This window comes from Maribacter sp. MS6 (genome assembly GCF_056839185.1).
On record NZ_CM166389.1, the window covers coordinates 2,825,734 to 2,941,076 of the forward strand.

At 39.1% G+C, this 115,343-nt stretch carries 93 protein-coding genes and 1 tRNA gene (2 of these 94 only partly in view); 44 read left to right on the top strand and 50 right to left on the bottom strand.

What is annotated here, in order from left to right:
• The 5 genes from MS6x_RS12410 to MS6x_RS12430 form a co-directional block, all read left to right on the top strand.
• A protein-coding gene (locus tag MS6x_RS12410; RefSeq protein ID WP_482602496.1) for a glycoside hydrolase family 65 protein crosses the window boundary here: on the top strand, positions 1–2,108 show its 3' portion. Its footprint begins 196 nt before the window's first position; 2,108 of the gene's 2,304 nt are visible here — the last part of the coding sequence; the start codon falls outside the window, past its left edge; its stop codon occupies positions 2,106–2,108.
• A gap of 105 nt (positions 2,109–2,213) precedes the next feature.
• Positions 2,214–3,992 carry an alpha-amylase family protein gene (locus MS6x_RS12415; protein WP_482602498.1) on the top strand — a complete coding sequence of 593 codons (1,779 nt, stop codon included), beginning with the start codon at positions 2,214–2,216 and terminating at the stop codon, positions 3,990–3,992.
• A 10-nt stretch (positions 3,993–4,002) separates the two neighbouring features.
• Positions 4,003–4,755, top strand: coding sequence for a glycerophosphodiester phosphodiesterase (locus MS6x_RS12420; RefSeq protein ID WP_482602500.1), 753 nt, complete (start codon positions 4,003–4,005; stop codon positions 4,753–4,755).
• Positions 4,755–6,032 (top strand): BaiN/RdsA family NAD(P)/FAD-dependent oxidoreductase, encoded by a 1,278-nt coding sequence (locus tag MS6x_RS12425; protein ID WP_482602502.1) that lies wholly within the window; start codon positions 4,755–4,757, stop codon positions 6,030–6,032. Before MS6x_RS12420 ends, MS6x_RS12425 begins: the two co-directional genes overlap by 1 nt.
• Before the next feature lie 6 nt (positions 6,033–6,038).
• Entirely contained in the window at positions 6,039–6,578 is a 540-nt protein-coding gene (locus MS6x_RS12430) for a DUF1697 domain-containing protein (RefSeq protein WP_482602504.1), read from the top strand.
• A 110-nt stretch (positions 6,579–6,688) separates the two neighbouring features.
• Here the strand turns inward: MS6x_RS12430 and MS6x_RS12435 are convergent, their stop codons facing one another.
• On the bottom strand, positions 6,689–7,162 hold the full coding sequence (locus MS6x_RS12435) for a TspO/MBR family protein (RefSeq protein WP_482602506.1): 474 nt from the start codon (positions 7,160–7,162) through the stop codon (positions 6,689–6,691).
• A gap of 81 nt (positions 7,163–7,243) precedes the next feature.
• On the opposite strand from MS6x_RS12435, the gene MS6x_RS12440 reads away from it, so the two are divergent.
• The 4 genes from MS6x_RS12440 (at position 7,244) to MS6x_RS12455 (ending at position 11,288) form a co-directional block, all read left to right on the top strand.
• On the top strand, positions 7,244–8,338 hold the full coding sequence (locus MS6x_RS12440; protein WP_482602508.1) for a diphosphomevalonate decarboxylase: 1,095 nt from the start codon (positions 7,244–7,246) through the stop codon (positions 8,336–8,338).
• Positions 8,339–8,474: 136 nt separating this feature from the next.
• The gene (locus MS6x_RS12445; protein ID WP_482607166.1) at positions 8,475–9,413 is read left to right on the top strand and encodes a mevalonate kinase family protein; all 939 of its coding nucleotides are present in this window, start codon (positions 8,475–8,477) and stop codon (positions 9,411–9,413) included.
• A gap of 16 nt (positions 9,414–9,429) precedes the next feature.
• Positions 9,430–10,335: a geranylgeranylglycerol-phosphate geranylgeranyltransferase gene (locus tag MS6x_RS12450; protein ID WP_482602510.1), complete on the top strand. Its 906-nt coding sequence runs from the start codon at positions 9,430–9,432 to the stop codon at positions 10,333–10,335.
• Entirely contained in the window at positions 10,335–11,288 is a 954-nt protein-coding gene (locus tag MS6x_RS12455) for a carbon-nitrogen hydrolase family protein (RefSeq protein ID WP_482607167.1), read from the top strand. Before MS6x_RS12450 ends, MS6x_RS12455 begins: the two co-directional genes overlap by 1 nt.
• A gap of 131 nt (positions 11,289–11,419) precedes the next feature.
• Here the strand turns inward: MS6x_RS12455 and MS6x_RS12460 are convergent, their stop codons facing one another.
• Positions 11,420–14,212, bottom strand: coding sequence for an alpha/beta hydrolase family protein (locus tag MS6x_RS12460; protein WP_482602512.1), 2,793 nt, complete (start codon positions 14,210–14,212; stop codon positions 11,420–11,422).
• A gap of 128 nt (positions 14,213–14,340) precedes the next feature.
• On the opposite strand from MS6x_RS12460, the gene MS6x_RS12465 reads away from it, so the two are divergent.
• Positions 14,341–15,183, top strand: coding sequence for a pseudouridine synthase (locus MS6x_RS12465; RefSeq protein WP_482602514.1), 843 nt, complete (start codon positions 14,341–14,343; stop codon positions 15,181–15,183).
• Positions 15,184–15,283: 100 nt separating this feature from the next.
• Here MS6x_RS12465 and MS6x_RS12470 read toward each other — a convergent pair whose 3' ends face one another.
• The 24 genes from MS6x_RS12470 to MS6x_RS12585 all read right to left on the bottom strand — a co-directional run bounded on the left by MS6x_RS12470 (position 15,284) and on the right by MS6x_RS12585 (position 50,117).
• Entirely contained in the window at positions 15,284–16,885 is a 1,602-nt protein-coding gene (locus tag MS6x_RS12470) for a M1 family metallopeptidase (RefSeq protein WP_482602516.1), read from the bottom strand.
• Between the two features lie 142 nt (positions 16,886–17,027).
• Complete coding sequence (locus MS6x_RS12475; protein WP_482602518.1) at positions 17,028–17,963, bottom strand: PorP/SprF family type IX secretion system membrane protein; 936 nt, start codon at positions 17,961–17,963, stop codon at positions 17,028–17,030.
• A 4-nt stretch (positions 17,964–17,967) separates the two neighbouring features.
• Complete coding sequence (locus tag MS6x_RS12480; protein ID WP_482602520.1) at positions 17,968–25,119, bottom strand: BspA family leucine-rich repeat surface protein; 7,152 nt, start codon at positions 25,117–25,119, stop codon at positions 17,968–17,970.
• Between the two features lie 552 nt (positions 25,120–25,671).
• Entirely contained in the window at positions 25,672–26,949 is a 1,278-nt protein-coding gene (argH, locus tag MS6x_RS12485; protein WP_482602522.1) for an argininosuccinate lyase, read from the bottom strand.
• Between the two features lie 76 nt (positions 26,950–27,025).
• Complete coding sequence (locus tag MS6x_RS12490; protein ID WP_482602524.1) at positions 27,026–28,096, bottom strand: M20 family metallo-hydrolase; 1,071 nt, start codon at positions 28,094–28,096, stop codon at positions 27,026–27,028.
• Between the two features lies 1 nt (position 28,097).
• On the bottom strand, positions 28,098–28,877 hold the full coding sequence (gene argB, locus MS6x_RS12495) for an acetylglutamate kinase (protein ID WP_482602526.1): 780 nt from the start codon (positions 28,875–28,877) through the stop codon (positions 28,098–28,100).
• Between the two features lies 1 nt (position 28,878).
• On the bottom strand, positions 28,879–29,628 hold the full coding sequence (locus MS6x_RS12500; RefSeq protein ID WP_482602528.1) for an SDR family NAD(P)-dependent oxidoreductase: 750 nt from the start codon (positions 29,626–29,628) through the stop codon (positions 28,879–28,881).
• A gap of 1 nt (position 29,629) precedes the next feature.
• On the bottom strand, positions 29,630–30,568 hold the full coding sequence (locus MS6x_RS12505) for a Rossmann-fold NAD(P)-binding domain-containing protein (RefSeq protein ID WP_482602530.1): 939 nt from the start codon (positions 30,566–30,568) through the stop codon (positions 29,630–29,632).
• A complete protein-coding gene (locus MS6x_RS12510) occupies positions 30,568–31,692 on the bottom strand; it encodes an aspartate aminotransferase family protein (RefSeq protein ID WP_482602532.1) in 1,125 nt (374 codons plus the stop codon). Before MS6x_RS12510 ends, MS6x_RS12505 begins: the two co-directional genes overlap by 1 nt.
• A gap of 140 nt (positions 31,693–31,832) precedes the next feature.
• The gene (gene proC / locus MS6x_RS12515) at positions 31,833–32,627 is read right to left on the bottom strand and encodes a pyrroline-5-carboxylate reductase (RefSeq protein ID WP_482602534.1); all 795 of its coding nucleotides are present in this window, start codon (positions 32,625–32,627) and stop codon (positions 31,833–31,835) included.
• A 63-nt stretch (positions 32,628–32,690) separates the two neighbouring features.
• Positions 32,691–33,665, bottom strand: a complete 975-nt coding sequence (gene argC / locus MS6x_RS12520; RefSeq protein ID WP_482602536.1) for an N-acetyl-gamma-glutamyl-phosphate reductase — start codon at positions 33,663–33,665, stop codon at positions 32,691–32,693.
• A 202-nt stretch (positions 33,666–33,867) separates the two neighbouring features.
• Positions 33,868–35,058 (bottom strand): argininosuccinate synthase, encoded by a 1,191-nt coding sequence (argG, locus tag MS6x_RS12525; protein WP_482602538.1) that lies wholly within the window; start codon positions 35,056–35,058, stop codon positions 33,868–33,870.
• Positions 35,059–35,155: 97 nt separating this feature from the next.
• Positions 35,156–35,776, bottom strand: coding sequence for a GNAT family N-acetyltransferase (locus tag MS6x_RS12530; protein WP_482602540.1), 621 nt, complete (start codon positions 35,774–35,776; stop codon positions 35,156–35,158).
• 237 nt (positions 35,777–36,013) lie between these two features.
• The gene (locus MS6x_RS12535) at positions 36,014–37,357 is read right to left on the bottom strand and encodes an MptA/MptB family glycosyltransferase (RefSeq protein WP_482602542.1); all 1,344 of its coding nucleotides are present in this window, start codon (positions 37,355–37,357) and stop codon (positions 36,014–36,016) included.
• Positions 37,358–37,697: 340 nt separating this feature from the next.
• Entirely contained in the window at positions 37,698–39,680 is a 1,983-nt protein-coding gene (locus MS6x_RS12540) for a monovalent cation:proton antiporter family protein (protein ID WP_482602544.1), read from the bottom strand.
• 325 nt (positions 39,681–40,005) lie between these two features.
• On the bottom strand, positions 40,006–40,788 hold the full coding sequence (gene speB, locus MS6x_RS12545; RefSeq protein ID WP_482602546.1) for an agmatinase: 783 nt from the start codon (positions 40,786–40,788) through the stop codon (positions 40,006–40,008).
• An 80-nt stretch (positions 40,789–40,868) separates the two neighbouring features.
• Positions 40,869–41,738, bottom strand: a complete 870-nt coding sequence (locus tag MS6x_RS12550) for a polysaccharide deacetylase family protein (RefSeq protein ID WP_482602548.1) — start codon at positions 41,736–41,738, stop codon at positions 40,869–40,871.
• A 75-nt stretch (positions 41,739–41,813) separates the two neighbouring features.
• Positions 41,814–42,857 (bottom strand): flavin monoamine oxidase family protein, encoded by a 1,044-nt coding sequence (locus MS6x_RS12555; RefSeq protein ID WP_482602550.1) that lies wholly within the window; start codon positions 42,855–42,857, stop codon positions 41,814–41,816.
• 88 nt (positions 42,858–42,945) lie between these two features.
• Positions 42,946–44,118 carry an ATP-grasp domain-containing protein gene (locus MS6x_RS12560; protein ID WP_482602552.1) on the bottom strand — a complete coding sequence of 391 codons (1,173 nt, stop codon included), beginning with the start codon at positions 44,116–44,118 and terminating at the stop codon, positions 42,946–42,948.
• Positions 44,119–44,311: 193 nt separating this feature from the next.
• A complete protein-coding gene (locus MS6x_RS12565; RefSeq protein ID WP_482602554.1) occupies positions 44,312–45,796 on the bottom strand; it encodes a cellulose synthase family protein in 1,485 nt (494 codons plus the stop codon).
• 1 nt (position 45,797) lies between these two features.
• The gene (locus MS6x_RS12570) at positions 45,798–46,487 is read right to left on the bottom strand and encodes a glycosyltransferase family 2 protein (RefSeq protein WP_482602556.1); all 690 of its coding nucleotides are present in this window, start codon (positions 46,485–46,487) and stop codon (positions 45,798–45,800) included.
• The gene (locus MS6x_RS12575) at positions 46,487–46,969 is read right to left on the bottom strand and encodes a toxin-antitoxin system YwqK family antitoxin (protein WP_482602558.1); all 483 of its coding nucleotides are present in this window, start codon (positions 46,967–46,969) and stop codon (positions 46,487–46,489) included. The genes MS6x_RS12570 and MS6x_RS12575 overlap by 1 nt, the downstream gene beginning before the upstream one ends.
• Before the next feature lie 148 nt (positions 46,970–47,117).
• Entirely contained in the window at positions 47,118–48,698 is a 1,581-nt protein-coding gene (locus MS6x_RS12580) for a 4Fe-4S binding protein (RefSeq protein ID WP_482602560.1), read from the bottom strand.
• Between the two features lie 72 nt (positions 48,699–48,770).
• Entirely contained in the window at positions 48,771–50,117 is a 1,347-nt protein-coding gene (locus tag MS6x_RS12585; RefSeq protein WP_482602562.1) for an NAD(P)/FAD-dependent oxidoreductase, read from the bottom strand.
• A gap of 277 nt (positions 50,118–50,394) precedes the next feature.
• On the opposite strand from MS6x_RS12585, the gene MS6x_RS12590 reads away from it, so the two are divergent.
• The 7 genes from MS6x_RS12590 (at position 50,395) to MS6x_RS12620 (ending at position 57,205) form a co-directional block, all read left to right on the top strand.
• On the top strand, positions 50,395–51,123 hold the full coding sequence (locus MS6x_RS12590; RefSeq protein ID WP_482602564.1) for a DUF547 domain-containing protein: 729 nt from the start codon (positions 50,395–50,397) through the stop codon (positions 51,121–51,123).
• Positions 51,124–51,152: 29 nt separating this feature from the next.
• Positions 51,153–52,013 (top strand): hypothetical protein, encoded by an 861-nt coding sequence (locus tag MS6x_RS12595; RefSeq protein ID WP_482602566.1) that lies wholly within the window; start codon positions 51,153–51,155, stop codon positions 52,011–52,013.
• 82 nt (positions 52,014–52,095) lie between these two features.
• On the top strand, positions 52,096–53,103 hold the full coding sequence (locus tag MS6x_RS12600) for a glycoside hydrolase family 113 (protein ID WP_482602568.1): 1,008 nt from the start codon (positions 52,096–52,098) through the stop codon (positions 53,101–53,103).
• On the top strand, positions 53,100–53,816 hold the full coding sequence (locus MS6x_RS12605) for a hypothetical protein (RefSeq protein ID WP_482602570.1): 717 nt from the start codon (positions 53,100–53,102) through the stop codon (positions 53,814–53,816). Before MS6x_RS12600 ends, MS6x_RS12605 begins: the two co-directional genes overlap by 4 nt.
• Before the next feature lie 72 nt (positions 53,817–53,888).
• Positions 53,889–55,154, top strand: coding sequence for a POTRA domain-containing protein (locus MS6x_RS12610; protein WP_482602572.1), 1,266 nt, complete (start codon positions 53,889–53,891; stop codon positions 55,152–55,154).
• A 33-nt stretch (positions 55,155–55,187) separates the two neighbouring features.
• Positions 55,188–56,123, top strand: a complete 936-nt coding sequence (locus MS6x_RS12615; protein ID WP_482602574.1) for a hypothetical protein — start codon at positions 55,188–55,190, stop codon at positions 56,121–56,123.
• Between the two features lie 50 nt (positions 56,124–56,173).
• Positions 56,174–57,205: an N-acetylmuramoyl-L-alanine amidase family protein gene (locus MS6x_RS12620; RefSeq protein WP_482602576.1), complete on the top strand. Its 1,032-nt coding sequence runs from the start codon at positions 56,174–56,176 to the stop codon at positions 57,203–57,205.
• Positions 57,206–57,283: 78 nt separating this feature from the next.
• On the opposite strand, the gene MS6x_RS12625 is transcribed toward MS6x_RS12620, so the two are convergent.
• The 5 genes from MS6x_RS12625 to MS6x_RS12645 all read right to left on the bottom strand — a co-directional run bounded on the left by MS6x_RS12625 (position 57,284) and on the right by MS6x_RS12645 (position 61,091).
• Positions 57,284–57,988, bottom strand: coding sequence for a TIGR04283 family arsenosugar biosynthesis glycosyltransferase (locus MS6x_RS12625; RefSeq protein ID WP_482602578.1), 705 nt, complete (start codon positions 57,986–57,988; stop codon positions 57,284–57,286).
• Between the two features lie 46 nt (positions 57,989–58,034).
• Positions 58,035–58,850 (bottom strand): purine-nucleoside phosphorylase, encoded by an 816-nt coding sequence (locus MS6x_RS12630; RefSeq protein ID WP_482602580.1) that lies wholly within the window; start codon positions 58,848–58,850, stop codon positions 58,035–58,037.
• A 113-nt stretch (positions 58,851–58,963) separates the two neighbouring features.
• Entirely contained in the window at positions 58,964–59,503 is a 540-nt protein-coding gene (locus MS6x_RS12635; RefSeq protein ID WP_482602582.1) for an ASCH domain-containing protein, read from the bottom strand.
• A gap of 371 nt (positions 59,504–59,874) precedes the next feature.
• Positions 59,875–60,546, bottom strand: coding sequence for a TIGR04282 family arsenosugar biosynthesis glycosyltransferase (locus MS6x_RS12640; protein WP_482602584.1), 672 nt, complete (start codon positions 60,544–60,546; stop codon positions 59,875–59,877).
• A 53-nt stretch (positions 60,547–60,599) separates the two neighbouring features.
• Entirely contained in the window at positions 60,600–61,091 is a 492-nt protein-coding gene (locus MS6x_RS12645; protein WP_482602586.1) for a rhodanese-like domain-containing protein, read from the bottom strand.
• Between the two features lie 80 nt (positions 61,092–61,171).
• Between MS6x_RS12645 and MS6x_RS12650 the strand changes: the two genes are divergently transcribed.
• On the top strand, positions 61,172–62,749 hold the full coding sequence (locus tag MS6x_RS12650; protein ID WP_482602588.1) for a glycoside hydrolase family 32 protein: 1,578 nt from the start codon (positions 61,172–61,174) through the stop codon (positions 62,747–62,749).
• A gap of 147 nt (positions 62,750–62,896) precedes the next feature.
• On the opposite strand, the gene MS6x_RS12655 is transcribed toward MS6x_RS12650, so the two are convergent.
• Positions 62,897–62,969, bottom strand: a tRNA-Phe gene (locus tag MS6x_RS12655).
• 388 nt (positions 62,970–63,357) lie between these two features.
• Between MS6x_RS12655 and MS6x_RS12660 the strand changes: the two genes are divergently transcribed.
• The 15 genes from MS6x_RS12660 (at position 63,358) to MS6x_RS12730 (ending at position 81,946) form a co-directional block, all read left to right on the top strand.
• Complete coding sequence (locus MS6x_RS12660; protein ID WP_482602590.1) at positions 63,358–64,998, top strand: TldD/PmbA family protein; 1,641 nt, start codon at positions 63,358–63,360, stop codon at positions 64,996–64,998.
• A gap of 27 nt (positions 64,999–65,025) precedes the next feature.
• On the top strand, positions 65,026–66,342 hold the full coding sequence (locus MS6x_RS12665; RefSeq protein WP_482602592.1) for a TldD/PmbA family protein: 1,317 nt from the start codon (positions 65,026–65,028) through the stop codon (positions 66,340–66,342).
• An 81-nt stretch (positions 66,343–66,423) separates the two neighbouring features.
• On the top strand, positions 66,424–67,044 hold the full coding sequence (locus MS6x_RS12670; RefSeq protein ID WP_482602594.1) for a DUF4159 domain-containing protein: 621 nt from the start codon (positions 66,424–66,426) through the stop codon (positions 67,042–67,044).
• A gap of 9 nt (positions 67,045–67,053) precedes the next feature.
• Complete coding sequence (locus tag MS6x_RS12675) at positions 67,054–68,061, top strand: AAA family ATPase (RefSeq protein ID WP_482602596.1); 1,008 nt, start codon at positions 67,054–67,056, stop codon at positions 68,059–68,061.
• Positions 68,062–68,064: 3 nt separating this feature from the next.
• Positions 68,065–68,961 (top strand): DUF58 domain-containing protein, encoded by an 897-nt coding sequence (locus tag MS6x_RS12680; RefSeq protein WP_482602598.1) that lies wholly within the window; start codon positions 68,065–68,067, stop codon positions 68,959–68,961.
• Between the two features lies 1 nt (position 68,962).
• Entirely contained in the window at positions 68,963–70,240 is a 1,278-nt protein-coding gene (locus MS6x_RS12685; RefSeq protein ID WP_482602600.1) for a BatA domain-containing protein, read from the top strand.
• Positions 70,237–72,462: a tryptophan-rich sensory protein gene (locus tag MS6x_RS12690; protein ID WP_482602602.1), complete on the top strand. Its 2,226-nt coding sequence runs from the start codon at positions 70,237–70,239 to the stop codon at positions 72,460–72,462. Before MS6x_RS12685 ends, MS6x_RS12690 begins: the two co-directional genes overlap by 4 nt.
• A complete protein-coding gene (locus tag MS6x_RS12695) occupies positions 72,455–74,185 on the top strand; it encodes a hypothetical protein (protein WP_482602604.1) in 1,731 nt (576 codons plus the stop codon). Before MS6x_RS12690 ends, MS6x_RS12695 begins: the two co-directional genes overlap by 8 nt.
• A gap of 21 nt (positions 74,186–74,206) precedes the next feature.
• Positions 74,207–74,935: a type III pantothenate kinase gene (locus MS6x_RS12700; RefSeq protein ID WP_482602606.1), complete on the top strand. Its 729-nt coding sequence runs from the start codon at positions 74,207–74,209 to the stop codon at positions 74,933–74,935.
• Positions 74,936–76,228 carry a BamG family beta-barrel-assembly machinery protein gene (bamG, locus tag MS6x_RS12705; protein WP_482602608.1) on the top strand — a complete coding sequence of 431 codons (1,293 nt, stop codon included), beginning with the start codon at positions 74,936–74,938 and terminating at the stop codon, positions 76,226–76,228.
• Between the two features lie 38 nt (positions 76,229–76,266).
• Complete coding sequence (locus tag MS6x_RS12710; protein ID WP_482602610.1) at positions 76,267–77,640, top strand: tetratricopeptide repeat protein; 1,374 nt, start codon at positions 76,267–76,269, stop codon at positions 77,638–77,640.
• 1 nt (position 77,641) lies between these two features.
• Positions 77,642–78,247 carry an LPS export ABC transporter periplasmic protein LptC gene (lptC, locus tag MS6x_RS12715; RefSeq protein WP_482602612.1) on the top strand — a complete coding sequence of 202 codons (606 nt, stop codon included), beginning with the start codon at positions 77,642–77,644 and terminating at the stop codon, positions 78,245–78,247.
• Positions 78,240–78,446, top strand: coding sequence for a hypothetical protein (locus tag MS6x_RS12720; RefSeq protein ID WP_482602614.1), 207 nt, complete (start codon positions 78,240–78,242; stop codon positions 78,444–78,446). Before lptC ends, MS6x_RS12720 begins: the two co-directional genes overlap by 8 nt.
• A gap of 59 nt (positions 78,447–78,505) precedes the next feature.
• Positions 78,506–79,732 carry a hemolysin family protein gene (locus tag MS6x_RS12725; protein WP_482607168.1) on the top strand — a complete coding sequence of 409 codons (1,227 nt, stop codon included), beginning with the start codon at positions 78,506–78,508 and terminating at the stop codon, positions 79,730–79,732.
• A gap of 93 nt (positions 79,733–79,825) precedes the next feature.
• Positions 79,826–81,946: a peptidylprolyl isomerase gene (locus MS6x_RS12730; RefSeq protein WP_482602616.1), complete on the top strand. Its 2,121-nt coding sequence runs from the start codon at positions 79,826–79,828 to the stop codon at positions 81,944–81,946.
• A 106-nt stretch (positions 81,947–82,052) separates the two neighbouring features.
• On the opposite strand, the gene MS6x_RS12735 is transcribed toward MS6x_RS12730, so the two are convergent.
• Complete coding sequence (locus tag MS6x_RS12735; RefSeq protein ID WP_482602618.1) at positions 82,053–82,961, bottom strand: GYDIA family GHMP kinase; 909 nt, start codon at positions 82,959–82,961, stop codon at positions 82,053–82,055.
• Positions 82,958–84,280: a hydroxymethylglutaryl-CoA reductase, degradative gene (locus MS6x_RS12740; protein WP_482602620.1), complete on the bottom strand. Its 1,323-nt coding sequence runs from the start codon at positions 84,278–84,280 to the stop codon at positions 82,958–82,960. Before MS6x_RS12740 ends, MS6x_RS12735 begins: the two co-directional genes overlap by 4 nt.
• 212 nt (positions 84,281–84,492) lie before the next feature.
• Here MS6x_RS12740 and MS6x_RS12745 point away from each other — a divergent pair, with 212 nt between their 5' ends.
• Both MS6x_RS12745 and MS6x_RS12750 read left to right on the top strand, forming a co-directional pair.
• Positions 84,493–86,658, top strand: coding sequence for a S9 family peptidase (locus MS6x_RS12745; RefSeq protein WP_482602622.1), 2,166 nt, complete (start codon positions 84,493–84,495; stop codon positions 86,656–86,658).
• 32 nt (positions 86,659–86,690) lie between these two features.
• The gene (locus MS6x_RS12750; RefSeq protein WP_482602624.1) at positions 86,691–88,220 is read left to right on the top strand and encodes a peptide MFS transporter; all 1,530 of its coding nucleotides are present in this window, start codon (positions 86,691–86,693) and stop codon (positions 88,218–88,220) included.
• On the opposite strand, the gene MS6x_RS12755 is transcribed toward MS6x_RS12750, so the two are convergent.
• From MS6x_RS12755 to surE, 5 genes are all read right to left on the bottom strand, one after another.
• Positions 88,217–90,241 (bottom strand): ComEC/Rec2 family competence protein, encoded by a 2,025-nt coding sequence (locus tag MS6x_RS12755; protein ID WP_482602626.1) that lies wholly within the window; start codon positions 90,239–90,241, stop codon positions 88,217–88,219. The two genes, MS6x_RS12750 and MS6x_RS12755, sit on opposite strands and share 4 nt — an antisense overlap.
• A gap of 1 nt (position 90,242) precedes the next feature.
• Positions 90,243–90,809 (bottom strand): C40 family peptidase, encoded by a 567-nt coding sequence (locus tag MS6x_RS12760; protein ID WP_482602628.1) that lies wholly within the window; start codon positions 90,807–90,809, stop codon positions 90,243–90,245.
• A 263-nt stretch (positions 90,810–91,072) separates the two neighbouring features.
• Positions 91,073–92,188: a lipid-A-disaccharide synthase gene (gene lpxB / locus MS6x_RS12765; protein WP_482602630.1), complete on the bottom strand. Its 1,116-nt coding sequence runs from the start codon at positions 92,186–92,188 to the stop codon at positions 91,073–91,075.
• A 1-nt stretch (position 92,189) separates the two neighbouring features.
• A complete protein-coding gene (locus MS6x_RS12770; RefSeq protein ID WP_482602632.1) occupies positions 92,190–92,474 on the bottom strand; it encodes a hypothetical protein in 285 nt (94 codons plus the stop codon).
• Positions 92,475–92,582: 108 nt separating this feature from the next.
• Complete coding sequence (surE, locus tag MS6x_RS12775) at positions 92,583–93,356, bottom strand: 5'/3'-nucleotidase SurE (RefSeq protein ID WP_482602634.1); 774 nt, start codon at positions 93,354–93,356, stop codon at positions 92,583–92,585.
• A gap of 185 nt (positions 93,357–93,541) precedes the next feature.
• Between surE and MS6x_RS12780 the strand changes: the two genes are divergently transcribed.
• Positions 93,542–95,710 carry a carboxy terminal-processing peptidase gene (locus MS6x_RS12780; protein WP_482602636.1) on the top strand — a complete coding sequence of 723 codons (2,169 nt, stop codon included), beginning with the start codon at positions 93,542–93,544 and terminating at the stop codon, positions 95,708–95,710.
• Positions 95,711–95,768: 58 nt separating this feature from the next.
• Here the strand turns inward: MS6x_RS12780 and msrA are convergent, their stop codons facing one another.
• Entirely contained in the window at positions 95,769–96,311 is a 543-nt protein-coding gene (gene msrA, locus MS6x_RS12785; protein WP_482602638.1) for a peptide-methionine (S)-S-oxide reductase MsrA, read from the bottom strand.
• Complete coding sequence (msrB, locus tag MS6x_RS12790; protein ID WP_482607169.1) at positions 96,304–96,762, bottom strand: peptide-methionine (R)-S-oxide reductase MsrB; 459 nt, start codon at positions 96,760–96,762, stop codon at positions 96,304–96,306. Before msrB ends, msrA begins: the two co-directional genes overlap by 8 nt.
• A 97-nt stretch (positions 96,763–96,859) precedes the next feature.
• On the opposite strand from msrB, the gene MS6x_RS12795 reads away from it, so the two are divergent.
• Positions 96,860–97,666 (top strand): DNA/RNA non-specific endonuclease, encoded by an 807-nt coding sequence (locus MS6x_RS12795; RefSeq protein WP_482602640.1) that lies wholly within the window; start codon positions 96,860–96,862, stop codon positions 97,664–97,666.
• Here MS6x_RS12795 and rodA read toward each other — a convergent pair.
• From rodA to MS6x_RS12830, 7 genes are all read right to left on the bottom strand, one after another.
• Entirely contained in the window at positions 97,663–98,946 is a 1,284-nt protein-coding gene (gene rodA / locus MS6x_RS12800; protein ID WP_482602642.1) for a rod shape-determining protein RodA, read from the bottom strand. The genes MS6x_RS12795 and rodA overlap by 4 nt on opposite strands.
• Entirely contained in the window at positions 98,936–100,810 is a 1,875-nt protein-coding gene (gene mrdA, locus MS6x_RS12805) for a penicillin-binding protein 2 (RefSeq protein WP_482602644.1), read from the bottom strand. Before mrdA ends, rodA begins: the two co-directional genes overlap by 11 nt.
• Positions 100,807–101,316, bottom strand: a complete 510-nt coding sequence (locus tag MS6x_RS12810; protein ID WP_482602646.1) for a rod shape-determining protein MreD — start codon at positions 101,314–101,316, stop codon at positions 100,807–100,809. Before MS6x_RS12810 ends, mrdA begins: the two co-directional genes overlap by 4 nt.
• Positions 101,309–102,124, bottom strand: coding sequence for a rod shape-determining protein MreC (mreC, locus tag MS6x_RS12815; protein WP_482602648.1), 816 nt, complete (start codon positions 102,122–102,124; stop codon positions 101,309–101,311). The genes MS6x_RS12810 and mreC overlap by 8 nt, the downstream gene beginning before the upstream one ends.
• Positions 102,125–102,200: 76 nt before the next feature.
• Positions 102,201–103,229, bottom strand: a complete 1,029-nt coding sequence (locus MS6x_RS12820; RefSeq protein ID WP_379935696.1) for a rod shape-determining protein — start codon at positions 103,227–103,229, stop codon at positions 102,201–102,203.
• A 56-nt stretch (positions 103,230–103,285) separates the two neighbouring features.
• Entirely contained in the window at positions 103,286–104,818 is a 1,533-nt protein-coding gene (gene purH / locus MS6x_RS12825; RefSeq protein WP_482602649.1) for a bifunctional phosphoribosylaminoimidazolecarboxamide formyltransferase/IMP cyclohydrolase, read from the bottom strand.
• A gap of 209 nt (positions 104,819–105,027) precedes the next feature.
• Positions 105,028–105,483, bottom strand: coding sequence for a GAF domain-containing protein (locus MS6x_RS12830; RefSeq protein WP_482602651.1), 456 nt, complete (start codon positions 105,481–105,483; stop codon positions 105,028–105,030).
• Between the two features lie 122 nt (positions 105,484–105,605).
• Between MS6x_RS12830 and MS6x_RS12835 the strand changes: the two genes are divergently transcribed.
• The 7 genes from MS6x_RS12835 to MS6x_RS12865 all read left to right on the top strand — a co-directional run bounded on the left by MS6x_RS12835 (position 105,606) and on the right by MS6x_RS12865 (position 111,847).
• Positions 105,606–106,016, top strand: coding sequence for an HYC_CC_PP family protein (locus tag MS6x_RS12835; protein ID WP_482602653.1), 411 nt, complete (start codon positions 105,606–105,608; stop codon positions 106,014–106,016).
• A 113-nt stretch (positions 106,017–106,129) separates the two neighbouring features.
• On the top strand, positions 106,130–106,900 hold the full coding sequence (locus tag MS6x_RS12840) for a hypothetical protein (protein WP_482602655.1): 771 nt from the start codon (positions 106,130–106,132) through the stop codon (positions 106,898–106,900).
• 16 nt (positions 106,901–106,916) lie between these two features.
• On the top strand, positions 106,917–107,543 hold the full coding sequence (locus MS6x_RS12845) for a heavy-metal-associated domain-containing protein (RefSeq protein WP_482602657.1): 627 nt from the start codon (positions 106,917–106,919) through the stop codon (positions 107,541–107,543).
• Positions 107,544–107,618: 75 nt separating this feature from the next.
• A complete protein-coding gene (locus tag MS6x_RS12850; protein ID WP_482602659.1) occupies positions 107,619–108,494 on the top strand; it encodes an NHL repeat-containing protein in 876 nt (291 codons plus the stop codon).
• Complete coding sequence (locus MS6x_RS12855) at positions 108,495–109,235, top strand: heavy-metal-associated domain-containing protein (protein WP_482602661.1); 741 nt, start codon at positions 108,495–108,497, stop codon at positions 109,233–109,235.
• 11 nt (positions 109,236–109,246) lie between these two features.
• Entirely contained in the window at positions 109,247–111,481 is a 2,235-nt protein-coding gene (locus MS6x_RS12860) for a TonB-dependent receptor (protein ID WP_482602663.1), read from the top strand.
• Between the two features lie 6 nt (positions 111,482–111,487).
• Positions 111,488–111,847 (top strand): heavy-metal-associated domain-containing protein, encoded by a 360-nt coding sequence (locus tag MS6x_RS12865; protein WP_482602665.1) that lies wholly within the window; start codon positions 111,488–111,490, stop codon positions 111,845–111,847.
• 9 nt (positions 111,848–111,856) lie between these two features.
• Here the strand turns inward: MS6x_RS12865 and MS6x_RS12870 are convergent, their stop codons facing one another.
• Together MS6x_RS12870 and groL are read right to left on the bottom strand one after the other, a co-directional pair.
• Positions 111,857–114,088: a DUF4838 domain-containing protein gene (locus MS6x_RS12870; RefSeq protein WP_482602667.1), complete on the bottom strand. Its 2,232-nt coding sequence runs from the start codon at positions 114,086–114,088 to the stop codon at positions 111,857–111,859.
• Between the two features lie 300 nt (positions 114,089–114,388).
• Positions 114,389–115,343 carry the 3' portion of a chaperonin GroEL gene (groL, locus tag MS6x_RS12875; RefSeq protein WP_482602669.1) on the bottom strand. It continues 680 nt past the right edge of the window, so only the last 955 of its 1,635 coding nucleotides appear in the window; its start codon lies beyond the right edge, outside the window; its stop codon occupies positions 114,389–114,391.

A 115,343-nucleotide genomic window follows, 5' to 3' on the forward strand; every position in this document is an offset into this window, starting at 1 on the left:
CCCGAGTAGGGTGGTGGAAGAATGGATATCCCGAATATTTTGCAAAAGTCTTGAATGCGCCAAACTGGATCGGAATAGGTATAATGGTAGATGGCGAGACCTTGGATTTAAATACGTGTAAAACTGTTTCAAATTTCCGTAGAGAATTGAATATGCGGGAAGGATGGTATAAAAGAACCTTTTCGGCAAAATTGACTAATGGTAGAGAAATACAAGTTGAAACGCTACGTTTTCTAAGTTTGACTATGGATGAGTTGGGCGCTATATCGTATAGCGTAACGGCGGTAGATTCTGATGTAGAAATCACCTTCGTCCCCTATTTGGACAGTGGTATAACCAATGAGGACAGCAATTGGGACGATAAATTTTGGAATACCACCAAGGTAAGTGTTAGCAATCATCGTGCTTTTATTGAAGCGCATACCATGAAGACTAATTTTGAGACCTGCACCTATATGCAAGCGTCAATGGAATATAAGGGTAAAGCTGTTTCTGGAAGCCCGGCCTCCGAAACGGAAACCACTGTTTCTTTTTCATTTACCCAAAAAGTGAAAGCCAATGAAAAAGTTACCTTGACTAAATTTGGAGGGTATACCGTATCTCGAAATCATAAGTCTGGTGAACTGGTGGCAGCGGCACATTCGGTTTTGGACAAGGCTACCACCTTAGGTTTTGATGTTTTATTGCAAAAACAAAAAGATGCCTGGAACGCTATTTGGCATATGAGCGATATAGCCATTGAGGGAGATGTAAAGGCACAACAGGGAATACGTTTCAATATATTTCAACTAAATCAGACTTATTTAGGAACAGATTCTAGATTAAATATTGGACCTAAAGGATTTACGGGAGAAAAATATGGTGGAAGCACCTATTGGGATACCGAAGCATATTGTTTACCCTTCTATATGGCTACCAAGGACGATGTCGTTGCTAGAAAATTATTGAAGTACCGCTACAATCATTTGGAAAAAGCGATTGAGAATGCCCAAAAATTAGGATTTTCTGGCGGAGCAGCTTTATATCCCATGGTAACCATGAATGGGGAAGAGTGTCACAACGAATGGGAGATTACTTTTGAAGAAATACATAGAAACGGTGCCATAGCTTTTGCTATCTATAATTATTATAGGTATACCGGCGATTACAGTTATATCCCGGAAATGGGATTAGAGGTACTCATTGCCATATCCAGATTTTGGCACCAACGTGTTAATTTTTCTGAAGAAAAGAGCAAGTTTGTGATGCTGGGGGTAACAGGGCCCAACGAATACGAAAACAATGTAAATAACAACTGGTACACAAACTACCTTGCCAAATGGTGCATCAATTATACGCTTGAGCAGTTAGATAAAGTAAAAGATGGGTATTCCGACGATTATGCCCGTATCATTGGAAAAACAAAATTGACAGCCCTTGAATGTGAAGATTGGAAAGAAGTAGCAGATAATCTCTACTTTCCATTTTCGGAAAAACATCAGGTGTATCTACAACAAGATGGTTTCTTGGATAAGGAATTAATAAAAGTAACAGATTTGCCAAAAGCGGCAAGGCCCATCAATCAAAAATGGAGTTGGGACAGGATTCTTCGTTCGCCCTATATAAAACAAGCTGATGTGTTGCAGGGTTTCTATTTGTTTGAAGCTGATTTTTCTACAAAGGAATTAGAGCGTCACTTTGATTTCTATGAACCTTTTACGGTCCATGAATCTTCCTTATCGCCTTGTGTACATAGCATACAGGCAGCAAAACTAGGAAGGATGGAGCAAGCCTATACCTTTTATCTGCGTACATCGCGGTTAGATTTGGACGACTACAACAAAGAGGTGGAAGAAGGTTTGCATATTACCTCTATGGCCGGCACTTGGATGAGTATCGTTGAAGGTTTTGGCGGTATGCGGATACTGGACGATAAATTATCCTTTACGCCACAAATTCCCAGCCAATGGCAGGCCTATTCTTTTAAGGTCAATTTCAGGAATAGGATAATTAAGGTCGTTGTTAGCGCTGAAGAAACAAGTTTTGAACTTACAGGAGCCAACGAAATGTCTATACGTGTAAACGGAGCACGGGTTACGCTTTTACCTGGAGCGGTAATTAAGGTATAATATTAAAATTGCATGTTGCAAAAAGTAAGTTTATTATTTTTATGCTGTGTCATAGTTGCCAGTTTTTCTTGTGGGGAAGAGGCTAAAAAACCGGTTAGTAAAATCATGAAGAAAGAAGGAAAAATTGTAGTATACCAAGTGTTTACCCGTTTGTTCGGAAATACGAATAGTACCAATAAGCCTTGGGGTACCATAGCGGAAAACGGTGTTGGAAAATTTAATGATTTCACCGACAAGGCGTTACAAGAGATTAAAGACTTAGGTATTACCCATATTTGGTATACGGGAGTTCCACATCACGCAGTAATTAATGATTACACGGCGTATGGAATTTTAAACGATGATCCAGATGTGGTAAAAGGAAGGGCAGGCTCTCCTTATGCGGTAAAGGATTATTATAATGTAAATCCTGATCTTTCCGTAAATCCTAATAATAGACTGGAGGAGTTTAAGGCACTTATAAAAAGAACCCATGCGCAGGGAATGAAAGTTGTTATAGATATCGTTCCCAATCATGTTGCGCGCGGTTATAATGGCTTAACAAATCCAAAAGGAGTGTCGGATTTTGGTGCGGATGATGATACTACGGTGGTATATGATAAGGACAATAATTTCTATTATATCCCCGGTTCTGCATTTAAGGTACCAGAATGGCAAGATGGGTATAGGCCATTGGGAGGTGATAAAAACAAATTGGCCGATGCTATTTTTTCAGAAGTACCCGCAAAATGGACGGGTAATGGTTCTAGAATGGCACAACCAAATTACAATGATTGGTATGAAACCGTTAAAATCAATTATGGTGTACGACCAGATGGCACGGTAGATTTCGATACACTCCCTCAAGATTATTCAGAAAAGAATATTGAGGCTCATTTTGAGTTTTGGAAGGATAAAGATGTGCCAAATTCTTGGAATAAGTTTAGGGATATTGCTTTGTACTGGATGGATTTAGGGGTGGATGGTTTCCGGTATGATATGGCAGAAATGGTACCTGTAGAATTTTGGAGCTATTTAAATTCTAGCATCAAAACAAAAAATCCGAATGCTTTTTTACTGGCCGAGGTGTATAATCCTGGTTTGTACAGAGAATACATCCATAAGGGAAAAATGGATTATTTGTACGATAAAGTGGAATTGTATGATAGCATAAAGCATATTATGCAAGGCCATGGGTGGACAGACCATATCCCCAAAGTATTGGAAGGTCTTCAGGACATTGAACATAATATGTTGCATTTTCTTGAGAATCACGATGAGCAGCGAATTGCGAGTCCAGAATTTGCTGGGGATGCTAAAAAGGGAATGCCGGCAATGATTGTATCTGCAACATCTACTACAGCGCCAACTATGGTTTATTTTGGCCAGGAAACCGGTGAAGCAGGAGCGGAAAATGCCGGATTTGGCAGCCCATCAAGAACTTCTATATTTGATTACATAGGTGTGCCCAGTTATCAGCGTTGGGTAAATAATAAAAAGTTCGATGGAGCCCAATTAAATCAAGACGAAAAAACACTTCGTGATTTTTATAAGCGCCTATTAAATTTCACAATTTCCAGTGATGCCTTAATGGGAGAATACCAAGACATACATCTTTACAACAGGGAACATACAGAATGGTATAACCATCATGTACTTTCTTTTGTTCGCTGGTCCGAGGAGCAAAAATTAATTATAGTCTCCAACTTTCATGCAAATGACACTTTTGGATTTGAGCTAAAACTTCCAGAAGAAATAATTACAAAATGGAGTCTATCTGAAGGGAATCATTCAATTACCGATGTTTTGTATGGTAGCGAACACGGTTTGAAAGTTGAAAATGGAATTGGTAAATTGCGGGTTGATATAAATCCTTTGGAATCCTTTATTTTTGAACTAAATTAAATTTGTTTAGATGAAACAGTGTAAGCGTTTATTTTGGGTTTTGCCCTTATTAATTTTGGCGGGTTGTATGGGAGAAAAAAAACCTTTGGTAATTGGTCATAGAGGTGCTATGGGGCACGAAACAGAAAACACTTTGGCGTCCGTTCAAAAAGCACTTGATCTTGGTGTAGATATGATCGAAATTGATGTTTTTAAGATATCAACCGGAGAAGTAGTTGTTTTTCACGATCAAACGGTAGATAGGTTAACGAATGGTCCTGGAAATATTGAGGAGTACAATATTTCGGATTTAAGTCGGTTGATATTGGATGGCGGCCACAAAATACCCATGCTACAGGATGTTTTAAAATTGATAGATAACAAGGTGGCCCTTAATATTGAATTGAAGGGTGCCAATACCGCGGATAAAGTAAACCATACCATTAAATTTTACACGGAATCTAGAGGTTGGTCTCCTGAAAATTTTATTATTTCCAGTTTTAATTGGGATGAATTAAGGGAAATGCGAAGGCTCAACGAAAACGTAGCTATTGCCGTTCTTACCGAAGAAAATCCTTTGGATGCACTAGCTGTTGGAACGGAATTAAATGCTGTTGCCATAAATCCATATTTTGAAAGTTTGGATAACGAGATTGTAACGAAAATCAAGCAGGCTGGTTTTAAAATCTACACGTGGACCGTAAACGAGCCCGAAGATATTGCTAATATGAAAGCACTTGGGGTAGACGGTATTATCACCAACTTCCCTGAACGCGTGCATTAATGTACGACGTAGTTATAATTGGGGGAGGAGCAGCAGGTTTTTACGCGGCCATACACATTGCTGAAGGCTTACCTCATTTAAAAGTAGCTATTTTGGAGCGAGGCAAGGAAGTGCTCACAAAGGTGAAAGTTTCCGGTGGTGGTAGGTGCAACGTTACCCATGCACAATTTGACCCCAAAGAACTAAGTACAAATTATCCAAGGGGCGAAAAAGAACTCTTGGGCCCTTTTCATGCCTATGCTAGCGGTGATACGGTAGGTTTTTTTGAACAGAGGGGAATTGCCTTAAAAATAGAGGATGATGGTAGAATGTTTCCGGTAAGTAATTCTTCGCAGACTATCATTGACTGTTTTACGTCTGAAGCTGATCGCTTGGGTGTAACTGTACGTACGCGTTGCTCGGTAACTGGTGTAAAGAAATTAAAATCAGAGGCTGAAATTTTATGGGAAATACAAACCCATGAAGAAATTTTTAAGGCCCGTTATGTAGTCATGGCAACGGGAAGTAATCTAAAAATTTGGAATTTAATTCAGCAATTAGGGCATACTATTGTTCCGCCTGCTCCTTCCTTGTTCACGTTTAATATAAAGGATAAACGCATTGTAGATATACCAGGGATAAGTACAGAGGCAGCCGTTATGGTTTTAGATAAAAAAGGGAAACATCCTAAATTAAAGTCCAAAGAATTTAAAGAAGGTGTACTGTTTTCCGAGGGGCCTTTGTTGATTACCCATTGGGGTATGAGCGGTCCTGCTATCTTAAAATTATCGGCTTGGGGCGCTAGATTACTTAAGGACTATGATTACCGATTTAAAATTTCGGTGAATTGGGTTCCCGAATACCATTCAAACGGATTGTTGGATTTGTTTATGGAGGTGAAACAAGTGGAACGTAAAACTGTTCTGCGGACCAAGGTTTTGGACATTCCCAAGAGACTTTGGAAAAACTTGGTGAATGCGGCAGGAATAACAGATGCTGAAACCTGGCCCGACGTATCTAAACAGCAGCTTCAGCAACTTGTAGAACAACTTACACGATGTGTTTTTGAAGTGACAGGGAAAAGTACGTTTAAGGAAGAATTTGTAACTGCGGGTGGTGTGTCCCTTAAAGAAGTTAATTTTAAAACCTACGAAAGCAAATTTTTGCCACGGCTTTATTTTGCAGGTGAAATTATTAATGTAGACGCTATTACAGGCGGCTTTAATTTTCAAAATGCTTGGACTGGTGGTTATTTGGCGGCACAGGGAATAATCAAGAGCGAAACGGAAAACAAGTAAACTTAGATGACGACCTATATCGCTTTTTTACGTGGAATCAATGTAGGAGGTAAGAACAAAGTACCGATGTTAGAATTGCGTCAGGCTTTGGAAAATGCGAATTTTAAAAATGTTAGAACGTATATCCAAAGTGGAAATGTGGTGTTAGATAGCACATTAGTTTCCACAGACGCTATTTCCGTGACTATTGGAAAAACTATTTTAGATACTTTTGGGTTTGATATTCCTGTTTTGGTTAAGACAAGAAAACAAGTAGAAGTCATTATTTCAGATACACCTTATGGTGATGAGGAGTTAATTAGTAAGAACAAAACCTATTTTGTGTTGTTGTTTGAATCGCCACCACAACAATTGCAAGCTATTTTTAAGGCAATGAACTTTCCCAACGAAGCATTTCAAATTACCGAAAGCTGCATTCATTTAATGTGTTTTAATGGATATGGCAAAGCCAAGCTTAGCAGTAAGCTAATTGAAACCAAGCTAAACGTAATTGCAACTGCAAGGAATTACAGGACAATGCAGAACATTTTAGCTTTAGCAAAATAGTTTCAAATCTTCATGGGAAAAACTTCAATCAGCTGATATGAAGGCCAATTCTAAGAACCTTGTTTTTATGTTATAAAGATTTTACTTTTCCAACCTTGAACTATTTTTTATTAATTCATTTCCCAAATCTTGTAATTTAGAGCAGTTGCAAAGCAAACCCACAAGAAGTAAGGTACAAGGAGGTAGGCAGCAACTCTGCTAACTATATAGAACCATCTTATGGTAAGGCTAAGCATTAGTAACAGTCCCAGAATGACCAGTAAGGCCAAAAACGGATTCTGCAATCCAAAAAAAGCAATACTCCAAAATGCATTTAAAAGCAGTTGAAATCCAAAATGGTACAAGCCGGTTTTAACCCATTTATGATGAAATCCTTTGGCCCAGACCCAACCGGCCGAAATCCCCATGAGAATATACAATAGTGTCCATACCGGTGCAAAAATCCAACTTGGCGGATTAAAACTGGGTTTGTTCAATGTTACAAACCACGTATTTACAGAACTCTGAGTTGCAGTGCTAGCAAGAAAACCTATGATAAGGCAGATAAAAACGCAAATAGCGATATAGGTAATCTTTCTTTTCAAGGTCTGGTGGTTTTTTTCTAAAATAAGGATTTATTTTTATACGAGCGTGTAAAAACTATCTTTGCACAAAACAGTCTCTAAATGACAGAAAAAGATTTTGTTCCTTCCGCATATACGCATCAAAAATCAGCAGGTAAAGTAGGCTACAAGAGCCCCAGTAATATTGCCTTGGTGAAATATTGGGGGAAGAAAGAAAATCAGATTCCGGCAAATCCTTCCATAAGCTTTACCTTGGATGCCTGCGCTACCACAACTTTTATTACTTATAACAAATTAGCTGAACCTACGGCTGGTTTTTCTTTTGATTTGTTTTTTGAAGGCGAACCAAAACAAGAATTCAGACCTAAAATCGAAACATTTTTTAAAAGGGTAGCCAAATACCTTCCTTTTTTGAACGATTATCATTTTATAATTGAAACATCCAACTCGTTTCCGCATAGTAGTGGAATAGCATCTTCGGCGAGTGGCATGTCTGCCCTGGCTCTTTGTTTGATGGAGTTAGAACAAGAATTGAATCCTGGGATGGCCTCGGAATTTTTCATCAAAAAAGCCTCTTTTTTGGCTCGTTTGGGATCTGGAAGTGCCTGCAGAAGTATTGAGGGAGATTTGGTGCAATGGGGAGTTCACGTGGATAATCCGAATAGTTCCGATTTATACGGGGTAAAATTTCCACATGAGGTAAACGTGGTATTTAAAAAATTCCATGATACTATTTTGTTGGTGGATAAGGGAGAGAAACAAGTAAGCAGTTCGGTGGGTCATGAATTAATGCATGGACACCCGTTTGCCGAACAGCGGTTTTTACAAGCACATGAAAACCTGTCGAAATTGAAAACGATATTTAAGGAGGGTGATTTAGATGGGTTTATTAAAATTGTGGAGAGTGAGGCCTTGACCTTACATGCTATGATGATGACAAGTCATCCTTATTTTATCTTAATGAAGCCGAATACCCTAGAAATTATCAACAGAATATGGGCGTTTAGGCAACGTTCCAAAACACATGTTTGTTTTACCTTGGATGCCGGTGCCAATGTGCATGTACTGTATCCGGAAAACGAAAAGGAAGAAGTGTTCCAATTTATTGCGGATGAGTTGGTTGCTTTCTGTCAAAACCAACAGTATATTTGTGACCGGATAGGTTTTGGAGCTCGTATTTTAAATCAGAATTCATAATTATATCCAAAAAATAACGTTTAAAGATCACTATTACACGAAGAAACTTGTCTTTTTGTGTAAAAAAGTGCAAACTTTGTTAAACAGTTTTTATCTTTATACCAATAGTTTGCACAACGTAGACGAAGTTACTAACATGAAAGGACCCTTATTTTATTCTAAAATATTATTGTTCGGAGAGTATGGAATCATAAAGGATTCTAAAGGACTTTCTATTCCTTATAATTTTTATAACGGAGCATTAAAGTTGGATGGTAACACTTCTGATGTAGCAAAGAACTCTAACAAAAGTTTGGCACTTTTTGCTACATACTTGAAGCGGTTGTCTAATGACAAACCAAGCTTGGTAACTTTTGACAATGAAAGACTTACAGAAGATATTGCTAACGGAATGTACTTTGATAGTTCCATTCCCCAAGGGTATGGCGTTGGTAGTAGTGGGGCTTTGGTAGCTGCTATTTATGACAAATATGCCAATAATAAAATAACGGTGCTGGAAAACCTCACACGTGAGAAATTATTATCCTTAAAAGTTATTTTTGGTAAGATGGAGTCTTTTTTTCACGGAAAATCCTCTGGTCTAGACCCTCTAAACAGCTATTTAAGTCTTCCAATCTTAATTAATTCTAAAGATAATATAGAATCCGCCAACATTCCATCACAGCACACTCAGGGTAAAGGCGCGGTTTTTTTGTTGGATAGTGGCGCAACTGGTGAAACTGCTCCTATGGTTCAATTGTTCATGGAGCAAATGAAGAACGAAGGTTTTAGGAGCATGCTCAAAAATCAGTTCATAAAACATACAGACGCTTGTGTAGAGGATTTTGTAAATGGCAATGTAACATCGCTTTTTGGAAACTTAAAGCAATTATCCAATGTTGTATTGGATAATTTTAAACCCATGATTCCCGCTAAGTTTCATCAGCTTTGGAAACAAGGAATTGAAACCAACGATTACTATCTTAAACTGTGTGGTTCTGGCGGAGGAGGTTATATTCTTGGTTTTACAGAAGACATAGATAAAGCTAAAACTGCACTCAAAGACTACCAATTAGAGGTGGTCTACAACTTCTAGTAACATCCAATCCAACATGCTAAATAGAAAAAACAAACTTTTGCTGTTAAAGGTATTGAGTTTGTTTTCGGTAGTCCGAGGCTATAATGTATTAGTTATTGCATTTGCACAATATCTAGCGGCAATTTATATTTTAGCACCTGATTTACCGGTTCGCGAAGTCATTTTCGATATTAATCTATTCCTTTTGGTATTCGTTTCTACATTGGTCATTGCAAGTGGCTATATCATCAATAATTTTTACGACGCGGAAAAAGATCTGATCAATAAACCTACTAAAAGTATGTTGGATCGTTTGGTAAGTCAACGATTTAAATTAAGTGCTTATTTCATCCTGAATTTTGTAGCAGTTTTTGCGGCGAGTTACGTTTCCTTTAGGGCAGTATTGTTTTTTTCGGCCTATATTTTTGGAATTTGGTTTTATTCGCATAAACTAAAGAAAGTACCACTTTTAGGGAACATTGTTTCAGCGACCCTCGCAATTACGCCATTTTTTGTTGTCTTTGTATACTATAGGAATTTTGAAACTGTCATTTTTGTTCATGCGCTCTTCCTCTTTTTATTGATATTGGCCCGTGAAATGATAAAGGATTTAGAGAATATTCCCGGTGATATGGCTCAGAATTACAGTACCATACCCATTATTTATGGCGCTACTATTTCTAAAATTAGTATCGGTATTCTGGTGCTTTTAACACTGATACCATCACTTTTACTTATTTTTAAGTTTGAAGTTGGGTATATGGACTATTTTTTTTCAGGTAGCGTGCTACTCCTAATACTCTTTTTAATTTTATTGCCCAAAGCAAGCTCAAAAAAGGATTACGTCTGGTTGCATAACATTTTAAAATTTATCATTGTTTCCGGAGTTTTTGGAATTCTATTGATTGATGTGGACTTGGTTTTAAATCGAATTTTATGATTAACAATATACTTAAAGTGGCACTTGCGCAAATTTCACCCGTTTGGTTGGATAAAAAGGCGACCCTCGTAAAAATAGAAGCATCGATATTTGACGCTACTAAGGAAGGGGCCGAATTAATTGTATTCGGCGAAGCCCTTTTACCGGGGTATCCATTTTGGTTGGCGCTGACAGATGGTGCAAAATGGGATTTGAAGGTAAACAAGGAACTTCATGCCCACTATGTTAGAAATGCTGTCCAAATTGAAGCAGGTGAATTGGATGGTATATGCGGTTTGGCGAAAAAACACAACATAGCCATTTATTTAGGTCTTATGGAGCGTGCAAAAGACCGTGGCGGACATAGTATTTACGCTTCCTTGGTCTATATTAACCAGCAAGGAGAAATTAAATCCGTTCACAGAAAGTTACAACCTACCTACGATGAGCGGCTCACATGGGCTCCAGGTGATGGTAACGGATTACGAGTACATTCCTTAAAACAGTTTACCGTTGGCGGACTCAACTGTTGGGAGAATTGGATGCCGCTTCCAAGAGCTGCGCTATATGGCCAAGGCGAGAATTTACATGTGGCAGTATGGCCAGGGAGCGATCATAACACCAAAGATATCACACGCTTTATCGCTAGGGAATCCCGAAGCTATGTGATTTCTGTTTCTGCTTTGATGAAAAAAGAAGATTTTCCTAAAAACACCCCTTATTTGGATAAAATTCTCGAAAGCGCACCACAGGTATTGGCCAATGGGGGTTCTTGTATTGCAGGTCCTGATGGTGAGTGGATCGTACAACCTGTATTACATAAAGAGGGTCTTATAGTTCAAGATCTGGATTTTAATCGTGTTTATGAAGAACGACAGAATTTTGACCCAGTAGGCCACTATTCCCGCCCAGATGTTACGCAACTTACGGTGAATAGGGAACGACAGTCTACGGTACGGTTTACCGGAGATTAAGTACCGTTGTACGCGCTCCTATGTCACTTCCATTTGTATACTATTTGGGTCGCATACCTATCGTTAGTCATACGTCCTCTAGCCTTAAATCAAATACTCGGAGTTTTTTAAATTAAATAGTAGCTGTCAGCTTATTTTCCACTTCCGGCAGGCATTAATTCATACCCTTGTTCAATTCCTTTCTGCATAGGTGTCACCCCTTTTTCCATCCAAATTGGTTTTGCATCGCCCTTAAGGTAATAATCAAAGAACTGTGCCATACGAATGTTAAAATCCTTTCGGTTCTGCATTTTTAAGGGCCAGTGTGGTTCCCCGTTGTAGTTAAGAAACCAAGAGGGTTTTCCCAAGCGGCGTAAAGCTGTGAAAAATTCTATACCCTGGTACCAGGGTACGTGTCCATCGGCATCGTTATGCATGATCAACAAAGGTGTATTTATTTTGTCGATATTAAAGATTGGGGAGTTTTCTATGTATCTGGCCGGGTATTCCCAGGGTGTACCTCCAATTCTACTTTGTGTATGCTCATATTGGAACTGTCTGCTCAGGCCTGTCCACCAGCGGATACCGCCGTATGCACTGATCATGTTCGGTACTGGAGCACCGGATTCCGCCGCTTTAAAAATATCGGTCCGCGTAACCAAATAGGCTATTTGGTATCCACCCCAGCTGTGTCCCTGTACGCCAATATTGTCCTTGTCTATAAAACCCTTTTCTACCAAGGAGGTTACTCCGGAAATTACGCTATTGTAGGCACTTTCACCAGGGTAGCCTATGCGGTATTCTATATCCGGATTAAAGATGACATAGCCCCTACTGGTATAAAAACTATAGTTTATAGAAGAGCGTTCCGCTCGTGGTATGCGATGCCTATGGATGCCATCGGAGCTTTTTTCGTAAAAGTTAACGAGCAACGGGTACTTTTTGTTCGGGTCAAAATTCTCCGGTTTTACCAACATACCTGTAAGCTCTTTCCCATCCAAAGATATCCAGTTGACAAGCTCAATGGTGCCCCAGTTATAGTCATTTTGTTGTGGATTTGCGACACTCAATGTTAGACTCTTTTTCATGCTGAGGTCCGAAACTCTGAGGTCCGGAAAGTCCGTAAACGATTCCCGCGTGTAAATCAAGGCATCGTCCATAAGGGCTTTTTGTGGTTTAGAATAGCGGTAGGGACTGGATAACAAGGACTTTGTTTTCCCAGTTTTTGGATTGTATTCGGCGTACCCGGCATCTTTGGTGTCTTCGTTAAACAGGGTCAACATCCAATTTTCATCTATAGGAATATAACGTAGTTCATCATCTAAGGAAACATAGCGGTACACGGTTTTACTTTCTCTACCGGAGGTCAGTTTGGTGCTTGCTCCTGTTTTTGGGTCGAATTTCCAAATATCGTAACGGTCGTAAAGTATCAGATGTTCGTCGTTTGCCGTCCATCCGGCAGCGCCATAAGCAGATGGAAAATTTGGTGAATCGTTGTTTTCGTCATAAAACAGTTTTCCTTTAGTCAGGGCTTTATAGGTTCCATCCGGTAGGGAATAGCTGGTCCAAGTGCTGTCCACACGATTATAACCATAAGCAAATTTGGCTTTTGGACTCAATCGCAATCGCGGTACTTTTATTAAGGAAACCAAGGTTTCCCCCGAAGCGGTACTCACTAGTTTATAATCATTGTCCCGTCTTCCTGTCCACTGGCTTTCCAGTTCGTGCGGTAAGGTTGTATTGATCAAGGCATAAGGAGCATTGCCCTCATCCCCAAGTTCTGTATTTGGAAAATCGCTTGTGGCCAAGGGGATTATTTTATTGTCGTTAAGATGAACAACGGCATGATAGGAAGCAATCGAGTCATTCTTTAATTGTAATTCCTGTACGGTGTATAATCTAGGTTCGTCGTAGGTCCATACTTCCACATTCACGATTTCATCTTCCGTAAGGGTAGTGTCCTTTAAAATGGGCGGTGTAGCCAGACCAAAGAACAGTTTGGATTCGTCTTTGGAGAATTCAATAGTACCGTTTGAGGAAACCAAGTAGCCCTTAGGTGCGCTCGAGGCATCCAGTAATTTTGTAGCTTTTTCGGTTCCTTTTGTCCATCTATACAGTTCATTGGGTCGTATTTGAATTTTCGTGGTGTCGGTATCCGTAACGAACCCTAGATAGGTTCCGGAGTCACTAAGGCTTAGATTAAAGTATTTAGCTTTTTGCGCACTGTGGAGTTCCGTGGTTTTATTAGATTCTAAGTCACGCACATAAACTGCCGCATCGGCATCCTTGTTCTTCCCTGTAGTCGTGTATGCCAATGCTTCTCCTTTTTTGGCAAAGGTGAAATCGGTCACGTAGGGCATGGTATCCTGTTTTCCCGTTTCCAAATGCCGCAGTACCAGGTGGTAGCCATTTTTCTTACTAACTTTTTTAGGTTTTTTCTTTTTTTCCTTGGCATCCGAAAGGGAATCATTTTGCTTTTCTTCTTTTACTTCATCTATATAATAGGCTACGTAGCCCGACCATTTTTCCGGTAGCTGAAAGGATTTTACATTGGCGATTTTTGTGAGTTGGTTAGATTTTAAATTTAAAATCCCTAAGGAATCCTTAGGTATATCCTCTTTTTTTGTTTTTCTGCTTTTCATGGCACGCACGCTATCTTGCCAAGCGGTAATAGTAAACAAAACAAAGTCCGAGTTGTAGGTAAACGCTGCCTTTTCCGCTCTTTGGTGTTCTAAGATGAGTTTTCCTTTGGTATCCTTTACTTGTAGCGTTGCATCTTTTTCCCCTTTTTCCACTTGAAAAAGTACATAGTTCCCGTTAGGCGAGATGTTAGGGTTTTGAATAGTGTTCCATAGTTCATAATCCGTATGGTCCAGTACTTTTTTTTGTGCGAAAACGGATATGGTTAACAGCAATAAGAAGGGTAAAAGTAAATTTTTAATCATGATAGTTTTTGAATTTGTATAAATATAGCCAATAATAGAAAAGTGACATGGACTGTAAATCGATTTAAAGTTCACAATAGTAAATTGATATAGATCGCTTTGCTACCTTTGCAGCAAATTTAAGTACTATGAGCAGGGAAGGTTCCAATAAAGGTAAAAAGGCATCTGGCAGACAGGGAGGTAATTTTAAGAAGAGCAGTTATGCACGGGGCAATGCCCCAATTAAAAAACAGACGGCGCCCAAACAGAAATCGGACTCTAATTCCATCCGATTGAACAAATACGTGGCCAATTCCGGTGTATGCTCTAGACGAGATGCCGATATCTATATAGCTGCGGGTAACATTACGGTAAACGGAAAACCGATTACCGAGATGGGCTATAAGGTAAAGCTTACCGATGAGGTAAAGTTTGATGGTCGCCTACTGAATCCTATAAAAAAGGAGTATGTAGTATTAAATAAGCCCAAGGATTTTAGTACCACCATACGTGACGAAAAAGGAAAACGACATGTGTCCGGATTAATTTCCAACGCTTCCAAATCTAAGCTCTTACCTGTAGACAAATTGGATAAGGAGGATACGGGTCTATTGTTATTTACAAATGATGGCGACCTTACCAAGCGATTGAAAAGCCCTATAAACGGATTACGAAAAATTTATCATTTGGTCTTAGACCGCGATTTAATAGCGGCAGACCTTCAGAAAATAAAAGAAGGGGTTTTGGTAGAGGAAAAGGTAGTGCGTGTGCAGGATATCAGTTATATTGACAATGCTCCAAAGCGAGAAGTAGGTTTGGAACTATTTAGTTCCCGTAACAATATCGTAGAACGCCTTTTTAAACAGCTCGATTATAAAATAGTAAAGTTGGATCGTGTGGTTTATGGTGGATTAACCAAGAAAGATCTTCCTAGAGGCCACTGGCGCTTCTTGACCGACCAAGAGGTCATTAATTTTAATATGATCAAATAATTTGTATCGCCGATTATTTTAGGACATAAAAAAGGTGCTCACGGTTTTTAGTTCATTTCGGGATATCTTTAAATGTTTTGATTTTTTTCAGACCTACAACTTAAAACTCTTGTGCTTCAAATAATAACCATACATCTGGGTCTAGCTGTATAGTTTCAGGTTTTAAATCTGATTGAATTTTGAATTCTTGGGATGATTTTGTGATTTGTAGTGTTTCCTTACGAGTCTCTTTACCTTTTTTGATAGCGATTTCCAAAGGAAACGTAAATACATGCTGCTCTTGTGTTTGGTCTATTGAAATCCGTACAATTCCATTGGAGTACTTCCATTGCCACTTGATCTCCGGATACCCTTTGGTGAAAATCCATTGTTTAAAAAAGGATTCCAGATCTTGGCCTGAAACGGTTTCCATACTAGTTTGGAAATCTTTGGTCATGGCATTGGAATTTTGATAAGTCTTGTAGTAGGTGCGTATACCATTCCAAAATATGGTGTCCCCGAGTTTATGTCGTAACATATTTAATACCCAGCCGCCTTTTTGATAGGTGTTGGTGCTCAATACTTTTAAGGGGTCCCGTATACTAAGGTCAACGATAGGAGCGGGATTTTTTTGATAATATTCGATTATCTGGGCCTTGTCCAAAAGCAGTTCCTCTTTTCGCTTTGAATCTCCATATACGGATTCTTGGTACAGAATGGCAAAATAGGTTGCGAAACCTTCGCTTAGCCATACATGGTTCCAGTCGTTTTCGCTTGCAGAATTACCGAACCATTGGTGGGCTACCTCATGGGCAATTAAACCTTCCACCTCGTTTTTACCGGTAACGGAATTTTCAAAATAAGCGATATTACCTGCGTTTTCCAGTCCGCCCCATTGGGTCTTGGCCTGCATATTGGCCAATTTAGTATAGGAATAGGGGCCAACGGCATCAATAAAATATTTTAGCACTTTGGAAGCCACGGCGTAATCATGAAAACCTTCCAGTCGGTTCTCCGGATAGACCCAAGCAGAAACTGGAATATTGTAAACAGGATCTAAAGCTTTGCTGGCAAATTTGGTGACACCAATAGTAACCACTTTCATTGCAACCGGTGCGGGTTCCTTGTAAATAGTCAACTTAAATCCCTTGCCCAGATTGCTTTCTTCTATTTTTTCACCGGTGGCTACAACGTCATAATGTTCGGGAGCGGTAATTTGGAATTCAATTACGGCCTTGTCGTACGGGTGGTCTACGGAAGGCAACCAATGTCGTGCCAAATTGGGCCAATTGTCCCCAAAAAAGGAACGCTGTCCAAATTTTGTGGTGTCTATTACAAGACCACGCTCTGGCACACCGTGATAATATATTTTAAAGGTTTTGGACTGTGGTGTCGATGAAGTCGGGACTATTTTGAGCTTGTTGTCCACATGTGTAAAATCTACGATGCGTTCTCCTTCCAGCACTTTGTCAACCTTCATACCAAAAGCACCTATTTTGCCTACCAGATCCAAAGTAAAGCTTGGACTAGAACCCGTAAAATCTACTAAAACTTCCGTTTCTCCTTTTATTTGGTTGTCCGAATCGTTTAAGTGAAGCGCAAAAACGTACGCTTTTACATTTGCCGAGAGGTTTCTTTGGTAGGCATCCTGAGCTTTCATTGTACTCGGTCCTGAAAAAGCGACCATTAGAAAAAATAATGTTATAATGAAATTTGGCTTCATGTGGCTATATTAGATTTACGTATCTAATTTAGCCATTTAGTTATTAACGCATATCACCTTAACAAGTTTCTATAGTTTCAAGTTCGTAGTAAATGATGCACATCAGAAAGCGAAGAGCAGTTTTGAACCTGATACTTAAATTTTAATCCCTCGAATACCCATCTCCAAAAAGATAACTCACAATAATGCCGTGTGTGTTTCCCAGTGGCGAATCGGTAAAGGTAAGATTGTAGTTGTATACCGCCCTGATGTTTTTTAATAGATAAACACCGGCCAATAGGTTTATTGAAGAATTGGAGCGATACCCCGTGCCCAGTTCGAACTTGTTCTTATAGCTAAACGATAGGTTGGTATCTATCTGTATAGGAGCTCCGTTTTCTTGTTTTAGTAGTACACTTGGCTTTATCATAATTTCTTCGAACTGGCTAGAAAAGAACCGGTAACCTAAGTAGCCATAAAACGGACTGGAAAGATTGAGATTCTGGTCGTTGGTCGCCAAAGCATCCCCTAAAACGTTGGGGGCCGATAGTCCCACATAAAAATTAGCGAGGTTCAATAATATACCCACACCAACCGTTGGGATGGTAGCATCTATATTTGATGAAAAATTGGGATCACCTACGATACCAAGTTCCAACAAATTGTCCTGGTATTGCTGCACACCTGGAGATATAGAAAAGGAAAGCGAGTTTGGCGTATATATTTGCCAATAAGGTCGGTTGCTCTTAGTGTCAAAAAAAATCTTATAGGAATAAGTAGCAAAGGCACTGGTGGAGGTCGTTACCCCGATTTCGTCACGGATAAATCCTGCACCAAGCCCAACCTTACCGCGGTTAAATGGGCTATGGAGACTAAGAGCAAAACTTCTTGGACTGCCTTCTATATTATTGAAAAAGCCCGAGTTGTTCAAAGTAACTTCCGTACTGGGCGCCAAACCTGCATAGGCTCCGTTGATCAGATAGGGATTAAAGTTGTACTCCCCAAAGGTTGGTGTCTGCTGCGCATTAAGGTTTTGGGGGATACATTGCACAAGTATGCCCAACGCTATAAAAGCGACAAGAGTTTTGAGTTGCTTCATTATATTATCGCTTTATTACAAGGTAGCCCTGTAGCTTCTTAAGGTTATGTTCTCCCGTAACTTCAATATTGAAGAAGTAGGTTCCACTAGGGAGTTCGTTGGCACCCATTTTTGTTTTTTCATTTGCAGTTCCGTCAAAGGCGTTTGCCCTGTTATCGTAGCCCTGTACTTGAAATACCATATCTCCCCATCTGTTATAGATGGTTACAGTATTTTCCGGACTGGCTTCGATACCGTCGATGGTCCAAAAATCATTGATTCCGTCGCCATTGGGAGAAAAGCCATATTGAGTAAGGTCTTCTTCCTCCTCTGGTTCTTCGGATATAGTAAAAAATGACTGTGAAGTACAATTCTCGGCTTGTAGCGTCCCGTTATATGGAATTATACTTACAAATATTTCTGTTTCAGAGGGCAAATCATCAGTTAGTTCATAGGATGTGGTTAGACCAACATTTAAACCATCGATAATATCTGTTCCTCCATCGCTAGTACCAATATTTAAAATGTAGCCGTCTACATTCCCTACCGCATTCCATCTTAGGGATGTGTTTACTGGAACATTAGTGTCGCCGTCCATAGGCAAATTGATGCTTGTGCAAGAAGGAAGTTCAGGTTGGGAAACCAAGGTTTCGGTGATAAAACTTTCTTCCATACATCCTGTTGCCGTTCCGTTCGCATTATAGGGAACTACGGATACAAAAATCTCTGTAGTTTCAGGAAGGTCGTTTGGCAGGTTAAAAGTCGTAAGATTTCCAATATCTTGGCTATCTAGAATATCTGTAAAGCCCGCACCGGTACCTACGGTTAGTTGATACCCTGTCGCATCTGCAATTGCGTTCCAGCTTAGGACGGTATTTACCGGTACATCAATATCCATATTTACTGGCGTAAGCAAATTGGTACATGCGGGCGGTGTAGATTCTCCAGGTGTGCTAAAGCTTTCTTCTGAGCAGCTTGTGGCGTTACCAAGTGCGTTATATGGCGTGATGGTTACAAATATTTCTTGTTCAAAAGGCAGATTAGCAGGTAGGTCGTATGTTGTTTCATTACCTACATCAAAGTTGTCTAGAATATCATTTCCTCCAGGGGTAGTCCCTACTAAGAGGAAGTAACCGGTAGCGTTGGAGATGGCATCCCATGTTAAATCTGAGGAAACAGCAACCGTAATAGCATTGGTAAGCTCAGTACTTAAGCGAGTACATTCGGGAATACTTTGAATCATCTCGGTGGTAAAACTAACTTCGGTACAACCTGTTGCACTGCCGGTCTGATTGTAAGGGGTGAGGGTCACAAAAATCTCGGTTCCTTCTGGTAAATCATTTGGAAAGTCGTAGGTCAACGTGTTTGCTACATCAAGGTTGTCTACAATATCGCTGCCTCCAGAGGAGGTTCCTACAGTAAGCAAATAACCGTCAGAATTGGCAACCGCACTCCAATTAATAGAAGTAGATACCGCTATATTCACTGTTGCATCAGCTGGACTATCAATAGTTGTACATTCAGGAATTTCAAATACAGTTGAAAAAGATTGCATGGTGCATCCAGTGGCGTTACCCGCATCATTGTAAGGCGTAATTGTCACAAAAATTTCGGAAGACATGGGCAGGTCATTAATAGGGACATAATTGGTTACATCCCCAACGTCACTGTTATCTAGGATATCCGTTCCGCCCGCAGTAGTTCCAATGGATAGAAAATATCCTTCTGCTGTCGCCGACACGTTCCAATTGATATCAGTTTCTACCGAGATATTGGTTGCCCCGTTCAATGGGTTTGATAAGGTGGTACAATCCGGTATGGTGGTAAGGGTTTCCGTGGTAAAACGTTCTTCCGTACAACCGGTAGCACTACCAAAAGTGCTATAAGGCGTTATGGTTACGAATATTTCGGTGTTTTCCGGTAGATTATCCGTTAAATCCAAAGTAGTCAAGTTCCCCACATCACCAGAATATAAATTGTTTGCACCCGAGCTGGTTCCAACGGTAACAGTATAACCTGTAGCATTGGCTGCTGTATTCCACGTGATATCCGTGTTCAAGGCAACACTGGTAGCATTTGCCAGTGGCATACTGAGGCCAGTACAGGCGGGCGGGTCGGTTAAACTACTATCCCCGGTTCTAAAATTCTCCTCTGTGCAGCCCATAGCATCTCCAACATCATTGTATGGGATAATGGTAACATAATGCGTTCTGTTTTGTTGAAGGTCGTCTATAAAACTGTATACTGTATCGTTTCCAACGTCTATGTTGTTTGCGACTTCAATTCCACCTTGTGTAATACCAACAACAACAAGATAGCCCGTTGCACCATCTACAGCGTTCCACGTAATATCTGTATCCACAGGTACTCCGGTCGTCCCGTTTAACGGACTAGATAAGCTTGTACATACAGGTGGAACAGGAATGGTTTCTGTTCTAAAGCTTTCTGAGCTACATGTATTTGCATCGCCCACCTCGTTATAAGGAGTAATGGTAACGAAAATATCTGTATTCTCTGGTAGGTTGTTTGGTAGGTCATAGGTCGTATTATTACCCACATTTTGGTTGTCTACAATTTCTACTCCGCCTACGCTTGTTCCTACTGTCAATCTATATCCATCTGCATTGGAAATAGGATTCCAACTTAAGTCTGTGCCAATACTTACATCGGTTGCGTTGTTTAAGGGTTCGGTAAGTGATGTGCAATCTGGAATGGTAGCAGCAATACCTAATATCTCAAAACTTTCTTCTGTACACGGCCCCACGGCATCTCCAGTGTCATTAAAAGGGATTAGGGTTACATATACAACATCACCTGTATTAAACTCGTTTATGAATTCGTAGGAGGTACCGTTTACTGTTTCGTTGTTTACAATGTCGTTTCCACCAGCTGTTGTTCCAACTGTAAGTCGATATCCCCTTGCAAAAAGTACCGGTTCCCAGTTGAGGTTGGTATTTAACGGTTGGTCTATATCGCCGTTTAACGGAGAGGTCAGTTGTGTACATTCCGGAACCGGACAATCCAACACATCATTAGTAACAGTCCAGCCATAGGTATCTATTATAGACTGGCGTTCTTCCAAGGCATCACAATAAAGTAAGCCTGCCGCACCCAATGAAAGACCACTTGTCAAGGTCTGTTCTGCCCAAGCAATTAGCGTATTGTCATAATTTTCCCTGGTCAATGCCGTATTGTCTAGCATGTTGTCCATTTCGCTTACGCCTTCAATATTCCAATTGCCCAGATACTGGTTAAATGCAGTTGCATTGTTAAATGTGGAGTTCATATTTACCGTTCCCAAATTCCACTGATTCATAGATTGGTTATAGGCTGTGGCGTTTTCGAACATCGCTTCCATGGTATCTACTCCGGATACTCGCCAGTTGTTTACACTTTGGTTGAAGGTACTTGCACCACTGAACATTTCCTCCATAGAAAAAACGCCTCTAACATTCCATGAATTTATGTCTTGGTTGAACGTAGTAGCATTTCTAAACATGTTCTCCATAGTGGTTACAGAGGCCACGTTCCAGGAGCTTAGAGGCTGATCAAAGCCTATTGCATCTTCAAACATACCCTGCATCGTAGTTACAAAAGAGGTATTCCAAGTGTCAATGGGTTGATTAAACACTGTTGCGCCATTAAACATTTCTGCCATAGTGAGAACCTCTCCGGTATCCCAATTTTCAATAGACTGATCAAATGCTGTGGCAGCTTTAAACATGGCTTCCATATTGGTTACGGAGGCTACGTTCCAATTCCCTATTTCACCATTAAATACTGTGGCCCCCTCAAACATGGAAGACATTAAGGTAACTGAGGAAACATCCCAACCATTCAAGGGTTGGTTAAAAACTAGCGCATTTTCGAACATTGAAGACATAGTAGCTACAGCACTAACTTCCCATTCATCTAAGGGTTGGTTGAATGCTTCTGCGTTTTCAAACATTGAGGACATATTCACAACCGAGTTTACCTCCCATTCGTTCAGGGGTTGGTTAAAGACCGATGCCCTCCTGAACATGGACCGCATATTAATAACATTGGTTACGTCCCAATCGTTTATGTTTTGGTTAAAAGCAGAAGCCCTATAAAACATGGAGGACATATTGGTGACCAGTCCTGTTTCCCATAAGTCCAGAGGCTGATCAAAAACTATGGCACCATCGAACATGCCAAACATATTGGTTACTTTTTCTACGTTCCAGTTGTTCAAGGGTTGGTTAAACCTATCTGTGTCCTTGAACATTTCACCCATATTGGTAACATTATCCACATCCCATGAACCAATAGGCATATTAAAGGCTTCGGCATTTTCGAACATGCTTTCCATGTCCGTAACCCTGTTCACCTCCCAATCCGCTATGGCACCATTAAAAACCTCGGCTCTGTTGAACATACTAGCCATGGTCGTAACTTCCCGAACGTCCCAAAGATTTAGGGACTGATTAAATATATCTGTTTGTTCGAACATCCTGGACATGTTTTGCACCTTACTGGTGTCCCAATTTCCAATAGGTTGGTTAAAGGCATCCGCACCTAAGAACATGCCGGACATATTTTCTACATTACCCACGTCCCAGTTGTCCAAAGGTTGGCTAAATGCCCTTGCACCTATTAACATATAAGACATGTTCTGTACGTTACTTACATCCCAGGCATTTATATCTCCATTAAATAGTTGACAGCTATTGAACATACCGCTCATGGAAGTCACGGCACTAAGATTTGGTAGATCGGGCGCATTGTATTCCATATTCGCACAGTAGTAAAAAGCGCGCTCCATGGACTGCCATACTTGGGTACCCCATTGGTCTATGGAAAGTAGTTTTATATTATCGGTATTGGAATAGTCATGAAACGGAGCCGGAAAATCGCCAATAATAGAAACGGTATACGTACCCGGAGCAAGATAGGTATGGGTAATGTCTCCCGTTACATTATTATCGAACTGATCATCGCCCCAATCAATGGAGTAGTTGTAGGTAAGATAACCTGGATACCCAGTATTCGCTTCTATTTTTAATTGATTGGCTGGCGTGGTATCCGTATCGGTAATGGTAGTGTCATAGGTTAATTTGAAAGCATCTGGGCTATTTACCCATGAAGGAACTACCGTAAAGGTTTCTTCGGTACAACCAACGGCATCACCATCGGTAGTATTGTATGGCACAATAAGCACGGATACTTCATCACCTGCCTGCAATAGATCATTGCCGGACAAATCTTCTAGGTTAAGTCCCACAATGTTTCCACCGGGAATATCATAAGCATCAAAAGGAGTGGATTCCACACCGCCCCTTGTTACTTTTACGGTAACTTTATATCCTGTCGCACCCGGTGTTTGGGCCCAAGTAAGGTTGGCACTTGCAGGAACATTGGTGTCTCCGTTTATTGGAGAGACCAAGTTGGTGCAGAGTACAAAGGAGCAGTTTATGATATCGCCTGTTATGTTCCAATTGTAATTATCGATAAGTTCTTGACGGGCGATCCTACCATCACAATAATTGATGTTGGTAGCTCCTAGGTCAACATTTGAATTTACCGTTTGTGCAGCCCAACCAATTAAGGCGTTGTCGTAGTTTTCTTGCGAAAGCCCCGAATTGGATAACATATTTGTCATATTGGTTATAGCGCTAATATTCCATGTTTCTAAATTTTGGTCAAAGGCATCTGCGTTTCGGAACATGGCACTCATATTGGTTACGGCCGCCGTATTCCAATCTGTAAGCACTTGGTCAAATACCGGGTTTTGTCGGAACATGTTAGCCATGTCAGTGACATTGTCTACATCCCAAGAATTTAATGGTTGGTTAAAAACAGGCGCTTGATAGAACATATTATTCATATTCGTAACGTTAAGCACGTTCCATATATCCAAAGGTTGATTAAATACTTCTGCCTCTTGAAACATACTGGCCATGTTGGTTACGTTATCCACATCCCAACTGCTAATATCTTGGTTGAAACTAGACGTATTTTCGAACATCCCCCTCATTGAAGTCACATTAATGACGTCCCAGCCACTAATATCTTGGTTGAAACCAGTGTTGTCCCTGAACATATAGCTCATGTCAGTAACATTACTAACATCCCACTCGTCCAACGGTTGGTTGTAAATTGCTCCCCAAATCCAACCATCGAACATACTTGCCATATTGGTTACATTACTAACGTCCCAATCGTTTAACGGGTGATTATAGGTTCTATGTCTGTGAAACATTTCTGACATGTCTGTAACGTTAGTCACATTCCAAATCTCAATAGGTTGGTTAAATAACGATTCCCTAAACATAGAGGACATGTTGGTAACGTTATCTACGAGCCAATTGCTTATAGGCAGATTAAAATCGGATCCTTGAAACATACTGGACATATTTGTTACATTGTCAACTCTCCAGTTGTTCAGTGGCCTATCAAAACTACTTGTATATCTAAATGCGCCAGCCATATTGGTGACTTGAAGCACATCCCAATTATTAATATTTTGGTTAAAACTACTTGCTTCGGAAAAGATATATTCCAAAGTGTTTACCGATGCTGTATTCCAGTTATCCAATGGTTCATTAAATTGTCTAGCCCGATGAAATGTCCAGGACATATCGGTAACGTTAATGGTATTCCAAAGATCAAGTGGCCGGTTAAAAATTTCGGCCTCTGCGAACATTCCGGATATATCAGTTATTGTGCTTACCTCCCAATTATTTATTATACCATTAAAGGCTGTACATTCTCGGAACATATTTTTTAACGAAGTCACTTGGGAAAGGTCGGGAGCGTCAATGGCGTCAAAATTGATATTTTCACAACCAAAAAAGGCGTTTTCCATGGTTTGCCATTGTATATCTCCCCAGCTTAATATTTCAATAATCTTATTTCGGTCACCCGTTTCATTAAAAAAGATACTTGGAAAAATGCCGCTTATGGCTATGGTATACGTACCTGGTGCAGCGTAGGTATGCGTAATGTTGCCGGTTACTCCCGTATCCGTATTTCCATCTCCCCATACTACTGTATAATTATAAGTGGTATAGGCTGGGTTTGTTGGTATGGTAATTTCATTTATACCGGAGGATCCACCACTTGTATTTGTGGTAGTCCAAATAGCAGAAAAGGATTGTGCGTATAAACAAACGTTGAAAAGTAATATAAATAAGGTGAGTAGTCTTTTAGCCATTATTATTTGGGTATTTGTCCATAACGAATTGTTATGAGGAATATTTTAACACATAACAATTTTCACTGTATTCAGTGGGTTAACAGCTACAAAGTTGTGGTGAAAGGAAAGGGATGGCTACACTGTATTCAGCGAAAAAACATAGATTAAATAGATATTGATACTATTTGAACCATGGTGGTGGGAAGAATTGGAGTGGCTATATTTTTTTAATTACCACTAATGAAGAATAGTTTTTCTATTTTATTTGATAATTGTGATTGAACAATGCATAAAACTTTAAGAGGCCAATCGTAATCATAGATTCAGGTCTGGGGATTCCTGTTTTTTGCCAAAATTCTAGAATTATAATGGGGATAAGGTCACCGTAATGATTGGATACCTAAACTTTTCTTGGTTATAATGAGGAAAAGCAACTATCATTAAAGCATATCGAAACCCAAATTCGAAAAATAATAATGCCATTTTTACCCATTAGTACACGAAGCAAATAAAGCACGAAATGGAAAATTAATGTGGCCACTAGAAAGGAAATATCTTTAAAAAGTAATTTTAAAGTGACTGCATCTTTTTCCTGATTTCTTCCAAACACAGATTCCCTAAGCTGCCCTCGTGCGTATGTTTAATGTTTCGTTTAGGTGTAAAGGTTCCCGCGTCAATTTCCTTTCCCATTTGTTTGTAAGCATCGCGAAATGGCATACCGTTTTGTACAAGTTCGTTTAAAGTGTCTACACTAAACAGATAGTCGTATTTCGGGTCTTCTAAGATGCCGTTGTTTACCTGTATTTCTCTTAAGCTAAAGGTCATAATCTCCAAACAAGCTTTCATATCCTGTATAGCGGGAACAATAATTTCTTTTACTAGCTGTAAATCACGATGGTAACCGCTTGGGAGGTTATTAATAACCATAGTGAGTTGATTAGGAATGGATTGTAGTTTGTTACACTTTCCTCGTACCAGTTCAAAAACATCAGGGTTTTTTTTGTGCGGCATAATGCTAGAGCCGGTAGTTAACTCATCCGGAAAGGAAATAAAGTCAAAATTCTGACTCATGTACAAACAGATGTCCATAGCCATTTTAGAAAGTGTAGCGGCTATGTTCGCCATACCAAAAGCTGTTGCCTTTTCTACTTTTCCTCTCCCCATTTGGGCTGCCACTACATTGTATTTCATAGTTTCAAAACCCATTTCCTTGGTGGTGAAACTTCGGTCAATAGGAAAGGAACTACCGTAACCTGCCGCACTACCTAGTGGATTCTGGTCTGCAACTTTAAAAGCGGCATCAACAAAATATAGATCATCGATCAAGCTCTCTGCATAAGCCGAGAACCATAGTCCAAACGAAGATGGCATAGCAATCTGTAAATGGGTATACCCTGGCAGGAGTATTCTTTTATATTTATCCGCTAGATTTAATAATAAATCGAACAAGGATTTAGTCATTGACTTGATTTCTGCAAGTTCATCTTTTAAATATAGATGCATGGCCACTAAAACCTGATCGTTTCTAGAGCGAGCGGTATGAATTTTTTTCCCGGTATCACCTAAGGCTAGCGTTAATTGAAATTCAATTTTGGAATGCATGTCCTCAAAGTTGTTTTCTATAACAAACGTGCCGTTTTCGATTTTTTCAGCGATATTGTTTAGTTCATTTACGAGCGCTTTGGTTTCCTTTTCGGAAAGTAAGCCAATTTTGCCCAACATTTTGGCATGTGCTTTTGAAGCAATAACATCGTATTTGGCTAAATGCAAATCGAGCTCGCGGTCATTACCTACAGTGAAGTGGTCTATTTTTTTATCCGTACTAAATCCTTTGTCCCAGAGTTTCATGCGTTTTGATGTTAGATGTTAGATGTTAGAAATGAGACTGATTTTTTTGAAAATCTAATATCTCAAGTCTAACGTCTTATGTCTTTTTTAAAAATCCCTCTAATATTTTAATATACAAATCAATACCTTCCTCTATTTCTTGAACGTAAATATACTCATCTGCGGAATGGGAACGGGTACTGTCCCCGGGACCTAGTTTCAACGATTGACAAGTTAAAGCCGCTTGGTCCGAAAGGGTTGGAGATCCATACGTAGTTCTTCCCAGCGCAATGCCCGATTGTACCAAGGGATGATCTTTATCTATTTTAGAAGAATTAAGTCTAAGGCCACGTTCTTTAATTTCACAGGGAGCTACTGCTTTCAGTAAATCTGAAATTTCTTTGTTGCTGTAGGCATCGTTTACGCGAACATCTACAACCAATTCTACTTGGGACGGGACCACGTTATGCTGACTGCCTGCATTAATTTGAGTGACCGTCATTTTAACCTCGCCCAAGGCTTCGGAACTTTTATCGAATTTATAGTTTTTGAACCAACCGAGTACATCAATGGCGTTGTAAATAGCGTTATTATTGTTTGGATGTGCCGCATGGGAAGGCGTACCTTTTACCACCGCATCAAAGACTACCAAACCTTTTTCGGCAATGGCCAGTTGCATCAGCGTAGGTTCGCCCACGATTGCTACGTCTATTTTTGGTAATTGGGGAAGTAAGCCACGTAAACTATTTGGCCCGGCATTTTCTTCTTCCATGGAGGCCACCATTAATATATTATGATTAAGGTTTTTAAGGGAATAAAAGTGGCTAAATGTTGCTAGTAACGATACCAAACAGCCACCAGCATCATTGCTGCCCAAGCCGTATAATTTGCCATCTTCTATTTCCGGATTAAAAGGATCTCTAGTATAGGCCTTATTGGGTTTTACCGTATCGTGATGAGAATTCAATAATAGGGTAGGTTTCGTATCGTCCCAATATTTATTCTTTGCAAATACGTTGTTATGTATTCGCTCAAAGGTAATATCAAAATTTTTAAGCCACGACCCGATAGCGTCTGCGGTCTTGTCTTCTTCCCCTGAAAAGGATTGAATCGAAATTAATTGTTTTAACAATTCGATTGCCTTATCCGAAAGCTGTTGTTGTTTCATTTTATAAGGTAATTGTAGTAAATAGTTCGTCTTTAGAATTTAGCATCGTTGGATGTCCTATACACACTTTACTAACATGGTTGGTTAGGGCATGAAAGCAGTTTTCTAGTTTAGGAAGCATTCCATCTGCTATGATTCCATTCTTAAGTAATTCTTGATATATATTCGAGGTAATATGTTGCACGACGGAGTCTTCATTTTCTACATTCATTAAAACCCCTTTCTTTTCAAAACAGTAATATAGTGTTGTTTCAAAGTGTTCACTCATACCTATGGCAAGTTCTGCGGCAATAGTATCTGCATTGGTATTTAATAATTGTCCTTTACCATCATGTGTCATGGCACAAAAAACAGGAGTTAAACCACTTTTTAATAATTTGGAAATTAGTTCATTGTTTACGGTTTCAACATCACCTGCAAAGCCATAATCGATTTTAGTAACAGGTCGTTTGTGCGCAAGAATCGCATTGCCGTCCGCACCACTCAATCCAATGGCATTGCAGTTGTTAGCTTGTAATTGAACCACGATATTTTTATTGGTTAAACCTGCATAGGTCATCGTAATTACCTCAAGAGTTTCCGCGTCCGTAATTCTTCTACCACCTACCAGTTTAGCTTCAATGCCTAGTTTTTTAGCTAATTGTGTAGCTAATTTTCCACCACCATGTACCAGAATTTTTTGTCCCTCGAGATTTGCAAAAAGGCTTAGGAACTTTGTAAGTGCTTCTTTGTTCTCGATGACGTTACCGCCAATTTTTATGATGGATAATTTTAGTTTCATTCTAAGTGTTTAAAATTCCTCCGTCAATTGTCATGGCTGTTCCTGTAATCCAGGTAGCTTCTTCTGAAACTAGAAATAGCGCTAGGCTTGCAACATCCTCAGGGGTGCCTAAACGTTTCATAAGCGTAGCTTTACTAGCATTTTCAACTGCTTGGTCTGGATTCTCAAATGCCTTGGCAGATTCCCAAATTAACGGGGTGTCTACTGGGCCGGGACAAATAGCATTTACTCTAATGTCTGGAGCATATTCTACAGCCAATTGCTTCATTAAAGCTACAGCACCTGCTTTAGAAGCGCAATAGGCAGGATGATTAGGAAAACTTTTGTAAGCCGCTATGGAAGCATTTATTAGGAGTGTTCCTTTTTGTTTTTGCAATTCTGGTATGGCATGTTTAGATAGGTAAAAGATAGCACTGAGGTTTGTGTTTATCGTTTTGTGCCAGTCCTCATGGGATAAGTCAACAATATTACCCAAGCCTAGAATACCTGCATTGATGGATACAATATCCAATTTTCCGAATACCTCTATGGTTCTTTGAATAAGCTGCTCGTTGTAGTTTGGGTTACATACATCACCGGCAAAGAAAATGGCATCTTGCAATTCCTTTGCTAATTGGTTTCCTCGTTCTTTATTCCTTCCTGCTAAAATCAATTTGGCTCCTTCATTAGAGAATCGTTGAGCAATAGCCTTGCCCATACCACTGGTAGCACCAGTAACCAGGCATACTTTATTTTTTAGTTTTGAACTCATCTTAGTTATGTTCCAGTATTTTCTTTAAAACCACCTGTGCTGCAAAGGTTCTATTGTTGGCTTGTTCAACGACCAAACTTTGTTTCCCATCAAGAATAGCATCTGCTACCACTACATTTCTTCTAACAGGTAAGCAATGCATGAATTTGGCGTTGTCTAATTTTTTAGGTGTCATCATCCAATTTGAGTCTTGGCACAGTACTTTTCCATAATCAATATAGCTGCTCCAGTTTTTTACATAAACGAAATCCGCATCTTTCAGCGCTTTTTCTTGATTGTACTCAATTTTAGTGTTTTTCGTAATTTTTGTGTTTAGCTCATACCCTTTGGGATGCGTAATTATAAACTCAGCATCTTGCAGTTGCATCATTTCTATAAAGGAATTGGCAACGGCATGGGGCAATGCCTTCGGATGAGGTGCCCATGATAAAACAACTTTAGGCTTTTCGTTTGCTTTATGTTCTTGGAGTGTAATAGCATCTGCAAGCGCTTGTAAAGGATGCCCAACAGAACTTTCCATATTAACTACAGGGATGGAAGCATATTTTACAAATCCCGTTAAAACTTCTTCTGCCTCGTCTTTTTCTATGTCGGTCAACGATGCAAAAGCACGTATAGCTACAATATCACAGAACTGTGAAACTACCTTTGCAGCTTCTTTAATGTGTTCAGATTTTCCTTTGTCCATTACTGCTCCATCTTCAAATTCCAACTGCCAGCCTTCGCTTCCAAAATTCATGACCATCACCTCCATGCCCAAATTTAGCGCAGCTTTTTGAGTGCTAAGCCTTGTTCTAAGACTGTTATTGAAAAATAATAGACATATCGTTTTACCTGCTCCTAGTGTTTTGAGAGCGGTAGGATTCGTTTTTAGTTCTTGTGCCTCAGAAACCCAATTGGGTAGGGAGTCAATATCTTTTATGGATAGATAATGTTTCATTACAGTTCTTTTTTAAGTGCCTCAAAGAAGACATCCAAATGTTCCATGTTAATATTTAAGGCGGGTAATATTCTTAATACGTTTTTGTCTTTGGCGCCACCAGTAAAAAGATGTTGGTTATAAATCAACTTTTTTCGTAATTCTGCCACCTCAAAATCAAATTCTAACCCCAGCATTAATCCTCGACCTTTTACTCGTTTTACTTGAGGGATGTCCTTTGCTTTTTCTTTAAAATAAGTTCCGAGTGCTATAGTATTTTTTAGCAGGTCTTCTGCTTCCAATACTTCTAGAACGGCCATGGTGGCTGCACAAGCTAAATGATTGCCGCCAAACGTTGTACCTAACATACCATATCGTGCTTTTATTCTTTCATGGATTAGAACGCCACCTACTGGAAATCCATTGCCCATTCCTTTTGCAATAGTAATGATGTCGGGTTCTATGCCATGATGCTGAAAACCAAAGAATTTACCACTTCTCCCGAAACCAGATTGCACTTCATCTGCAATGAGGATTACTTTATGTTGTTTGCATAATTTGGCTATTTCTTGATAGAAAATTGTGGTTGGTTCGTCCAAACCTCCAACTCCTTGTATGGCTTCAATGATGACGCCGCAAACATCATCTTTTTCTATTTCTGTTTTAAAGGATTCAATATCGTTTAATGGTACTATAGAAACCTTTTGTTGTTTGTTTAAAGGAGCATTTATCGCAAGGTTGTCCGTTGCTGCGACCGCAGCAGAGGTACGTCCATGAAATCCATTTTGAAAAGCGATGACCCTTGATTTACCAGTTTCAAAAGAAGCCATTTTCAGCGCATTTTCATTGGCTTCTGCTCCAGAATTACAAAGAAATAGATTGTACGCTTCGCATCCTGAAAGTTCACCCAATTTCCTTGCTAACTCCACTTGTAAAGGATTCTGCACTGCATTGCTGTAAAACCCAATTTTATCCAATTGATCTTTCAGGCGTTTTACGTAATGCGGATGGGAGTGCCCGATTGATATTACGGCGTGGCCTCCATAAAAATCCAAATATTCCTGACCTTGATCATCGGTCACAACGATTCCTTTAGCGGAAACCGGCGTTACGTTGTAAAGAGGGTAAACATCAAATAGGTTCATGTCCTTTTAATTTCAAGTTTAAATTTCAAGTATCAAACTTGCCCGTCTTGAGAGCGATCAAATTCAAATTCAAAAATCAAACACACATTCAATTGATATAAAACGTTTTTATTATTTTTTCTCACTTCTCACTTCTCACTTCATTTCGTTTTGAACTCCGTAATTTTATCAAACGAGGCTACAATTCCCTGTATTAGAGATGAGCTTAGTCCTTGTATTTCCATTTCGTTAAGCCCTTGAATGGTACAACCCATTGGTGTCGTTACTCTATCTATTTCCTCTTCTGGATGGTTACCGGACTCAATCAGTAAGTTGGCTGCGCCATTACAGGTATGCATAGCGAGTTCTTGTGCTTCTTTTGCATCAAAACCTAACTGAATAGCACCTTGTGTAGTTGCGCGTATTAAGCGCATCCAAAAGGCGATGCCGCTGGCGCAAATAACTGTGGCAGCTTGCATTTGACTTTCAGGAATTTCCATAGAATGCCCCATTCTGTTAAAAATGGCTTTAGCTAGGTCTATTCTCTTTTTGCCTAGTTCATTACTGCAAATACAGGTCATGGATTTACCTACGGATATCGCCGTATTTGGCATGCTCCGTACGATATAGTTATCCTTTCCTATAAGCTCTTCAATTTTAGCAATACCAAACCCCGTTATAGTAGATATTACTACATGTTTTTCTGTGAGCAACTCTTTTATGTCAACTAGAATTTCGCCAAAATGCCCAGGTTGAACCGCAAAAATTAGGATGTCAGATTTAGTTACTGCTTCTCTATTGTCCGAGGTAACGATAACATTACCATACTTCTCAAAATTTTTAATATCAGTTGTATCTCTTTTAGTAAGGTACATGCTTGTAGCACCATTAGTGTGCAAAATACCTTTTGCTATAGATAGTCCTAAGTTGCCAGTTCCTATAATCGCTACTTTCATAAATACTAATTTTGCGTTTGTGCCCATCTAGATGGACATATGTTTAAGTTAACTTTGTATTATCTAGAATACACCTGCTTTTAACTGCAACCCTAAATCTTCCTCTAACCCAAAGATGAGGTTCATATTTTGTACAGCTTGCCCAGACGCCCCTTTTAATAAATTATCTATGGCCGATGTAACCAGTAAGGTATTCTCATGTTTATGCAAATGCACATGACACTGATTGGTGTTCACCACTTGTTTCAAATGGATAGGTTCCTCTGTTAGTTGAGTGAACCGAGCATGCTCATAAAAATCCTTATAAAGTTGAATAGCTTCTTCTAAACTTTCTTCATAATACAAGTATGCCGTAGCAAGAATTCCTCTTGTGAAATTCCCTCTGTTGGGTAGGAAGAATAACTCGCTTACATTTGTTTGCATAGCGCTAAGACTCTCCTTAATTTCTCCCAAGTGTTGGTGCGTAAAAGGTTTATACCAACTAACATTGTTGTTTCGCCAACTAAAATGAGAAGTTGCTGAAGGACTTACTCCGGCTCCTGTACTGCCGGTAACGGCATTAATATGAACATCTGAATTTAACTTTTTTGCTTTTGCCAAAGGCAATAGTGCCAACTGAATAGCAGTTGCAAAACAGCCTGGATTGGCAATATAATTCGCATCTTCAATTTTATTTCTGTTTAGTTCCGGTAGGCCGTATATAAATTTTTTGCCTTCAAAATTAGCATCTGCATTTAGCCTAAAGTCGTTACTCAGGTCTATAATCTTTGTGTTCGATGAAAACGGATGTTCCTGTAAAAATTTAGTTGAATTACCATGTCCTAAACATAGAAACACAACGTCAATATTGGTGTTGACGTTTCCGGTAAAGGTCATATCGGTCTGACCTAACAAATCGGCATGGGCTGTTGTTAGAGGTTTTCCAGCTCTAGTTGTACTGTACACAAAATCTATTTCCGTTGCCGGATGGTGCAAAAGGATACGTATCAATTCCCCTCCCGTATATCCTGAACCGCCTATTATGCCTGCTTTTATCATAGTTTAATTTTTGCCTGTCATTGCGAGGCACGAAGCAATCTGTTGAATCTATCCGCTTTAGTGAAAGAGATTACTTTGTCGCATTTATTTTACTAACTAGTTTCAACTTTACGGTTTGATCCTCGTAAAGACACATCCATCTTAAATGAGCTTTTCCGTGAGTTACTTATTCAATTTTCCCCTTTGGGGGTTGCCGGGCTTATTAGACGCTAGGGGGATTCACATGATTGTAAATCTTACTTGCATTGGACTGTATTTTGATAAATCCTTTGGCTTCATCTGCCGTCCAGCCCTTGTTCATTTCGCCATAACTGCCAAAAGAGGCGTTCATTAAATCGTGAGGGGATGAGATGCCATTTAATCGGAACTGAAACGGATAAAGACTTACAAAAACATCCCCGGAAACTGTCTTTTGAGTGTCTGTTAAAAAGGCTTCAATATTCCGCATAACCGCATCTAGGTAATTACCTTCATGTAATAACATACCATAGAAATTACCTTGTTGCTCTTTTTGAAATTGTTGCCATTTAGTAAGGGTGTGTTTTTCCAATAAATGGTGCGCCTTGATTATAATTAATGCAGCTGCGGCCTCAAAGCCAACTCTACCTTTTATTCCTATTATGGTGTCGCCAACGTGAATATCTCTACCTAAGGCGTATTTGGAAGCCATGAGCTCCAGTTTTTCAATATTATTTACCGGAATGTCATGGTCACCATCTATGGCAATCAGCTCTCCTTTGTTGAACGTAAGCTTTACCTCAGTAGGTTCTTTTTCTTTCAGTTGACTGGGGTAAGCACTATCAGGCAAAGGTTTTTCGGAGGTCAGCGTTTCTTCCCCACCTACCGATGTTCCCCAAAGGCCTTTGTTAATGGAATATTTAGCTTTTTCCCAAGAATAATCAACGCCGTTCTCTTTTAGGTAAGCAATCTCTGCTTCACGGGATAGTTTATTATCCCTAATTGGCGTGATAATTTCTATTTCAGGCGCAATAATTTGAAATATCATGTCAAAACGAACTTGGTCATTTCCTGCTCCGGTACTACCATGTGCAATATAGTTAGCGCCAACTTTTTTTGCATAGTTTACGATTTCAATAGCCTGCACAATACGTTCCGCACTTACGGATAAGGGATAGGTATTGTTTTTTAGGACGTTACCAAAAATGAGATACTTTACCACCTTGTCATAAAAAATCTGTACGGCATCGATAGAGGTGTAGCTAGTTGCCCCAAGTGCCAATGCTTTTTCCTTAATGTTCTTTATTTCCTCCTTAGAGAATCCACCAGTGTTTACGCTTACGGCATGTACTTCAAATCCTTTATCCTTTGATAAATGCTTTGCGCAGTAGGAGGTGTCCAGTCCGCCACTATATGCTAATACTAATTTTTTCATTGTCTTTATTTTGTTCCATGTTTTGCTTCTATCTGGCCTCTTTATATATGTTCAAAAGGATATTTTTTGCTTTTTCTGTTCTTTTACTTGTAATGGGTTAGGAGCGTTTTTTTTTATTTAAAAACAAACTTTCCTTTATACTTCGCAGTCTCTTAAATGCCTTTCCATTCACTTTATCCTTATGTGGCTCTGGTTTGGCCTTTGGGTCATGTAGCATTCCAGTACAGAGACATAATTTTTGTTCGGTTCGTGTTAGAATATCAAAATTTTTGCAGGTTTGGCACCCTTTCCAAAATTCTGGATCGTCCGTTAGTTCAGAAAACGTAACAGGTTTGTAACCAAGCCCATAGTTTATTTTCATGACTGCGAGTCCCGTTGTGATGCCAAATATTTTAGCATCGGGAAATTTTGCTTTGCTCAAATCAAAAACACGTTGTTTGATTTTTTTCGCAAGACCTTGCCCCCTAAAATCAGGGTGTACTATGAGGCCGGAATTAGCTACATATTTTCCATGTCCCCAAACTTCAATATAACAAAAACCCGCAAAGATGTCACCCTCCAAGGCAATAACAGCGTTGCCGTTTTGAAGTTTTTTCTGAATATAATCGGGTGTTCGCTTTGCAATGCCCGTACCTCGAACCTTGGCAGATTCTTCAATGGTATCGCAAATATCCTTTGCGTATTTGAAATGTGATTCGTTAGCAACAACAAGTTTCATTGCTATATGGTTTTAAAAAGTAAAAAATAAATTGATTTTGCTTATGCGGAAATGGACTCACCTATTTCCATAAATAGTTCGTACCCTTACGGGCGACGACGGCGTACGGGAACAAAAGTACCGACTGGAACAACTGTCCAATGCGAAGAATATGTATGTGCTTTTGTTATCATTATAATTCAAATGTACAATTTATATCGAATTATCCTAAAGCAAGCTTAAAAAATTACAAATATTTCAAGATTTGTTACGATGTGCGCTTATTTCGTAGATAATGTACCCTATTACTAGAATATATTCAATAGCAAGAAGGGATAAGCTTTCATTAAAATCTGTTTTGGAATAGGCAAAATAGCTTAAAACCACTAGAAGGGACCAAACTATAGCGTATCTAAAATTTGTGAAAATGCTAAGCAATACCAAGAAAATAATATACCAAGGATGAACCGTAGCGGAAAGGAAATAGTAAAGAGTAAGTATCCATAACATTGAGGAAAGAAGCGTTCTAAGGTCTTTATTCTTCCGTAAAAAGGTAAATAGGAGCACAATACCTATAGTAAGTAACGGCGTTATTTTTCCATAGGTCTTAATTAGTTCCCAGGGCTTGGCATCGAAAAGAATTCCTGTGTGTTTCACCACGTTCCACAAACTTGCATTGAATTCGAAATTCGAAAACCAAAGCCCTATGGTATTTGAATAGTTGGTTATGAATTCCGAAGAGTAAAATGGGACAAGGAATACGAATGAAGTGAAACCGACAATTGTATAGAAAAGGATACTTCTTTTAAAGCTAAAGTAGTTTAAGAATAATGGCAAAAACAATAAGGGAACTAGCTTTATGGAGATAGAACAGGCCAAAACCACTCCTGCCCATTGCCATTTATGAATCGATAATAGGTAGATAGACCAAACGAAAAAGAAAAGCATCACCCCCTCAAAATGAAGGTTCCCGGTTAGTTCTATAAGAATTAAGGGATTTAGAAAATACCAGAAAATTAAATGGGCCGAGCGATTTAGTTTTTTTAATAGCTTTCTTCCAAAATAAAAAACACCTATATCTGCCAGGATAATAATACTGCGCAATCCAAGAATAGAACCTAGGACGCTTTTTCCACTAAACAGTGTTGCCAAAGCAAATAGGAGTTGGTTTAATGGCGGATAATTACTGAAATGTTTTGCACTTAAACTGCCCATGCCCTGGTGCAGTAGTTCTGCATTGGAAATAATAAGGTTGGGCTGTGAAATTAAGGTGTTGGGTGCGGCTATATATGGGTTCATAAAATTTTGCACCAATTCCCCGTCCCAAATAAAGCGGTAAAAATCTTGGGAAAGATTAGGTTCGGCAAATAGAAAAATTAGTCTAAAAACAACACCTATCGAGAATAGGAAGGTAGCGTTCCATTTTTCGAATTGTATCAATTTATAACATAAAAAGAACAGGGCTGTAAATAGTCCTAAGAGTTTTGGAAAGTCGGTTCGCTCTAATTGATAGGCAAAAGTGTAGTAGAACACGATGCTGATAAAGGCCAATACAAGCGATACCTTATGGAGTATTAGGTATGTTCTAAATCTGTTGGCCATTAAGCGGGTTGGTTATACTTGCTAATTTAGCGGTTTTGTAAGAATCAAGTCCTCTTAAACGTTATAAATCTATTTCATGTTTGCTTATTACGTTAAGTATTTGCAACTAAGTATAATTTGTTTCCTACCTAGGTTATCCGCTTTTATTAGTTAAGTTGGTTCTGATACTCCATTTGGGTTACTAGAATTTTTTATCCGTTCAAAATCACTTTTGGCATGGCTACTATTGTTATTCAAAATACAGATTATAGTAAAGTGAATGCCGAGGTTGTAAAACTGAAAATGTGTTTGTTAACGCAACTAATGAAACTCCATTTTTTGAACCATAAAATATACTTGGTTACTTAATCACTTTATGAAAAACTTCAATATCATGCGTATTCCCTTGAATATAAAGTACGTCATGTTGTTTTAGCTCTTCTTCGGGATTCACCGCGTCAAGCATCTCATCTTTCCGCATAATGCCAAGTATATTTATGCCGTAAATGGCCCTGAGGTTCATTTCTGACAATGGCTTTCCTATAAATTTATTACTGTCCGACGTGATTTTTAAACAGGTAATATGAAATTCGGGTAGATTTTTTGCCTTGTAGGTGGTGGCACGTTTTTGATCGTCCTTAAAGAGTTGGTAATTGTCTGCCCTTACCTTTTCTACGATATGCTCTATATCATCCTCAGGTATTAAAAAATTTTGTAGCACCCTGGAAAATATCTGTACCGAGGTTTCGAACTCTTCCGGAATTACGATATCAGCGCCAAGGGCTATTAGTTCCGAAGTTTCCTTAACATATCTTGTGCGCACCACTAGATAGAGCGATTCGGAAAGAGATCTTACGTTTTTTATGGCCGTTTTGGTCCCGTGGTTGTCTGAAATGGCAATGACTGCTACCCGAGCATCTTCCAGATGTACCTTTTCTAGAATATGATGTTGTGTAGCATCTCCAAAGAGAATAGGCACCCCTTTTTTACGTTCTTGTTTTACCGTTTCTGCGTCCATCTCAATGGCAACGTATGGAATCTTGCTATCCGCCGCGGCTTTGGCAAGGTTACTACCATTTACTCCATAACCAATAATGACCAAATGGTTGTTTAGCTGTGCCCCAGGGAGTTCTGCAAGTTCTGCATGCGCATCATTTTTGTTTAGATAACCGAATTTTTGAGATACGCCGATGACCTTGTTTGCCATGTTTTCCGAAAAAATGATAACAAAGGGCGTAAGGAGCATAGAAACTATAGAAACCGATAAGAAGTATTGGTTGGTCTCCACGTCTAAAAGATTATTCTCTATCCCCACTTTGGACAGTATAAAAGCAAATTCCCCTACTTGGAACAGGGACAGTCCTGTAAGGATAACGGTTTTTTTAGAATAATTAAGTACAGCTACTGCAATTCCTGCAGCTATGGTCTTAATAACGAATACGGCGAGTACCAAAAGGCTTATGGTCCAAATGTTCTCAAAGAAAAAACTTAAGTCTAGTAACATCCCTATAGACACAAAAAAGAAGCTGATAAACAATTCCCTAAAAGGCAATATAACGCTGGTAGCTTGGTAACTGTATTCCGACTCCGAAATGATGAGTCCTGCCATAAAGGCTCCTAAGGCCAAGGAGAGTCCCGCTTCCGAAGTAATAAAGGCCACTGCAAAACAGATGGTAACGGTTAGTAGGAGGAATAGTTCTTTACTGTTCGTCTTGGCAACGGCATGCATAAGTTCTGGTACTACATAGCGTGCGAGCAAAACCGTAACCACGATGACCACTGCAGCTTTTAGCAGTAAACTTAGTAGGCTTGTAGAAAGATCTCCAGAGTCCCCTGCGATTAAAGGTGTAATCAGCATCATTGGAACTACGATGATATCCTGAAAAATTAATATAGCCAAGGCATTTCTGCCATGCGGTGTGTGCATCTCGCGCTGATCTTGTAAGGTTTTCAATACTATGGCCGTACTGGATAATGAAAACAGAAAGCCAATGAATAAAGATTCGTTCCAAGAATTGCCTAAAAAATAATAGATTAGACCTGCAACGACCAGCGTAGTCCCCATCTGTAAAAAACCGCCAAGAAATACGGTTTTCTTTATAGAAGCGAGTTGCTTTATAGACAGTTCCATACCAATGACAAACAGTAATAGGATAACCCCAATCTCGGATAGGATTTCAACTTCCTCCACCTCTTTCACTAAACTTAGGCCATAAGGTCCTATAATAACTCCTGCAATTAGAAAACCAATTACCGAGGGTAATTTAAGGCGTTGTAGTAAAAACACAATCACTACCGAAAACACCAAGAGAATTAAAATGTCCTGTAACAAAGGAATGTGCATGTGATTCTAATTTAATTTGGATTTGTGTATTGCCCTTCATAAAACAAAGGAAAACCACGGTCAGTTTGTTTTTGGTAAACGCGTTAACCTTGTTGCGTGTTTATTAGCGGAAAGATACCAAAATCCTTGTTCTAAAAAGAGGTTGGCGATGCTTGTTTTTGGTTGAGGCTTGTTCTATGTGTTAGGGGTATTTTTAAAGCATGCTTAAGCTGTTATAAAATACTAATTATAAATTACTTAGAATGATTTTGTGTCCTATATAATAATGATGCGTGTATAGAATTCACAAGCCATCAATCAACTGTTGATTGTGGAAGTAATGCTACTAATATTCTATCATTTTGGCCAAAAGTTCTTTCATCATTTTTGCCGCCAAGTAAGCGGTCATGTCGTTTACATCCCTATCGGGATTGTACTCTACAATGTCTGCACCAACAACTTCTGTGTTTATATTTTGTATGATATCAATGACCTGTCTAGAAGATAGTCCACCGGGTTCATGATGCGAAACACCGGGTGCAAAGGCAGGATCAAAACCGTCCATGTCTAGGGAAATATAGAGAGGATTTTTAAACTTAGGTATAGACATCTTTTCCAGATGACGCATTTCCTGTATTTCTACTTTGTATTTTTTTGCTTGCGCTGACTGATGCGGATTTAAGGTACGTATTCCTACCTGCACCAAGCGTACGGCCAAACCGTTTTCCATGATACGAGCAAAAGGGCAGGCATGGGAATATGGGTCGCCCTCATATTCGTGGTAGAGGTCTGCATGAGCATCAATATGTAAAATGTCTAACTTTGGAAAATTGTCATGATATGCTTTAATTATAGGAAAAGTTACAGAATGGTCACCTCCTAAGGACAGTATTTTATTTCCCTTTCCTAGGTGTTCGCGGGTAGTTCTTTCAATATCAAAATACTCTTTAATTTCAAAATCCCCTTTATCCCTAATCATTTCGTTTTCTATGGAAACTCCATTTTCCGAAAATAGGTTCATAGAATCACTGAAGAGTGCTTTCCTAATTAATGCAGGTGCTTTTGCAGATCCACGCTGAAAGGAGGATTTTGCATCCCATTGTAGCCCTTGTATGTTTATATTGTTCATCTTGTATTTATTATGAAATAGAAGTTACTGTTTTTCTATGCAGTTGAAAAAACACGGGATATAATGCATTCCTAAAATTTCTAAGATTTGGATTGAATTGCTTTCAGCTCCCTCCAGGTTACAAAACGAATATCTTCCTGCTCAAATAGCGATTTATTATTTGGATTGGTAAAAAAATCGGTATCTATTTGTCGCCATTCGGCCCCAAAATTAGGGTGGTCTATAGTGACGGCTTTCATTTCCATATCATTGTATGCTGGGTGCAATAAGAACACATTTAGCCCGGAAACTAGATTGTTGGCCACTTTTGTATAATAGTCCTTTAAGGTCCCCTCTTTAAATAGTTCGTACTTTCCAATGTGGATTTTCTGGGTAGTCAAATCTTTGGGTCTGATAATCTCCTCAGGATTCAACCCTACCATTGACAGTAATTCTGCGCTTATCATAATTGGAAGTTGATATTTTGCTCCCAAATTTCTGTAGGCTTCGAAAAAATTGGCGTGTGCGCCAACACTATACATATGCACATCTAAATGTGTTGGGTTTAATCCAAATTTTAATGCTTTTTGTACCTGCGCTTCCAATTCCTTGGCTACATGTTCTGGTTTACCATATTTTCTAAGTTCTTCACGGGTTTTGTAAAAATGCCCGTTTTCATCTACCAAACTGGGTACTTCGGATAGGGGTGAAACCGGTCCAAATTTATAGGTGTTCCATTCGCATGTTAAGGTCAGATGTATGCCATAGTCGTGTTTGGGATTATTCTTGGCAAAGACAGCAATTTCATGATACCATGGACACGGCACCATAATGCTATAAGAATTTACGATTCCTGTTTCTAGGCACTGTATCGTTGCTCTGTTATGTGAATGCGAAAGTCCTGCATCATCTGCATGAATAATGATTAGTTTGGCATTTTCAGGATATCCAAGTCGTTGTGCGGTATTCATTTTATTAAGGTTAAAGTCTAAGATACTAAAATAGTGTTGGTTTTTTTGATGCAACTTACTTTATGTAATACCTAGTTACATTTTCATAATTTTTTCAGTTATATGGTATGCAGATTTTATGGCGCCGTCCATGTAGCCAGCGAACTGTGCTGCAGATTCTGAGCTAGAAATAAACAATTTATCATCAAAATAGGGCTCCCTAAAAATTGGATTTCCATTATTTTGATGTGGATAAAGAAGAATGTCCGAGTGTTCATAGGTGCACTTTTCATTGCTCCACACACATTCTTCATAGCTTGTAAATTCTTTGGCTTTAGTTCCGAAAACTTTTTTGACTTGTTGGAGTACTCGTTCACGGCGATCAGCATAGGAAAGCTCTTTTAACGATGAACTTACAAATCCGCAAAGTGCATATTTAGATCTTACTTGATTGCTGTGGTCATAAAATTCGGTTATTGGTCCCGAGTTGCTAAATAAGGTATTGGGTATCCTATCCTGTTCCCAAAAAGGATACTCGTAAGTCAGGGCGATTTTAATGGAGTCTTCCATCCACGTTTGTGTTTGTATCGCTACATTCATTAAATCTGGTGGTAATTTGGGTTCAAAAACTATCTTCTTAGCCCACAGTTTGGGAGGTAGGGCCAAAACAACAGCGGTGCTTTCAAAGATTTTTTCCGAACGGACTTCAACACCTTTTTCGTTAATTTTTATGTGGTTTACCTTTTGATTGTATATAATATCGGTTTCATCCAAATTCGTTAGTAACGCATTTATGAGACTGGAAGTGCCACCAGAGATTCTAAAGCTAGGTGCTTGGCTAGGGATTTGAACTCGTTGCACCGGTACGGCTGCTGAGGTTTCATAAAATACGGTATCGTCCATACGCTGTTCAAAATATCCCAATTCCAATTCTTTCAGAAGTCCTAATAACTGGGTATGTTGCTTGGTAAACCAAGTGGCTCCCATTTCAACAGGGGCTTGGTTTGTTTGGTATAGGGTATTGATTCTTCCGCCAGCCCGAGTTCTCGCTTCTAAAATTTTAAAGGGAATCCCTTCTTTATTTAAGAGGTAGCCCGTTAAAAGACCAGATAAACCTGCTCCAATGATTGTTATTGACATGGGGTTTAAACTATTTTGAGTTGCGGATGCATTAAGGTAATGCTTAGAATTTAGAATAGTAGAGTAATAAAGATGGGGTTCCTTTTCGCTAGTCTATATTGGTTATTATATACTTTCTTAAATCTGAATTAAGGATATCATCCAATTCTTTTTCATTTCCTTCGCTGGTCTCCGTAAATAAGAGCCCAAATGCGGGATATTTGTTGAAATCCAATTTTCGTATAACCAGAATGTTCTCTAAATCCTTTTGGAGCATATCAAAATCGAAGTTGGAAATTTCCGAAGGATCAATACCAGAATTGTTGTTCAATAAGATGATGCTATAGCTTTCATTTCCTTTTTCTTTAAAAATTTCCTTCCAATTGGGCTTTTTGTTCTGAAAAAAATATTCGTAGGAATTAATGTTGAAGGCATACCAAGACAGATCTCCCGTGGTACACCAGCCTCCAAACCTTTGTGGGTTTATTTCTATGGGTTTTATAAGTCCGTGTGAATCAATTCTAACTTCTAGATGTAATGGAAAATTCTTCAACTCGGCTCTCTCTCCAATGGGTGTTAAAAATACTTCTACTGCTTTAATATGCTTACGGATAATACCTTGCGAAGTAGTGTACATCCTATCACTTACATCTGTACCTGAAGAAAACTTATGATGAAGAATATTTAGGATAACTGCTTCTCCCTGCTCATTAAAATAAGCGTCTATGGCAAATTCTTCTCCCTCTAAATATTCCTCTATAATGAACGTAGAGGCATCCATGACCTCCTTAGGATAGATACTTTTTAGATTTTCATAATTTAATTTTTTTTGGGCGGTAACCCAATCTTCTTTGGTGTGGACAATATGTACTCCAATACTAAAAAAACCTAAAGAAGGCTTGATAACAAAGGGGAGCTTTAATTCCTCTATAGCTACCGTTTGAATCTCTTCTATGGTAATTTTTCTAAATAGAAAATCGGGAAATAGCCCTTTTGTCAGTTCCCTAAATTTATACTTGTCCTTAAACAAACCTATCTGGGTTGGGCGTTTGGTTTTTTTCAGATGCTCAAAAATCCATGACAATGAATTTTCAGAATTGGTGTATATAAGCGGGTTTTCGGTATTTGTGATCTTGGTTTTTGCTTCGTTTTCGGAAATCCAATTAATCGCGTCATCATTAATCAAGGATTTCGCTTCCTTCGTAGCAATGAGTTCATAGTTATTTTCTTTGATTGTTTTTATCAAAAAATCCGAAACATAGGGTTGGTCTATAAGTATCATCTCTTATTGAAATCTAGGGTTATGATATACAAAAAGCAGAACTTCATACGGCTTTACGTATTCTTAAAACTATAATTCTGTTTTACGAGGGTAAAGCCGTTAATTCTAAAAAAGTGCTTGTATTTATTCTCTACTTAAGGTGTAGGGCAAGCTTTCCTTTTAAACCAAGCCTTAAAAAACTGCTTTCAATTTCTTAAGCCCTTGCCGTTAAGGATTTGAAGAAAACAAATCCGAAACCTAGGAACAACATAAAGTGGAATGGAAACAATCCAAAATCGTTTAGTGGTATAGCGCTATACATGCCAAATAGGAAATAGACCATTAGCGCAAACTCCAAAATCATATTGGGCGATAGTTTTTTGGTCAGGTACTTATTGCCTTTCCAACTTTCCGTTATATTGTTAATATTGAATTTTGGCGTGCGAACAAATTCACTTCTTTTCCCCATATGTCCTTCTAGTACGGCTATAGAATTATGTAAGGAGAAGCCTAATGCAACCGAGAAAAATGTAAAGAATATTTTTATATAACTGATAAAATTATCAAAGCCGCTCCCTTGAATACTCTTGTAGGTGAACCAATAACAGACAAAAAGAATTATTGTACTCAAAATAAAGAAGCTAGTAGCTTCAAACACCCAACCTAGATGACCGTATGCGTTTTTGATGTATAACATAGGTATGCTTAAAAAGGCCACAATGAATACGCATAAAAACATGGAACTGTTCAGCAAGTGCATAACACCATGGAATTTTGTTTTAAAAGGGATGTTCTTAGCCGTAACAACGCTTAGCACTGTTTTTCTAAAATTCTCTGCACCGCCTTTATTCCAACGAAACTGTTGCGAACGAGCCGCACTAATAACGACAGGAAGTTCTGCCGGTGTTTCTACATCTTCCAAGTACTTAAATTTCCAGTTTTTCAATTGTGCACGGTAGCTTAGGTCTAGGTCTTCGGTTAAGGTGTCGCCTTCCCAATTACCAGCATCAAGGATACATTCCTTTCTCCAAATCCCTGCGGTACCGTTAAAATTGATAAAGTGCCCTTTTGCATTGCGCCCTACTTGCTCTAAGGTAAAATGAGCATCAAGTGCAAAAGCCTGAATTTTAGTCAACGTAGAGTAATCTCGGTTGATATGTCCCCAACGGGTCTGCACCACACCTATTTCTTGGTCCTTAAAATAAATAACAGTTTTCTTTAACCAATCCGGTGCGGGAAGAAAATCGGCATCGAATATGGCAATAAAGTCACCTTTCGCAATCTCTAGACCTTCTTTTAATGCTCCAGCTTTAAAACCCGAACGGTCTGTTCTGCGAATATGTGTAATATCCAATCCTGTTCCCTGTAGCGCGGCAATACTTTCAGCTGTGTCTACAACAGATTCATCTGTGGAATCATCTAACACCTGTATCTCCAATTTACTCTTGGGATATTCTATTTTGGCAATGTTTTCTAAAAGACGTTCCATAACGTACTCCTCGTTATAGACAGGTAGCTGTATGGTAACATAAGGAATTTCTTTTGGGTCTAATAGGTTGTATTTGGGTGCTGTTTGATTCTGTCTTTTTTGACCTAGATAATTGACCAATAGATTTAACTGGGCTAGGCTATAAAAGAAAATCAGTAGTAGTGAAATACTGTAAATTGCGATGATGATGTAAGCAATGGTTAGTGCCATATTATTTTAAACTGTATTTAAATATCCAAGCCAATATTTTTATGCCGGCAAATATACTTCCTTTTACGGTACCGGACACTTTAGAAACACCAATTCTTTTTTTGTAACGTACTGGTACTTCGGTATATGTCATTTTTTTTCGTAAAACTTTCAACTGCATCTCAACCGTCCATCCATAAGTCTTGTCCTGCATCTCCAATTCTTTAAGCTTTTCGTATTTAATAGCCCTAAAAGGACCTAAATCCGTAAACTTTGCGCCAAAAAATAAACGCATTAAAAATGTAGCCAACCAGTTTCCAAAAACCTGCTGTGGAGTCATTGAACCTTCTTCACGTAGGTTTTTTGCTCTGGCGCCAACAACAAAATCAATATCTTTCTCTATAATAGGAGCTATCACTTTTTCTAATTCCTCTGGATAATCTGAATAGTCTCCATCGATAAATACGAGAATATCGGGTACTTTGGATTGTTTGGCTATATAATCCAGTCCTTTAAGACAGGCGTATCCATATCCTTTTCGATTTTCTGTAAGCACAGTAGCCCCAGCTTTTTCTGCATTTAGTACCGTGCTGTCAGTAGAATTGTTGTTGACAACGATTATTTCAGATACCGAGGAGGGAAGTTCCTTTACTACTTTACTTATAGAGTCCGCCTCGTTAAAAGCCGGAATAATTACTTTAATATCCGTCATTATTCTAAGTCAGACATTGAATTTTCCTTTCTAAAAGCACTGAAGTCGGACCATTCCTTAATTTTTTTACCATTCTTATACTTTTCGGCAGAAGTTAAGGCGTTGTTCGAATACTTTAAACAATAGCCATTTTTCACACCCTTATTAAGTTGACATTTATGATTGATACGTCCTTGTTTGTCGTAAAAAAGCCACCAATTTATTTTTTCCCCATCTGAAAAATGGCCTTCTTGTTCCCGTATCCTATTCTCACTGTAGAAATACCAGTATTTTTCCTTTTTTCCATATTCGAAATGCCCTTGGGAAGCTATTTTTCCGTTTTCATGGTAGAATTTCCAATAGCCCGTTTTTACGTTAAAACGCAGCCAGCCTTCCGATTTAAGTTTGCCATTCTCGTGGTAGGTTTTCTCGTAGGTATTGTCATCAGGCAAACTGGCCGATAACATAAGAAAGATTAGTGGAATATATATTCTGTAAAACACGGTTTTTATTTTAATAGGTCGAAGTTATTGAAAATTACTAACATTTATTTTGGTCCACCGACCCGTACATACCCAATGACATCCTTTTGTTAATAACTAACAACGCTGTTTCCCTGCCATTCCATGCTTTTATTTTGAAGCCAAAAGCTTATTTCTCGTTCATCAGCTCCATCAAATCAACATCATTGCCCAAAAGTACCTGTGTTGGATTAATGCGTCCCTTTTCTGGTCCGTTTTCCAATTTTAAAACGCCCCTTGGACATACTGCCGAGCAAACCCCACATCCTACACAACTAGAGCGTATAATATTTTCCCCTTTTTGAGCATAAGCGCGTACATCAATTCCCATTTCACAATAAGTAGAACAATTACCGCAAGAGATACATTGTCCACCATTGGTCGTAATTCTAAACCGAGATTTAAATCGTTGGACAAAACCAAGGTAAGCAGCCAAGGGACAACCGAACCTGCACCATACTCTATTACCGAAAATTGGATAAAAGCCAGTTCCAATTACACCGGCAAATACAGCACCAATTAACAGACTATAGGTATTTTGAACACTTGAAGTCTTTAAGCCAAGAACGGTTCCTGTTTCCGCAAAGAAGCTATAGAGGGTAAGTCCGGTCATAACTACTGCGAAAACAAGTACACCGTGTACCAACCAACGCTCTACCTTCCAAGAAAAGAGCGATTTGCTGGAGTGTTGTCTATAGGGGTCGCCCAAAGTTTCGGCAAGACCACCACAACCACAGACCCAAGAACAATACCATCGCTTTCCAAAAAAATAAACCATTACAGGCACAATGACCAAGGTAAGTAATACGCCCCAGAACAAAATGAACATACCTATTCCTCCGCTTGCAAGGAGCGACTTCAGGTTCCACTGAAAAAAGAAATCGTAATCTAAAGGAAATGCATTTTTAAAATCATAGTAAGGCATTTGCAGGCGCACCATAATTTCGGGAATCAGAAACGCAAAAACGATCTGAAAGAACAATACGGAGGTAGTCCGTACAACCTGATAGATATTGTGACGGTATTTGATATACATACGTACGGCCATTACGGTCATGACCACACAGTACATAAAACCATAAACGAACCAATGCCCGGCTAGGTTGCCACTTAAACTTTCACTAATGGGGTCTACCAAATAGGTCCAATTAACAGCATATTCCGAACGAAAATATAATACCAAATAAAAGCTAACCAAAAAGATAAATACCAGCCAGGCAATCCAGCCTTGGTTCGTGCTGCTTTGGTGATAAATTCCGTCATTTTTGATTCCCTTTTGCCCTAATAGAATTACATTGGGAAGGATGAACATCAGCGCTCCGATTATTCCCAGGCCAAAAGTTAGGAGCCACATCAATCCCTTGTTCTCCACAATAAAGCCAACTCCCGACTTTTTACCCAACTCCGCCGCCATATCGTGCGGGCCTGTGTAGATTATTTTTTTATATTCTTTGTTCTTGCGGTGCGTGGTGTTAGCAGATTCCAAAGCCTCCGTTATTTTGGGAGCAAAGGCCATCATTCCATCAAAAGATTTGCCTACAACTTGGGATTCTATATCGGATACCAACAGTTCGCTCTTGATTCCTTTTGACGCTACAAATTCAGTAAAGGTATCCGAGCTTAGTTTGTAAGTGCCTATTACAGGCAGGACTGTAAATATGGCCAGACCAACTAAAAAGATAACTAGACCTATGTTTTTTATTGTTTTCATGTATGTTAGTTTGAATGGTCCCAAAGGAGTATGCTGCACTTGTTTCAGTATCCAACTTTGATCTCTATATATCTATGCCTTGTTAAAAATCCGTTTCCAACTTTTTTTCTTTGTACTTATGTTAGTACCCATTTCCTTATTGTATTCGGTTACAATTTGTTCCTCATACTGTTTGTAAAACTCCGGGTCAAAATTGGCGTCTTTTAGATATTCCATAACGTGGTCTATATCTCTTTTTTCTGTGAGCCAACGGTCAAAAATTTCGTGCCGCATACGTATTCCAAAGGTGTTGATGCCCAAGAATAGCTTGGACTTCTTGTCATAAGCGATAGTGATACATATTTTTTCTTTTTCATGTCGCCAGTGAAAGTGCTGCTCATTGTCTTTTTTGTTACGCTCACTAAATACCCATCCGTAAGTTTGGTATTCTACATCCAAGAATTTTGCCGAGTTGAACCAGTGCCCAGGATTGTATTCGGTGGAATTACCGCAAAGTGTTTGCGCTAGCGCCTCGCCCATCATCCTTCCGGTGTACCAAACCGCTTCTATGGGTCTACGGTTACCAATGGCTTCATGTTGTTCTGCGCAGTCACCTATGGCATAGACATTTTGTACGCTGGTTTCTAAAAGTCGATTTACTTTTACACCTCTACCTAATTCTATTCCAGAAGTTTTTAGAAAATCAATATTCGGAGTTACACCAGCTGTTAATCCCACAACATTACATTCGATAGTATCGCCTTTGTCAGTGGTTACCGCTCGTGCTCTTCCATATTTATCTGCTAGAATTTCCGCTAAGTTGGTGTCCAATCTTAGGTCTATATGATGTTCTAGAATATGTTCGTTGATCAAAGCAGATTCTCCCGATGGCAAAACGCCGTTCCAAAAACTTTTTTCCCGTACCAAAAAGGTAACGGGAATTTTACGGGAACGTAGCATTTCTGCCATTTCTATACCTATGAGTCCGCCACCCACAATGACGGCCCGTTGGCAGGTCTCATTGTCCGGTGCGGATTTTTCCAGTTGGTCCAAGTCCTGTTTTGAGTATAAGCCTTGCACCCCTTCCAAGTCTTGTCCGGGCCATCCAAACTTATTTGGTTTAGAACCTGTTGCGATTACTAGTTTGTCGTAAGACACATTAGTGCCGTTGGCCAAAGTTACTTTCTTATTGCCCGTTTGCACTTCGGTTACAAATCCGTTTACCAGGTCTATTCTATTTTTCTTCCAAAACCAGTTTTCATACGGTTGGGTATGTTCAAATTTCATGTGTCCCATATACACGTACATCAGTGCGGTACGGGAAAAAAAGTAGTCTGTTTCAGCGGAGATGATCGTAATCTTGTGGTCGGAAAGCTTTCGCACGTGCCGCGCCAATGTAACTCCGGATATGCCATTTCCAATAATAACGATATGTTGCATACAATGGTTTTGTTGAAGGTTGTGTCGTAGTTAAAGGTAAGAACTTAACACAGCGAGTTAATTTATATCAATTATAAATTCGTTATAGAATCGTGATACTTAGAGCTGATATTTGTAAAGTAATTGATTTAGTGTTGTTTAGCTAATTGAATAAGTTGAAAAATAGGAGCAGAAAATATCAAATCTTAAATTAATCATAAAAAAGAAATACGGGTGTAGGGTTAAACATATGGTTTCGACAGATGGTAAAGCACTAATCAAATTAAAATAAATAACAATGAAAAATAAAATGAGGTATATCGGACTCATATTGCTTATGGTTATGATACAGGGGCTAAACGCACAAGGGCTAAACGATTTTTTTGCCAACACGGATAGCTTTCTTAAAAGTGCTGTGCAAAACGGACGTGTGGATTACAAGGCGATAAAGGAAAATCCAGATGAGCTAAATTCCTTAGTAGCCGCCGCAAAGGATATCAGGGTAGAAAAAACGGATGCTGCCAAATACCAAGCATTTTGGATCAATACATATAATATCATGGTAATCAAAGGCGTGGTAAACAACTATCCATTAAAATCACCCTTGGACGTACCTGGTTTTTTTGATAAGAATACTTACGATGTTGGGGGGCAGAACATCACACTTAACGATATTGAAAATAAACTTTTACGTCCCAATTTTCCTCAAGAACCAAGATTTCACTTTGTACTGGTCTGCGCCGGCTTGGGATGTCCACCAATAATAGATGCTGCCTACATGCCAGCTACCTTAGATGCCCAATTGGAAAAACAGACCGTAAAGGCACTGAACGATGCTAACTTTATCAGATTAGGAAAGAAAAATCGGGTACAGATTTCCCAGATATTCGAGTGGTATACGGGAGATTTTAAGCGGAACGGAGCAAGTTTGGTAGATTTCATCAATACCTATAGAACGGAAAAACTTCCCGACGGGGCTAAAGTATCTTACTACCCTTATGACTGGACTTTGAACGCCATCAACTAAATAATCAACAATAACATAAATAACGACTAATGAATCATTTAAAAAGAAGCACGTTTCTTGTCCTGACCCTTTTTGCCTTTTTTGGAGGGTTTGCCCAAGACAGTTTACAGCAACTAAGTAATATTCAACAATACACACCGTCCAAATTAATAGGTAAAGGGCAGGTAGATATCAAATGGTTTAATAACCTGTATACGGAAACTGAAAGTACATTTGCTGAGGGAACACAGCCAAGGCAGTCTTTTTTTACGTCGACTCTTGAATTTTATACCGGTGTGGGGAAAAATAACAGGGTTAACCTTGGTTTTATTGCCAGATTGCGTTCCAATGTTATTAGTTCTCCGAACGATGAACGTGGTGCACTCGATGTTTTTAGTTTTAGCGGCGACGATAGGTCCCGGGCCGGACTTACGGCATTTGCTCCTTCCATAAAATATGTTCCTTTTAAATCCCTCAGTAATTTTTCCATACAAAGTTCCTTTTTTATTCCCTTGATAGATAATGAAACGGAAAATGGTGTGTTCTTGGAACAAAAAGGATCTGTTTGGCAAAACCGACTGTTTTACGATCATACTTTTCCTGGAAACAAGTGGCAGCTTTTCACTGAATTGACAACGGAGCTTAATTTTGGCGATGAAGCCAAAAGCTTTGCGAACAATAGCTTAAATGTAAACCCCGGTGTTTTTCTAAGTTATTTCCCCACTAGCAAATTTACCGTATTGGTGTTGGCTCAACATTTACAACGCTTAAATTTGGGGAACGATTTTACCCAAGATTTTACTGCCTTGGGAGGTGGTGCCAAATACCAATTGACCGATGCCTTGAACCTTGAAGTGCTCTACACCAATTTTGTCAGGGGAAACAACACCAGGACTAGGCCAAACATTTAACTTGGGTCTGCGGGGTATTTTTTAGCCTTGTAATACCTAACGGCAAAGAAATTGGCTACTTTAGAAGTCTAAAGTAGTTGCTATGAAAAAATTAGGACTTCTATTCCTTTGTGGTTTGCAATTCTGCTGTTCAGGTAGGGCTCAGCAAAAGATAAATGGGGTAAGTTTTGTGGCCTCAAGGGAGGAGGTAGTGCAGTCCCAGGTAGATGAGGTTCTAAAAGTAAGTGCCAATAGTGCTGCGGTAATGCCCTTTGGTTTTATGCGCGAAACAGTGCATCCAGAGATTATTTATGATACGGACAGGCAGTGGTTCGGGGAAACCAAAAAAGGCGCAAAGCAGTATATAGAGCTTTTACAAAAGAACGGCATATCCGTCATGCTGAAACCCCAAATATGGGTATGGAAAGGGGAGTTTACCGGAACCATTACGATGAACACAGAAGAGCAATGGAAGGAGCTGGAAGATTCCTATGATAGTTTTATATTATCCTATGCAGAATTGGCCGAGGAGACCAAAGTGCCAATTTTTTGTATTGGAACCGAGTTGGAAAAATTTGTAGAAAACAGGCCAGAATATTGGCAGCGTTTGATAGGAAAAATAAGAAAGGTATATACAGGTAAACTCACATACGCTGCGAACTGGGACGAATATAAACGTACACCTTTTTGGAAAGAACTGGATTATATCGGAATTGATGCTTATTTCCCCTTATCGGAGTCCAAAACGCCCACAATAACAGAGCTTAGAGAAGGTTGGCAGCGGTGGAAAAGTAAGATTTTAGAGGTAGCAAAGGAGAACGATAGACAGGTCTTGTTTACCGAATTTGGCTACCGGAGCATGGATTATACGGCCAAAAAACCTTGGTTGGTAGACCGTACCGAGGAAGGTGTTAACCTAGAGGGGCAGGTGAACGCCAAGAAAGCTATTTTTCAGGAATTCTGGACAGAGGATTGGTTCGCGGGCGGCTATGTTTGGAAATGGTTTATACAGCATGAAAAGTCCGGCGGGGAATCGGATAATCGTTTTACGCCACAGAACAAGCCTGCGCAGCAAATTATAGAATATCATTATAAATTGTTTAAAAAGTGAAAAAATACCTCGTCTATAGTTTTCTCTTTTTGATGTCCTGTTCCAATGATAAAGAGGAACTCACCACGTTGGCTACGTACTTAGAAACCAGGGAATCTGTAATGGATAATGTCATCGCCTGTGCGGCTAGCAACCAAGCGGACGACTTGGTCAGCGTTTTTTTATATCCTAGGTCAAGAGCTACTAATATCAGCTATTTTGAGGCCACTTCAGATGCAATAGATAAAGATAATTTTGAAAGCTATGAACCCATAACCGCACCGCTTTCTGATGTGTTTAATGGATTTATGAAAAAGTTCGATGTCGCTATTACGGAGGAGAAATGGGTCATTGTAACTTTTGAAGAGGAAAACAAAATACATGTTTCCAATCCCATCAGAATCAAAAACCGAACAAAACCCACGGAATATAGTCCGGAGAATGTCAATATTCAGGAAAACAGCACCAATCCTTTAATTACTTGGGAAGACGGACTGTATAACGATACCATAATTTACTTTCAGGTAATTTCGGATGCGGATAATAATTTACTTTCCGGCACCTATACGGTTGATCAATTTTTTAGATACTACGAATTGGATAATGTGGTGTTGAATATAACACCGGTTGAGCCCCCAGACCTACAACCAAACTCAAATTATGACTTTACCCTTTTAGCTGTAAGCGAGGATAACTGGGTAAACCTGTTTGTAGAGCGCAGTTTTGTTCCTTAACCACCATTCAATGTATAATGTGATACTTTTATAAGAAGTAATCCCTACTTTTAGTCTGCTATAAAAAAGGTAATGAAGTTAAGCCTTCCTCTATTTTGTGTTCTATTTATTGGCTGCGCGTTTCTGCATGCGCAGGAAGGAACCATTGCGGAAATAAAATTAGAGGGCCTAAAAAAGACCAAACCAGCAGCACTTGTAAAGTTATTGGAATCGAAAGTGGGCATGTTCTTGGATTCTGTGCTACTAGAAAAGGATATGACCCGTTTAAAAAGGCTACCTTCTGTTTCCCATGCCTATTATACCGTTGATTCACGGAATGATAAAAAGTATGACCTCACTTTTACTATAGAGGAAAACTTCACCATAATCCCATTTGCGAATTTATTCAGTTCTGCAAATGATGATTTTGCGTTTAGGATTGGGCTGCAGGAGTTTAATTTTTTGGGCAGCAACATTACGGTTGGTGGTTTTTACCAGTTGGATGTTTTTAATTCTTACGGATTTAGTATTAGGGCACCTTATCTATTTTCTAACAAGCTTGGTTTGGCTTTCAACTACAATGATTTTACTACACAAGAGCCTGTGTTTTTTTCCGATGATACGGCAGATTATCGCTATAGTAATACCGGATTTGAGCTTTTAGGGATGTATGAGTTTAATTTTAAGAATAGGATGGAATTAGGGTTTAGCCTATTTACCGAAGACTATCAATACCTCGCAGGGGCTACACAGCCCAATGTGCCCTTAGCCTTAAATGTGGACAAGCATTTGTTCAAACTTATTTACGATTACGATAACATCAATTATTTTTACTATTATTTGGATGGCTTTCGGAGCAATCTAAATTTTCAGTATGTGGGAAGTTCAGATATTGCCTTACCAGAGTTTCTTATTGGGTTCAATGATTTTATGTATTACAAAAGAGTAGGTGCCAGCGGCAACTGGGCCAATAGATTGCGTTTGGGATTGGCAAGCAATGTCAATAGTCCGTTCGCGCCATTTACCGTAGATAATAACCTGAACATACGCGGGGTAGGCAATACCATAGACCGTGGCACGGGAGCTATTGTTTTTAACACGGAGTACCGCCATACCTTGGTTGATAAAGATTGGTTCGTGCTTCAAGGGAATGTTTTTATAGACGGAGGCACTTGGAGAAATCCAGGAGGAGATTTCGGGGATTTCCTGGATTCGGAAAATCTTCGTGTGTATCCAGGAGTCGGACTTCGATTTATACATAAACGTATATTTAATGCGATATTCCGTATCGATTACGGATATGGAATCACAAAAGACAGCGCTAACGGAATTGTCTTTGGAATTGGTCAATATTTTTAACAATATTTGCCTAACTATTACCAAGCCGCTCGCATGAAAATAAATCCCTTTTTAGTATTAGTTATTTTATGTAGTTACACCGCCCTGTTTAGTCAAACGGAATTGGATACTATCATTGCAAAAAAAGGAGACGGTATTTTTTCAATCTTAAGAAGAGCTGGAATTCATCCGGTAAATTATTATGTCGATTTTTTAGAGTTGAACAAGGATGAAATCAAAGGTGCAAGTGAACTCGTTGTGGGTAGGAAATACCTATTGCCCTATGCACAGGATTCCTTTAAAAATACAGGAACCATAATAAACGTGGATGACAATGAAGAGTCGCCTTTGTTTGAGGCTGACTTGGTAAACATGAAAAAGCGGGACTCCACTCTAAAGAATACTGTATATTATCTCCTATACAAAAGCACCGAACCAGAGCAGAAAAAGGAAAATAGCCAGGATGCTTTTACATTGGAACTTTCCAAGGATTTAATGGAGAAGGGAGCAAGGATATATGTACTGGAACAGAATAATACGCTCGTATCAAAGGATAGCACTTTGACTGAAGTTGAAAATGAAATTGCCAATTTTGGGGAACTTACGAGCATCGTCAATAAGAAGTATTTAAAACATAATGGTAGTTACCAACGCGTATTGATGATACAAGATTCAAAAATGAAAAATAAGGGTGTATCCATAACAATGCATCACTATGATAAAAGTCAGGACGGACAACGATTGGCAGATGCTTTTAGGGAAATTTTCAAAAAAAATGCGTTAGGAGAAGTGAAGGCTGATCAGGGTATATCTCCTTTTAAGGATGCTCCAAATTTGTACCTCGCAAAAAATTTATTACCGTCCCTAACGATTATGGATATTAACGGGGAACCCGAGGGGATACGCCTTCGTTCCGGAAAATCGGTATTACCACAACTGATTGCCAAAGGTATTCTTCAAGATCGCACAACTACAACCAGTGCCGAGTAGGTATAGTTGTTCATTCGCGGGTTCGGCATGGATTTTGTTTTTCAAACCACATGATTAAAAAGTTGATTTTTTGCTTATTTATTTGCACTGTCGGATTTATTGGTACAGCCCAAGATTCCTTAGAAACGGTAGTTGCAGAAAAAGGAGACGGGATTCTGTCGCTGTTGCGTAAAAATGAAGTGAGTCCGTATGAGTATTACGATGCGTTCATTGGTCTCAATGTAGAGAATCTAAGAGATAGCGTTCATTTGTATGAAGGACGTGCCTATAGAATTCCAAGTGTAACAAATAGTACTCAAGTAGTAGATTCTATAAAATCTAAATCTAAGGAGGTTAAAGAAATAAAGAGCGAAGCCTTTATCATTTTTGGCGAAAAACACAAAACGGTGGTTAAAAAAAGCGAACGTTTAAAAGGAAACGTATATTATTTGGTTTCTGGGCATGGCGGGCCTGATCCTGGTGCCACGGCGGTATATGCAAAAAATGAAATAGCCGAAGATGAATATGCATACGACATTACCCTGCGTTTGGCCAGGGAATTATTGGCGCATAGCGCCATGGTGTATATTATTATCAGGGATGAGAACGATGGGATACGCGACGATAGAATTTTAGAGATAGATAGAGACGAGGTTGCCTACCCGGATAAAACAATTCCTTTAAATCAATTAGCCCGACTAAAACAGCGTGTTGATATCGTAAACGAGCTTTACAGGGAGAATAAGGGTAAGTACCAGCGGCTCATTGTAACCCATGTAGATAGTCGTAGTAAAGGTCAGAATATAGATGTGTTCTTTTACCATCATGAAAAAAGCAAGAACGGTAAAAAACTAGCGGAGAATATTCACGCCACTTTTCAGAAAAAATATAAAAAATATCAACCTAATAGAGTATATGACGGTACTTTGGGAGACCGAACAGAGCTATATATGGTTCGGAAAACCCATCCTGCCATGGCCTATATAGAAATTGGAAATATCAAAAACAATAAGGATCAACGCCGTATTTTAGATCCTGACAATAGGCAGGCACTTGCAAAATGGATTGGGGAAGGGGTGTTGCTAGATTTTGAATCAGAGTAAATTTAGTTATTCCGAGTGTCAGTTCCAGTGACGGCATTAAAGAGGGGAGGTATCGAAAATCTTCGGCAGATTCTTGTTTTACATAGAGATATGCTGTTTGTAATAACTGTAAAGTGATGCTGGTCCTGCTCCCAAATAATGTTTCAGGTGCACTATGCCAAAATGATACTGTAAGGTAAATACCCCTTTGTTTTTATACCTTCTTGCCGATGTCTTTACAGTATTGGGTAGTATGGTGAAGTCTGCCAACTTATAAATTCTACCTATAAATTCGTTGTCCTCATAAATGGTATAGGCAGCATTGAAGTTCCCAACTTTATGGAAAAGCTTTTTTGAAATAAAAAGCGATTGGTCTCCCCCTCTGCACAGTTTATGGTTAATGCGGGTACACCAAGCAAAAAAGCGGAGTACAGGATGGTTGCTGTCAAACTGTAATCTAAAGCATCCTGCTTCATTTCCGTTTAAAAACGCGGCACTAATTTGGGAATCGAAACCTTTTGGTGGCACCGTATCTACATGCAAAAAATAAAGGAGTTCCCCGGTTGCTACCTGTGCACCAAGGTTCATTTGTTTTGCCCTTCCGCGTTCAGATGAGATTACGGTTGCCCCTAAGGATTGGGCTACAGCAACGGTACTATCCGTACTGCCCCCATCAATGACCAATATTTCACAAATACATGCAGATGTAGCATTTGTTTCGATGCTTGTGAGTATTTTTTTAATATACTGTTCCTCATTAAGAACGGGAATGATAATACTTATTTTGGTTTTTTCAGTGCTCATTGATTTATGTACGGCTTCCAAAGTAGTAGCGTTGGTGCTTGGAAACTTACAGTTGCTTTATTAATTCTCGGAACAGTTTTACCATTTTTGGTTCTGTTTTTTCTGCAATGGCTATGATTTCGGCGATATCTACCTGTTTAAGATTGTCAGGATCACATTCATCTGTTAACACGGATACCGCTACAATTGGCAACCCTAAATGATTGGCAACGATAACTTCGGGTACGGTGCTCATGCCTACCGCATCGGCACCAAGTATGGTTAACATACGGTACTCTGCTTTGGTTTCTAGTTGAGGGCCTACCACCGATACGTAAACCCCCTTTTGCAGGGAAATACCATGTTCTTTTGCTATTTCTTGTAATTTGTGTCGCATGGGAACATCATAAGGTTCGGACATGTCTGCAAAACGCTCTCCAAATTCTGCTACATTTTTAAATGCCAATGGCGAGCCTCCCTGCATGTTGATGTGGTCTTCAATAAGCATCATATCCCCTTTTTTATAGTTTAGGTTAATAGCTCCTGCCGCATTGGAAATAAAGAGTTTTGTAATGCCTAATAGGTGCATCACGCGAATAGGATAGGTGATATCCAAAAAATCATAGCCTTCATACAAGTGAAAGCGTCCTTGCATTACCACTACTTTTTTGCCTTCTATGGTTCCGAAAACTAATTTTCCCGCGTGGAATTCAACAGTTGCCAAAGGAAAAAATGGGATATGATTGTAATGTGCTTCAATCGAATTTTCAATTTCGTCTACCAACTTACCAAGTCCCGTGCCCAGCACGATTCCTATTTCGGGCCGATCAAAACCTTTGCTTATTAAGTAGGCAACAGATTCCTGTAATTGTTTTTTTGTCATATGCTTAATAGTATATAATGAGCTGAGAAATTAAGTTTTGAAAAACGATAAATATACGCAGACCTCTTTAAATAATCCAAAATCCTCATGAATTCTAAGTAATAACGAAAGCACTATTTTTTAGGCCAGATAGTTCTAAACTGTTCACAAACAATAAGCATGTCTTCAGATGGTTGGCCACCATTTTCTATGATTGCGGGTGCAAAAAATGCCCAATGCGCTTTTTTCCATTTTTCGAGCGGTTCGTTGGTTGTACCCATATCCATAGCAGCATAGTTTTTGGAAATTTTGTTAAATGGAATGGTATCTACCTGTTTTGTTTCTATAATAGCAATTGCTTTTCCGTCAAAGTCGGTCACAATATTCATTGTTCCTATTTTTGGCAAATCGGCTTTGGCTTGTTCATAGAAGAAATACAGATTGGAACCTGCCTGTTTTTTGCCTTCTAGAATCAGTTGCGCCAAGCGGTTAGCGTCTTTTCTATTGTTATGAAAATAGGATGCATCTGGCAATACCTTGTTTTTGAATTCAGGATTTGATGCTGTATAACTGTCCCATAAGTCAATAACGGATGGATCAATTCCGTTCTCGGTTTTCGTTTCGCTTTTGCAGCCGATGAAAATCAATACTAAAATAAGCGCTAGGTGTTTCATTTTATACTCATATTAAACGTAATGTCAGTTCGAGTGAGGTCCTGAAAGAGACCTTGTATCGAGAACACTTTAGAACATACATGCTTCTCTTCCCGAAATGCTTGTGAAAATCCATTGGAACAATATATCCTTACCCGTTGTGCATTTTGGCTTATTTCCTGCGGATGGATGTCACTTCGAGTGATTTTCGCGACCTTTTCGGGAGCGTAAATAGTATCGAGAAGCTTTCGTGTTCCAAAAGGTTCTCGATACACTTAATTTTACAACGAAATTATTGTAAAATTAAGTACTCGAACTGACATTATATCAATTCGGTTTTATAATGCACAACGGGTTATCCTTAATAACGCCATTCAAAATAGATAACGGATTTACACATCTTTTAAATACGGTGCAAAAGCGGGATTATCCTTAATGTCCTCATAGTGATCTACATCATTTTTTGCGGTTAGCAGCGCCAAACGTTCCCCCTTTAAATCTTCCAAGGTGTGTTGCAGCACCGTATTCGTTCCCCAATCTTTGTTTTTAAATAATTCAGGTTTAAAATGCTTCATTCCAATCAGATAATACCCGCCATCTATCGCTGGTCCAACCACAAAATCATTTTCGTCCAAGGCTTTAAAAGCGGTTTCCAAATCCTCTTGTGATAGGTCGTGCATATCACTTCCTATCACAATTATTTTTTCATAATCCTGTTGAAAGCCTTCCAAAAAAGCATTTGCCATGCGTGCGCCGAGGTCAGTTCCTTGTTGGAGTTTTTTATCAAACGTTCTGTTGTCCCAAATATCATCCTCCCAGATTTCCTCGGAATAATAAACGGTTTTTGTAGCATACAAACTAGCAGTAATCTGCACGGTGTGATCTAGCAAAAACTTGTAAATAGCCAAAGCAGCCGTATCGCCTACCTTGGCCGCTAAGCGGGTTTTGCATTTACCTAATTCCGGATTTCGGGTAAAAATGAGCAACAGATTTTTGGATTTTGCCAGTGTAAATTCGATGGTCTTTTCGTCTTTTTGCGTTTTGTTCGTTTGTAGTATTCCCAATGCTGACTATTTTTATTATCGCGTACAACTACCCTCTAACAGCAGCTCTCTAATTAATACACCTTAATCCCGTTCGAAAGCAATTTTCCCCAGTGCTTACTAAAGGCATGTACACTGTCCGTGGGTTGCTCTTTTAGATTGTAGATTATTCTGTTTTTGTTTTTCCATTCAAATATACCACCATAAAGGTTTTGAACATTGGTGTAGCCTAAGTCCAATAATTTCTCTCCAATATCTTCGGAACGAACGCCTATGGAGCAATACACTATAATTGGTTTATCTTTTTCGGGAATTTGTTCAAGAACTTTGTCGGGGTCAAATGCTTTGTCGCCTACCCAACGTGCATTCTTTAGATGACTTATTTCGTATTCTTCTTTTTTGCGGGTGTCCAAAAGTACATATGAACTTGAATCTATGATGTTTTCGGGCTGAATATAGGGTACCGATTCAGAATTAAATCTTTGCAATGTTTTGTCCAATTTAGTTTGTCCAAAAACACTGGATTGCGCTAAAAACAATAATGCCCAAACAAAAAGAAATCTCATAAACCGATGTTTTGTTTCAACAAAGGTAGTATTTTAGTAAGGTACTGTAAGATGCTAAAAAGCCAAAAATTCGCTAATTTATGAATGTAATTATCAATAGATTCCTATTAGTTGCCATAGTATTGTCTATTTATTCCTGCAAGGAGCAAGAACCCAAAAAGGATGTTGTGGTCGAAAAAACGGATACGTCTTATTACACAGAACCATTCAGACCTCAATTTCACTTTTCGCCCAAAGAAAATTGGATGAACGATCCTAACGGTCTCGTTTACCACAAGGGGGTTTACCATTTATTTTACCAACACTATCCAGAGGATATCGTTTGGGGACCTATGCACTGGGGCCATGCAACAAGTAAAGATATGTTGCACTGGGAACATAAACCGATAGCACTTTATCCAGATGAAAACGGAGGTATATTTTCTGGAAGTGCCGTTGTCGATAGCAATAACACCTCAGGTTTTGGATCATTGGATAATCCTCCTCTGGTCGCTATTTTCACCTATCATGATATGGAAGGGGAGAAGGCTGGTAGAACCGATTTCCAGACCCAAGGTATCGCCTATAGCTTGGATAATGGGGAGAGCTGGACAAAGTATGAAGACAACCCTGTAATAGGCAATCCGGGAATAAAGGATTTTAGGGACCCCAAGGTTTTTTGGAACGAAAAAGAAAAAACGTGGACCATGCTTGTGGTAGCAGGGGACCATTTGCAGATATGGAATTCTCCTAATTTAAAAACATGGGAACAGGTAAGCGAATTTGGAAAAAACCAAGGAGCGCATGGTGGTGTTTGGGAATGTCCCGACCTGTTTCCTTTGCAAGTAGACGGAACCGATGCCATGAAATGGGTATTATTGATCAGTATAAATCCAGGAGCACCGAACGGAGGAAATGGTACACAATATTTTATTGGCGATTTTGATGGTAAGACTTTCACATCCGAGCAGGAGCAGTACAAATGGGTTGACTTAGGAAGGGATAATTACGCAGGAGTCACCTATAACAACACACCAAATAACGAACGTATTTTTATAGGTTGGATGAGTAATTGGGATTATGCACAAGATACACCTACAGAAAAATGGCGCAGCGCCTCTACCATTCCTAGAACTTTGTCGTTACGTAAAATCAATGGGCAATATGAATTGCTGAATTATCCGCTCCCTTCTTTTGATTCGCTGCTTGATAAAACTGTGCTATCCCAAGATATGGAGATCAATCCTAAAGAAACACAAAATATAAAACTCACAGGGAATAACCAATCCGAAATACGTTTTGCCACAAGCGCTAGGGATTTTGTCCTGAGCCTGAAAAATGGTAAAAAAGACAGTCTCGCCATTGCTGTGGATGGAAAAAACAACTTATTAAACTTCGATAGGCGTACCTCAGGGCTGATTGACTTCAAGGACAATTTTGCCCCCGGAGTGCAAGAAATGCCTATTGGCAACTTGCCAGAAGGAGAAATTGAAATACGCATCTTACTGGATGCTTCTTCCATAGAATTATTTGTCAACCAAGGGCAGTATGTGATGACGAATCAGATTTTCCCAAGGGACAGGTATACTTTACTAGAATTTTCAAATACATCAGATGAGGAGTTAGAAATATTGGAGTTTAGTGAACGTGACGTGGAACGGGTTTGGAAAGAACAGTAGAAATTATAATCAATTCTTAAATTATTTATAACCGGATTATTCTGAAGACGTAAAACTCTATTTTTTAATATGGAATGATGGTGGTATTTATTTTTTTCAAAACGTTATTAAAACAAAAAATCCCTACCAAAAGGTAAGGATTTTATGTGGTGCCTCCAGGAATCGAACCAGGGACACATGGATTTTCAGTCCATTGCTCTACCAACTGAGCTAAGGCACCATGTCGCTATAAGCGGCTGCAAATATAATTTCAAATTTAAGATATACCAACTAAATCTTAAAAAAAGCGTAATAAGATTTCATATTCAATACTGTGGTGAATATAAGTGTCTGTTTTTGAATAGACTGTATAATAACCTGATTGTGTCCTAAGAGATATAGTTGTTCGAATGCCCAACGGTTTACAATATGCGGTAGTCATAATCATAAATTCTTCTTAATAAAATCTAAAAGGGAATACAAGTAAGGGTTGGAAATCTGTATTTTAGGGAACTGATTAAACTGAAAACGAATTATGGCCTAACATAATTCTCAACTTTTCTGTCGTACTCCGGTTCGTTGAACATCGAATAAAATTGGAGATAACACAGATACAATGAAAACACTAAATGAAAAGAAGAAATTTTGTACAATTATCCGGAATGGGTGCAGCTTCGCTATTGTTGCCAACTACAATGATGGGAAACAATATTCACGCAGATGCCCTATTAGAGCCAGGAATGGATGTACTGGTTAAAAAACGAATGGCAGATGTTGCCTTAAACACGGCAAAATCAATGGGTGCCACCTATGCGGATGCACGTATTGGCAGGTATCTTAATCAATACGTCTTCACAAGAGAGGACAAGGTGCAAAATGTGGTAAATACAGAATCTTTCGGGATTGGAATTAGAGTTATCGCTAATGGCACTTGGGGCTTTGCTTCTACCAATAGCGTAACAGAGGACGGTATTAAAAATGCTACCATGCAAGCTGTTGCAATTGCAAAGGCCAATTCTAAAATACAGACAGAGCCTGTAAAATTGGCCCCTGTATCTGCGTATGGTGAAGTTTCTTGGAAAACTCCCATTAAAAAGGATTTTAAGGAAGTTCCAGTTTCGGAGAAGGTAGATTTGTTATTAGGTGCAAATGCCGCTGCTATGGACAATGGTGCCAATTTCGTAAACTCGGCCCTTTTTATGGTGAACGAGCAAAAGTACTTTGCTTCAACAGATGGATCTTATATTGACCAGGATGTACATCGTATATGGCCTACATTTGGGGTAACTGCCATTGATCGTGGAACAGGAACTTTTAAGACCCGGCAAGCCATGAGTGCGCCAATGGGGATGGGATATGAGTATATGGACGGTCTAGCTTCTGAAAAATTAGAGGGCCCTGCCGGAATTACCTTATACAAAAAGAGCTATGATATAGTTGAAGATGCAGTCCAAGCGGCCAAACAAGCTACGGAGATGCTTACCGCAAAATCTGTAGATGCCGGGAAATATGATTTGGTGCTAGAGCCAAACCATTTAGGGCTTACCATACATGAAAGTGTAGGCCACCCATTAGAATTGGATAGGGTACTTGGCTATGAGGCCAATTATGCAGGAACTAGTTTTGCGACATTGGATAAATGGAAGTCCGGTGATTTTAACTACGGAAGTAAACTAGTAAACTTGGTAGCCGATAAAACACAAGAAGGTAGCTTAGGTGCTGTTGGTTACGATGATGAGGGTGTAAAATGTAAAGAATGGGATTTGGTTCGTAACGGAACCTTGGTGAATTACCAAGCTATTAGAGATCAAGTGAATATTATTGATCAGAACGAATCTCATGGATGCTGCTATGCGCAAAGCTGGAACGATGTACAGTTTCAACGTATGCCCAATGTTTCCTTGGAACCCGGTAAAGAGAAATACTCCATCGCAGATATGATCAAAGATGTAGAGAAGGGAATTTATATAGCCGGTAGAGGTTCGTATTCAATTGATCAACAACGGTACAATTTCCAGTTTGGAGGAACTGTTTTTTATGAGATAAAAAATGGAGAAATCGTTGGTATGTTGAACGATGTTGCATATCAATCCAATACGCAAGAGTTCTGGAATTCTTGCGCTAAAATATGCGACGAGGGAGATTATCGCATGTTCGGATCCTTTTTTGATGGTAAAGGCCAGCCTTCTCAGGTAAGTGCTGTATCCCACGGTAGTTCAACTACCCGATTTAATGACATCAATGTAATTAATACAGGTCGTTCTATATAACGTACTACAAAATCAAAAGAAAAGACAATGGCAATATATACAGAACAAGAAGCTAGAAAAATAATGGAAAAGGCGCTGAGCTTTTCTACAGCAGATGTTTGCGAGGTAAATTTGAGCGGAAGCGAGAGCGGTAACATACGCTACGCACGTAATTCGGTTTCCACGGCTGGACATCAATCCAACCAGACATTAGTAGTACAATCCAGCTACGGAAAAAAATCGGGAACCGCTACAATTGACGAGTTTGATGATGCATCGCTTGAGAAAGTAGTGAAGCGCGCCGAGGAATTGGCCAAGCTTTCTCCTGAAAACTCAGAATTTATGGAACCTTTAGGTCCACAGGTGTACGATGAGGCTATCAATTATGTTGACGCTACCGCTAAAATTACCCCAGAGTACAGGGCAGAAGTGGCCAACAGTAGTATTGTACCCGCAAAGGCCAAAGATGTGACCGCAGCAGGTTTTTTGGATGATTCCTATGGCTTTAGTGCCATGATGAATTCTAAAGGACTTTTTGCATATAACAAAGCTACGAACGTAGAGTTTACGGTTACGATGCGAAGTAATGATGGAACGGGATCTGGTTGGGTCTCTAGGGATTATAACGACATTACAAAGTTTGATGCATCTAGCGCTGCTAATATAGCAATAGATAAAGCGGTACTATCTAGGGAGGCCAAGGCAATCGAACCTGGAAAATATACGGTAATATTAGAACCCGCTGCGGCCGGTGATCTTATTCGTAATATGAGCAGGTCTTTTAGTGCAAGAACAGCAGATGAAGGCCGTAGCTTCATGTCAAAAGAAGGTGGAGGTACTAAAATGGGCGAAAAAATTGTAGATGAGCGGGTTAACCTCTGGTCTGATCCATTACATCCAGAAGTGCCTACGGGAACTTGGAACGGATCGGGACAATCGTTGAAGAAAACTACATGGATAGAAAATGGGGTGGTCAAAAATTTGTCCTATGATCGCTTTTGGGCGCAGGAAAAAGGAGTGGAGCCTGTTCCCTTTCCCGGAAACCTAATTATGGGCGGTGGTGATGCTTCCTTAGAAGATTTGATAAAAAGTACCAAAAAAGGAATCTTGGTGACACGTCTATGGTATATACGGTCTGTTGATCCACAAACCTTATTGTATACCGGATTAACAAGGGACGGAACGTTTTATATTGAAAATGGACAAATTAAATATCCCGTTAAGAATTTCCGTTTCAATGAAAGTCCAATTATCATGTTGAACAATTTAGAGACACTTGGAAAGCAGGTGCGAATAGATGGGAATCTGATTCCATATATGAAAATTCGCGATTTCACGTTCACTAGTTTGTCGGACGCGGTATAGCTCAAACAGAACAACAACATGCTGGTTGTAACTTTTTCGTTGCAACCAGTTTTTCATTAAAATTAATTAGAATTACGGTCTTTGAGCAACGCTTTCTTCTTTACAAGACTACAATATGAATCCGGTGATTGGGATGTGGATCAGCGCATGCCTTCTAATTTGCTAAATTCTCTCGTAGAGTATACGACTTTGAAAGTGGATACAATGGAGAATATTGTACCACTTGCCAACGATGCTGTGTTTAAAAGTCCGTTTTGTTACCTGTCTGGTCATAAATTGGTGCAGTTCACCAAAAAGGAAAGGGAGAATTTTAAAAAATATGTAGAGAATGGTGGTTTTGTGTTTGTTGATGATTGCAACCACGATATAGATGGGCTCTTCGCGAAGTCCTTTGAACGCCAGATGGATGAAATATTTGGTGCGGAAGCTCTGAAGAAAATACCCAATGACCACGAATTGTATTCTATCTTTTTTAAGTTTGAAGACGGACCGCCTGCCACATCGCAGGAACTTAACGGCTGGGGCGATGATTTGGTGCATGAGTATCTCAAGGCTATTGAAGTGAATGGTAGAATTGGAGTATTGTATAGCAATAAGGACTACGGTTGCGAGTGGGACTATGATTTTAGGAACAAACGATGGTATAAAATAGACAACACACGATTTGGAGTTAATATCGTGATGTACGCATTAACCTCTTAAAAGGAGAATATGGACGAAAAGCTTCTAACGGCGGAAAAGGAAATAACGGCACTAACGAAGAAGTTAGGGGTGCTTAAACAAGAAATTGCTAAAGTAATTGTAGGTCAAGAGGAAACGGTGGAGCAATTGCTGATAACTTTTTTGGCAGGTGGTCATGCCTTATTGGAAGGTGTTCCGGGCTTGGCAAAAACCCTCCTTATTAAAACAATAGCACAGGCCATAGAATTAAAATTTTCTAGAATACAGTTTACTCCGGATTTAATGCCATCGGATATCGTTGGTACCGAAATTTTAGAGGAGGACCATACTACGGGTAAAAAATTCTTTAAGTTTAACAAGGGTCCCATATTCTCAAATATCATCTTAGCAGATGAAATCAACAGAACGCCGCCTAAAACACAGGCAGCATTATTAGAAGCCATGCAGGAATTTGAGGTTACCTATTCCGGACAGACCTATCCTATGGACAGGCCGTTTTTTATTCTGGCTACCCAAAATCCAATAGAGCAGTCGGGTACATTTCCATTGCCGGAAGCCCAACAAGACCGCTTTCTATTTTATATTAAAATTGGATATCCATCCGAACAGGAGGAAGCATCTATCTTACAGCGCACTACAGGTTCAAAAAAAGTAACGGTAGAAAAAGCTTTGGATGGTAATGACATTATACAATTACAGAAATTGGTACGAGATGTGCCTATTAGCGATGAACTTATTGGATATGTAAATAGAATTGTAAGAGCTACGAGACCTGAAGCGACCAATAACAGTTATGTAAAAGACTGGGTAAGTTGGGGTGCTGGACCAAGAGCAGGACAAGCAATGATTCTAACGGCAAAAGCTAGAGCTTTACAGGCAGGTCGTTTTTCCGTTACCTTGGAAGATGTGAAAAAAGTAGCGTTCCCCGTATTACGACATCGAATAATTGTCAACTTTAGGGCCGAGGCAGAAGGCATTACTTCGGATTGGGTCACACAAAATTTGTTGGTAGAAACGACCTTGAATCCAAAAGCATAAGAAGTGAAACAGGACTACCGGCAGCTTTTAGAACCTAAGATTATTAATAGCGTTTCTGGTCTAGCGCTCATTGCGCGGGTTATTGTTGATGAGTTTCTAGCCGGGCTGCACGGTAGCAGAAGGGTAGGTCCCGGTTTGGAGTTTAGTCAGTATAGAGGCTATCAATCCGGAGACGATATGCGTTTGTTGGATTGGAAAATGTTGGCGCGTTCCGGCAGATATTATATCAAAGAATCCGATATTGATACCCATGTGGCCGTGAAGTTCATTGTTGATGCAAGTAACTCTATGCTGCATCAGGAAGATGGATTGTCAAAGATGGATTATGTACGGGTTTTAGTAGCGTCACTTGGATATTTAGCGCAGCAACAAGGAGATAAAATAGGGCTCTTTAGTCTTAACGATACACAGTTGCAGATGCTACATCCAACGACACACAAACAGCATTTCAATCGTTTTTTAAACGAATTGATTGCCATTGAAAATAAGGGTAGTTGGCCTAACGATAGAAACGACCTTGCTAAAATTCATCAACGGAATCAAAAGGAATTGTTGTTCGTGGTTACCGATATGTATGAAAATCAAAACGAACTTACCCAGTGGATAACCGAATTGAAAACAGCTAGAAACGAGGTGGCCGTTCTTCAGGTTATGGGTGCCAACGAATTAGAATTTAATTACACGGGAGCTCAGGTTTTCGAAGATTTAGAAACTGGAAAACGTGTAAAAGTAGATGCGAAACAAGCCAAGGAGTCCTATCAAGAGGCTATGAAAGTACATCTGGAAATGGTTAAAAACACTTTTTTATCTAATGGAATAGGTTTTGAACTCTTTAGATGTGATGGTTCTTTGGATGAAGCCTTACAGTTGTTTTTAAAAGAGAGAATTCGACTTGGTTAATATGAGTTTCCTGCAGCCAACATACCTCTGGGGACTACTATTTGTATTAGTTCCTTTAGTCATTCATTTATTTAACAAAGGCGATGTAAAGACCATAAAGGTTGGTAGTGTTCGCTATTTGACCGAGCAGGAAACCAAGCAGACCAGACAAATAAAGCTAAACGAATTGTTATTATTGTTGTTGCGAATGCTCTTATTGGCATTACTGGTTTTGGCCATAACGGGACCCATGTTGCAATCACAGAACAAAAATGTTCCATTAACCTATCTTATTGAGCCTTCCTTGATACATAGTGGTCAAATGGATGCTTTTTTGAAAGAAGCTCCGGAAGTCCCTATGCGATTTTTCGCTAAAGGTTTTCCGACTATGGACAGTGAAAATCTGCAAGATGTGGCCCCAAACTATTGGCAATTGGCACAGGAGTTACAAAATCTGAAGTCGGACAGTATTGTCGTTTTTTCAAAAGCACTTATGACTGGTGTTCAAGGGAGACGTCCGGTAATTCCTCCAACTGTATTTTGGATAGTAATGGATGAGGTTGATACAATAGACAGTCTTATTGGTGCCACCGCGACTAAAGACGGTGCAGTGGTGCATACTATAAAAAGTGATGCAAGCTATACCGATATTCAGCATGCGTTTATTTCAAAGGACAAAATTGCTTACAGTTCTGAAGATAGTATTACAATAGTTCAAAATGAAATCAGTAAGAATATTCCAATATATCTAAAAGATACTTTACGAATTGGCATGAGTTATGATGTTGAATTTTTGAAAGAAAAACTTTTTTTTACCGCTGCCTTTGAGGTAATTGCAGATTACTCCCAAAGGCATCTGGTATTGGAGGAGGCAACCGGTACAAACCCCTTAGGTAAAACCAATTTTGATCTAACGGTTTGGCTAAAAAGAAATGTTCCTCCAAAAATAGAAGGAAAACTACTGCGATATCAAGCGGATACACTAGCGATTAAAAGCATTGAGAAAGCCAGTGAAATAGATTTATTTTATTTAACGCAGCGTCTTACAATTGACCATGTATTAAACGAGCGTTTAACGGCGGACTTATTACAAATTGTAATAACCGCCCCTGTATTGGAAGCAGCAATTAGTTCTTTGGATAAAAGAACACTGCCGGCGCAGGAATTTACACCGGAGGCAAACGATTTTTTAGCAATGGATGCTAAAAAGCAACAACGCAGTATGGCGAATTGGTTTTGGATAGCCGCACTATTAGTGTTGGTGTTGGAAAGGCTTTTGGCTAAATTTAGAAAACAATGATCAAGGCTAAACAAATTGTATACAAAACCCTTCAAAAGTGGCGCTTGTTACGCGCGGCGGAAATCGGCTTTGTGGCTATTGGTTTTGCCCTTTTGGTATATTTTGTTTCGCGGAACGTTTGGATTTCTTGTGTATCGTTTTTAACGATAGGTTTCTTTTATAGCTTGTGGTTAAAACCTTGGAAATTTGGAATAAAAGAGGTCTGTAGGTATTTGGATAACACGGTAAAGGAATTGGAAAATAGTACCTCTTTGCTATTTGCCGATAGTAAGGAATTAAGTCTGTTGGCAAAAATCCAACAATTTCGTATCGCCGAAACCTTACCTGCTAGCAAGAAAAATATATATTTAGAGCATACTGTTGTTAAAAGTCTGGTTATCGCTATAAGTTGTGTAGGTTTAGGAGCATTACTTCATTATTCTGGGGTTATCAACAAAACTGTTTCAACAGAATCTATAGCGCCACAAAAAGACGCGATACTATTTCAGCCGTTGGATACACTTTCTACCGCGGTTGTTCCCCCTGCGGTGAACAGTCAAAAAATTATGATACGCTATCCCGCTTACACGGGCAAGTCGATATTGGTAACTTCAGATATGAATCTAAAAGTATTGGAAGGTTCAGCAGTGCACTGGACAATAGGTTTTGATCAGCCTATAGAGAAAGCGGTGTTTCAGTTTGGGACTGATGAAGTTGATATGTCATTAAATAATGATAGATACACCAATCGCATTAAGGCAGGTGCTTCTGGCTTTTACTCCTTGAAGTTTGTGGATACGTTTCAAAACGCATATCTGTCCGAGCTTTATAGTTTTGATGTCTATAAGGATGAAGCTGCCGAGATAGACATGAACGGCTTACAACAATTCTCGTCGTTTGAGGTGGGAGATTCACAGGAGTTTTCCTTCTCTAGTTCAATTACCGATGATTTTGGTATTGCCGACGTAGCGATTATTGCCACCGTAAGCAAAGGTACGGGGGAGTCCGTAAAGTTTAGGGAGGAACGTTTAGCTTTTGATACGCCGTTTCAAAAATCATCCAAGTCGGCCATACTTCAAAAGAAGATAGATTTAAGAAGTCTACGGATGGAACCCGGTGATGAGCTTTATTTTTATGTTGAAGTAAAAGACAGCAAGGAGCCCAAGGCCAATATAACACGTACCGAGACCTACTTTTCGGTTATTAAGGATACGATGACAGATGCGTTTGCCGTAGAGGGTACCATGGGGGCGGATTTAATGCCAGATTACTTTAGAAGCCAGCGTCAATTGATTATTGATACCGAAAAACTGATTTCGGAAAAACCGACACTAAAGAAAACCATATTCAATTTTAGAAGTAATGAACTGGGATTTGACCAAAAAGCCCTTCGCATAAAATATGGCAAGTTTATGGGTGATGAAACCGAAGCACCCACAGCACCAAAAGAAATTGGTGAAGCCTCCATCCCAGAAGATATGTTGGAGGAATATTCCCATAAACATGATGGAAATAACGAACATAATTTGGTAGACGAAGGCCACGATCATGACCATGATGAAAATAAAGGTAACGCAGCTAGTTCCGAAGAAGACCCATTAGAAGCGTATGTGCACAATCACGAAGACCCCGAAGCTTCTACCTTGTTCGCAAAGTCCTTGCGTAGCATGTTAAAGGACGCCATGTCCGAAATGTGGGATGCTGAACTTTATCTACGGCTTTATGAACCGGAAAAATCACTTCCCTATCAGTATAAGGCATTGAAGTTGATTCAGGAAATAAAAAATAGTGCTAGAATTTATGTACATCGAATCGGATTTGATCCGCCACCAATAAAGGAGGATAAGCGCTTAAGTGGAGAAATAAAGGATGTAAAGGGGTTTAGTAAGACTGAGAAATTAAAAAGAGAGGAAGCGTATCCCAACATAAAAGCTGCCTTGGAGCTTTTGGCATTGGTGCTATCTGCCAACGAAACCTTATCAAAAGAAAATAAAGTTGTTTTGAAGGCTGCTGGAGACGAACTTGCTGTGTTCGCAATAGCCGAACCCGGCAACTACTTAAAAATCCTACAGGGTCTCAAATGGCTTTCAGAATCCGAACAAACAAATATGGCACAAGTAAGTTTGGTGTATACCGGGTTGTTGAATGCCTTGCCAAACCAAAACGCAGTTCCTACCGGCAGCCAGCAGTATGATGGAGAAATTAATCAACTCTTTTTAAAAGCGCTACAAGCCAATGAATAACCAACTTCAATTTATGAATCATGAGTTATGGTGGGTGGCGCTACCCCTTGCTTTTTTGTTGGTTCTATTGTTTGTATGGAAAGAATGGAGGGGAGCATTTGATGGTCGGTTTGTAATCAATAGCCTGGTGGGAATGTTGGCAATGGGAGCCTTGCTATTGCTTTATCTTAGACCAGCACTTCTCACTGAGATTTCTGGAAAGGCAATACTTCTTACCGAAAACTATAGGGTACCTCAATTGGATAGTTTAAAAGCCAAGGAAAAATCAATTCCAATCATACGATATCGCTCAGGGTTGAATTTTTCTAAATTTTTGGATTCAATTAATGAAGTTGTTGTTCTGGGAAATGGACTATCCTCTTATGATTTTTGGCAATTACAAGATGTGTCCACTACGTATCTTAAAGGAGCTGTTCCTAAAGGAATAGTGAAATTAAAGTATGAAAATAGGCTCCAAATTGGGGAGAATTTGTTCGTTAGTGGTTTATATAACCAACCTAGTTCCGGAAACCGCTTGGTACTGGAAACGAATGGCGGACAAGGTCTTGATTCTATTGTCTTGAAGGGCGCTACAGAGCAAGGATTTGAGTTGGAAAGCAATGTAAAGGCAAAAGGAAAGTTTGTGTATCAGCTATCCGAGAAAGACAGCACAGGTGTTACGTTAAATTCAAACCCACTTCCGGTAGAAGTAGTGGAAAAGGAACCATTACGAATTTTTATAATTAACCGATTTCCTTCATTTGAAACCAAGTATCTAAAGAACTTTCTTGCAGAAGAAGGTCATGAATTGGTAGTGCGAAGTCAAATTACCAAGGGCAGGTATAAGTTTGAGTATTTTAATACCGAGCGCCGTCCGGTTTACGGGTTAGCTAAAAATGAGCTAAAGGATTTTGATTTGGTAGTTCTGGATACGGATACCTATTTGGGTTTGTCTAAAAATAGCAAAGAGGTCTTTTTAACATTGATAGAAGACGCAGGTTTAGGGCTTTTTGTACAGCCCAGTGAGAACTTATTCAGGGCTTCTAACGAAATGGTTCGGCTTCAGGTTGAAAGGGATACACGGCAAAAGAACCTAGAAGTTGAAAACATTGTATTGGAAAAATATCCATACAAATTTCTAAACGTAGATTCTAGGGGAATCGTCTTGGAAAATCATTCGTATGTATCTGTTATTGGTAAAGGAAGGTTTAGTACAAGCCTTTTGAGCACTACCTTTCAACTCGTTTTAGATGGGAAAACGGAGACGTATGCTAAAATTTGGACTACAATTATTGCAGCAAGCGCTAGAGATAAAGAAGTATACGGAGCCTTTGAAAAATTGAACGAGTTCTCATTTATTGGGGAGCCGAATTCATTTTCAATACTGGCGGAGGAAGAAAGACCCGAGCTTATTTTGAATGCAGAATACAACATCCCACTCGTAAAAAGTGCGGTCCTTAAAGACAGGTGGCAAGGCAAGACCTATCCTACGTATAAAGGTTGGCACTCGCTTCGATTGGTGAGCGATACAACCGTGTCTAATAATTTTTATGTCATGGACTCCATCTATTGGAAATCAGTCAAAGGTTTAAATATGATAGGTGAAAACAGTCGGTTTTTTGACAAAACGAAAAATGAGGATACTAAAAAAGTGCTATCGGTAGAAATTAGTCAGTGGTGGTTCCTATTTATTTTTCTTGCTTGTATGGGATATTTGTGGCTTGTTCCTAAACTAAAAGCCTGATTGGTTTAATATCTTTGAATTATGAATCTAGTAGTAGACATAGGGAACACCTATATCAAATTTGCAGTTTTTAAAAAGAACGAGTTACTGTTCGATGAGTATTTTGAAGCATCTGCTTTTTTAGAAAAGGTGAAGTCCATTTTCGGGGCATTCCCAACCATTAGGCATGCTATAATAGCTTCGGTAGGAGCGTTGGACGAAAAGGCTTTTGAAGTGTTGTCCCTCTTCTGTAAGGTGCATTTGGCTTCCCAGAATTCTAAAGTTCCTTTTAAGAATAGTTATGCAAGTCCGCAAACCCTGGGAATTGATAGAATAGCCTTAGCAATAGCTGCTTTTTACCAAAACCAAGGAGGAAATACATTGGTTATAGATGCTGGGACCTGTATTACGTATGATGTTGTAAATGATTTTAATGAGTATTTGGGTGGCGCAATTTCGCCTGGTATCAACATGAGGTATAAAGCCATGCATAACCAAACGGCAAAACTTCCTTTATTGGAGAAAGAGGAACCATTAGATATTATTGGAAATGCTACAAACAGCTGCATGCATAGTGGCGTGTACTATGGGGTACTTTATGAAATAGAAGGCGTTATTTCACAATACCAACAGCGATTTAAACATTTAACAGTTATTTTAACAGGGGGTGATAGTCATTTTTTGTCTAAACGACTAAAAAATACCATCTTTGCGGATTCCAAATTCCTCCTTAAGGGGCTTAATTATTTGCTAGAATACAATAAGCATTAGATGATCAAAAAAATTGTAGTTGCAATTGTGTGCATCGCCACCACGGGTTTATACGCCCAAGAAGGAACTGTTTCTCCTTATTCTTTTTTCGGTATTGGTGATTTAAGAAGTACGGGAACCGTTGAAAATCAAATGATGGGAGGTACAGCGATTTATGCCGATAGTATTCACCTTAATCTAAGAAACCCCGCCGCTTATGCCCAATTGGGTTTAAATAATTGGGGAAACGAAAGGAAAGGTCTAGTGGTGTATACAGCCGGGATTTCCAATAAACAATTTCGTTTCAGGGATTTTACTTCTGAAGAGCGTAGCGCCGTAACCAATCTTGATTACCTGTCTCTTGGTTTTAGTTTAGGAAATAGGTTAGGAATGGGATTTGGGATTATGCCCTTTACTGCCGTAGGGTATAATTTTGTAGATGAGCAATTAGGTGGTTCGGAGCCGTTAACCAATATTTTCAATGGTCAAGGCGGATTGAACAGGGTGTATTATTCAGTGGGATATGAGATTATTAAAAATGTGAGCATCGGAGCTACGGTGAACTATAACTTTGGGACTATAGATAGCGAACGCTTACAGCAAGTGGAGAATGTACAATTTGGTTCTTTTGATAGAAAAAATTCCAACATTAACGGTTTCGATTTTAACTATGCAATAAATTACACGCCAGCAATTAGCGATAAATATACCCTACACACCTCCTTAAGAGTAAATACTCAGGGCAATCTTGTGTCCAAGAACGAAAGAAGAATAGGTTCTTTCTCCGTAGCCACAGGTGGTTCTATTGAAGAAATAAACGTAGATTTAGAGGCTCAAAACTTAAGAAATACCGAGTTTAAAATACCTACTACAGCTACAATAGGTTTAGGTTTGGGAGAAGACCAAAAATGGTTTGTTGGCGGTGAGTATAGTTTTCAAGGCTTAAGTGATTTTGAAAATGCTTTTTTAGGAGTGCAGAATATAGTTTATAAGGATGCTAGTTCCTTTGCTTTCGGGGGATTTATTACACCGGACAGCGGTTCTTTTTCTAGCTACCTAAACCGCGTTACCTACAGGGCTGGGCTTCGATTTGACAAGACCGGAATGGTGGTGAGTGATGTGGATATAAATAATTTTGGCATAACTTTTGGAGTTGGACTACCACTTGGACGCAGTTTATCTAATCTTAATTTAGGTTTTGAACTTGGAAAGAGAGGAACAACAAGGGCCAATTTGGTAGAGGAAAGTTATTTAAAGATCAACGTAGGGCTTTCGTTAAACGATCGCTGGTTCCAAAAGAGAAGAATTAACTAAAAAATATTTAGTACATTAACCACTTTAAACTTAACAAGATGAAAATGAAAATTTACTTCACGGCAATTATGTTCCTAGGAATGATGGGGGTAAGTAATGCTCAGGCACAAAACCCCGAATGTATGACCAATCTGTCTATTTTTTCGGAGCATGCAAAGGTTAAAAACTATGATGCGGCTTATGAACCATGGAAAATGGTTTACGAGACTTGTCCTAAATTAAATTATGCTACATATTTCTATGGTGAGCGTATCTTAAAGCAGAAAATAGAAAAAGCACCTGCTGCTGAAAAGGCAGCTTTTGTTCAAATGTTGTTAGATGTGTATGATAACAGATTACAATACTATGCATCCAAAACAAGTGTAGCCGAAACGGATATCGATAAAGCTATGTTGATGACCGATGAAAAAATGATCGATGACGAGAAGATGTACGGCATGTTGAACGATGCATTCGTTAAGGACAAAAAGAATTTTACGAATCCGAAAGCCTTGTATCTTTATTTCTCAAGTTTGGTAGACTTGCACAATGCAGGTAAAAGAGAATTACAGGAAGTTTTTGATGTGTATGATGAGGTAACTACTAAAATTGAAGAGGAGAATGATGCCATAACGGTAAAAATTGGAAAGTTGTTACCTAAAGAAGAAGCGGGTACCTTAACTGCTAAAGAAAAACGGGCGCTAAAATCATATAATTCGTATTCGGAAAATTACGGTAAGATTGGCGGAAGTATAGACTCTAAGTTAGGAGCGTTAGCAGATTGTAGTAACCTTATTCCCTTATACGAAAAGAATTTTGAGGCAAGAAAAGGGGATGTTAAATGGGTAAAAGGAGCCGTTTCTAGAATGTTTAGTAAGGAGTGTACGGATGACGACCTTTTTGTAAAACTGGTTGAAGCGCAAAAAAACTTGGATCCATCCGCAGATATCTTTGTTTATCTTGGTACGCTTAAAATGAAGGGTGGAGATTCTAACGGAGCAATGACGGATTTTGATAAGGCCTTAAGTTTGGAGACGGATGGTGCTAAGAAATCTAAAATAGCTATGAAAGTAGCAACGATTAACAAGAGAAAAGGCAGTAAATCTACTGCACGTAGTTATGCGCAAAAAGCAATTGATGCCAACCCGTCCAATGGTAGAGCTTATTTATTAATTGCAAACTTATACGCATCTAGTGCTAACGATTGCGGTACTTCTTCTTTTGACAAGCGTGCGATGTACTGGAAAGCAGCGGATATGGCCTCAAAAGCGGGAAGAGTCGATCCTTCGATACGCTCATCTGCAAACCAAGCGGTTGCAAGTTACACGGCAAAAGCACCAAGCAAAGAGATGATTTTTAGTTCTGGTATGGCAGGAAAGACAGTTACTTTTTCTTGCTGGGTAGGTGGAAGCGTAAAGGTTCCTAACCTGTAAGATGATACAATCTTGTTTAGATAGTTTCAAAAGCATTGCCGCGATTTGTATCGCGGCAATGCTTTTTTCTTGTCAAGATGGTTATAAACGCGTTGGTGATGAGGCTGTTAAGACTATTGTGCCACAGGGAATTGCGCATGATTTTGTGCTTACTTATACAGAAATACCGGAAAAAATAACTTCTGAAGACTTTGGTTCTACAAAAGTGGTAGCGGTGCTTTCGGGTCCGGTGAGAAAGGATTTTGAAAACTTAAATTTTCCACATCAGACATTTCCCGAAGGCTTGTTGGTAGAAATTTTTAACGAAAAAAATGAACGCACTACTATAGAAGCGGAACATGGCATTTTCTATTCTATTACGGGAGTTGTAGATTTAAGAGGGAACGTAATAATCAAATCCGAAGATGGTAAGAAATTAGAAACACCGCAATTGTACTATGATCGCACCAATGAATGGGCGTTTACCCAAGAAAAGTTTAAATTTACCAATCCGGAAGACGGGACGGTCATGGATGGCAAGGGAATGGATATAAAAAAAGACCTAAGTGTAATGAATGCTCATAAAACATTTGGGTTAATGCTTATAAAAGAGGAAAAGGATGATTAAGATTTTAAGATATACCGAGTATTTATACATTATCGTAGCTATTTTTTCGATTTATCGTAGTTTTTCAGACTGGAATACAGATCGGTCTATGGCGTATATTTTTATCTTTTTCGCTGTCGTATCCACTGGTATGTTTTTGTTTAGGAGAAGTTATCGTAAAAAGTTTGAGCAACGAAACAAGGATAACGAAAACCAATAGTGGAGCCAGACATCATCATTATTATTCTTTCCCTTTTTTTTTCCGCTTTTTTTTCGGGAATGGAGATTGCATTTGTTTCGGCAAATAAAATTCATATAGAAATTGAAAAAAAGCAGGAAGGGATTTTAGCCAAAGTGCTTACCAAGCTTACCAAAAAGCCTTCGAAGTTTATTGCCACTATGCTCATTGGCAATAATATCGCCCTGGTTATTTACGGTCTCTTTATGGGGGAGCTGTTGATGAACTGGTTTTCGGGATTAGCACCCGAAAGTACTTTTTTAAGACTACTATTAACTGATTTTGCCTTGCTCTCCCAAACCATTATATCTACGGTCGTCATTCTTGTTACGGCGGAATTTCTTCCAAAGGTTCTGTTTCAGATCTATGCGAATAGCTTACTAAGACTGTTGGCTATACCAGCTTATATCTTCTACATTGTATTTTCTTTGATATCCGAGTTTATCATTGGGGTATCCGATTTTATACTAAAATATGTATTCCGTACCCCTGGGGACGATGTACAGTTAGCGTTTAGTAAAATAGAACTTGGGGATTATATTACCGAGCAAATGGAGACGGTAGAAGAGGAGGATGAGGTAGATTCGGAAATACTGATATTTCAAAATGCCTTGGAATTTGCGGCAGTAAAAGCTAGGGAGGTAATGGTGCCAAGAACTGAGATTATGGCCGTAGAATTGCACGAAACACCTAAGAACCTGGCAAAACTATTTACCGAAACTGGGTATTCGAAAATCCTTGTTTTTAAGGATACGGTAGATAATGTTATTGGCTATGTTCATTCTTATGAATTGTTTAAAAAACCAAAGACCATAAAAAGTATCCTCCTACCGGTAGAATTTGTTCCGGAGACTATGCTTATTCAGGATATATTAAATGTACTGATAAAAAAAAGGAAAAGTATTGCCGTGGTTTTGGACGAATATGGGGGTACCTCCGGTCTTATGACGGTAGAGGATATTGTAGAGGAACTATTTGGAGAGATAGAGGACGAGCATGATAGTACCGATTTAAGGGAAGAACAGATAGACGAAACACATTTCTTCTTTTCGGCGCGTTTGGAAGTCGACTATATTAACGAAAATTACAAGCTTAATTTAGTTTCCTCGGATGAATACGAGACCTTGGGCGGGATGTTGGTACATCAACTGGGTGAGATTCCAGAAAAAGAAGCAGAAATTCAGATAGATAATTTTAAGTTTACCATCATAGAAGTCTCAAGTACCAAGATAGACCTCGTTGCCCTGGAAGTATTGTCCTTGGACTAATTCGTTTTAATACTATAATTTCCAGTGTTTTTAGTTTTTATTATTTCAATTAAAAATGGTAATTTCGCCACCTAATTTTTAGTATACCATAGCATGGCAGTTTTAGAAAATATAAGAAAACGTACTACGGTTTTGATCTTGATTATTGGTCTGGCCTTGTTTGCATTTGTAATTTCCGGTGTTTTTACCAGTAGCGAATTTGGTGCTGGTGGTAAAATAGGGTCTTCCGTGGCGGAAATTAACGGTAACGAACTTTCAATAGACGATTTTAGGCAAAAAGTAGAGGTTGCTTCAAGAAGAATGGGGCCAACAACCTCTTCTTTGCAGGTGATGAATCAGGTTTGGGACCAAGAGGTTCGCAATAGTATTCTTGGTGAGCAGTTTGGTGATTTAGGCATCGGCATAGAACAGGATCAAATTGTTGATTTTTTGGAAACGGCAGGCTACGGTCAAAATCCTCAGTTTCAGGATGCGAACGGCATGTTCGATCCAAATTTGTTTAGACAAACTGTGATGGACTGGAAAGTAAATAATCCACCACAGTACGAGGCATGGTTGCAGACAGAGCAACAAATCGTGCAAATGGCAAAGGAGCAAACCTATTTTAACTTGGTAAAAGCAGGTCTTGGAGCTACCTTAAAAGAGGGGGAATTAGATTACAAGTTGGCGACCGAAAAAATGGATATTAAATATGTACGTGTGCCATACAGCAGTATACCGGATAGCACCATAACCATTAATAAGGATGAGATTGCAGCTTATGTTCAAAAGCATAAGGAAGATTATAAGCAAGAAAAGTCAAGGGACATACAATTTGTATATTTTGAGGAAAAACCTTCAGAGGCAGATGACCAAGCAGTAAAGGCGGCGGTCGCCAAATTGTTGGGCGATACCGTAGAATATAATGCACAAACCGATCGTAATGATACTATTAAAGGTTTTAGAAATACTACGGATATGGCCGCATTCTTGAGTAGATACTCAGATGTACAGTTTGATACGGTATACAAAGCCAAAAAGGAGTTGCCATCAAGCGTAGCCGATACGTTGATGAGTTTACAGGTAGGTGAGTTATACGGTCCTTATAAGGATGGTGGTTCCTACAAGATTACCAAGATGATGAACAGAAAGCCGAATGGTTCCGTAAAATCCAGTCATATTCTAATCACTTACGAGGGAGCTACTCGGGCTAATCCGGAAATTAAAAGAACAAAGGAAGAAGCAGAGGAAAAAGCCAAGGAGCTTTTTACTCAAGTAAAGAACAATGTAGAGGAGTTCACTGCGTTTGCCAGGGATAATTCAGATGGGCCTTCTGCTCCGCAGGGGGGTGATTTAGGATACTTTCAGGAAGGGAGTTTGGCTACCGAGTTTAATGATTTTATTTTTTCCAATCCAGTAGGTAAGGTAGGATTGGTAGAAACGGACTTTGGTTTTCACATTATTAAGGTAGATGATAAAGAGGATGTAGTGCAATTAGCAACACTTTCAAGAGAGGTTGTTGCCTCTGAAGAAACCACGAATGCCTTGTTTACAAATGCAACGAAGTTCGAGATGGAAACCATTGCGAATCAAGACGAATTTGCTAAAATTGCGAGTAGCAATGAGTATTTTGTAAGGCCGGTAAACAGTATAAAGGAATTGGATGAGAATTTGCCAGGTCTTGGATTGCAACGTAATGTAGTCCAGTGGGCATTTAACGAGGATACCGAACTGGGTGATATAAAACGTTTTAACATAAACAATGGGTATGCAGTTGCCCAGGTTTCAGGTAAGTACAGGGAAGGTGTAATGGCACCTGAAGATGCTTCTACAACCGTACTTCCAATTTTAAGAAAAGAACGTAAAGCGGCGCAAATTATCGCAGCTGGCAAAGGTAAGGCTATGGATGCTTTTGCAAAGGATAACAATGTTTCCGTTTCTACTGCATCTGCATTAACCGTAAAATCCCCGACTATTCCTGGTGCAGGAAGCGAACCAATGGTAGTTGGTACGGCGTATGGTATGGCAGTAGGTGAAACCTCTGGATTGTTAGAAGGCAATACGGGCGTTTTCATGATAGAGCTTACGCAAAGAACTGAAGCTCCAAAATTGGACAACTACAGTACGTATGCAAATACCTTAAAAAATAACTCCGCTAATAGGGCCAATACTGCAGTGTACAACGCATTAAAAGAAGGTGCTGAAATAGAGGACAAAAGGGCGATATTCTATTAGCACTTGACAATACGATTTCTAAAAAAAGCCTCCAATAGTGGAGGCTTTTTTTATGTTCAATTCAAATTGGATTCGAAGTTTCTATTTAAAATAAGTTGTTTTCCAATTATAGAATCATATCTGAATAGGGAATAATCGTAGTGTATCCTTTGATTTTGAAGTAATCTAAGGTGTTTTCCCTTGCAGTGACCATTACGAAATCACCGCCCCAACCTCCTAGGCTTTTAATACTTCCTTTATAATCGGGAAACAGCGCTTCTTTTATAGCGGTAACATTCAAGGCATCGGAAAGTACTTGTTCATGAAGATTTAGGAGTGTTTCAAATTCACGCAAAGTGCTTGCCGTAATTAGAGAATTGGTAATCTCCGATATTTTAACAGTTAATTTTTGTTTATCAATTGACTGTTCTCTGTAGGCCGATATGGCCTCCCTACTATTTTTTTTCTGGTTTAGGTAAACGAAGTAAAGTTGGTCAGAAAAGGAAAGTAGGGGACTTGCCCTCCTAATCTTTGCCTTGGATTTTTCAATACTAAATATAATCGGATGCTTGTGCTGGGCACAGGCAATATCATAACCACTGCCTCCAAAGGTATTTTTAAGTAGGTCATAGGGGTCAATTTTTGCCCACTGCGCTATATTATTTATTAAGGTAGACGAGGTTCCTAGTCCCCAATTTCTAGGAAAAGTGAGCTGTGTCTGTACAACACATCCATCAGAGCTACTAAGGAACTTTGGTTGTAGTACTCTTACCTGTTTTAAAATGTGCATCAGGGTTTTAGATATATTCTCATCGGATGAAGACAGTTGTCTAAAATCAGCTACATCATAGCTCCCACGAAACCATGTGCTTTTATCGGCATCAAAACTTTGCCATAGAAGGGTTCCGTTGTGAGACTGGGTTATCTCTAGACTTTGCCCAAATTTAGTTGGAATGGCCCATCCTTCCGCACCATCTAAAATGGCATACTCCCCAGAAATTAATAATTTCCCATTGCTATAAAAATAATCTGTCATAATGGGTTTCTCAAGTGCTCAAGAGCCTTTTCAACAGTCCTATGGGTGACCGTATTGGTTTTAAAGTGCGTTATTAGTTGTTCCTTTTCCGAAGTATTTGCATTTAATTGGTTTAACATATTCAATAAATGCATTTTCATATGGCCTTTCTGTATTCCTGTAGTTACCAATGAGCTTACTGCTGCAAAGTTCTGAGCGAGCCCCGCAACGGCGATGATTTGCATTAATTCCTTTGCAGATGGATTTTTTAATATCTCCAGATTAAGTTTCACCAAGGGGTGCAACTTCGTTAAGCCGCCAACCGTTCCCAATGCCAAGGGCAGTTCAATCCAAAATTTAAAAATTCCGTCTTTGATTTCTGCATGGGTGAGACTGCTATAACTCCCATTTCTGGAAGCATATGCATGTACGCCTGCCTCAATGGCCCTAAAGTCGTTGCCGGTTGCGAGCACTACCGAATCAATACCGTTCATAATACCTTTATTGTGGGTTACTGCGCGGTAAGGTTCTGTCTTGGCAATGGTAATGGCCCGTATCATTTTCTCGGCAAACAGTTGAGGGGAAATATCTGTGGAAAGTATCAGCTCTTTAATAGGACAACTTACCGATGCGGTTACTAAGCAATTTGGAACGTAGTTGGATAGAATACTCATCACCACTTCTATCTCCTTTTCATTTTCTGTAAAAGCTTCATAGCTTAACGCTTGCGCTTTTAAAGTAATTGCAAATTGTTCCAAACAACTATTAATGAAGTTGGCGCCCATGGCATCCTTGGTTTCAAATGTGCAGTGTAGTTGGTAATAGTTGGCTAGATCCTTTGTTTTGTCGCGTAGTTCAATGGTAGCGATACCACCACCACGTTTAACCATGCTATCTGTCAAGTGTTCGCTATCTCGATATAGTTTTTCTTTTATCGTTTTGAAGAAAGAGTCAAGTTTCTTAAAATCGCCCTTAAATATAAAATGTACCTGTCCTACCTTTTCCGTTCCTGATACGGTTGCCGTAAATCCGCCTCTTTCCAACCAAAATTTTGCTGCCTTGCTTGCTGCTGCTACCACCGAGCTTTCTTCGATGGCCATGGGAATAGCATATAAAGTGTCGTTAATCAAAAAATTTGGGGCAATACCCAAAGGCATATATAAATTGGTGATGGTATTTTCTATGAACTCATCATGTAGTTGTTGCAACGTATCATCTTGGTTCCAGTAGGTTGCCATTAGTTGTTTGGATGCCTCTGGGTCTTTGGTGTAATGGCTTGTTATCCAAGCTATTTTTTCTGCTTTGGAAAGTTTTGAAAAACCAGCTATTGGGGTCGTCATGTAGTTTCGTTTCTATATTTGTTCATCGGTGTACAAGGCAATTACCGAAGATTGTACGCTTATCTTGGAAAAAGAAAATGTAAAGATAATGATATTGACTAGAATTGAAACATCGATTCCTTGTCTGCAAAAGGACGTCTTTTTTCTTGTATTTCAAGGTTTTTTATAGAAATAGTGGTAAACTTGATAGCTGGAACCAAATGTTTCTTTTTATGCGAATTTTATACCTTTCCTTAATTATAACGCTTTGTTATAGCCCATTGCTTACCGCTCAGAAAAAGCAGATTTCTGTTAACGATATTTATACTGGTGAATTTAGGACCAAGAGTATGGACGTTTTACGTTCCATGAAAAACGGAAAACAATATACCATTCTAAACAAGGATACAAATCGTGGTTTGGTTTCCGTAGATCTTTATGATTATAGTACTTTGGAAAAAGTAGAAACCATAATATCTACAGGCGATGTAGCTGGTTTAGATAATTTTACGTCCTATAGCTTTAGTGAAGACGAAACGAAGTTGTTACTGGCTACAGAAGTAGAATCTATTTTTAGGAGGTCTACATTGGGTATTTTCTACGTGTATGATATCGCTTCACAAACAATCGTGAAAATAAATGATGCGAAAATACAAGAGCCAACGCTTTCTCCTGATAACGCGAAGGTTGCCTATGTACGCGATAATAATTTGTTTTTGATGGATTTGGCCAGTGGACAGACCACAAAAGTAACGCAAGACGGTGTAAAAAATAGAATTATAAATGGAGTAACGGATTGGGTATATGAAGAGGAGTTTTCATTTGTAAGGGCTTTCGATTGGAACGTGGATGGTACTACTATTGCTTTTTTACGATTTGATGAAACCAACGTGCCAGAGTTTTCTATGGATGTTTACGGAACCGATAAATATCCCAGTCAGCATGTATTTAAATACCCAAAGGCCGGTGAGGACAATGCAATAGTGAGTTTACATACCTATGACGTGGGAAGTGGAGAAACAACTAAAGTAAACTTGGGAGATGCGTATTATATTCCAAGAATAAAATGGATGAACGATAAAAACTCCTTGAGTGTGCAGACGATGAACAGGCATCAGAACCAATTAAAGTTTCATTTGGTAGATATAAAGGCGGGAAATGTTTCCCTGTTACTCGAAGAAAAAGACAAGGCCTATGTGGATATCCATGATAATCTAACTTTTTTGCCCGATGACAGTTTTATCTGGACGAGCGAGAAGGATGGCTGGAACCATATTTACCTGTACAATGCTGACGGTACATTAATGAACCAAGTAACAAAAGGCGACTGGGAAGTAACCAAGTATTATGGTTATGACCAGAACGAGGATAAAATTTACTACCAATCTACCGAAAATGGTTCCATAAATCGTGGGGTTTACAGCATTGAGAGCAACGGAAAGAAAAAGAAGGCATTAGCTGTTGAGGAAGGTCATAATTCAGCTAGTTTCAGTGCAGATTTTACTTATTTCATCAACAACTACTCAAGTGCAAAAACACCTCCCGTATACACCTTACATAGGGCGCTTACCGGAAAAAAGGTAACCGATATATTGGATAATTCGGCCCTGTCTACAAAGTTGCAGGGGTATGAGATAAGTCCTAAAGAGTTTTCTACCATCAACATTAATGGTAATGAGTTGAATATGTATACGATAAAACCTGCAGATTTTGACCCATCTAAAAAATACCCCCTGTTCATGTACCAGTACAGCGGGCCTGGGTCGCAAAATGTATCCAATAGTTGGATGGGAGGTAACGACTACTGGCACCAATCATTGGTTTCTGAAGGCTATATTGTTGCTTGCGTAGATGGCAGGGGAACAGGTTTTAAAGGAAATGATTTCAAGAAAGTCACCTATCTTAATTTGGTAAAATACGAGACCGAAGATCAAATAGCGGCCGCTAAAAAATTGAGTGAACTGGACTATATAGACGAAATGCGTACAGGAATTTGGGGATGGAGCTTTGGCGGACACATGTCTACCAATTGTCTGTTGAAAGGTAATGATGTGTTTGAAATGGCCATTGCAGTGGCACCGGTAACCTCGTGGCGTTTTTACGATACTATTTATACCGAACGTTTTATGCGTACACCGGAAGAAAATCCGAGCGGCTATGATGATAATTCGCCTTTTAATTATCCCCAACTACTGAAAGGAGATTACTTGCTGGTTCATGGTTCTGGAGACGATAACGTGCACGTGCAAAATACCATGCGCATGATAGAGGCCTTGGTACAAGCCAACAAACAATTTGATTGGGCTATTTACCCGGATAAAAACCACGGCATCTACGGGGGGAATACCCGTATTCATTTGTACACAAAAATGACAGATTTTGTGATGTCGAAACTATAGTCAACCTATTATTACCAGCTAAATTCAATACTATGACAGAAATGAAACCAGCACCTCAAAAAGAACTTTTTGGACATCCAGTAGGATTGTTTTACCTATTTTTTGCGGAATTATGGGAACGTTTCAGTTTCTATGGTATGCGTGCTTTGCTTACGCTTTACATGATTAATGTAATTTTTGAAAAACTAGTTGAAAGAGATTTTGCTACAGCTGCAGTTTACGCATCTTATGGTTCTTTAGTTTACGCATCTACCGTAATTGGAGGAAAAATATCAGATCAAATTTTAGGGATGAGAAACTCTATTTTTTTAGGAGGTATTTTAATGTCCATTGGTCATTTTGTTTTAGCAATAGAAAATGACATAGCATTTTTCTTGGCTTTATCATTAATAATTGTGGGTAATGGATTTTTTAAACCTAATATTTCTACATTCGTTGGAACGCTTTATCCTTCCGGCGATCCTAAAAAAGATTCTGGGTTCACTATTTTCTATATGGGTATTAATATTGGTGGATGGGTAGCTCCACTATTATGTGGTTGGCTTGCAGCAAAATATGGCTGGCACTATGGTTTTGGTTTGGCAGGAATAGGAATGCTAACTGGGCTGGTTGTTTTCTGGAGCGGCATTAAAAAGAATGTTTTTGGAGACAGGGGACTACCACCTTCTAAACAAGTAATGGAAAAGAAGATCTTAGGTATTAAGCAAGGAATTCTTGTCCCTGTTTTAACTGTTATATCTGCTCCGATGATTGCCTTGTTATTAGCGTCTTATAAATCTATAGCAACTGAAGGGATTTTTGGAGGACAGAATATTGTAAACGTAATCTTCAAAGGGATAGGGATTGCAGTATTAGCCTATTTAGCTTACGAAATGTATAAAGCTACTTTAGATGAAAGAAAAAAGCTATTTGTAGCAGTGCTCATTACCGTTTTTATGACTGTCTTCTGGGGTTTTCATGAGCTTTCAGGTAGTGTGATAACCTTATTTGCGGCTAGAAATATTGATTTAGATGGTATTATGAGTGCCGCTCAAACCAATTCACTAAACTCAATGTGGATAATCATTCTTGCCATTCCAATATCCATGATGTGGACTTGGTTGAGTAAGAAGAATTCAAATCCGCGAACACCCTATAAATTTGGATTAGGATTACTTTTTGCTGGTATTAGCTTCTATGTTCTAGCAATTAGTGGTGAAAGCGCTAATGCAAATGGCCTAGTGCCTTTTGCATATCTGTTGTTAATGTATTTCTTGTTGTCTATAGGAGAGTTGTTTATGTCTCCTGTTGGGCTTTCTAAGATTACAGATTTATCGCCTAAACGTATAGTGGCCTTTATGATGGGTGTTTGGTTCTTATCTTCTGCTTTTGCGTTTCAGATAGTAGGCTTTATAGGAAAACAGCTAGCTATAGAAAGCACGGATAAAAATGTTGGTGGTTTTGAGACACTTACTGTATATACAAACGGATTTGACTTAATCGCAAAATACGCTATAGTTGCTGGTATTCTTGTTTTGGTAGCGTCGCCTCTGATCAAAAAGTTAATGGGAAAAGTACATTAATCTTTACCGTTGAAAACATAGTATCCCTTCTCACCCGTATAGTGAAAAGGGATTTTTCTTTTTAGGCAGGTAGCTTTCCATCGTTCTATATAACTGGTATAATTACTTCCATCAGCAATAATTTGAGTTGGATTTGTAGTGGTTATAAATCTGTCCAAATTGATTTTTGGTGATTGGGTAAGTAAAACCGTTTCAACTTTTTTTTCTGATGGATAAATGCCTAAACTATCCAAAACCAAGAATAATTTTCCTTGAACCGAATAACTATTCGCTATCGTATCATGGCGCACTGTTCTTATACGTTCACCAACTTTCATATCGGTAATAGGATTTTCTTCGGCATTGCTATTTGAAGTATATACTTTGGCTTCTGTACCTATTCTTTCCACAATAATGGTATTCTTAGTTTGATGCAGTACCAATACCTCCGATTTTTGAGATGATTCATACATTTTATACAAGGTGTAACTTTGAAGACACAACAAGCTTATTAGAAAGAATGACAAGCGTTTGTAATTCAATTGTACTAATAGGAAAATCAGTGTAACAATGAGGAAGTAGGTGAATAGTAATTGGAGTCCATCAAACGAAATATCCTTGAAAATGAAATCTTCTTGTTTTGCCACCCAGGCAACAATAGTGTTCATGTAGGAAATCATTTCATTAAAAATCCAAGCAAGATGCGTTGGGAGTTGGTTGATGAGCGACAGAAATATGACTATAATCCCCATACCCAAAATAATACCCAAAGCCGGAATAATGAGTAGGTTCGATACAAAAAAAAGACCTGGAAATTGATGAAAATAGAAAAGGCTGATCGGTAGAACGCCTACCTGAGCAGCAACACTTACCGATAAAAGCTGCCAAACATAACGCAAAGGTTTGGATTTGGGATACCATAATTTCTGCAATATCGGATAAATCCAAACTATGGCTAATACAGCGGCATAGCTCATTTGAAAACCGACTTGAAACAGCAGATTAGGATTAATGAACAAAAGAATAAAAAACATAGAAAGCGCAAGAATGTTAAAGGTGTTACTGGGCCTGTTTAAGTACAGGGCGTAGGCTACAAAGCTGAACATGGTACAGGCTCGTACGATAGAGGCCGATAATCCTGCCAAAAATGCAAAACCCCATAACAGGAGCACAGTAAGCAGTAAACTTATTTTCTTGCCATGGGGAATATATTCCAAAGGGCGTAATAGAAATTGCAATACAAGTAGTAGTATGCCAATATGTAAGCCGGAAAGGGCCAAGATATGTACGGCTCCGGCGTTTTTATAATTGTCATAGGTTTCCTTGGAAATATCGGTGCGCCGACCTAAAAGTAAGGCCTGTATGACGCCTATTTCTTCTTCCCCGAAACCTTCGTTCTTCAATTTTTCTATAATGTGATTTCTTGCGCTGGCAGCAATCCCAAAAATAGTTCTAGAAGGGTGTGCTTTTTTGTGATAGTTGTTCGCTTTTAGTCGAACTTGGTCATAAATACCCAACTTCCCTAGATAGTTCTTATAACTAAATTGATGTGGATTTAGTGCTGGCCTGATAGCAGATAATTCAGCTATGGTATAGAGTTCGTCATCTACCGATAAAGAGGTTAAGCTGTCTTCGAGAGACTGGCTAAGTATTAGTTTTCCTGTGGCAAAAGAGCTGTCAATAGCTGTGATTTCTGCAATATAACGCTCCGAAAATCCAGTAGGCTTTAAAACTTCTTTAATTTTCAAACTCCAAACGGACACTTGAGTGAAGTTAAGGTTGTTGTAGTGAAACTTGTGTTGTTTGGGCTGTGCCCTTAAAATGATAAATGCACCCAATACAACTGTTGTAAGGCTGGTAAGTAATCCAAACCAACGGGATTTGGTATTCGTTTCGTAGCGATAAAGCACGCCAAGACTTGTTAAAGATAAAAGTGTAAGAGTTAGGGCAATGTTAGGATCAAAAGGAAAATAGTGCCCCAGCAGGATACCTATAATAAGTAGTAGCGTAAGTTTAATTGGGACGAACGCTAGTAATTTCACCTTATAATATTCTAGTCGCCTTTACAAAAGCATTATTCCAAAAACCTTCTGTAAGGGAGGAAACGGTTACCCCGCGTGACGTGGAGGCATGTATGAATTTAATTTCATCTCCTTCCACTTTTACCACCATTCCAACATGGTTGATGCGTTTGGCCCGTTTTTTAGTCTTAAAGAATAGCAGATCACCTTTTTCAACATCTTTTATCCTTATTTTCTTTCCTTCTTCGGCCATGTGAATCGATGTTCTTGGAAGTCGCACATCGTGTTCTCCAAAAGAGACGTAAAGGAGACCGGAACAATCCATTCCCTTTCTGGTAGTGCCACCAAATTTGTAGCGTACACCTGAGAAGGTAAGTGCGGTATTGATTACATTATCGGCCTTCGTGCCAGTCTTTGTGACAGGTCTGGATTTTTCTATAATGGGTTCAGGTCGCTCCGCAATACCTCTTCTTGCATTGTCTGCGGCGGCTACAGAAATTTTTCTTTCGGTATTCGTTAAGCTTGTCTTTTTGCTGCTTCCGCAACTGATAAGTACTAAAATTAGAAAAAGAACGGAGAGTTTTTGCATGTTTTCAAGGGTCTTATTACTTGAACTTTAAAGTTATAGAATTATTTTGTATCATATCTAGGCATGTAAAAAAATGTTTTTTTAGGGGATTGTTCGATGCTGTGTAGCTAGGTGGCTCAACATCATATTGGTTTTTAACCATGTAATTATGTAAATCGGTGTTATTCTGTGATAGTTTGGATTCAAACGTTCGTTGGCCTGGGCTTTGCGATTATAGATACGGATGGTAGGTAGGTCAAAGGTGTTAGAGCGAGTATACAATACTACTTACGGCTATGTTCATATATAAATTCCGCAGCTTTCGCACTTGCACCCGTACCGCCCAATTTTTGGATTAACACATCATAGTTCGCTAGTTGTTCTAATCGTGCAGTTCCAGATAGAATGGCGTTCAGTTCTGTTTTAAGTTTAGTTTTGGTTAGGTCGTTTTGTATCAGTTCGGTCACAACTTCTTTTTTCATTATCAAATTCACCAGGGAAATATATTCCAAGGTAATTATACGTTTTGCAATTTGATAGGATAACCAATTTGCCTTGTAACATACTACCTGTGGTACTTTAAATAATGCGGTTTCTAACGTAGCCGTACCGCTGGTGACCAAAGCGGCTGTTGCAATGGAAAGTAGGTCATAGGTTTTGTTCTGTGCGAACTTTACATTTTTATCTGATAGGAACGGTTCATAAAATGTTTTCTCCAAACTCGGTGCTCCCGCAATTACAAATTCATAGTTGGAAAAATCTGAGGTAAGTGATAACATAACGGAAAGCATTTTCTGTACTTCCTGTTTTCGGCTACCTGGCAGTAAGGCTATTATTGGTTTGTCTGAGTCGATGTTGTGATTCGCCCTAAATACTTTTTCATCTACTTCTACTCGGTTAGAAATAGCATCGATTAAGGGATGTCCTACGAAATTAACAGGATATTTATGCTTCTTGTAGAATTCTTTTTCAAACGGAAGGATTACTTGCATCGCATCTATATCCCGCTTTATTTTTGCTATCCTTCCTTCCCTTGAAGCCCATAGTTGCGGAGATATGTAGTAATTGGTCTTAAATCCTTTTTCTTTCGCCCATTTGGCTATTCGAAGGTTAAATCCAGAGTAATCAATAAAAACTACGATATGTGGTTGAAAGTCGCTAATGTCCGATTTACAAAAAGCAATATTTTTAAAAATGGAATTGAGGTTCGTAAGCACCTCCAAGAATCCCATGAAGGCCATTTCCTTGTAGTGTTTTGCCAAATCCCCGCCTGCCTTTTGCATTAAATCCCCTCCCCAACAACGAACATGCGCATTGGTATCTATTCGCTTTAACGCTTTAATAAGGTTGGAGCCATGAAGGTCACCAGATGCCTCCCCTGCGATAATATAGTATTTCATTTTAAAACACCTTATAGTAGAGAATAATGAAAGCTGTGAGCATCGTAGCAATGAGAACACCCTTGGCGCGTTGGTTACGTTTCAGCCTTAGAAAACCGAAGAAGGCAGCTAAATTTAATAAAGCGCCTAGAGCCAAAAGACTGCCTACATGTCCTTGTGTAACGGCTGCGTTATAAGTTTCGGTAATACTAAATTCTGAAAATAACAAAATATAGAGGAGCGTTCCTGTAGTGTTCGCAATAATCCCTACCAAAAAACCAATAATCACTTCTTTTTTGCTGTTCATAATTTACAATACATATATCAAGTTCATTTCCAAAATCTCTTTGGTTAATCGCTTCATCTTAATTAATTTTTACCTGCAACTGCCTATTGTTTTCTGCTGGCTAACCGCTCAAAGTCCCCACGAATTTAATTCTTGAATAACATGGTGTGCGGTAAGATCAAACTGTGTAGGCACCACCGATATAAATCCGTTTGCCAATGCCCATTCGTCCGTATCTTCTCCCTTATCTAACAATTCAAATTTTCCTGTTAGCCAGTAATAATCCTTACCCATTGGACTTGTACGTTTGTCAAATTTTTCCTTCCAGTTTGCCTTTGCCTGTCTGCAAATTTTTATCCCTTTTAGTTCCTCTTTTTTAAGCCTCGGAATGTTTACGTTCAGTACTACCCCTTTAGGAATTCCGTTGGTCAATGCTTGTGTTACGATTTCGGTTATATAGGTGCTGGAGTGTGAAAATTCAGCATCCCAGTTGTAATCGCAGAGGGAAAATCCAATGGCTGGTATCCCTTCGATGCCTGCCTCTATGGCAGCACTCATAGTACCGGAGTAAATAACATTTATTGATGAATTAGAACCGTGGTTGATTCCGCTTACGCAGATATCCGGTTTTCTATCCAGTAATTCTTGTAAGGCTAACTTAACACAATCGGCAGGTGTACCGCTACAGCTATACTCCTCATTTCCAGTGTCTTCCGTATCGGAGTTCATTTTTTTTGAGTAGAGTGTGCTATCCAGGGTAATTGCGTGTCCCATCCCGGATTGTGGGCTATCTGGTGCCACTACGATTACATCTCCCAATTGCTTCATGAGCTTTATTAAAGTCCGAAGTCCGGGAGCGGTAATGCCATCATCGTTGGTAACCAATATCAAGGGTTTTTTCATACAATATACTTTGCGGGGTAAAAATACGTTTTTATACAGGATTGGACGCCCGTCGCGTTTAACAAAAAATTAAAGTCATCTTGTTACCTTGGCATGGTTTTTTCTTTATCTTAGAGGATTATCGTTTAGAAAAAGAAGTATTTTAAACCCCGATGATTTTGAAAAAGAAAATAAATAATAGTTTTATGAAAAGAAATTTAATCTACATTTCTGCATTGTTGTTAGTTGCTGTGGCTTCGTGCAGTTTCACCAATAAATCTTTCGAGAACGATGATAAGGACAAATTGTTATTAGACCTTATTACTTATGTACTTGAAAAAGGACATTACGAACCAAAGCAGATAAATGATGATTTTTCGGTGAGCGTATTCGAGGATTTTATTGATGTGATTGATCCTACAAAACGTTATTTTCTTGCATCCGATATTGCAGAGTTTGAACAATATAAATTTCAGATAGATGACCAGATAAAAAACACTGATATCGCTTTTTTTAATCTAGTTTATGCGAGACTGATGGAGCGTATGGAGGACGCTAAGGGCATTTACAAAGAAGTACTTAAGTCACCTTTTGATTATAACGAGGATGAAAGTTTAAGCATAAATTACGATGAAGAACCATTCGTTTCTAGTAAAAAAGAGCTTCAGGAGCGATGGAGAAAGCAATTAAAATATGCTACGTTAGGTACCTATGACTCCAAGTTGACCCATGCAGAAAAGAAGGAAGACGAAGTATCGTTAGATGATAAAGCGCGTGGCATTTTCGATGACCATGACCACAGCGCACATACACCCGAAGAGGCAGAGAGGGAATCTAGGGAGTCTACCGAGGCTACTTTGGACGAGTTTTTTGATTTTGTAGACGACCTACAACGAAAAGACTGGTTCGTACAGTACATCAATACAATTGTAGATGAATTTGACCCCCATACTTTCTATTTTGCTCCGGAGGAGAAGGAAAAATTTGATATGGGCATGTCCGGTAAGTTTGAAGGTATAGGTGCTCGCTTACAGAAGAAGCCAGAAGGAGCAAAAATAGTAGAGGTCATCTCTGGAGGCCCCGTTTGGAGAGATGGAAGTTTGGAAGTCGGAGATCAGATTATAAAAGTGGGACAGAATGGAGATGAGCCAATAAATATAGTTGGCATGCGCATAGACGATGCTGTTAAATTAATAAAGGGAGCACAAGGCACCATTGTTGACCTTACGGTAAGAAAGGTAGATGGGTCTTTGGAAGTGGTATCTTTAACTAGGGATGTAGTTGAGTTGGAAGAATCCTATGCTAAATCTGCTTACATTATCAAGGGCGAAGAAAAATTTGGGATTATCAACTTACCAAAATTTTATGTGGATTTTGAGGATTACAGCGAAAGAAATGCTGCGTCCGATGTAGCCAAGGAAGTTGAACGATTAAAGCAAGAAGGTGCACAAGGTCTTATCCTAGATTTACGCGATAATGGAGGAGGTTCATTAAAAACAGTTGTTGAAATGGCAGGATTGTTTATCAAAGACGGTCCAGTGGTTCAGGTACGTTCAGGTGGAGAAAAGAAGGATGTCTACGACGATAATGATGAACGAGTGCAGTGGGACGGTCCCTTGGTTATCTTAGTAAATGAACTGTCTGCATCGGCTTCAGAAATTTTGGCGGCAGCGATGCAAGATTACAAAAGGGGGATTGTTATTGGCAGTAAACAAACGTTTGGTAAAGGTACCGTGCAAAATGTAATTCCTTTGTCCAATATTGTGCGAAGCAATGAACATGGAGATTTGGGAGCTATTAAATTAACGACTCAAAAATTCTACCGCATCAACGGCGGATCCACGCAATTGGAAGGTGTTAAAAGTGATGTAGTGGTTCCGGACAAGTATAGTTACATTGATTTAGGAGAAAAAGATCAGTCCAATCCATTAAAATGGGATAAAATTTCGCCTGCGGAGTACACCTTATGGGATGGTTATATTGATTACGAGAAAACCATCGAAAATAGCAACAAGCGTATGGCTGCCAATCCACAAATAAAATTGATAGAGGAAAATGCCAAATGGTTGAAGTCGGAACAGGATGAAACAGAAATTTCACTAAATTATAAAACCTACAAGGAAGAGCAAGAAAAGGATAAGGAACAGTCTAGCTTCTTTAAAAAGTTATCTGATTATGATTCCAAATTAACTTTTGAGTCCTTGCGGTACGAGAAAGAATTGTTTGTACAAGATTCTGTATTACGCGAAAAGAGAGACCGCTGGCACAAGAATTTGGCCAAGGATGTATATGTAGAGGAAGCAGTAAATGTTTTGGAAGACTTGAAAATGAATAACCTAAGAAATATGAAATTGGCAAGTAGGGTAAAGAACTAATCTGATTTCTTAGGAATATGAATGTAAAAAAACCACTCTAATCGAGTGGTTTTTTGTTTTATGCCTTTAATTTATCCGCATGTAGTTTTCGTAGCGTTGCCAATTTTGGGTTAATGACCACTTGGCAATAGCCCTGCGAGGTGTTATTTTTATAGTAGTCCTGATGTTCGCGCTCTGCCTCATAAAAGACACCAATTGGACTAATTTCTGTAATAACTGGGTCTTTATAGTACGCACCTATTTCTTTTACAACAGCCTCTGCTATGTCTTCTTGTTTCTTATTGTGATAGTAGATGACCGATCGATACTGCGTGCCCCTATCTGCACCTTGTCTATTTAAGGTGGTAGGGTTATGGGTAGTCATGAAGATGACAAGAATATCTGCGTAGGAAATAATACTTGGATCATAGGTGATTTGAACCACCTCCGCATGTCCTGTTAATCCTGAACATATTTCCCTATAGGTAGGTCTGCCCGGTGCGGTACCTCCTGTATAGCCCGAAACGACCAAAGATATTCCTTTAACTTCTTGAAAAACGGCTTCGGTACACCAGAAGCAACCACCGCCAACGGTGGCAACTTCACTAGCTGTTCTATTCATAGTGGTCGTCCTTTGTTATTTTCATGGATTCCGAATTAATACAATAGCGCAGTCCGCTTGGCTCTGGACCGTCTGGAAAGACATGGCCCAAGTGAGCATCACAGGTATTGCAAAGCACTTCTACCCGCACCATCCCAAAAGAACTATCCTTATGGTATTTGATGGCATTCTCCTTTATAGGTTGGGTAAAACTTGGCCAACCCGTTCCCGATTCAAATTTGATGGTAGAATCGAATAGGGGTGTACCACAACAGATACACTCATATTTTCCCGCATCGTGGGAACTGCATAAAGCGCCCGAGTGTGGTGCTTCGGTCCCTTTCTTTCTTGTAATCCTAAACTGTTCTGGAGTCAGTATGTCCTTCCATTCGCTTTCGGTTTTCTCAATTCTAGTGTCCGGTATCGGGTTTCCGCTTACCGAAAAATGAATCACATCTTTCCAAGTAATCATCATAAGTTTTCTTTTTTTTTTTAATTTTTTTTACACTTCTATTGGTCGTATCAGGAGAAGCAGTCTTACAAAATTACGCTAAATTTGACCAATGCGTATGTACTCTAAAAATAGAATAATTTATACTGTTTTAATAGGTCTTTGTATTGTTGGCTTTTGGCTTTTTGAGAACTTCTATACACCAAATACATATTCTAACCACCAATCTTCTAAAACGGAGTCTGAGCTCCCAAGTAAGTATTTGCCTAGTTCTACCAAAGGAGAAATAGTGCATCACAATCATTTTTCGCTGTCCTATGCGGAAGGGTATGAGCAGGCAGAATGGGTGGCTTATGTACTTAAAAAAGAACACTTGACCTCTGACGATAGAAAGCGACCTTATTTTATAGAAGATCCGTTTGTAACTACAAAATCGGCAGATTGGCGCAATTATAAAGGTTCTGGTTATGACCGTGGGCACCTTGTACCTGCTGGTGATCGCAGATTTGCAGTACAAGCATACAACGAAACATTTTATACCAGCAATATAAGTCCTCAGGATCGTGAGTTTAACGCTGGATTATGGAACAGATTAGAAATGCAGACTAGAAGGTGGGCGAAACGATACGATACACTATATGTGTTTACCGGAGGTGTACTAACAGCTGGTCTAGAAGAAATAGGAGAGGAGGATGTTGCTGTGCCAGTGTATTTCTATAAAATTATTGCAAGAGAAAATCGTGGTGCATTGGAAGTCTTGGCGTTCTTAATGGAGGGTATTGACCAGCAGAAACCTTTACAAAACTATCTTGTTCCTGTAGATCGAATAGAAGAGCTAACAGGGATAGATTTCTTTTATGAATTTGAAAAAGAAATACAAAGTAGTTTTGAATCTGAAGTGAGGCCGAAGCACTGGAAATTTTAAAAGTTTTCTTTGAGTCTGTTAGTGTCCATTTTTAGAAATATGAACAACAAGATGGTAAAGAACAGTAATCCGGAACCACCATAACTAAAAAACGGTAACGGAATACCAATGGTGGGCAAAACACCGATGACCATGCCTATGTTTATAAAATAATGGACGAATAGTACAGAAATAACGCCATAGCCATACATGCGTGCAAACCCATTTTTTTGACGTTCCGCCAAAGAAATAAGTCTTAGGAACAAGATAGAGAACAACAGTATTACGGTTCCTGTTCCTATAAAGCCCCATTCTTCTCCAACGGTACTAAAAATATAATCGGTATGTTGCTCCGGAACAAAATCACCTTTGGTACGGGTGCCTTCTAGAAAGCCCTTACCAAAGAATCCTCCAGATTCTATTGCTTTTTCAGATTGATACGTATTATAACCAATGGTCTTTCGTATTTCTTCTAACTTGTTAGGGTCTTTTTCTAGGCGGAGCCATAGACTAAAACGGTCTCTGTGGCGTTGTTCAAAAACATTGGTAAAAACAAAATTCACGGAAAGTGAGAATAGAATTATGGCCACCGTAATTAGTGAAAGGGGGATAACCGGTATTTTAAAGCTTTTACGTTTTAAGGTATAAACGAGTATAATGAGCAGGGCAAGGGCAATAGTTATCCAAATAGTTCCGAACATTAGGGTAGTTACAAAAACTAAAATTAATGCAAATCCTATCCCAAGGTAAAACAGTGGAAGCCCTTCTCGGAAAATAACGAAAATTAGCGCGAAAAACACCAAAGCACTTCCTGGATCTGGCTGGGGGATAATCAAAAGTGCGGGAATTAGTATAATTAACAAGGCGTAGAGTTGATCTTTTCTACGTTTGATATCTGTCTGGATATCACTTAGGTATTTTGCAAGTGCTAGTGCAGTTGTTATTTTGGCAAGTTCCGATGGCTGAAAATTCATAAATCCAAGACCGTACCAAGAAGTGGCACCAGCAATGGTTTTTCCGAAAACAAAGAGGCCTAGTAGCGTTAGCATGGAAATCAAATAGAAAACACTGGAAAAACGCTCATAAAAGTTTACTTCTAGCGCCATTACAAGTATAATCGCAATAAAACTTACACCAATAAAAAATAATTGTTTACCATGAAGGGTGTTAAAATCGAATAGGGAAGCTTGGCTCTCCGTAAACGTGCTAGAATATATATTGCTCCAACCAATTAGCACTAATGCTAGGTAAATAAGAACGCTTATCCAATCTACACGTTTTAGAATACTTCTACCAGACACGCTCGTTTATTTTAAACTCTTCTCCACTATATGGTTTGGCGTATTCGTGTTCCAAGGTTTTTTCCAACATCTTTTTTTCTAGGTCAGTTCTAGATATGTCTCCCTTTAGATACTTTTCTATCATTAGTGAAGCGATATGTCCGGCGTATCTACCGCCAAAATATCCATTTTCTATATAGACGGCAATAGCAATTTTTGGATCCTCTACAGGGGCGAAGGCAATAAAAACTGAATGATCGGTAAGCTGTGTTCGGACACCGTCTATTTTGGTAAAGTTTTCTGCGGTGCCAGTTTTTCCCGCTATTGTTATCCCGGGTACTTGCAGCCATCTTGCAGTTCCTCCGGGGTTTGTGTACACCTTGGACATACCTTCTATAACAGGCTCAAAATGCTCCTTAGCTATCGTTGTTTTTTTTGCTTCTGTAAATTTGGGATTATTAATGGCTTTACCTTCTATTTTTTTAAGAATATGCGGGGTATAATAAAATCCTCTATTTGCTATTGCTGCCGTCATGTTAGCTAACTGTACGGGTGTTGCAAGTATTTCACCCTGTCCAATAGCATTGGAAATAATATAAGAAGAGCTCCATCTATTATCGCCGTACCATTTGTCGTAGTATTCTTTGGTAGGAATCCGTCCTTTTTGTCCAAAAGGCAGATCGTATCCTAGGTAATTTCCCAGGCCAAAACTTTTCATATGGCCTTCCCAGGCATCCATGCCTTCATCTGTAGTCTCGTATTTTTCAAAAATTTTACGAAAAGTAGATGCAAAGTATGCATTACACGATTTGTAGATACCATCCACCATACTGCGAGAGCCACCACCACAATGGCACCCTCTTTTTTTCTTACCAACATAAAAGCCATTATAGCAACGCACGGTCGTGGACACATCCATAACACCTTCTTGCAGCGCAATTAGTGCATTTAATGTTTTAAATGGCGAACCAGGAGGTTGTTGTGCGTGTATAGATCTATCCCATGTTGGGTTGGCTATGGTGTCATTGTATAATTTTGTGTAGTTTTTAGATCTTTTGCGACCTACCAATAGGGAAGGGTCGTACGTTGGACCGGATATCATGGATAGTATTTCGCCCGTAGCAGGCTCAATGGCAACAATACCGCCCCATTTACCGTTCATCAATAGCTCCCCATATTCTTGTAAGGTTTTATCCAGGGTAACGCTGATTTGTTTTCCTTGTTCCGGTAGGGTGTCCAAAGTACCATTTTTGTAAGGTCCAATATCCCTGTTGAACCTGTCTTTTTGAATGTACTGTACACCTTTTCTACCCCGTAATAAATCTTCGTAAAAGCGTTCTATCCCTGTTCTGCCTTTGAGCTCACCTTGTACATAGTACTTGTTCTTTGCTAAATCTCCTTCATTAACTTCGCTAATGTAACCCAGAACGTTTGCAGCACTTGGGGTATCATAATAGCGAAGAGAGCGTTTCTGGATGTAAAAGCCAGTATACTTTCGCATTTTCTCTTGCAGCTTGGCATAATCCTGTTTGGATAACTGGGGAACCAGAACCGATGGTAATCTTGGGGAGTATACCCGGGCTTTACGTAACTTGTCTTTAAAGGTTTCTTTGTCAATATCCAACAATGTACAGAACTCCAAGGTGTCTAATGCTTTTACTTCTCGTGGAATTACCATAACATCGTAAGCAGGGTCATTACCAACCAGTAACTCTCCATTTCGGTCATAGATATAACCACGTTCCGGATAATCATATATAGCTTTTATGGCTGGGTCTTCCATTAGCTGATCTGGAGAAAAGCTGAAAATTTGTAAATAGGATAGCCGTGTAAGGAAGGTAATTCCTATGAGTATAATTATGGATGAAAGGAGAATTTTTCTCATTCTTTTTTGGTGCTAAACAACGAAATGAACAGGAGACACAAAATTAGTGTCGCAAGTCCTACGGTTACTGTTTTTTGCAAAATTAACAAGCTATTGGTAAAGCTGAAAATTTCTAGCGTAAAGTACGTAACATGATGTATTATAATTAATAACGCCAAAAAAGTAATTTGTTGTGCCTTGGTGCTGTTGTTTAATTTAAAACTTTGGAATTCATAATTAACGCCAAAGACAAAACGCATAAGAACGGGTCTAAAATAGGCTATGGTTACCGCTGCTGCAGCATTTATAGCCAAGGTGTCCGAGAAGATATCTATGCAAAACCCTAACAGAAAACTTACAATCAAAAATGTAGCTCTGTTCTCCTTTATGGGGTACCAGTAGATAAAAAGAATGTAGACAAAAGGATTAATGTAACCAAAAAAGTTAAGCCTGTTAAAAATGAGTGTTTGCACCAACACCAGTAGTGAAAATCTTAAGAGATTTATGAGGAAGGAACTACTAATCATCTGTTTGGGTTTCTAACTCAAGTTCTAATATTTCTTCTCGGTTTAGATTTTTTATGATGTACACGTTTTTAATATTGGTCATATCGTTAAAAAGTGCAACATCAATAAAGTAAAAGCTTTTTGAGCTGTCTAGGTCAAATCTGGATATGGTTCCTATCGGAATATTCTCTGGAAAAATACTGCTACTTGCCCCAGTAAGAATAGTATCGCCAATGCTTAACGCTGCCAATCTAGGAATATCGGTAAGTTGCACCGTGGTATAACTTTTTGTGTCCCATACCAAAGATCCAAAATGATTGGAATTTTTTATTTTTGCATTAATTTTTGATTTGTCGTTTAGAATGCTCTGTACCGATGCAAAATTCTTGGATGTATTTTCAACGATTCCTAGGATTCCTTTGTCCGTAATTACGCCCATATCCTGTGTAATGCTATCTGCTTTCCCTTTGTTTATGGTAATGTAGTTTCTTTGATTGGAAAAACTGTTTTTGATTACCTTTCCTGTAACTACAGTGTACTTGATTGTGCTGTCTAGGGTTGCGCTTAGGGAAGATTCTTTATTATATAATTCATATCTAAGCGTGCGGTTCTCTCTCAATAAATCCTCATTCTCTTCTTTTAAATCGAAATAAGCGGTAGAGTTGGAGGATAGTTCAAAAATACTGCCTGAGATATAGTTCGCAGAATTTAAAAATTTTGATTGATGGTACGAGTGGGATTGAAATGTGAAAATAAAGGTTACAAGCAAGAGAAAGATGTAAAGCAAAAAAGTCTTATACCGAATAAGAAAATTTATGATCTGCTGCATTCACTTTTAAATTTTCAAAAAACACTTAACTCCTTCAGCACTTTTACTAGAGAATCAATGGAGGTGTTAAGTAAAATTATTTTATCAGTATGCTCTTGTATCTTTCTAGGTTTTTGAGTGCTATTCCGGTACCTCTAACAACAGCTCTTAACGGATCTTCCGCGATATACACAGGAAGATCTGTTTTTTGGGATAATCTTCTATCCAATCCGCGAAGCATAGAGCCGCCACCTGCCAAATAGATACCTGTATTGTAAATATCCGCTGCTAACTCTGGAGGCGTTTGCGATAGCGTTTCCATCACCGCATCTTCTACACGTAAAATAGATTTATCTAGAGCTTTTGCAATTTCTCTATAGGAGATTTGAACCTGTTTGGGTTTTCCAGTTAATAAATCCCGCCCTTGAACCGACTTCTCGTCCGGTGGGGATTGCAAATCTTCCGTAGCAGAGCCAATTTCAATTTTAATAGCTTCGGCTGTTGTTTCACCAACATAGAGGTTGTGCTGGGTGCGCATATAGTAAATGATATCGTTGGTGAAAACATCACCCGCAATCTTTACAGATTTGTCACACACGATACCGCCTAAGGCAATTACTGCAATTTCTGTTGTGCCACCACCTATATCTACAATCATGTTTCCTTTTGGTTGCATGATGTCCAAACCAATACCAATAGCAGCTGCCATGGGTTCGTGTATCAAATAAACTTCTTTGCCGTTTACACGTTCCGCAGATTCTTTTACTGCTCTCATTTCTACTTCAGTAATACCTGAAGGAATACAGATCACCATACGTAACGCGGGAGGAAACCATTTTTTCTTTAATGCCGGAATGTTCTTGATGAACATATTAATCATCTTTTCTGAGGCATCGAAATCGGCTATTACACCGTCTTTGAGCGGACGAATAGTCTTTATGTTTTCATGGGTTTTTCCTTGCATCATATTGGCCTCTTTACCAACAGCAATTATTTTACCGCTAATTCGATCCCTGGCTACAATCGATGGACTATCTACCACCACTTTGTCGTTATGTATAATCAATGTGTTGGCCGTTCCTAGGTCAATGGCAATCTCCTCGGTCAAGAAATCAAAAAATCCCATATATTATTGTTTGGTTTTGGATGAAATGCTGTATTTCATCGACAAAAGTAGTAAAATTAATGCTTAAAATGACGCGTACCCGTCATCACCATCGAAATTCCGTTCGCATTGCAATAATCCACACTTAATTGGTCCTTTATAGACCCGCCTGGTTGTATCACACTGGCGATACCAGCCTTGTCTGCAATCTCTACACAATCGGGGAAGGGAAAGAACGCATCACTAGCCATTACAGCCCCTTTTAGGTCAAAATTAAAGGACTGTGCTTTATGTATAGCTTGGTTTAAAGCATCAACACGGGAGGTTTGTCCGGTGCCGCTAGCACATAGTTGTTTGTTTTTTGCCAATACAATAGTATTGGATTTGGTATGTTTGCACAATTTAGAAGCAAATATTAAATCTTCTAGTTCTTGCTCAGTTGGTTTGGTATCCGTTGCATAACTTAAATCGGCAAGGGTATCCGTTTTATGATCTTTTTCTTGTAGCAACATGCCGTTCAAGCAGGTTCTTACCAACATATCTGGCATTTCGGTTTCGTTCTGTATCAGAATGATTCTGTTCTTTTTGCCTTTTAGTATTTCTAAAGCGTCATCGGCATAACTTGGAGCAATAACCACTTCACAGAATAATTTGTGTATTTCTTCTGCAGTGGCTTTATCTATTTCCTTATTACTGATTAAAACACCTCCAAAAGCAGAAACGGGATCTCCCGCCAAGGCATCCACATAGGCTTTATGAAGTGTACTTCGTTGTGCCAATCCGCAGGCGTTATTATGTTTTAAAATAGCAAAGGTAGGGGCATCATTTTTAAATTCGCCCATTAAGTTCACTGCGGCATCTACATCCAATAAATTATTATATGAAAGTTCCTTACCATGTAGTTTGGAGAACATCGCATCAAAATCTCCAAAAAAGAATCCTTTTTGATGTGGGTTTTCTCCATAACGTAATACTTTGCCATTGGTTTCGCTAACCTTTAAGGCTGCAATATCATGGTTTTGATTAAAATAGTTGAAAATTGCCGTATCGTAATGGGAAGATACGTTGAAAGATTTAGCTGCAAATTTCTTGCGGTCCTCTAAAGTCGTACTCCCATTATCTTTTGAAATAACTTCTAAAAATTCGGCATAATCTTCCATAGAAGAAACACAAATGACGTCTTTAAAGTTTTTAGCAGCTGCGCGTATCAACGAAATTCCGCCAATATCAATCTTTTCAATAATATCTTGCTCAGAAGCACCACCTGCAACGGTTTTTTCAAACGGATATAAATCGACTATTACAATATCCAATTGCGGAATATCAAACTCTGTCAATTGTGCAACATCGCTCTCATTGTCCTGGCGGTTAAGTATACCACCAAATACTTTTGGGTGCAATGTTTTTACGCGACCGCCTAAAATCGAAGGATAGCTAGTAACATCTTCTACGGGAATTACATCTATATCGAGGTCTTTTATGAATTTTTCGGTGCCACCCGTGGAATAAATGGTAATGCCAAGTTCTTTAAATTTTCTAACGATGGGTTCCAATCCGTCTTTGTGGAATACGGAAATTAAGGCTGAAGTAGCTTTTTTAACAGTGCTCATGTGTAATGCTTGTGATTAGTAGTATAAGCACACAAAAGTAATTTTTTTAATGCGGTTTTTTGTTTTAGGTTATCAACAAAAACGGGAAAGTTTTACACTTATAAAGTAACCTGTCAGGTTTTTAAAATCTGACAGGTCTTATCCAAACTCATCTAGTTACATAGAACTTGATAGATCTAATTTATAAATCGGATAAGTAAATAATTTGTTTACGACCTAATGACTGTAGCAACTTCCTTGTTCACGAATTCCAAAAACCGCTCGTCTTCCTCGGTAAACGGGTCGGGTGTATTGGAGTCAATATCGATTTGCCCTATGTTTTCGCCGTTTACGAACAAGGGGACAACGATTTCTGATTTTACCGTAATACTACAGGCAATATAGTTGTCTTGTGCCTGCACGTCTGGTACTACAAAATTCTGATTGCTAACCGCAACCTGTCCGCAAATACCTTTTCCAAACGGAATTATGGTATGGTCTGTTGGCGCTCCCGCATAGGGTCCTAGCTTTAGTTCCTCTTTGTTTCCGTTTTTAAAGTAGAAGCCTACCCAGTCGTAATGAGCAACGTTTTCTTTTAGTAGATTACAAATTTCTTGCAGTTTGGTATCGGTTTGTTTGGCCGATTTGGTTATGGCGGTTATTTTGGGGCGCAGGCTATCTAACATTGCTTCTTAATTTATAGAATCTATGTCAAAAGTCGATTTTTATGAAGAAACTAACAATACTAACCCCCTTAAATATTCGTTAACTTCATATATCGGAATTTCAAAAACGGTATCTTTGTGTCGTGAAAAAAACATTCTATAAAATACTAGCCTTAGTAATGGCTGTAATGCTATTGCTTTCAACAGTCTCATGGACTATTGAAAAGCATACTTGCATGGGACGTGTTATGGATGTTGCTTTGTTCACAAAGGCTCAGGATTGTGGTATGGATGCAGCAATGCAGGCGTTGGAAGAGGAATCTTTGGAAAACCACTGCTGCGGTGAAGAAACCCTTACCCTTCAAGGTCAGGACGACCTTAAAATTACGTTTAACGATATCAGTTTAGATCAAAAGGTCTTTTTTGTCGCTTATACCACGGCTTACCTTGCGTTGCTCGTTCCTGCGGAACAGCAGACAAACGTAAATGAATATTATCCTCCACCATTGCTCGTCAAGGACATACTGCTGCTTGATGAGACTTTTTTAATTTGATGTCGGGCCTCGCTTGAGGCTAGTTTTGGAGTTCAATCTACCTATCATTATACATTAGGACGGACGAAAACAAAAGTACCCAAAGATTTGGGAAAACATCAAATAAAAACTTTATGAAATATGTACTTTGGCTAGTAGCCATTTTAATTGGGCACACAAGCTTAACAGTGGCGCAAGGCCCGCCCATTACAGCTGATAAACCAATTATGCTTGGCGCAGGTAGTCTTACGGCTAGGACGTTAACAGAAATACGAAATACGGAACGGGGTACATTTGTATATGTGCCTTTAATGATTAGTTATTTGCCATCATCGAACTCGGCGGTCGGCATTGATATTCCTTATTTGAATTATGATATTGACAATGGTACTAGTGGTAGCTCCTTAGCTGATATTAAGATAATAGGTAAATATCAATTCTTTAGAAAAGACGCCACTGGTAAGACTTTTAGGGTGGTGGCCAAAACGGTGCAAACATTACCTACAGGAGAAGAGTTGGATATTATGGATTTAAGTGTTGGTAAATACGCTGGATATTACGGCATCGTTGCCGGATACGAAACCCTTAAATACGGTATCTCCAATGAACTGGGCTATAATTCAATGCCTGATGGTACCATGGACGAATTCCGCTATAAACTGGGGTTTGGACTACCACTTCTAAAACCACAATACCCAAATAAACAGCTAAATCTCTTTTTTGAATATACGAGTTCTTGGTTGGTAGAGCGTGATTGGTATCAATTGTTATATGCCCAAGGCATTCAATATGCAAGAAAGACGACCACTTTTGAACTATCGGTGCAAGTTCCTCTTGTGAATGATTTTGAGGCTGGTAGAAACCTTCGATACAGTTTGTTTTTTGGCGGTCGATTTACATTTTAATTTTAAAACATACAAAATGAAAAAAACATTAATACTAACGTTGGTCATCGGGATGATGGCCATGTTTGGGGCAAATGCCCAAAAGCAGATGGATAAATTTATGGTACAGGTAGACGGACTCGGTTGTCCTTTCTGTGCATACGGATTGGAAAAGAAATTTAAAGAATTCAAAGGTATCAAGGATGTAAAAATCGACATAGAAACCGGCGATTTTAGCTTTGCCTATCCAGCGGAAAAGGTATTGAGTTTAGAAGACGTTGAACAGCAGGTAGAAAAAGCAGGTTACACGCCCATAACTTCTAAAATAGAACGGGCAAACGGTAAGGTTGAAGAATCTGCATCTGCCACTTTATCCGAAAATACGAGTGGTACGGTCACAAAGAATCTTCTGGTTGCTGGGAATTGTGGGATGTGCGAAGCCAGAATTACAAAAGCTGCCAAAAGTATAGCCGGAGTTTCGGAAATTTCATGGGATAAGGATACCAAAATGATGATGGTCTCTTTTGATGCGGCAGCATCCACACTATCTGAAATAGAAATGGCGATTGCTAAAGCAGGACACGATACGAAAAATCATAAAGCAGAAAAGGGAACCTATGATCAGCTGCCTGCCTGTTGCCATTATGATAGAATTAGTAAATAAAAGGATGTGGTTATAGATGCAATCAAAGACATTTAATACGTTTTTGATTGCATCCTAACAAGTAAATAGTACGTTATGAAATACATATATACACTAGTACTAGGTCTATTTTTGGTTGCTTCTTGTAAGGAAAAAGAGGCGCTTCCAAAAGAATGGGTCTTTGTAGAAACCATCCAGTTGGATGGTGTAAGCCCAATTGGTATTGCCGAGCTAGATGGGAAACTATGGCTTTCCGACGGAGACCATAACCGTTTGGTTCAAATTGATTCAAATGGTAGAATTGAGCAAACAGTCGATTCTTTAGAAAGGCCTATGCATATAGACGTTTCTGAAAATATACTTTTTGTCCCATTATATGGTAGTGATGAGATTTTCAATTACAATCCATTGGATCAAACAAGTCAGCTTCCGGTCTTCGATTATCCAAAGGATAGTTTAGATGCCCCAGCGGGCGTGTCTGTTTTAGGAAAGGAAAAGGCGATTGCCGATTTTTATAACAATAGGATTTTGTATGCTGATGGCAACAAGTGGATTTCCTTCGGTAAAGAAGGCAAAGCAAAGGGCGAGTTTTATTATCCAACAGATGTGCAGTTAACCGATTCCCTAATCTGGGTAGCAGATGCATATAATAACAGGGTTCAAGCCTTCGATAAAAAAGGGAATTTTGTAAAAATGATGGGTCAAGACCAGAAGATGAATGCTGCAACAGGTATTTTTGTTTCAGAAACAGAGGTCTTTGTATCCGATTTTGAAAACGATCGTATATTGGTTTTTGATTTGGAGGGAAACTTAAAGCAAGAGTTGTCAAAAAATATAGAAAAAGCTACTGATATGCTTTTGGTAAATAACATGCTTTATGTGATTAACTACAGAAATGGACAAATCAATATTTTTGAATTGTTAGAAGTCGACACTAAGGCAGATGAGCAGGGAGACAATAAAAAAGAATAAATGATACATACGTATAGTATAACAGGAATGACCTGTGGCGGCTGTGTGGCATCCGTAGATGGTTATTTGTCCAAAGTAGAAGGGGTCAAAAAAGTGACGATAGATTTGGAGCACGGAGAGGCACAGATAACTATGGCAAAACATATTGGCTTACAAACACTCAAGAATGTGCTGCCTAAAAAATACACCATTGAGGAAAAAAATGCTTATGATTACAGCGAGCGACCCATCACTGCTTTACAACAAGAGGGCATAATGGAACAATCAAAATTTCAGCAGTTAAAACCCTTGTTTTTAATATTTATCTACCTTTTTTCGGCGGCCTTTCTGCTCAATTATAAGGAATGGAATACCACCGATGCCATGTTAGATTTTATGGGGCTTTTCTATATTGTTTTTAGCTTTTTTAAGTTGCTGGACCTAAAAGGATTTCCCGATAGTTTTCGCATGTACGATCCCTTGGCAAAAGTACTACCCGCCTACGCTTGGGTATATCCATTTTTGGAGCTTGCCCTAGGCCTTCTTTTTTTAATGCGCATTCAAATACCCATTGCCTTAGGGCTCACGATATTTGTTTTAGGTATCACAACCGTAGGCGTCACCAAGAGTTTACTGGACAAAAAAAGCATACGTTGTGCCTGTTTGGGAACGGCATTAAAGCTGCCGATGACGGAGGCCACTTTTATTGAAAATGCAATTATGTTGGTCATGGCTTTGGCCATGTTGATTCAAATGATTTAAAGAGGTTTAAAATGAATAAATATATTTTGGCCATTCTGCTGTCACTTCCACTTTTTAGCATTTCGCAGTCCGTAGTGGAGGGGGTGGTCAAGGAGCGCAGTGGTACCAGGGGTAAAGTGTTACCTGGAGCTAATGTTTATTGGATGAATTCCCAAACCGGAACCATAACCAACGATAAAGGCTTTTTTAGTATTCCTTATACAAAGGAATATAACAAACTAATCATTAGTTATGTTGGTTTTAGGACCGATACACTTACCATTAACGAACCTAAAAAGGTAAACCACTTTTTAAACCCTTCAAACGAATTAGATGAGGTGGTGGTGCAGCAGCAACGAGATGCGGTTGAAAAGACCTACTTCAGTGCTCAAAATGTGGTTACGGTTAATAGTGCGGAACTCTTGAAGGCGGCATGTTGTAATCTGTCCGAGAGTTTTGAGACCAATCCCGCAATCGACGTTAATTTTTCGGACGCCCTAACGGGTACCAAACAAATTCAGATGTTGGGACTTACGAGCCCCTATCTGCTCATAACCCAAGAAAATATTCCAATGGTGCGTGGTGCTTCGCAGGCATACGGACTCACCTTTACTCCCGGTACATGGGTAGAGAGTATTCAGATTACCAAGGGCGCGGGGAGCGTGGTGAATGGTTATGAAAGTATCTCAGGGCAAATAAATACCGAATTGGTAAAACCATTGACGGACAAACGACTTTTTGTAAACGGTTACGCAAATCAGAACGGTAGATTGGAGCTAAATACCCATATTAATCATAATGTTACGGATAAATGGAGTACGGGACTTTATGTTCATGGCAACCTTAGGACTCAGAAAGAGGATAGAAATGACGATGGTTTTTTGGACGCCCCTTTGGCAGAGCAGGTAAATATTATGAACCGCTGGCAATATCAAAACCCGGAAACAGGCTGGGTAAGTTTTTTGAATTTTCGCTATTTGAATGATGAAAAACAAGTTGGGGAGGTTGTTTTTGACCCGGATACCGATAGATTTACCACCAATGCATGGGGAAGTGAAATAGATACGCGTCGGTTCGATTCTTCAGTCAAGCTCGGCTATGTTTTTCCGGAACTTCCTTTTCAAAGTTTTGGCTTCCAGGCTTCGTATAGCAACCATCAACAGGAATCCTATTTTGGTTTTAATAGGTATGATATAGATCACAATAGCCTGTACTCTAATTTGTTGTTTAACTCCATTATTGGGGATACGAGAAGCAAGTTTACGACTGGACTTACGGTAGCTTATGACAGCTATGACGAATTGGTGAATGCCCAAGATTTTAGTAGGGAAGATATCTCTGCTGGCGCTTTTTTTGAGTATGCCTACGAGAACATGGAAAAACTAAGCCTTACCGCTGGTCTACGGGTAGACACCCATAATAGATTGGGTATCTTTGTGACACCAAGATTACACGTCCGCTATACGCCTTGGGAACTAGGAAGTTTGCGTGCCTCGGTAGGCAGGGGTAGAAGAGCGGCTAATATTTTTGCGGAGAATCAGCAGTTGTTCGCCTCTGCCCGTCAGATTCAGCTACTGGATTCCGAAGGTAGCGTGTACGGATTAGATGCGGAGGATGCTTGGAATTACGGTGTTAGTTTTTTACAAGGGTTTGTATTTTTGAATAGGAAAGGAAACATTTCATTGGATTATTATAAGACCGATTTTAGAAACCAAGTAGTGGTAGATTGGGAAAATCCGAGAGCTATTTCGTTTTATAATTTGGATGGAAAGAGTTTCGCCGATAGTTTTCAGGTCGAAGTGAACCATGAAATTCTCAAGAATCTAGATGCACGCTTCGCCTACAAATACTATGACGTACAAACCGATTACCGTAGCGGAACCCTACAAAAACCCTTGCAAGCACAAAATCGATTTTTTGCAAATGTTGGCTATGAAACCGAACCTAAAGAAAATGGGGCAAAATGGAAGTTTGATTATACGGTACATACCTTAGGCGAGCAGCGTTTGCCAAACACCAATGAAAACCCACCACAATTAAGATTAGGGGAGTTCGCAGAAGGCTATAGCTTAATGAATGCGCAGGCAACCAAAGTATTTTCCGAAAATTTTGAAATCTACCTTGGTGGTGAAAATTTAACTAATTTTAGACAAACTAACCCAGTTTTGGCTTCGGACAACCCTTTTGGCGAGAATTTTGATACAAGTATTGTGTTTGCGCCTATTATGGGGAGAATGTTTTATTTAGGATTTAGATATAAAATTTAGAAAATTATGAAAAGAGTTGTTTTAGTACTGATGTTGGGACTTTTTACATTTACCGGTTTTGCCCAGGAAAAGAATAAAAAATTGACCATGGAAGTTGATGGTAAATGCGATATGTGTAAAACACGAATAGAGAAGGCTGCTTTGGGTGTAAAAGGGGTAAAGTATGCCATGTGGGATATTCCCTCGCACCAATTATCCTTAATCATTGATGAGCGTAAAACAGATCCAATGAAGGTGAAGACTGCACTAGTTGCTGTGGGTCATGACACAAAGGAGCTTAAAGCTACCGATGAGGCCTATAATGGTGTTCACCCATGCTGTAAATATCGCGAGGATAATACGGATGATAGTGGGAAGCATAATTAGGGTACTGTTTTAATCCACAATAATTTCATCCGCAAAAACCCAAGAGGGTAGTCCGGCGGCATGATGCCAATACGGTGTTGGGGTGTTTGTTGCTGTTACCTTAATGTACCTATATTTTTTGGGTTCCATTTTAAGGTCAAAATAATGGATATCGTTTACTTTGCTCTTTTTAGTTAGGGGTTTAGGATTAATAATAGTTCCCAAAGAAGTAAATTTCTTATTATCCGTAGAACCAAAATACTGCACGCTGCTAGGAAAGAACACCACATGATTGGTAACTTGTAAAAAGGCCATGGATATGGTATTTATAGCCTGTGTTTCTTCAAGGTCTACCACTACTTCTAAATTATTTCCTTCGTAACCTAGCCAGTTGGCGTAAAAACTGCTGCCGCCCAATGCACCATCGGTAAGTACCATCGGATTTTCATTTGCATACTTTTTGGGTGCGGTAAGGGAAACCACATTTTTATCTTTGGCTTTATTCTTTCTTTTAGCTGTTTCTAAAGCCGATACATAGTTAGCTCCGTACTCGCTAACCGTGAACCCCATTTCATTCATTAGGGTAATATTGTTTTCATTAGCTGTTGTAGTAAAATTATCCAATAGTAGTGCAACTGCAGGGTTGGTTATTTGCATTCCGTTTTTATTGGTGGTGGTTAAGCTATAGTCTGGGCTTAGGTTTTTTCTACTGGCTTCCAAAATGGCAAAGTCAATTCCCATACGTGCCAGTCGTACGCGATTTATAAGTTCAGGTTTTTCGGATACTGCTTTTTCGGCTTCATTGAATAGCTGTGTATATTTTTGAAGTAGTTCTATATTTAAGTATGAGGTGAAAGCTTCCGAAGGGTCTCCATATAAAAACAATAAAAAATCTTCGTCTTCCTCTATTTTTGAATGAATAAGGTTTATATATTGCTTGATAAAAGGTCCTGCTTCTTCGTAATACCCGTTTGTGAATTCGGTAACTAAACCTTCTAAATTTTGGTCGGGGTTCCAAAGCAATTTAGCCGTTAAATAAGAACGAAGTTCAAATAGTTCGCTAGGGTGATTGCTATGTTGTTCGAAGACCCATTTGGCATTGTTGTCACGAAACAATTGGATGTTGGGTTTTAAAGTATTTATATTGGGGAAAGGAGCTAGGAAATTGGTGAACTGCGTGGTATAATCCCAAATTCTAATGTTGTCGGTGAGGGCGCTCCATCCAGATAAGTCATCCGCAAAATCGGTACATTTTTCCGCGATTGGTGCACTTCTATCACATTCAATACTACACAAGGTAATCAACACGTTTTCTACTGGGGCTGTTTTCGGAGGCTTCCTGGTATGTTGGTATGCGAGTGTAGAGATGGTCTTTTCTGGAAAAGTCTGGGCTACTTTGTTTACAAAATAAATCATAGTACCAGCCGGACTTCCCTCCTCAGTATCTATTTTGCTACAATTCTCACATTGACAATACTGCTGATTGTCATCCTGACTCACAGAAACTACGGATGCTTTTGGAGTTCTTTGAAACAATGCAGCCACAGAGTCTTTCACAATTTCCAAAACGGTGGGATTGGTTAAACATAATTGGGTAGGCAATCTTTTATCGCCTCGTAACGCGTAATATTCGGGATGCGATTCGTAAAACACTTCCTCTGGCATAAAGCGATGAAATGTATGCACGCGTGCTGCTGGGACGTAATAGGGGAAAGCTTCTGTCGTTACTTTTTGTTGCTTTGCAAATTCCTCATTTTCATAAAAAAGTCTTGAATGCACCGTACGGGTAAGTATATCAGGCGTATAGCTATAGTTGATTGTATTTAAGATAATAGTTGTTGTAATCGGAATTGATTCTACATTAGGTGCGAACCATTTGCAACCAAGATAGTCTTCTAGAAACACGAATACGGCATTGGAAGTAGCTTCCTCGGAACCTGCGGAGATATAGATATTTTTGTTTTCAGTTCGTATTCTGATTTCTTGTGGTTTTAAGTCATCTTCTTTACTATTTCCCACGTAAATTTTAGGGATACCTACGGTTTGTGAACTTTGGTCCACAATAGGTAATTCCGCTCCACTTATTTTATAGATATATTCTTGTAACGTTGTTGCAGCCTTGTTTTCGATTTCCGTAGCAGTACCGATATATAAAATTTCATAGGTAGATGTTCCGTTTTTAGTTAGGAATATTTCATCGGTATTACAAGAAACACAAAGTAGACTTGTTATGGGCAGTAGAATAAATGCGATGTATTTCATGCGTAGTAGTGTTTTAATAAATGCCGAGAGTTTTTTGCTTCTCTATTGGTTCATACGGTAAGTGCGTAAATTTGGATAAACTTTAAACAAAAGGTAGTCAAAGTAAGGTTGAATAAAAAATGTGGTAGACCGAGGATGTTTAAACACCTATAAACAACAGTGGACAGCGGTTAATTTCAAGACCATAATTAAAGGAAGCAAAAAACCCACTTTTGGAGTAATCCAAAAGCGGGTTTTAAATAAATTTGAAGGTGTGATATCCACGAACAAGCTAATTTCTAGCCCGTGGTGGTTCAGCCACTACATCATGCCTGGCATTCCTCCACCTCCACCCATTGGTGGCATTGCAGGAGCGTCCTCTTTAATATCAGTTAAAGCACATTCTGTAGTCAAGATCATACCAGCAACAGAAGCGGCATTTTCCAAGGCTACTCTGGTAACTTTTTTAGGATCTATGATACCTGCCTTCATCATTTCAACATATTTTTCTGATTTGGCATCATAACCGTAATCTCCTTTTCCTTCAAGAATTTTAGCGATTACTACCGAACCTTCACCTCCAGCGTTAGAAACAATGGTTCTTAAAGGAGATTCAATAGCTCTGGCAACGATTTGTAAGCCAGTAGCTTCATCTTCATTTTCTGTAGCTACTTTTGCAAGAACAGCTTTGGCTCTTACTAAGGCAACACCACCACCGGCAACGATTCCTTCTTCTACAGCAGCTCTAGTTGCATGCAAGGCATCATCTACACGGTCTTTTTTCTCTTTCATTTCTACTTCAGAAGCAGCACCAACATAAAGAACTGCCACACCGCCAGCCAATTTAGCCAAACGTTCTTGTAGTTTTTCTTTATCATAATCAGAAGTAGTTGTCTCAATTTGAGATTTTATTTGGTTTACCCTTGTTTTAATATCTTTTCCAACACCGCCGCCGTTAACTACGGTAGTATTGTCTTTGTCTATCTGTACTTTTTCACAAGTACCAAGCATATCAATGGTAGTATTATCTAGAGAGAAGCCTCTTTCTTCAGAGATTACGGTACCACCCGTAAGGATAGCGATATCCTCTAACATAGCTTTTCTACGATCACCAAATCCTGGTGCCTTAACAGCTGCAATTTTAAGGGAACCTCTTAATTTGTTTACTACTAGAGTAGCCAATGCTTCACCATCAACGTCTTCTGCAATAATCAATAAAGGTTTACCAGATTGTGCAACTGGCTCCAATACTGGAAGCAAGTCTTTCATGGAAGAT

Excerpts from the sequence above, each read along its gene's own strand:
- MS6x_RS12730 (WP_482602616.1), top strand. The coding sequence starts at position 79,826 with ATGGCAGTTTTAGAAAATATAAGAAAACGTACTACGGTTTTGATCTTG.
- MS6x_RS12780 (WP_482602636.1), top strand. The coding sequence starts at position 93,542 with ATGAAAAGAAATTTAATCTACATTTCTGCATTGTTGTTAGTTGCTGTG.
- MS6x_RS12720 (WP_482602614.1), top strand. The coding sequence starts at position 78,240 with ATGATTAAGATTTTAAGATATACCGAGTATTTATACATTATCGTAGCT.
- MS6x_RS12490 (WP_482602524.1), bottom strand. The coding sequence starts at position 28,096 with ATGAAACAACAACAGCTTTCGGATAAGGCAATCGAATTGTTAAAACAA.
- MS6x_RS12675 (WP_482602596.1), top strand. The coding sequence starts at position 67,054 with ATGGACGAAAAGCTTCTAACGGCGGAAAAGGAAATAACGGCACTAACG.
- lpxB (WP_482602630.1), bottom strand. The coding sequence starts at position 92,188 with ATGAAATACTATATTATCGCAGGGGAGGCATCTGGTGACCTTCATGGC.
- MS6x_RS12795 (WP_482602640.1), top strand. The coding sequence starts at position 96,860 with ATGTACTCTAAAAATAGAATAATTTATACTGTTTTAATAGGTCTTTGT.
- MS6x_RS12635 (WP_482602582.1), bottom strand. The coding sequence starts at position 59,503 with ATGAAACACCTAGCGCTTATTTTAGTATTGATTTTCATCGGCTGCAAA.
- MS6x_RS12760 (WP_482602628.1), bottom strand. The coding sequence starts at position 90,809 with ATGCAAAAACTCTCCGTTCTTTTTCTAATTTTAGTACTTATCAGTTGC.
- MS6x_RS12840 (WP_482602655.1), top strand. The coding sequence starts at position 106,130 with ATGAAATATGTACTTTGGCTAGTAGCCATTTTAATTGGGCACACAAGC.
- MS6x_RS12600 (WP_482602568.1), top strand. The coding sequence starts at position 52,096 with ATGAAAAAATTAGGACTTCTATTCCTTTGTGGTTTGCAATTCTGCTGT.
- MS6x_RS12595 (WP_482602566.1), top strand. The coding sequence starts at position 51,153 with ATGAATCATTTAAAAAGAAGCACGTTTCTTGTCCTGACCCTTTTTGCC.
- MS6x_RS12810 (WP_482602646.1), bottom strand. The coding sequence starts at position 101,316 with ATGATTAGTAGTTCCTTCCTCATAAATCTCTTAAGATTTTCACTACTG.
- msrB (WP_482607169.1), bottom strand. The coding sequence starts at position 96,762 with ATGATTACTTGGAAAGATGTGATTCATTTTTCGGTAAGCGGAAACCCG.
- mreC (WP_482602648.1), bottom strand. The coding sequence starts at position 102,124 with ATGCAGCAGATCATAAATTTTCTTATTCGGTATAAGACTTTTTTGCTT.
- MS6x_RS12630 (WP_482602580.1), bottom strand. The coding sequence starts at position 58,850 with ATGACAAAAAAACAATTACAGGAATCTGTTGCCTACTTAATAAGCAAA.
- MS6x_RS12420 (WP_482602500.1), top strand. The coding sequence starts at position 4,003 with ATGAAACAGTGTAAGCGTTTATTTTGGGTTTTGCCCTTATTAATTTTG.
- MS6x_RS12690 (WP_482602602.1), top strand. The coding sequence starts at position 70,237 with ATGATCAAGGCTAAACAAATTGTATACAAAACCCTTCAAAAGTGGCGC.
- MS6x_RS12440 (WP_482602508.1), top strand. The coding sequence starts at position 7,244 with ATGACAGAAAAAGATTTTGTTCCTTCCGCATATACGCATCAAAAATCA.
- proC (WP_482602534.1), bottom strand. The coding sequence starts at position 32,627 with ATGAAAGTAGCGATTATAGGAACTGGCAACTTAGGACTATCTATAGCA.
- MS6x_RS12625 (WP_482602578.1), bottom strand. The coding sequence starts at position 57,988 with ATGAGCACTGAAAAAACCAAAATAAGTATTATCATTCCCGTTCTTAAT.
- MS6x_RS12830 (WP_482602651.1), bottom strand. The coding sequence starts at position 105,483 with ATGTTAGATAGCCTGCGCCCCAAAATAACCGCCATAACCAAATCGGCC.
- MS6x_RS12665 (WP_482602592.1), top strand. The coding sequence starts at position 65,026 with ATGGCAATATATACAGAACAAGAAGCTAGAAAAATAATGGAAAAGGCG.
- MS6x_RS12585 (WP_482602562.1), bottom strand. The coding sequence starts at position 50,117 with ATGCAACATATCGTTATTATTGGAAATGGCATATCCGGAGTTACATTG.
- lptC (WP_482602612.1), top strand. The coding sequence starts at position 77,642 with ATGATACAATCTTGTTTAGATAGTTTCAAAAGCATTGCCGCGATTTGT.
- MS6x_RS12425 (WP_482602502.1), top strand. The coding sequence starts at position 4,755 with ATGTACGACGTAGTTATAATTGGGGGAGGAGCAGCAGGTTTTTACGCG.
- MS6x_RS12770 (WP_482602632.1), bottom strand. The coding sequence starts at position 92,474 with ATGAACAGCAAAAAAGAAGTGATTATTGGTTTTTTGGTAGGGATTATT.
- argG (WP_482602538.1), bottom strand. The coding sequence starts at position 35,058 with ATGAAAAAATTAGTATTAGCATATAGTGGCGGACTGGACACCTCCTAC.
- argB (WP_482602526.1), bottom strand. The coding sequence starts at position 28,877 with ATGAAACTAAAATTATCCATCATAAAAATTGGCGGTAACGTCATCGAG.
- MS6x_RS12710 (WP_482602610.1), top strand. The coding sequence starts at position 76,267 with ATGAAAATGAAAATTTACTTCACGGCAATTATGTTCCTAGGAATGATG.
- msrA (WP_482602638.1), bottom strand. The coding sequence starts at position 96,311 with ATGAATAGAACAGCTAGTGAAGTTGCCACCGTTGGCGGTGGTTGCTTC.
- surE (WP_482602634.1), bottom strand. The coding sequence starts at position 93,356 with ATGAAAAAACCCTTGATATTGGTTACCAACGATGATGGCATTACCGCT.
- MS6x_RS12560 (WP_482602552.1), bottom strand. The coding sequence starts at position 44,118 with ATGATACTTATAGACCAACCCTATGTTTCGGATTTTTTGATAAAAACA.
- MS6x_RS12850 (WP_482602659.1), top strand. The coding sequence starts at position 107,619 with ATGAAATACATATATACACTAGTACTAGGTCTATTTTTGGTTGCTTCT.
- MS6x_RS12700 (WP_482602606.1), top strand. The coding sequence starts at position 74,207 with ATGAATCTAGTAGTAGACATAGGGAACACCTATATCAAATTTGCAGTT.
- MS6x_RS12725 (WP_482607168.1), top strand. The coding sequence starts at position 78,506 with ATGGAGATTGCATTTGTTTCGGCAAATAAAATTCATATAGAAATTGAA.
- MS6x_RS12615 (WP_482602574.1), top strand. The coding sequence starts at position 55,188 with ATGAAAATAAATCCCTTTTTAGTATTAGTTATTTTATGTAGTTACACC.
- MS6x_RS12695 (WP_482602604.1), top strand. The coding sequence starts at position 72,455 with ATGAATAACCAACTTCAATTTATGAATCATGAGTTATGGTGGGTGGCG.
- MS6x_RS12480 (WP_482602520.1), bottom strand. The coding sequence starts at position 25,119 with ATGGCTAAAAGACTACTCACCTTATTTATATTACTTTTCAACGTTTGT.
- MS6x_RS12735 (WP_482602618.1), bottom strand. The coding sequence starts at position 82,961 with ATGACAGATTATTTTTATAGCAATGGGAAATTATTAATTTCTGGGGAG.
- MS6x_RS12620 (WP_482602576.1), top strand. The coding sequence starts at position 56,174 with ATGATTAAAAAGTTGATTTTTTGCTTATTTATTTGCACTGTCGGATTT.
- MS6x_RS12540 (WP_482602544.1), bottom strand. The coding sequence starts at position 39,680 with ATGCACATTCCTTTGTTACAGGACATTTTAATTCTCTTGGTGTTTTCG.
- MS6x_RS12860 (WP_482602663.1), top strand. The coding sequence starts at position 109,247 with ATGAATAAATATATTTTGGCCATTCTGCTGTCACTTCCACTTTTTAGC.
- MS6x_RS12550 (WP_482602548.1), bottom strand. The coding sequence starts at position 41,738 with ATGAATACCGCACAACGACTTGGATATCCTGAAAATGCCAAACTAATC.
- argH (WP_482602522.1), bottom strand. The coding sequence starts at position 26,949 with ATGAAACTCTGGGACAAAGGATTTAGTACGGATAAAAAAATAGACCAC.
- MS6x_RS12460 (WP_482602512.1), bottom strand. The coding sequence starts at position 14,212 with ATGATTAAAAATTTACTTTTACCCTTCTTATTGCTGTTAACCATATCC.
- MS6x_RS12510 (WP_482602532.1), bottom strand. The coding sequence starts at position 31,692 with ATGAACCTATTTGATGTTTACCCTCTTTACAACGTAACGCCGGTTTCC.
- MS6x_RS12430 (WP_482602504.1), top strand. The coding sequence starts at position 6,039 with ATGACGACCTATATCGCTTTTTTACGTGGAATCAATGTAGGAGGTAAG.
- MS6x_RS12565 (WP_482602554.1), bottom strand. The coding sequence starts at position 45,796 with ATGGCACTAACCATTGCTTACATCATCATCGCAATTTACAGTATTTCA.
- MS6x_RS12580 (WP_482602560.1), bottom strand. The coding sequence starts at position 48,698 with ATGAAAACAATAAAAAACATAGGTCTAGTTATCTTTTTAGTTGGTCTG.
- MS6x_RS12470 (WP_482602516.1), bottom strand. The coding sequence starts at position 16,885 with ATGAAGCCAAATTTCATTATAACATTATTTTTTCTAATGGTCGCTTTT.
- MS6x_RS12855 (WP_482602661.1), top strand. The coding sequence starts at position 108,495 with ATGATACATACGTATAGTATAACAGGAATGACCTGTGGCGGCTGTGTG.
- MS6x_RS12870 (WP_482602667.1), bottom strand. The coding sequence starts at position 114,088 with ATGAAATACATCGCATTTATTCTACTGCCCATAACAAGTCTACTTTGT.
- MS6x_RS12685 (WP_482602600.1), top strand. The coding sequence starts at position 68,963 with ATGAGTTTCCTGCAGCCAACATACCTCTGGGGACTACTATTTGTATTA.
- bamG (WP_482602608.1), top strand. The coding sequence starts at position 74,936 with ATGATCAAAAAAATTGTAGTTGCAATTGTGTGCATCGCCACCACGGGT.
- MS6x_RS12820 (WP_379935696.1), bottom strand. The coding sequence starts at position 103,229 with ATGGGATTTTTTGATTTCTTGACCGAGGAGATTGCCATTGACCTAGGA.
- MS6x_RS12660 (WP_482602590.1), top strand. The coding sequence starts at position 63,358 with ATGAAAAGAAGAAATTTTGTACAATTATCCGGAATGGGTGCAGCTTCG.
- MS6x_RS12530 (WP_482602540.1), bottom strand. The coding sequence starts at position 35,776 with ATGAAACTTGTTGTTGCTAACGAATCACATTTCAAATACGCAAAGGAT.
- MS6x_RS12865 (WP_482602665.1), top strand. The coding sequence starts at position 111,488 with ATGAAAAGAGTTGTTTTAGTACTGATGTTGGGACTTTTTACATTTACC.
- MS6x_RS12415 (WP_482602498.1), top strand. The coding sequence starts at position 2,214 with ATGAAGAAAGAAGGAAAAATTGTAGTATACCAAGTGTTTACCCGTTTG.
- speB (WP_482602546.1), bottom strand. The coding sequence starts at position 40,788 with ATGAACAATATAAACATACAAGGGCTACAATGGGATGCAAAATCCTCC.
- MS6x_RS12650 (WP_482602588.1), top strand. The coding sequence starts at position 61,172 with ATGAATGTAATTATCAATAGATTCCTATTAGTTGCCATAGTATTGTCT.
- MS6x_RS12500 (WP_482602528.1), bottom strand. The coding sequence starts at position 29,628 with ATGAGTTCAAAACTAAAAAATAAAGTATGCCTGGTTACTGGTGCTACC.
- MS6x_RS12740 (WP_482602620.1), bottom strand. The coding sequence starts at position 84,280 with ATGACGACCCCAATAGCTGGTTTTTCAAAACTTTCCAAAGCAGAAAAA.
- MS6x_RS12570 (WP_482602556.1), bottom strand. The coding sequence starts at position 46,487 with ATGACGGATATTAAAGTAATTATTCCGGCTTTTAACGAGGCGGACTCT.
- MS6x_RS12610 (WP_482602572.1), top strand. The coding sequence starts at position 53,889 with ATGAAGTTAAGCCTTCCTCTATTTTGTGTTCTATTTATTGGCTGCGCG.
- MS6x_RS12845 (WP_482602657.1), top strand. The coding sequence starts at position 106,917 with ATGAAAAAAACATTAATACTAACGTTGGTCATCGGGATGATGGCCATG.
- MS6x_RS12750 (WP_482602624.1), top strand. The coding sequence starts at position 86,691 with ATGACAGAAATGAAACCAGCACCTCAAAAAGAACTTTTTGGACATCCA.
- MS6x_RS12745 (WP_482602622.1), top strand. The coding sequence starts at position 84,493 with ATGCGAATTTTATACCTTTCCTTAATTATAACGCTTTGTTATAGCCCA.
- MS6x_RS12590 (WP_482602564.1), top strand. The coding sequence starts at position 50,395 with ATGAAAAATAAAATGAGGTATATCGGACTCATATTGCTTATGGTTATG.
- MS6x_RS12445 (WP_482607166.1), top strand. The coding sequence starts at position 8,475 with ATGAAAGGACCCTTATTTTATTCTAAAATATTATTGTTCGGAGAGTAT.
- mrdA (WP_482602644.1), bottom strand. The coding sequence starts at position 100,810 with ATGAGAAAAATTCTCCTTTCATCCATAATTATACTCATAGGAATTACC.
- MS6x_RS12555 (WP_482602550.1), bottom strand. The coding sequence starts at position 42,857 with ATGTCAATAACAATCATTGGAGCAGGTTTATCTGGTCTTTTAACGGGC.
- purH (WP_482602649.1), bottom strand. The coding sequence starts at position 104,818 with ATGAGCACTGTTAAAAAAGCTACTTCAGCCTTAATTTCCGTATTCCAC.
- argC (WP_482602536.1), bottom strand. The coding sequence starts at position 33,665 with ATGATAAAAGCAGGCATAATAGGCGGTTCAGGATATACGGGAGGGGAA.
- MS6x_RS12645 (WP_482602586.1), bottom strand. The coding sequence starts at position 61,091 with ATGAGATTTCTTTTTGTTTGGGCATTATTGTTTTTAGCGCAATCCAGT.
- MS6x_RS12535 (WP_482602542.1), bottom strand. The coding sequence starts at position 37,357 with ATGGCCAACAGATTTAGAACATACCTAATACTCCATAAGGTATCGCTT.
- MS6x_RS12505 (WP_482602530.1), bottom strand. The coding sequence starts at position 30,568 with ATGAAACATTATCTATCCATAAAAGATATTGACTCCCTACCCAATTGG.
- MS6x_RS12475 (WP_482602518.1), bottom strand. The coding sequence starts at position 17,963 with ATGAAGCAACTCAAAACTCTTGTCGCTTTTATAGCGTTGGGCATACTT.
- MS6x_RS12450 (WP_482602510.1), top strand. The coding sequence starts at position 9,430 with ATGCTAAATAGAAAAAACAAACTTTTGCTGTTAAAGGTATTGAGTTTG.
- MS6x_RS12465 (WP_482602514.1), top strand. The coding sequence starts at position 14,341 with ATGAGCAGGGAAGGTTCCAATAAAGGTAAAAAGGCATCTGGCAGACAG.